The sequence below is a fragment of the Pseudomonas sp. zfem005 genome, from assembly GCF_032621735.1.
Lineage (GTDB): Bacteria > Pseudomonadota > Gammaproteobacteria > Pseudomonadales > Pseudomonadaceae > Metapseudomonas > Metapseudomonas solani.
Map to the genome: position 1 here is coordinate 222,048 of NZ_JAVYJE010000008.1, position 112,145 is coordinate 334,192.

The 112,145-nt window shown below is 67.9% G+C and carries 103 protein-coding genes (1 of these 103 only partly in view); 49 read left to right on the forward strand and 54 right to left on the reverse strand.

Going from position 1 to position 112,145, the window contains the following annotated elements; all coding sequences use genetic code 11:
- The 4 genes from RTW82_RS19095 to sfnG form a co-directional block, all read left to right on the forward strand.
- Positions 1-1,293, forward strand: partial view of an efflux RND transporter periplasmic adaptor subunit gene (locus RTW82_RS19095; protein ID WP_410478818.1) — the 3' portion only. Its footprint begins 222 nt before the window's first position; only the last 1,293 of its 1,515 coding nucleotides appear in the window; its start codon lies beyond the left edge, outside the window; it ends in the stop codon at positions 1,291-1,293.
- Positions 1,294-1,314: 21 nt separating this feature from the next.
- Positions 1,315-4,455: a CusA/CzcA family heavy metal efflux RND transporter gene (locus RTW82_RS19100; protein WP_316926066.1), complete on the forward strand. Its 3,141-nt coding sequence runs from the start codon at positions 1,315-1,317 to the stop codon at positions 4,453-4,455.
- A 757-nt stretch (positions 4,456-5,212) separates the two neighbouring features.
- On the forward strand, positions 5,213-5,767 hold the full coding sequence (gene msuE, locus RTW82_RS19105; protein ID WP_316926067.1) for an FMN reductase: 555 nt from the start codon (positions 5,213-5,215) through the stop codon (positions 5,765-5,767).
- A gap of 26 nt (positions 5,768-5,793) precedes the next feature.
- A complete protein-coding gene (gene sfnG / locus RTW82_RS19110) occupies positions 5,794-6,888 on the forward strand; it encodes a dimethylsulfone monooxygenase SfnG (protein ID WP_043244002.1) in 1,095 nt (364 codons plus the stop codon).
- A gap of 396 nt (positions 6,889-7,284) precedes the next feature.
- Here the strand turns inward: sfnG and RTW82_RS19115 are convergent, their stop codons facing one another.
- The 3 genes from RTW82_RS19115 to RTW82_RS19125 all read right to left on the reverse strand — a co-directional run bounded on the left by RTW82_RS19115 (position 7,285) and on the right by RTW82_RS19125 (position 11,503).
- Positions 7,285-8,799, reverse strand: coding sequence for a diguanylate cyclase (locus tag RTW82_RS19115; protein ID WP_316926068.1), 1,515 nt, complete (start codon positions 8,797-8,799; stop codon positions 7,285-7,287).
- Positions 8,800-8,950: 151 nt separating this feature from the next.
- The gene (locus tag RTW82_RS19120) at positions 8,951-10,312 is read right to left on the reverse strand and encodes an FAD-binding oxidoreductase (RefSeq protein ID WP_316926069.1); all 1,362 of its coding nucleotides are present in this window, start codon (positions 10,310-10,312) and stop codon (positions 8,951-8,953) included.
- A gap of 195 nt (positions 10,313-10,507) precedes the next feature.
- A complete protein-coding gene (locus tag RTW82_RS19125; protein ID WP_316926070.1) occupies positions 10,508-11,503 on the reverse strand; it encodes an AraC family transcriptional regulator in 996 nt (331 codons plus the stop codon).
- A gap of 513 nt (positions 11,504-12,016) precedes the next feature.
- On the opposite strand from RTW82_RS19125, the gene RTW82_RS19130 reads away from it, so the two are divergent.
- The 13 genes from RTW82_RS19130 (at position 12,017) to RTW82_RS19190 (ending at position 24,550) form a co-directional block, all read left to right on the forward strand.
- Complete coding sequence (locus tag RTW82_RS19130) at positions 12,017-13,378, forward strand: DUF1329 domain-containing protein (RefSeq protein WP_316926071.1); 1,362 nt, start codon at positions 12,017-12,019, stop codon at positions 13,376-13,378.
- 19 nt (positions 13,379-13,397) lie between these two features.
- Complete coding sequence (locus tag RTW82_RS19135) at positions 13,398-15,242, forward strand: DUF1302 domain-containing protein (RefSeq protein ID WP_316926072.1); 1,845 nt, start codon at positions 13,398-13,400, stop codon at positions 15,240-15,242.
- Between the two features lie 68 nt (positions 15,243-15,310).
- On the forward strand, positions 15,311-17,671 hold the full coding sequence (locus RTW82_RS19140; RefSeq protein ID WP_316926073.1) for an efflux RND transporter permease subunit: 2,361 nt from the start codon (positions 15,311-15,313) through the stop codon (positions 17,669-17,671).
- A 14-nt stretch (positions 17,672-17,685) separates the two neighbouring features.
- The gene (locus tag RTW82_RS19145) at positions 17,686-18,645 is read left to right on the forward strand and encodes a WD40/YVTN/BNR-like repeat-containing protein (RefSeq protein ID WP_316926074.1); all 960 of its coding nucleotides are present in this window, start codon (positions 17,686-17,688) and stop codon (positions 18,643-18,645) included.
- 122 nt (positions 18,646-18,767) lie between these two features.
- Positions 18,768-19,988: an amine dehydrogenase large subunit gene (locus RTW82_RS19150; protein ID WP_316926075.1), complete on the forward strand. Its 1,221-nt coding sequence runs from the start codon at positions 18,768-18,770 to the stop codon at positions 19,986-19,988.
- On the forward strand, positions 19,982-20,533 hold the full coding sequence (locus tag RTW82_RS19155; protein ID WP_316926076.1) for a MauE/DoxX family redox-associated membrane protein: 552 nt from the start codon (positions 19,982-19,984) through the stop codon (positions 20,531-20,533). The genes RTW82_RS19150 and RTW82_RS19155 overlap by 7 nt, the downstream gene beginning before the upstream one ends.
- Positions 20,533-21,156 (forward strand): methylamine dehydrogenase accessory protein MauD, encoded by a 624-nt coding sequence (gene mauD, locus RTW82_RS19160; protein ID WP_316926077.1) that lies wholly within the window; start codon positions 20,533-20,535, stop codon positions 21,154-21,156. Before RTW82_RS19155 ends, mauD begins: the two co-directional genes overlap by 1 nt.
- An 8-nt stretch (positions 21,157-21,164) precedes the next feature.
- Positions 21,165-21,683 (forward strand): methylamine dehydrogenase light chain, encoded by a 519-nt coding sequence (locus RTW82_RS19165; RefSeq protein ID WP_374981902.1) that lies wholly within the window; start codon positions 21,165-21,167, stop codon positions 21,681-21,683.
- A 2-nt stretch (positions 21,684-21,685) separates the two neighbouring features.
- Positions 21,686-22,129 (forward strand): hypothetical protein, encoded by a 444-nt coding sequence (locus tag RTW82_RS19170; RefSeq protein WP_316926079.1) that lies wholly within the window; start codon positions 21,686-21,688, stop codon positions 22,127-22,129.
- A 4-nt stretch (positions 22,130-22,133) separates the two neighbouring features.
- Complete coding sequence (locus RTW82_RS19175) at positions 22,134-22,754, forward strand: c-type cytochrome (RefSeq protein ID WP_316926080.1); 621 nt, start codon at positions 22,134-22,136, stop codon at positions 22,752-22,754.
- Between the two features lie 61 nt (positions 22,755-22,815).
- Entirely contained in the window at positions 22,816-23,334 is a 519-nt protein-coding gene (locus RTW82_RS19180) for a hypothetical protein (RefSeq protein ID WP_316926081.1), read from the forward strand.
- Positions 23,335-23,403: 69 nt separating this feature from the next.
- The gene (locus tag RTW82_RS19185; protein ID WP_316926082.1) at positions 23,404-23,598 is read left to right on the forward strand and encodes a hypothetical protein; all 195 of its coding nucleotides are present in this window, start codon (positions 23,404-23,406) and stop codon (positions 23,596-23,598) included.
- Positions 23,599-23,920: 322 nt separating this feature from the next.
- Positions 23,921-24,550: a LysE family translocator gene (locus RTW82_RS19190; RefSeq protein ID WP_316926083.1), complete on the forward strand. Its 630-nt coding sequence runs from the start codon at positions 23,921-23,923 to the stop codon at positions 24,548-24,550.
- Positions 24,551-24,752: 202 nt separating this feature from the next.
- Here RTW82_RS19190 and RTW82_RS19195 read toward each other — a convergent pair whose 3' ends face one another.
- Both RTW82_RS19195 and RTW82_RS19200 read right to left on the reverse strand, forming a co-directional pair.
- Positions 24,753-25,934: an alkane 1-monooxygenase gene (locus tag RTW82_RS19195; RefSeq protein ID WP_316926084.1), complete on the reverse strand. Its 1,182-nt coding sequence runs from the start codon at positions 25,932-25,934 to the stop codon at positions 24,753-24,755.
- A 23-nt stretch (positions 25,935-25,957) separates the two neighbouring features.
- Entirely contained in the window at positions 25,958-26,992 is a 1,035-nt protein-coding gene (locus RTW82_RS19200; protein ID WP_316926085.1) for a 2Fe-2S iron-sulfur cluster binding domain-containing protein, read from the reverse strand.
- A 141-nt stretch (positions 26,993-27,133) separates the two neighbouring features.
- Here RTW82_RS19200 and RTW82_RS19205 point away from each other — a divergent pair, with 141 nt between their 5' ends.
- Complete coding sequence (locus RTW82_RS19205) at positions 27,134-28,138, forward strand: AraC family transcriptional regulator (protein WP_316926086.1); 1,005 nt, start codon at positions 27,134-27,136, stop codon at positions 28,136-28,138.
- Between the two features lie 374 nt (positions 28,139-28,512).
- Here RTW82_RS19205 and RTW82_RS19210 read toward each other — a convergent pair whose 3' ends face one another.
- Positions 28,513-31,356, reverse strand: a complete 2,844-nt coding sequence (locus tag RTW82_RS19210; protein WP_316926087.1) for an ATP-binding protein — start codon at positions 31,354-31,356, stop codon at positions 28,513-28,515.
- 237 nt (positions 31,357-31,593) lie between these two features.
- On the opposite strand from RTW82_RS19210, the gene RTW82_RS19215 reads away from it, so the two are divergent.
- From RTW82_RS19215 to RTW82_RS19235, 5 genes are all read left to right on the forward strand, one after another.
- The gene (locus RTW82_RS19215; protein ID WP_316926088.1) at positions 31,594-32,670 is read left to right on the forward strand and encodes a hypothetical protein; all 1,077 of its coding nucleotides are present in this window, start codon (positions 31,594-31,596) and stop codon (positions 32,668-32,670) included.
- A gap of 162 nt (positions 32,671-32,832) precedes the next feature.
- Positions 32,833-33,657: an alpha/beta fold hydrolase gene (locus RTW82_RS19220; protein ID WP_043244011.1), complete on the forward strand. Its 825-nt coding sequence runs from the start codon at positions 32,833-32,835 to the stop codon at positions 33,655-33,657.
- A gap of 50 nt (positions 33,658-33,707) precedes the next feature.
- Positions 33,708-34,277, forward strand: a complete 570-nt coding sequence (locus RTW82_RS19225) for a cysteine hydrolase family protein (RefSeq protein WP_043243994.1) — start codon at positions 33,708-33,710, stop codon at positions 34,275-34,277.
- Positions 34,274-35,011: a hypothetical protein gene (locus RTW82_RS19230; protein WP_043243993.1), complete on the forward strand. Its 738-nt coding sequence runs from the start codon at positions 34,274-34,276 to the stop codon at positions 35,009-35,011. Before RTW82_RS19225 ends, RTW82_RS19230 begins: the two co-directional genes overlap by 4 nt.
- A 71-nt stretch (positions 35,012-35,082) precedes the next feature.
- A complete protein-coding gene (locus tag RTW82_RS19235) occupies positions 35,083-36,519 on the forward strand; it encodes a catalase (protein ID WP_316926089.1) in 1,437 nt (478 codons plus the stop codon).
- Positions 36,520-36,534: 15 nt separating this feature from the next.
- On the opposite strand, the gene phnE is transcribed toward RTW82_RS19235, so the two are convergent.
- The 4 genes from phnE to RTW82_RS19255 are packed head-to-tail and all read right to left on the reverse strand — an operon-like array spanning position 36,535 to position 39,765.
- Positions 36,535-37,302, reverse strand: a complete 768-nt coding sequence (gene phnE, locus RTW82_RS19240) for a phosphonate ABC transporter, permease protein PhnE (protein ID WP_316926090.1) — start codon at positions 37,300-37,302, stop codon at positions 36,535-36,537.
- Positions 37,299-38,126, reverse strand: coding sequence for an ABC transporter permease (locus tag RTW82_RS19245; protein WP_316926091.1), 828 nt, complete (start codon positions 38,124-38,126; stop codon positions 37,299-37,301). Before RTW82_RS19245 ends, phnE begins: the two co-directional genes overlap by 4 nt.
- Positions 38,120-38,917, reverse strand: a complete 798-nt coding sequence (locus RTW82_RS19250) for a phosphonate ABC transporter ATP-binding protein (protein WP_316926092.1) — start codon at positions 38,915-38,917, stop codon at positions 38,120-38,122. Before RTW82_RS19250 ends, RTW82_RS19245 begins: the two co-directional genes overlap by 7 nt.
- Positions 38,914-39,765: a putative selenate ABC transporter substrate-binding protein gene (locus RTW82_RS19255; protein WP_043243985.1), complete on the reverse strand. Its 852-nt coding sequence runs from the start codon at positions 39,763-39,765 to the stop codon at positions 38,914-38,916. Before RTW82_RS19255 ends, RTW82_RS19250 begins: the two co-directional genes overlap by 4 nt.
- Before the next feature lie 154 nt (positions 39,766-39,919).
- Here RTW82_RS19255 and selD point away from each other — a divergent pair, with 154 nt between their 5' ends.
- Positions 39,920-40,954: a selenide, water dikinase SelD gene (gene selD, locus RTW82_RS19260; RefSeq protein ID WP_021220222.1), complete on the forward strand. Its 1,035-nt coding sequence runs from the start codon at positions 39,920-39,922 to the stop codon at positions 40,952-40,954.
- Positions 40,954-42,054 carry a tRNA 2-selenouridine(34) synthase MnmH gene (gene mnmH, locus RTW82_RS19265; RefSeq protein WP_316926093.1) on the forward strand — a complete coding sequence of 367 codons (1,101 nt, stop codon included), beginning with the start codon at positions 40,954-40,956 and terminating at the stop codon, positions 42,052-42,054. The genes selD and mnmH overlap by 1 nt, the downstream gene beginning before the upstream one ends.
- Here the strand turns inward: mnmH and RTW82_RS19270 are convergent, their stop codons facing one another.
- Positions 42,055-43,416, reverse strand: coding sequence for a CSLREA domain-containing protein (locus tag RTW82_RS19270; protein WP_316926094.1), 1,362 nt, complete (start codon positions 43,414-43,416; stop codon positions 42,055-42,057).
- Positions 43,417-43,699: 283 nt separating this feature from the next.
- Entirely contained in the window at positions 43,700-44,362 is a 663-nt protein-coding gene (locus RTW82_RS19275; protein ID WP_316926095.1) for a phytanoyl-CoA dioxygenase family protein, read from the reverse strand.
- Positions 44,363-44,542: 180 nt separating this feature from the next.
- Here RTW82_RS19275 and RTW82_RS19280 point away from each other — a divergent pair, with 180 nt between their 5' ends.
- Positions 44,543-45,292 (forward strand): substrate-binding periplasmic protein, encoded by a 750-nt coding sequence (locus RTW82_RS19280; RefSeq protein WP_316926096.1) that lies wholly within the window; start codon positions 44,543-44,545, stop codon positions 45,290-45,292.
- A 33-nt stretch (positions 45,293-45,325) separates the two neighbouring features.
- Here the strand turns inward: RTW82_RS19280 and RTW82_RS19285 are convergent, their stop codons facing one another.
- From RTW82_RS19285 to antA, 4 genes are all read right to left on the reverse strand, one after another.
- Positions 45,326-46,201, reverse strand: coding sequence for an alpha/beta hydrolase (locus RTW82_RS19285; protein WP_316926097.1), 876 nt, complete (start codon positions 46,199-46,201; stop codon positions 45,326-45,328).
- Positions 46,202-46,268: 67 nt separating this feature from the next.
- Positions 46,269-47,288, reverse strand: a complete 1,020-nt coding sequence (antC, locus tag RTW82_RS19290; RefSeq protein ID WP_316926098.1) for an anthranilate 1,2-dioxygenase electron transfer component AntC — start codon at positions 47,286-47,288, stop codon at positions 46,269-46,271.
- A 19-nt stretch (positions 47,289-47,307) separates the two neighbouring features.
- A complete protein-coding gene (antB, locus tag RTW82_RS19295) occupies positions 47,308-47,799 on the reverse strand; it encodes an anthranilate 1,2-dioxygenase small subunit (protein ID WP_043243972.1) in 492 nt (163 codons plus the stop codon).
- Between the two features lie 3 nt (positions 47,800-47,802).
- On the reverse strand, positions 47,803-49,197 hold the full coding sequence (gene antA, locus RTW82_RS19300; RefSeq protein WP_316926099.1) for an anthranilate 1,2-dioxygenase large subunit: 1,395 nt from the start codon (positions 49,195-49,197) through the stop codon (positions 47,803-47,805).
- Positions 49,198-49,379: 182 nt separating this feature from the next.
- Between antA and RTW82_RS19305 the strand changes: the two genes are divergently transcribed.
- A complete protein-coding gene (locus RTW82_RS19305) occupies positions 49,380-50,384 on the forward strand; it encodes an AraC family transcriptional regulator (RefSeq protein WP_021220231.1) in 1,005 nt (334 codons plus the stop codon).
- Here RTW82_RS19305 and RTW82_RS19310 read toward each other — a convergent pair.
- A complete protein-coding gene (locus RTW82_RS19310; protein ID WP_184489850.1) occupies positions 50,374-50,847 on the reverse strand; it encodes an Lrp/AsnC family transcriptional regulator in 474 nt (157 codons plus the stop codon). The two genes, RTW82_RS19305 and RTW82_RS19310, sit on opposite strands and share 11 nt — an antisense overlap.
- A gap of 137 nt (positions 50,848-50,984) precedes the next feature.
- Between RTW82_RS19310 and kynU the strand changes: the two genes are divergently transcribed.
- From kynU to RTW82_RS19325, 3 genes are all read left to right on the forward strand, one after another.
- A complete protein-coding gene (kynU, locus tag RTW82_RS19315; RefSeq protein WP_184489851.1) occupies positions 50,985-52,235 on the forward strand; it encodes a kynureninase in 1,251 nt (416 codons plus the stop codon).
- Positions 52,236-52,329: 94 nt separating this feature from the next.
- Entirely contained in the window at positions 52,330-53,640 is a 1,311-nt protein-coding gene (locus RTW82_RS19320; protein WP_316926100.1) for an OprD family porin, read from the forward strand.
- Positions 53,641-53,653: 13 nt separating this feature from the next.
- Positions 53,654-55,063 (forward strand): amino acid permease, encoded by a 1,410-nt coding sequence (locus RTW82_RS19325; RefSeq protein WP_316926101.1) that lies wholly within the window; start codon positions 53,654-53,656, stop codon positions 55,061-55,063.
- On the opposite strand, the gene RTW82_RS19330 is transcribed toward RTW82_RS19325, so the two are convergent.
- The 11 genes from RTW82_RS19330 to RTW82_RS19380 form a co-directional block, all read right to left on the reverse strand.
- A complete protein-coding gene (locus RTW82_RS19330; protein WP_316926102.1) occupies positions 55,018-55,659 on the reverse strand; it encodes an HAD family phosphatase in 642 nt (213 codons plus the stop codon). The two genes, RTW82_RS19325 and RTW82_RS19330, sit on opposite strands and share 46 nt — an antisense overlap.
- Complete coding sequence (locus RTW82_RS19335; protein WP_316926206.1) at positions 55,656-56,381, reverse strand: UTRA domain-containing protein; 726 nt, start codon at positions 56,379-56,381, stop codon at positions 55,656-55,658. The genes RTW82_RS19330 and RTW82_RS19335 overlap by 4 nt, the downstream gene beginning before the upstream one ends.
- A gap of 65 nt (positions 56,382-56,446) precedes the next feature.
- Positions 56,447-57,043, reverse strand: coding sequence for a nicotinamide riboside transporter PnuC (gene pnuC / locus RTW82_RS19340; protein ID WP_316926103.1), 597 nt, complete (start codon positions 57,041-57,043; stop codon positions 56,447-56,449).
- Positions 57,044-57,062: 19 nt separating this feature from the next.
- Positions 57,063-57,896 (reverse strand): 5'-nucleotidase, lipoprotein e(P4) family, encoded by an 834-nt coding sequence (locus RTW82_RS19345; RefSeq protein WP_316926104.1) that lies wholly within the window; start codon positions 57,894-57,896, stop codon positions 57,063-57,065.
- Between the two features lie 10 nt (positions 57,897-57,906).
- Positions 57,907-60,075 carry a TonB-dependent siderophore receptor gene (locus RTW82_RS19350; protein ID WP_316926105.1) on the reverse strand — a complete coding sequence of 723 codons (2,169 nt, stop codon included), beginning with the start codon at positions 60,073-60,075 and terminating at the stop codon, positions 57,907-57,909.
- A gap of 110 nt (positions 60,076-60,185) precedes the next feature.
- Positions 60,186-61,076 carry a sulfurtransferase gene (locus RTW82_RS19355; protein WP_316926106.1) on the reverse strand — a complete coding sequence of 297 codons (891 nt, stop codon included), beginning with the start codon at positions 61,074-61,076 and terminating at the stop codon, positions 60,186-60,188.
- Positions 61,077-61,086: 10 nt separating this feature from the next.
- A complete protein-coding gene (locus RTW82_RS19360) occupies positions 61,087-62,241 on the reverse strand; it encodes a phosphotransferase enzyme family protein (RefSeq protein WP_316926107.1) in 1,155 nt (384 codons plus the stop codon).
- A complete protein-coding gene (locus RTW82_RS19365; RefSeq protein WP_316926108.1) occupies positions 62,238-63,158 on the reverse strand; it encodes an ABC transporter substrate-binding protein in 921 nt (306 codons plus the stop codon). Before RTW82_RS19365 ends, RTW82_RS19360 begins: the two co-directional genes overlap by 4 nt.
- Before the next feature lie 135 nt (positions 63,159-63,293).
- A complete protein-coding gene (locus RTW82_RS19370) occupies positions 63,294-64,403 on the reverse strand; it encodes a YheT family hydrolase (protein ID WP_316926109.1) in 1,110 nt (369 codons plus the stop codon).
- Between the two features lie 51 nt (positions 64,404-64,454).
- Positions 64,455-64,616 (reverse strand): AMP-binding enzyme, encoded by a 162-nt coding sequence (locus RTW82_RS19375; protein WP_316926110.1) that lies wholly within the window; start codon positions 64,614-64,616, stop codon positions 64,455-64,457.
- Between the two features lie 102 nt (positions 64,617-64,718).
- Entirely contained in the window at positions 64,719-65,081 is a 363-nt protein-coding gene (locus tag RTW82_RS19380) for a DUF5064 family protein (RefSeq protein WP_021220248.1), read from the reverse strand.
- Between the two features lie 374 nt (positions 65,082-65,455).
- On the opposite strand from RTW82_RS19380, the gene RTW82_RS19385 reads away from it, so the two are divergent.
- The 5 genes from RTW82_RS19385 (at position 65,456) to RTW82_RS19405 (ending at position 68,635) form a co-directional block, all read left to right on the forward strand.
- Positions 65,456-65,815 (forward strand): histone-like nucleoid-structuring protein, MvaT/MvaU family, encoded by a 360-nt coding sequence (locus RTW82_RS19385; protein ID WP_021220249.1) that lies wholly within the window; start codon positions 65,456-65,458, stop codon positions 65,813-65,815.
- A 259-nt stretch (positions 65,816-66,074) separates the two neighbouring features.
- Positions 66,075-66,392: a hypothetical protein gene (locus tag RTW82_RS19390; protein WP_316926111.1), complete on the forward strand. Its 318-nt coding sequence runs from the start codon at positions 66,075-66,077 to the stop codon at positions 66,390-66,392.
- Positions 66,393-66,516: 124 nt separating this feature from the next.
- Positions 66,517-66,729, forward strand: coding sequence for a DUF3079 domain-containing protein (locus RTW82_RS19395; RefSeq protein WP_316926112.1), 213 nt, complete (start codon positions 66,517-66,519; stop codon positions 66,727-66,729).
- A 133-nt stretch (positions 66,730-66,862) separates the two neighbouring features.
- Positions 66,863-67,729: a DMT family transporter gene (locus RTW82_RS19400; RefSeq protein ID WP_316926113.1), complete on the forward strand. Its 867-nt coding sequence runs from the start codon at positions 66,863-66,865 to the stop codon at positions 67,727-67,729.
- A gap of 141 nt (positions 67,730-67,870) precedes the next feature.
- The gene (locus RTW82_RS19405) at positions 67,871-68,635 is read left to right on the forward strand and encodes a CHAD domain-containing protein (protein WP_316926114.1); all 765 of its coding nucleotides are present in this window, start codon (positions 67,871-67,873) and stop codon (positions 68,633-68,635) included.
- A 10-nt stretch (positions 68,636-68,645) separates the two neighbouring features.
- Here RTW82_RS19405 and RTW82_RS19410 read toward each other — a convergent pair whose 3' ends face one another.
- From RTW82_RS19410 to RTW82_RS19425, 4 genes are all read right to left on the reverse strand, one after another.
- Entirely contained in the window at positions 68,646-69,098 is a 453-nt protein-coding gene (locus RTW82_RS19410; RefSeq protein ID WP_316926115.1) for a GNAT family N-acetyltransferase, read from the reverse strand.
- Positions 69,099-69,130: 32 nt separating this feature from the next.
- Positions 69,131-70,159: a helix-turn-helix domain-containing protein gene (locus RTW82_RS19415; protein ID WP_316926116.1), complete on the reverse strand. Its 1,029-nt coding sequence runs from the start codon at positions 70,157-70,159 to the stop codon at positions 69,131-69,133.
- A 17-nt stretch (positions 70,160-70,176) separates the two neighbouring features.
- Positions 70,177-71,388 carry a serine hydrolase gene (locus RTW82_RS19420; RefSeq protein ID WP_316926117.1) on the reverse strand — a complete coding sequence of 404 codons (1,212 nt, stop codon included), beginning with the start codon at positions 71,386-71,388 and terminating at the stop codon, positions 70,177-70,179.
- Positions 71,389-71,581: 193 nt separating this feature from the next.
- A complete protein-coding gene (locus RTW82_RS19425; protein ID WP_410478819.1) occupies positions 71,582-72,361 on the reverse strand; it encodes an MBL fold metallo-hydrolase in 780 nt (259 codons plus the stop codon).
- Between the two features lie 114 nt (positions 72,362-72,475).
- On the opposite strand from RTW82_RS19425, the gene RTW82_RS19430 reads away from it, so the two are divergent.
- Both RTW82_RS19430 and RTW82_RS19435 read left to right on the forward strand, forming a co-directional pair.
- Complete coding sequence (locus tag RTW82_RS19430; RefSeq protein WP_316926118.1) at positions 72,476-73,438, forward strand: GlxA family transcriptional regulator; 963 nt, start codon at positions 72,476-72,478, stop codon at positions 73,436-73,438.
- Positions 73,439-73,464: 26 nt separating this feature from the next.
- The gene (locus RTW82_RS19435) at positions 73,465-73,704 is read left to right on the forward strand and encodes a hypothetical protein (protein WP_316926119.1); all 240 of its coding nucleotides are present in this window, start codon (positions 73,465-73,467) and stop codon (positions 73,702-73,704) included.
- A gap of 125 nt (positions 73,705-73,829) precedes the next feature.
- Here RTW82_RS19435 and RTW82_RS19440 read toward each other — a convergent pair whose 3' ends face one another.
- Positions 73,830-74,081, reverse strand: a complete 252-nt coding sequence (locus tag RTW82_RS19440; RefSeq protein WP_316926120.1) for an MJ0042-type zinc finger domain-containing protein — start codon at positions 74,079-74,081, stop codon at positions 73,830-73,832.
- A 252-nt stretch (positions 74,082-74,333) separates the two neighbouring features.
- Between RTW82_RS19440 and RTW82_RS19445 the strand changes: the two genes are divergently transcribed.
- A complete protein-coding gene (locus RTW82_RS19445; protein ID WP_316926121.1) occupies positions 74,334-76,187 on the forward strand; it encodes a diguanylate cyclase in 1,854 nt (617 codons plus the stop codon).
- A 21-nt stretch (positions 76,188-76,208) separates the two neighbouring features.
- Here RTW82_RS19445 and RTW82_RS19450 read toward each other — a convergent pair whose 3' ends face one another.
- Entirely contained in the window at positions 76,209-77,096 is an 888-nt protein-coding gene (locus tag RTW82_RS19450) for a LysR substrate-binding domain-containing protein (RefSeq protein ID WP_316926122.1), read from the reverse strand.
- Between the two features lie 102 nt (positions 77,097-77,198).
- On the opposite strand from RTW82_RS19450, the gene RTW82_RS19455 reads away from it, so the two are divergent.
- Positions 77,199-78,197 (forward strand): DMT family transporter, encoded by a 999-nt coding sequence (locus RTW82_RS19455; RefSeq protein WP_316926123.1) that lies wholly within the window; start codon positions 77,199-77,201, stop codon positions 78,195-78,197.
- A gap of 96 nt (positions 78,198-78,293) precedes the next feature.
- Positions 78,294-79,943 (forward strand): mechanosensitive ion channel family protein, encoded by a 1,650-nt coding sequence (locus RTW82_RS19460; RefSeq protein WP_316926124.1) that lies wholly within the window; start codon positions 78,294-78,296, stop codon positions 79,941-79,943.
- A 10-nt stretch (positions 79,944-79,953) separates the two neighbouring features.
- Here the strand turns inward: RTW82_RS19460 and RTW82_RS19465 are convergent, their stop codons facing one another.
- Positions 79,954-80,346, reverse strand: coding sequence for a RidA family protein (locus RTW82_RS19465; protein ID WP_316926125.1), 393 nt, complete (start codon positions 80,344-80,346; stop codon positions 79,954-79,956).
- Positions 80,347-80,487: 141 nt separating this feature from the next.
- Here RTW82_RS19465 and RTW82_RS19470 point away from each other — a divergent pair, with 141 nt between their 5' ends.
- Entirely contained in the window at positions 80,488-81,414 is a 927-nt protein-coding gene (locus RTW82_RS19470) for a LysR family transcriptional regulator (RefSeq protein WP_043244586.1), read from the forward strand.
- A 49-nt stretch (positions 81,415-81,463) separates the two neighbouring features.
- Here the strand turns inward: RTW82_RS19470 and RTW82_RS19475 are convergent, their stop codons facing one another.
- Positions 81,464-83,449 (reverse strand): TonB-dependent receptor, encoded by a 1,986-nt coding sequence (locus tag RTW82_RS19475; RefSeq protein ID WP_316926208.1) that lies wholly within the window; start codon positions 83,447-83,449, stop codon positions 81,464-81,466.
- A gap of 179 nt (positions 83,450-83,628) precedes the next feature.
- Between RTW82_RS19475 and RTW82_RS19480 the strand changes: the two genes are divergently transcribed.
- The 3 genes from RTW82_RS19480 (at position 83,629) to RTW82_RS19490 (ending at position 84,855) form a co-directional block, all read left to right on the forward strand.
- Entirely contained in the window at positions 83,629-84,069 is a 441-nt protein-coding gene (locus RTW82_RS19480; RefSeq protein ID WP_316926126.1) for a hypothetical protein, read from the forward strand.
- 211 nt (positions 84,070-84,280) lie between these two features.
- Positions 84,281-84,619, forward strand: a complete 339-nt coding sequence (locus RTW82_RS19485; protein ID WP_316926127.1) for a hypothetical protein — start codon at positions 84,281-84,283, stop codon at positions 84,617-84,619.
- Positions 84,620-84,630: 11 nt separating this feature from the next.
- Positions 84,631-84,855 carry a DUF2188 domain-containing protein gene (locus tag RTW82_RS19490; protein ID WP_316926128.1) on the forward strand — a complete coding sequence of 75 codons (225 nt, stop codon included), beginning with the start codon at positions 84,631-84,633 and terminating at the stop codon, positions 84,853-84,855.
- 124 nt (positions 84,856-84,979) lie between these two features.
- On the opposite strand, the gene RTW82_RS19495 is transcribed toward RTW82_RS19490, so the two are convergent.
- The 14 genes from RTW82_RS19495 to katB form a co-directional block, all read right to left on the reverse strand.
- Positions 84,980-85,903: a hypothetical protein gene (locus tag RTW82_RS19495; protein WP_316926129.1), complete on the reverse strand. Its 924-nt coding sequence runs from the start codon at positions 85,901-85,903 to the stop codon at positions 84,980-84,982.
- Between the two features lie 15 nt (positions 85,904-85,918).
- On the reverse strand, positions 85,919-86,983 hold the full coding sequence (locus tag RTW82_RS19500) for a PAAR-like domain-containing protein (RefSeq protein WP_271657877.1): 1,065 nt from the start codon (positions 86,981-86,983) through the stop codon (positions 85,919-85,921).
- Between the two features lie 150 nt (positions 86,984-87,133).
- A complete protein-coding gene (locus tag RTW82_RS19505; RefSeq protein ID WP_316926130.1) occupies positions 87,134-88,057 on the reverse strand; it encodes an alpha/beta hydrolase in 924 nt (307 codons plus the stop codon).
- Between the two features lie 16 nt (positions 88,058-88,073).
- Complete coding sequence (locus RTW82_RS19510) at positions 88,074-90,326, reverse strand: TonB-dependent siderophore receptor (protein ID WP_021217709.1); 2,253 nt, start codon at positions 90,324-90,326, stop codon at positions 88,074-88,076.
- A gap of 689 nt (positions 90,327-91,015) precedes the next feature.
- Positions 91,016-92,368 carry a histidine kinase sensor domain-containing protein gene (locus RTW82_RS19515; RefSeq protein WP_184489885.1) on the reverse strand — a complete coding sequence of 451 codons (1,353 nt, stop codon included), beginning with the start codon at positions 92,366-92,368 and terminating at the stop codon, positions 91,016-91,018.
- A complete protein-coding gene (locus RTW82_RS19520; RefSeq protein WP_316926131.1) occupies positions 92,368-93,090 on the reverse strand; it encodes a response regulator transcription factor in 723 nt (240 codons plus the stop codon). The genes RTW82_RS19515 and RTW82_RS19520 overlap by 1 nt, the downstream gene beginning before the upstream one ends.
- A gap of 57 nt (positions 93,091-93,147) precedes the next feature.
- Positions 93,148-94,716: a sensor domain-containing diguanylate cyclase gene (locus RTW82_RS19525; RefSeq protein ID WP_111263208.1), complete on the reverse strand. Its 1,569-nt coding sequence runs from the start codon at positions 94,714-94,716 to the stop codon at positions 93,148-93,150.
- 119 nt (positions 94,717-94,835) lie between these two features.
- Positions 94,836-95,510, reverse strand: coding sequence for a nitroreductase family protein (locus RTW82_RS19530; protein ID WP_316926132.1), 675 nt, complete (start codon positions 95,508-95,510; stop codon positions 94,836-94,838).
- Between the two features lie 138 nt (positions 95,511-95,648).
- Positions 95,649-96,479 carry a hypothetical protein gene (locus tag RTW82_RS19535; RefSeq protein ID WP_316926133.1) on the reverse strand — a complete coding sequence of 277 codons (831 nt, stop codon included), beginning with the start codon at positions 96,477-96,479 and terminating at the stop codon, positions 95,649-95,651.
- A gap of 100 nt (positions 96,480-96,579) precedes the next feature.
- Complete coding sequence (locus RTW82_RS19540; protein ID WP_316926134.1) at positions 96,580-98,073, reverse strand: NAD(P)/FAD-dependent oxidoreductase; 1,494 nt, start codon at positions 98,071-98,073, stop codon at positions 96,580-96,582.
- A gap of 184 nt (positions 98,074-98,257) precedes the next feature.
- Positions 98,258-98,557: a hypothetical protein gene (locus RTW82_RS19545; protein WP_265168784.1), complete on the reverse strand. Its 300-nt coding sequence runs from the start codon at positions 98,555-98,557 to the stop codon at positions 98,258-98,260.
- A gap of 64 nt (positions 98,558-98,621) precedes the next feature.
- Entirely contained in the window at positions 98,622-100,718 is a 2,097-nt protein-coding gene (locus RTW82_RS19550; protein ID WP_316926135.1) for a hypothetical protein, read from the reverse strand.
- A 444-nt stretch (positions 100,719-101,162) separates the two neighbouring features.
- Positions 101,163-101,693 carry an ankyrin repeat domain-containing protein gene (locus tag RTW82_RS19555; RefSeq protein WP_316926136.1) on the reverse strand — a complete coding sequence of 177 codons (531 nt, stop codon included), beginning with the start codon at positions 101,691-101,693 and terminating at the stop codon, positions 101,163-101,165.
- 49 nt (positions 101,694-101,742) lie between these two features.
- Entirely contained in the window at positions 101,743-103,206 is a 1,464-nt protein-coding gene (gene katB, locus RTW82_RS19560; RefSeq protein WP_410478825.1) for a catalase KatB, read from the reverse strand.
- Positions 103,207-103,473: 267 nt separating this feature from the next.
- On the opposite strand from katB, the gene RTW82_RS19565 reads away from it, so the two are divergent.
- Positions 103,474-104,412 carry a hydrogen peroxide-inducible genes activator gene (locus tag RTW82_RS19565; protein WP_316926138.1) on the forward strand — a complete coding sequence of 313 codons (939 nt, stop codon included), beginning with the start codon at positions 103,474-103,476 and terminating at the stop codon, positions 104,410-104,412.
- Between the two features lie 212 nt (positions 104,413-104,624).
- Positions 104,625-105,323 carry a pentapeptide repeat-containing protein gene (locus RTW82_RS19570; RefSeq protein ID WP_316926139.1) on the forward strand — a complete coding sequence of 233 codons (699 nt, stop codon included), beginning with the start codon at positions 104,625-104,627 and terminating at the stop codon, positions 105,321-105,323.
- Positions 105,324-105,325: 2 nt separating this feature from the next.
- Here RTW82_RS19570 and RTW82_RS19575 read toward each other — a convergent pair whose 3' ends face one another.
- From RTW82_RS19575 to RTW82_RS19585, 3 genes are all read right to left on the reverse strand, one after another.
- A complete protein-coding gene (locus tag RTW82_RS19575) occupies positions 105,326-105,790 on the reverse strand; it encodes a hypothetical protein (RefSeq protein ID WP_316926140.1) in 465 nt (154 codons plus the stop codon).
- Complete coding sequence (locus RTW82_RS19580) at positions 105,783-106,172, reverse strand: GFA family protein (protein ID WP_316926141.1); 390 nt, start codon at positions 106,170-106,172, stop codon at positions 105,783-105,785. Before RTW82_RS19580 ends, RTW82_RS19575 begins: the two co-directional genes overlap by 8 nt.
- An 82-nt stretch (positions 106,173-106,254) precedes the next feature.
- Complete coding sequence (locus RTW82_RS19585; protein ID WP_316926142.1) at positions 106,255-106,845, reverse strand: hypothetical protein; 591 nt, start codon at positions 106,843-106,845, stop codon at positions 106,255-106,257.
- A 356-nt stretch (positions 106,846-107,201) separates the two neighbouring features.
- Between RTW82_RS19585 and RTW82_RS19590 the strand changes: the two genes are divergently transcribed.
- From RTW82_RS19590 to RTW82_RS19600, 3 genes are all read left to right on the forward strand, one after another.
- A complete protein-coding gene (locus RTW82_RS19590; protein ID WP_316926143.1) occupies positions 107,202-108,206 on the forward strand; it encodes a TerC family protein in 1,005 nt (334 codons plus the stop codon).
- A gap of 90 nt (positions 108,207-108,296) precedes the next feature.
- Entirely contained in the window at positions 108,297-109,211 is a 915-nt protein-coding gene (locus RTW82_RS19595) for a hypothetical protein (protein ID WP_316926144.1), read from the forward strand.
- Positions 109,208-109,903 carry a hypothetical protein gene (locus RTW82_RS19600; RefSeq protein WP_316926145.1) on the forward strand — a complete coding sequence of 232 codons (696 nt, stop codon included), beginning with the start codon at positions 109,208-109,210 and terminating at the stop codon, positions 109,901-109,903. Before RTW82_RS19595 ends, RTW82_RS19600 begins: the two co-directional genes overlap by 4 nt.
- Before the next feature lie 18 nt (positions 109,904-109,921).
- Here RTW82_RS19600 and RTW82_RS19605 read toward each other — a convergent pair whose 3' ends face one another.
- A complete protein-coding gene (locus RTW82_RS19605) occupies positions 109,922-111,985 on the reverse strand; it encodes a TerD family protein (RefSeq protein ID WP_316926146.1) in 2,064 nt (687 codons plus the stop codon).
- Positions 111,986-112,145 lie beyond the last annotated feature (160 nt).

Consider the following 112,145-nt stretch of genomic DNA (forward strand, 5'->3'; position numbering starts at 1 on the left):
GAGCTGGTGGCGCCGGAAAGCGCCGACGGCCGCGTGCCCATGTCCGTCTACCTGTCCCGCGCCGGCAGCCGCATCGCCGCCGACGGGCAAAGCCGGGTGTCGATGAGCGTGCGGCGCGCCTCGGGGGAGACCCAGGTGTTGGCCTTCACCCCCCGTGATGGCGCCTTCGTCAGCCCGACGGGCATCGCCGAGCCGCATTTCTTCAGCGCCACCCTGGAGGTGGAGCGCGAGGGCCGCACCGCGCGTTTCGAGTACGCCAAGGAGGAGGGCCTGCTGGCCCTGAGCGCCGAGCAGATGACCGCTGCCGGCATCCGCCTGGCCACCGCCCAGGCCCGCAGCCTGGATACGCGGGTGAAGCTGCCGGGGGAGATCCGCTTCGACGAGGACCGCACCGCCCACCTGGTACCGCGCACGGCGGGGGTGGTGGAAAGCGTGGCGGTGAACCTCGGGCAGGAGGTGGAGAAGGGCCAACTGCTGGCGGTGATCGCCAGCCCGCAGCTGTCCGAGCAGCGCAGCGAACTGGCCGCCGCCGAGCGCCGCGCCGAGCTGGCCCGCACCACCCACCAGCGCGAGCAGCAGCTATGGAAGGAGGGCATCTCCGCCGAGCAGGACTTCCTCCAGGCGCGGCATGCCCTGCAGGAAGCGGAGATCGCCGTCGCCAACGCCCGGCACAAGCTGGCCGCGGTGGGCGGCGCCGGGCAACAGGCCCAGGGCAACCGCTACGAGCTGCGCGCGCCCTTCGCCGGCACGGTGGTGGAGAAGCACCTGGTGCCCGGCGAGGTGGTGAGCGAGGCGAGCAACGCCTTCACCCTGTCCGACCTCAGCCAGGTGTGGGCCACCTTCAGCCTTTCGCCCAAGGACCTGGGTGAGGCCCGGGTGGGCCGCGCGGTGAAGGTCATCTCGCCGGAGCTGGGCAGCGAGGTGCTCGGGCAGGTGGCCTATATCGGCAACCTGCTGGGCGAGCAGACCCGCACCGCCACCGCGCGGGCGGTGCTGAAGAACCCGGAAGGCGCGTGGCGCCCGGGGCTGTTCGTCAGCATCGAGCTGGCGACCGCTTCCAGCCAGGCCGGCGTCACCGTGCCGGAGCAGGCGGTACAGAGCATCGAGGAGCGCCCCAGCGTGTTCGTGCAGGTGGCGGAAGGCTTCGTCGCGCATCCCGTCAGCCTCGGCACCCGCAGCGACGGCTTCGTCGAGGTGACCGAAGGCCTGGCCGCCGGCACCGCCGTGGCCGCCGAGGGCAGCTTCATCCTCAAGTCGGAGCTGGGCAAGGGCTCGGCCGACCACGCCCACTGACCGCCACCACGAGACCACGACATGTTCGAACGCATCATCCAGTTCGCTATCGAGCAGCGCATCATCGTGTTGCTGCTGGTGTTGGCCATGGCCGGGCTTGGCGTCGCCAGCTACCAGAAGCTGCCCATCGACGCCGTACCCGATATCACCAACGTGCAGGTGCAGATCAACACCGCCGCCGCCGGCTTCTCGCCGCTGGAAACCGAGCAGCGCATCACCTTTCCCATCGAGACGGCCATGGCCGGCCTGCCGCACCTGAAGCAGACCCGCTCGCTGTCGCGCTCGGGCTTCTCCCAGGTCACGGTGATCTTCGAGGACGGCACCGACCTGTACTTCGCCCGGCAGTTGATCAACGAGCGCCTGCAGGTGGCCCGGGAGCAGTTGCCCGAAGGCGCCGAGGCGGTGATGGGGCCGATTTCCACCGGCCTCGGCGAGATATTCCTGTGGACGGTGGAAGCCGAGGACGGCGCCCTGAAGGAGGACGGCACGGCCTACACGCCCACCGACCTGCGGGTGATCCAGGACTGGATCATCAAGCCGCAACTGCGCAACGTGCCCGGCGTGGCGGAGATCAACACCATCGGCGGCTACGCCAAGGAATTCCAGGTCGCCCCCGATCCCAAGCGCCTGGCCGCCTACGGCCTGACCCTGGTGGACCTGCTCACCGCCCTGGAGCGCAACAACGCCAACGTCGGCGCCGGTTTCATCGAGCGCAACGGCGAGCAGTTGCTGGTGCGTGCGCCGGGGCAGGTGAAGGACCTGGCCGACATCGCCAACATCGTCATCGCCAATGTGGCGGGCACGCCGATCCGCATCAGCCAGGTGGCCGAGGTGCAGATCGGCCGCGAGCTGCGCACCGGGGCGGCCACCGAGAACGGCCGCGAGGTGGTGCTGGGCACGGTGTTCATGCTCATCGGCGAGAACAGCCGCGCCGTTTCCCAGGCGGTGGCGGCGCGCCTCGACGCGATCAACCGCTCGCTGCCCGAGGGCGTGGTCGCGGTGCCGGTCTACGACCGCACCCAGCTGGTGGACAAGGCCATCGCCACGGTGAAGAAGAACCTCATCGAGGGCGCCATCCTGGTGGTGGCGGTGCTCTTCCTGTTCCTCGGCAACATCCGTGCGGCGCTGATCACCGCGATGGTGATCCCGCTGTCGATGCTGTTCACCTTCACCGGCATGTTCGGCAACAAGGTCAGCGCCAACCTCATGAGCCTGGGGGCGCTGGACTTCGGCATCATCGTCGACGGCGCGGTGGTGATCGTGGAAAACGCCATCCGCCGCCTGGCCCATGCGCAGCAGCACCACGGCCGCATGCTGACCCGCTCCGAGCGCCTGCACGAGGTGTTCGCCGCCTCGAAGGAGGCGCGCCGCGCGCTGATCTTCGGCCAACTGATCATAATGGTCGTGTACCTGCCGATCTTCGCCCTCACCGGGGTGGAGGGGAAAATGTTCCACCCCATGGCCTTCACCGTGGTCACGGCGCTGCTGGGGGCGATGATCCTCTCGGTGACCTTCGTGCCGGCGGCCATCGCGCTGTTCGTCACCGGCAGGGTCAAGGAGGAGGAGAACGCCGTGATGCGCCTGGCGCGCCGTGGCTATGAGCCGGTGCTGGGCTGGGTGATGGGTCACCGCATGCCGGTGTTCGGCGGTGCCTTGCTGCTGGTGCTGATGTCCGGCGTGCTGGCCAGCCGCATGGGCAGCGAGTTCGTGCCCAGCCTCAGCGAGGGTGACTTCGCCTTGCAGGCGCTGCGGGTACCCGGCACCAGCCTCACCCAGTCGGTGGACATGCAGGCGCGCCTGGAAAAGGCGCTGATCGCCCAGGTGCCGGAGATCGAGCGGGTGTTCGCCCGCACCGGCACCGCGGAGATCGCCTCCGACCCGATGCCGCCGAACATCTCCGACGCCTACGTGATGCTCAAGCCCAAGGACCAATGGCCCGACCCGGGCAAGCCCCGCGAGGCGATCATCGCCGACCTGCAGCGCGTCGCCGCCTCGGTGCCGGGCAGCAACCACGAGCTGTCGCAGCCCATCCAGCTGCGCTTCAACGAGCTGATCTCCGGTGTGCGCAGCGACGTGGCGGTGAAGGTCTTCGGCGACGACATGGCCGTGCTCAACCGCACCGCCGGCGAGATGGCCGAAGCCCTGGAAGGCGTTGCCGGCGCCTCGGAGGTCAAGGTCGAGCAGACCTCGGGCCTGCCGGTGCTGACTATCAACATCGACCGCGACAAGGCCGCGCGCTACGGCCTCAATGCCGGCGACGTGCAGGACACCATCGCCGTGGCGGTGGGTGGGCAGAAGGCGGGCACGCTGTTCGAGGGCGACCGCCGCTTCGACATGGTGGTGCGCCTGGCCGATCTGCTGCGCACCGATATCGACGGGCTCTCGCGCCTGCTCATCCCGGTGCCGCCGTTGCCGGGCAGCGGCTCGGAGCGCATCGCCTTCATCAGCCTGGCGGAGGTGGCCAGCCTCGACCTGGTGCTCGGCCCCAACCAGGTCAGCCGCGAGAACGGCAAGCGCCTGGTGGTGGTCAGCGCCAACGTGCGCGGGCGTGATATCGGCTCCTTCGTGGAGGAGGCGGCCAGCCGTCTGGAACGTGAGGTGAAGGTGCCCGCCGGCTACTGGACCACCTGGGGTGGGCAGTTCGAGCAACTGCAATCGGCTGCCAAGCGCCTGCAGGTGGTGGTGCCGGTGGCGCTGCTGCTGGTCTTCGTGCTGCTTTTCATGATGTTCAACAACATCCGGGACGGGCTGCTGGTGTTCACCGGTATTCCCTTCGCCCTCACCGGTGGCGTGCTGGCGTTGTGGCTGCGGGATATCCCGCTGTCGATCTCGGCGGGGGTGGGCTTCATCGCCCTGTCCGGTGTGGCGGTGCTCAACGGCCTGGTGATGATCGCCTTCATCCGCAACCTGCGCGAGGAGGGCAGCCCCCTGCACGAGGCCGTTATCGAAGGCGCCCTGACGCGCCTGCGCCCGGTGCTGATGACGGCGCTGGTGGCCTCCCTCGGCTTCGTGCCCATGGCCCTGGCCACCGGCACCGGCGCCGAAGTGCAGCGCCCCCTGGCGACGGTGGTGATCGGTGGGATTCTCTCTTCCACTGTGCTCACCCTGCTGGTGCTGCCGGCGCTGTACCGCTGGATATACCGCCGCGACGAAGCCCCCTAACCCACTGCCACACCATGACCGTTGGGTAGGGTGGACGACGCTTCACCCGTCCACCATTCGCGGCCCGGTATGGCACTGCAGTCATGTCCTGGCAGGTGCTATGTAGGGGCGACTTCAGTCGCCAAGCGACGCGCAGCGCCGCCGCTTTTTGGAGGAGCGAATTCATTCGCGATTGAGGGGGCACCGCGCGCCGGGTTTCACCCGACCTACATGTCGCTCAACCATCGTGATCACCTGCGGCACCGCTGGTGGAGGTAAAGAGCGACCTCCACCCTACGCCCGGTGCGCGTCTGTGCCGGGTGGGAATGACGGTTCGGTAGGGTGGACGACGCTYCACCCGTCCACCGTTCGCAGCCCGGCGCGGCACCGCAGTCATGCCCTGGCATGTCTGTGTAGGGGCGACTTCAGTCGCCAAGCGACGCGCAGCGCCGCCGCTTTTTGTAGGAGCGAATTCATTCGCGATTGAGAGGGCACCGCGCGCCGGGTTTCACCCGACCTACATGTCGCTCAACCATCGTGATCACCTGCGGCACCGCTGGTGGAGGTAAAAGGCGACCTCCACCCCACGCCCGGGATGCGCTTGTGTTGGTGGGAACGGCTGTTGCTGGGGCAACAGCTGTTCAGCATTCCTGCCAGGCACCCAACAGCGCAGCTGTTGGCGGTTTTTCCTATCTGCTTGATCCCGCTGTGTTTTCTGCATTGGCACGACTACTGCTCTGACCTCCCTACATGCACGTCACCGTGACGAGAGGTTGGAATGAGTCGAACGATAAGAGTGGTGGTGGTCTCGGGCAGCCTGCGCAACCCGTCGCGTACCCATGGGTTGCTGCAGGCCCTGGTGCAGCGCCTGCAGGCGCGCCTGGCCATCGAGGTGCACTGGATACGTGTCGCCGATATCGCCGGGGGATTGGCCGGCTCGCTGGAGCGCGACACGGCCTCACCGGCGCTGCTGCCGCACCTGCAGGCCATCGAGAACGCCGAGCTGATCATCGCCGGCAGCCCCGTCTATCGCGCTTCCTACACCGGCTTGTTCAAGCACCTGTTCGACCTGGTGGACTACCAGGCCCTCAAGGGCGTGCCGGTGTTGCTGGCCGCCACTGGTGGGGGCGAGCGCCACGCCCTGGTGATCGACCACCAGCTGCGCCCGCTGTTCGCCTTCTTCCAGGCGCACACCTTGCCCTATGGCCTCTACGCCACCACTGAGGCCTTCACCGATCACCAACTCACCGACCCCGCCCAGTTCGAACGCATCGAGCGGGCGCTGGAGCCGGTGCTCGCCTTCTTCCACCACGTGGCCGATCGCGCCGCCTGAAATCCCAAGCCCGAGGAGTCAATGCCATGAGCCAGCAACCGATCCGCTTCGCCTACTGGGTGCCCAACGTCAGTGGTGGCCTGGTGGTCAGCAACATCGAACAGCGCACCAGCTGGGACGCCGACTACAACCGCAAGCTGGCGCAGATCGCCGAGCGCGCGGGCTTCGACTACGCCTTGTCGCAGATCCGCTTCACCGCCGGCTACGGCGCGGAGAACCAGCACGAATCGGTGGCCATCAGCCACGCACTGCTGGCCGTTACCGAGCGGCTCAAGGTGATCGCCGCCATCCTGCCCGGCCCATGGAACCCGGTGCTGGCGGCCAAGCAGCTGGCCACCATCGATCACCTCAGCAACGGCCGCATCGCCATCAACGTGGTGTCCGGCTGGTTCCGTGGCGAATTCCACGCCATCGGCGAACCCTGGCTGGACCATGACGAGCGCTACCGCCGCTCGGAGGAATTCATCCGCGCCCTCAAGGGCATCTGGACCCAGGACGACTTCACCTTCAACGGCGACTTCTACCGCTTGCGCAACTACAGCCTCAAGCCCAAGCCGCTGCAGCAACCGCACCCGGAAATCTTCCAGGGCGGCAGCTCGCGGGCCGCCCGCGACATGGCCTCGCGCGTGTCGGACTGGTACTTCACCAACGGCAACAGCGTGGAAGGCATCAAGGCGCAGGTCGACGACATCCGCGCCAAGGCTGCGGCCAACGGCCATTCGGTGAAGGTCGGGGTCAACGCCTTCATCATCGCCCGCGACACCGAGGCAGAAGCCCGCGCGGTGCTGCAGGAAATCATCGACAAGGCCAACCCGGACGCGGTCAACGCCTTCGGCGCCGAAGTGAAAAACGCCGGCGCCGCCAGCCCCGAGGGCGAAGGCAACTGGGCCAAGTCCAGCTTCGAGGACCTGGTGCAATACAACGACGGCTTCAAGACCAACCTCATCGGCACGCCCCGGCAGATCGCCGAACGCATCGTCGCCCTCAAGGCCGTGGGCGTGGACCTGATCCTCTCCGGCTTCCTGCACTTCCAGGAGGAAGTGGAGTACTTCGGCCAGCATGTGTTGCCGCTGGTGCGCGAGCTGGAGGAAGAGAAGCGCGCGGAGAGGGCGGTGGCCTAGTCGAAGCTCTACCGCATGGGTTTCGCTCCGCTCTACGCCATCCTACCTATGGTGCTGCCGGAGAATTTCTCGCCCAGCTGATTGCTGAGTTCTGGTGATGCTCTTGGTTTCGCCCCCCCGGGCGAGTCCCTTTTAACAATCGCCTTAAAAGGAACCAAAAAGGCTTGCCCCATCATCCGGCCCCGGCTTCGCCGGGGTTCCCTCACTCCATCGTTGCTCTGGGGGCCGGCGCGATGGGCCATCCATGGCCTGGCGCGCCTCTCGCGGCATCCATGCCGCTCGTCCCCCGGCGCAACGACTGCGTTCGGCCTCCTGGAGGGGCGTTGGCGGCTGCTCCAGCTTTCTTCGCCCAGCGCATCGCCATGTGGTGCGCACGGACATAGGCCGCCTTTTTGCTCAACCAACCACCAGTCGATTCCTCCCCTCACTCTTGGCCTTGTAAAGCGCCACATCCGCGCGCTCCAGCCAGGCCTCCAGGGGCGCGGCGTCGTCGATCTGCACCAGGCCGATGCTCACAGTGGATTGCAGCATGCCCAGCGGGGTATCCAGGGGCTCGTCGGCCCAGTGCTCGCGCAAGCGTTCGAGCAGAACGCTGGCCTGGCTCTGGCTGGTGTCGGACAGCAGCAGGACGAACTCCTCGCCGCCGAAGCGGGCGAAATGATCGGTGCGGCGGATGCCGCCCCGGCACAGCCCGGCGAAGCGCTGCAGCACCAGGTCGCCGACGGCATGGCCATAGGTGTCGTTGATCTGCTTGAAGTGGTCCAGGTCGAAGATTGCCAGGCACAGCGGCCGGTGTTGGCGAGTGCTGCGCAGCCGTTCCTGCTCGGCCCGCTCGGCGAAGGCCCGGCGGTTCAGCGCACCGGTCAGCGGGTCGCGGAAGGCCAGTTGGCGCAGCTCTTCCTCCAGTGCCTTGCGCTGGCTGACATCGCGGACCTCCGCCACCAGGCTGCCGTCGTCGAGGGCGGCCACGCTGAGTTCGGCGGCGAAGCGGCTGCCGTCACCCCGGATCGCCTGGTGGTCATGGGGGCGGCTGTCGGCGTCGGCCATCTGCGTGGCGAGGTCGTCGCAGGTTTCGAACAGGTGCGCCAGGGGCTTGCCCAGCAGCTCCGTCAGCGGCTGGGCGAAGAGCGTTTCCAGCATCGGGTTGGCATCCAGCAGGTGGCCGTCCTTGAGCAGCATGACGCCGCCATTGGTCACCCCCATGAGCCGTTCGAAGCGGTTGGCACTGGCCTTGGCGGCCAGCGCGTTGTGCTGGCTGTCGAGAAGGATGCGACGCATGGTCAGCCGCGCCAGGCCGATGAGGCACAGGGCCCACAGCGGGATGCCGAAGTTGATTGGCAGCAGGTAGGACACCGAGCGGGTCTCCAGGGTGAACTCGATGCCCCGCAGGCTGTTGGTCATGGCGATCATCCCACTGGTGACGTTGACCAGGGCATAGCCGGCGAAGGTCAGCGCCACGAAGCGGCGCACACCCCGCAGTTCGGGCTCGCCGGGGCCGGCCCAGAGCACGCGGCTGGCCAGGGCCGTGATCAGGGTGCTGAGGCCGGCGGATAGGGCGACCAGCAATTCGACGTTGTAGGGCGCGACCCAGCTGTGCCAGCCCATCGCCACAGCGATCACGCCGGCGCCGGTCGGCACTAGCCACCAAGGCTCCTTCAGGCCCAGGTAGCGAAACACGCCCACCACCAGCATCGCTTCCCCGGCGGTATGCAGGGCGCCGCCGAGGAGGCGCAGCGAGGAGGTTTCGAGCAGCAGCAGTAACAGCCCCGACACCAGGATCAGCACCCCGCAGGTCCATATGCCAGGGCCCCGGTAGGGCCGCGAGTAGTACCAGAGCGCCGTGCACCCCAGGGCGCTGGCCACCATCAGGTTGATGCTCAATAGCAGGGGCGAGAAGTACAGGGCATTCATGCGGGCGCTCCGGGCGGGCCGGCGCGATGGGGCAGGGGCGCCCCGCTGGCGCGGCTGCTTGAAGCTTAAACCAGGCGGGAGAGGGGGCGAAGCGGGTGTGAGTGGCCGCAGCGGAGCCCGCTGCAGCGTCAGTGCGGTCGGGGGACGGGATTCAGCTGCGCTGGAGCCTGCGTTCCTCCCACCAGTCCAAGGCCTTGAGTGCGCCCCGGGCGGCACGGCCGCTGAGGTACGACAGGGTGTCGCTGGACATGGAGATGGAGCGTCGGTTGACGATCCAGAAGTCCGTCAGCTCGGTCTTCCTGCCATTGAGCAGGTCGGCGATGGTGCGGCCGTTGAGGTGGGTGAGGGCGACGCCGTGGCCGAAGCAGCCGCCCGAGTAGAGGATGCGTTCGTCGTCGATGAAGCTGATCTCCGGCACCATGTCGATGTTCACCGAAACGGGGCCGCCCCAGCGGTAGTCGATGCGCACGTCCCGGAGTTGCGGGTAGATCCATTTCAGGTGGGCCTCGCAGTGCTGCCAGCTCGCGGGTGAGGGCGTCTCGGCCATGGGCGCCGTGCGGTAGGCCAGCGCGTCGCCGCCGCCCATGACGATCCGCCCGTCCACCGTGGGGCGGAAGTAGTGGAGCATCTGGCGGTTGTCGCCGAAGCACTGGCGGTCCTTCCAGCCGATGCTTTCCCACTGTTTTTCGCTGAGCCGCTCGGTCACCACCTGGTAGGTCCAGAGCGGGTACTGGCGGGTCTGCAGGCGGCGGGTGTCGGGCACTTGCCGCGAGTAGGCGTTGGTCGCCACCACCAGCTTGTCCGCGGTGATGCGGCCGCCCGGGGTGTCGATGACGATGGCCGTGGCCTGGCGTTCGATGGCCGTCACCGGGGTGGTTTCGTAGACGGCGACACCCGCCGACTCGGCCAGGCCCTTGAGGCCGCGCACCTGCTTGCAGGGGTTGAGGTTCCCGGTGTTGGTCTCGTAGATGCCGCCATTGAAGCGCTCGGAGTGGAAGTCCTGCTGCACCCTCGATCGGTCCTGCCAGGTCAGGTCGCCGGCGATGCCCAGGTCCTGCAGCAGCGCGTAGGTTTTCTCCAGGCGGCGCTGCTGTGGGGCGGAGTAGCTGATGCTCACCAGGCCGCTATGGCGGTAGTCGGACTGGATGCCGTGCGCCTCGATCAGGTCGCGGGTGTGGGCCACGGCCTTCTCCAGGTAGTGGCGGGCGTCGATCAGCTTCTGCCGGCCCCAGCGCAGCATTACCAGCTCCGGTTCCAGGCCGAACAGCTTGGTGCTGAAGCCGGCGTTGCGGCCGCTGGCGCCGAAGCCGACCACCGCCGCCTCCAGCACCACCACGCGGGCGTTGGGGTTGTCCTGCTTGAATTGCCAGGCGCTGTTGAGGCCGGTGAAGCCGCCGCCGATCACGGCCACGTCCACCTTCAGGTCCTGGTTCAAGGCGGGGTTGGGCTGGTAGGGCCCGAAATCGTGCTGCCAGAAGGACAGGCTGTCCAGGCGCGGGTCTGCGTGGGTCATGCTCTCAATCTCTTGTTGTCGGTCGTGTGATTGGGAAAGCAGCGGTGACGCCAGGCCTCGCTATGGCCGTTGGCGAGTGTGTGGGCGTGGCAGGGGCAGGTTAACGACGGGGCGTGGCACTGGATTGTCCGCAGGTGCCAGCTTTTGAGCCGTGCGCGCCAATGATCGGCAGCGCGCATCTGGCTGGGGACGGACTCAGGGGCGGGGCGGGTTGGCGCTGCGGTACTGCTGGGGCGATTGGCCGGTCCAGCGGCGGAAGGCGCGGGTGAAGGAGCCGGATTCGGCGTAGCCCACCAGCAGGGAGATCTCGGTCATCGAATAGTCCGAGTCCTTGATGTAGGCCAGCGCCAGCTCGCGGCGCACGTCCTCCACCAGTGCCGAGTACTCGATGCCCTGGTCCTTGAGGCGGCGCTGCAGGGTGCGCCGGCTCAGGCCCAGCCGTTCGCAGATATCCATCAGCGAGGGGGCGCCGCTGCTCATGTCGGCGGCGATCATGCGGGTGATCTGCGCCAGCAGCTCGTCGGACGCCGAGCGCTCCTGGCGCTCGCGCTCCAGGTAAGGCTCCAGGGCCCGGTACAGCCGCTCGTTGCTCCGGACCACCGGCAACTGGAGGATGTCGGCCGGCAGGTGGATGCGGTTGCTGGGCTGGTTGAAGTACAGGGGGCACTGGAAGAGGCGCTTGTGCACCGCGGTGTCGGCGGGGCGTGGGTGTTCGAAGTCCATGCGCAGCGGGCGCAGGCTGCAGCCGGTGAGCAGGTTGAGCATGCGCAGCACGGAGGCGATGGCGAACTCCGCGTCCTGGCGGCGCTGCAGGATGGTCGGAGCCACGACCCGGTATTCCACCATCACCGTGTGCGCGTCGATCGCGAAATCGAACAGCGACTCCTGGGCGAAGACCACGATGAAACGGTGCAGGGTGCGCAACGCCGCCTCGATGCTCGCCGCGCAGCCCTGGGCATGGCCGAGAGCGCCGAAGTCGTCGAACTCGGTCTGCATGCCGAGCTCCAGGCCGACGTTGGGGTTGGGTTGCGCCGCCGCCTCCCACAGCGCCACGTAGCGCTCGCCGGGTATCTCGATGTCTGCCCGCTCCAGCACGCGCGGGTCGATGCCGAGCGGCCCGAGGTGAGGGGCGAAGACCTCGCTGAAGCGGCGGAAGAAGTTCTCGGACAACACCGTACGTACGGATTTCATCTGTGCCAAAACCTTGTTGTTCTTGTCATGTGCCTCCGCTTCCGGGGGCTGTGCACGCTGGGTGACGGCCGTGGGGCCATGGCGGGCGTGAGTGCCATATTTACGATAATCGCATCCGGCCATGGCGGGTAAGCCCCGCTGCGCGATGGGCTTTTCCGCTCCGACGACAGGGCTCGTTTCCCGTCGATTGGCACCGGATGTCAATCACCCTGTCACCTCCTGGCAAGCCGCCCGTCGTGGCTTTGCATAGTTTTCCCTGCCAGGTGAGCCTGCTGTTTCAGGGCCGCGTGGTTTCCACCGGCCCGCTCTTTTTCCGAGCGCCCGGCCACCCATCCGTACAACAAGAAAACACCGGAGGGCGGTACATGACCGCGAGCAACACCTACGCCTGCGTCATCGCGTGGCACCCGCAACGATCCCCCCTGCCACGTGCAGATCTCCCTTCGCCCGATTGCACCGGGCGGCTTCGAACTGCTTCCCGATAACCACAAAAAGCTCCACCAGGAGAAGTTCATGAAAAACCTCCCGCTTTCGCTGCTGGGTGGTGCGCTGTTGGCGCTCCTCGGCAATGCCCCCATTTACGCTGCCACCTCAGCCGAGCTCGCCAGGCTGGGCAATGAGTTGACGCCCATCGGTGCCGAGAAGGCCGGCAATGCCGATGGCAGCATTCCGGCCTGGACCGGTGGCCTGACCCAGGCACCGGCCGGCTGGTCGCCGGGCCATGGCGACCCCTTCGCTGCCGACAAGCCGCTGTATTCCGTCGATGCCCGCAACCTGGCCCAATACCAGCAACTACTGCCGGAAGGCCAGGCGGCGCTGATCAAGGCCTACCCGGGCTACCGCCTGGACGTCTACCCGACCCACCGCAGCTGCGCGATCCCCACCGAGGTGGCCGAGCGCTCGAAAGCCTTTGCTGGGCAGGCCCGCATCGGCGCCGATGGCTGGCGCCTGGAGCAGGCGGTGGGGGCGGCGGTGCCGTTCCCGGTGCCGCAGAACGGCATCGAGGTGCTGTGGAACTACAAGCTGCGCTACATGGCCAAGGGACGGCGCGGACAGATTGCACTGCTGGTGCGGGAGAAGGGCGGCGCGCTCACCGAGGTGCGCCAATGGGTGCACGAGTACTACCCCTACAACGACCCGGCGGTGAAGGACCCGGATGACACCGGGGGCATCGAGGCCAAGCTGCTCTACGACGTGCTCTCGCCCTCGTCCCGCGCCGGCGAGATGTACCTGGTGCACGCGTTCCTCAATAAAGCGCAAAGCTCGTGGATCTATTTCCCCGGCCAGCGTCGCGTGCGCCTGGCGCCGTCCTTCGCCTACGACAACCCCATCGCCGGCTCCGACAACCTGTACTTCGTCGACCAGATCAACATGTTCACCGGCGCCCTGGACCGCTACGACTTCAAGCTGCTCGGCAAGAAGGAAATGCTGGTGCCGTACAACTCCTTCCGCCTGGTGGACAAGGCCAACAGGTACGAGCAACTGATCGGCCAGGACTACCTGAACCGCGACGTGCAGCGCTACGAGAAACACCGCGTCTGGGTGGTGGAGGCCACGGTCAAGGCGGACAAGCGCCACTCCTTCGCCAAGCGCATGTTCTATTTCGACGAGGACAGCTGGAGCCTGCTGCACGTGGACATGTACGACGCCAAGGGCAACCTCTGGCGGGTGCAGGAAGGCAGCCTGTGGGCCGCCCCGGAAATCCAGGCCTGCACCAGTTCCGAGTACGTCAGCTATGACCTGATCGCCCGGCGCTATTTCGCTGACGGATTCACCCAGGAGGGGCTGTCGTTCGACCTCACCGCCGGCCTGCAGGGCCGGGTGACCGACAAGATATTCAATTCCAACGAACTGCGCCGTCGCGGCGAACGCTGATCGCCCCGGAGAACCCACCATGCACAAGCACCTTCCGTGCGGCGCCCAGGCGCTGCAGGCCCCGACTCGCCCGCGTCATGCCCTGGCGCTGGCCGTGGCCGTCGCCTCCGGCCTGATCGCGTCGCCCAGCCACGCCGTACTGTTCGGCGATGAGGACGGCCTCTCGGGCAGCTTCGACTCGACCCTGTCCTATGGCTTCGCAAGCCGCCTGCAGTCGTCCGACTGCCACCTGCTGGGCAACGACAGCGGTGGCTGCAACACCGGCACCGACAACGACCTGGGCCGCTACTACAACCCCGCACGGGGCAACGGCTACGCCAATGCCGACATCAACTACAGCAACGCCGACGACGGTAACCTCAACTACCGCAAGCACGACGTCTTCTCCCAGGTGCTCAAGGGCACCCACGAGCTGAGCCTGCGCTTCGGCGATGGCTGGAGCGCCCTGGGCCGGGTGGCCTGGGCCAAGGACTTCAAGATGGACAACGTGCGCACCACCGCGCTGGACGACCAGGCCGAGCGCGACGCCACCGAGCGCTTCGGCCTGCTTGACCTGTGGCTGGCCAAGCGCTTCGACCTCGGCGCGATGCCGGCCAAGGTCAAGCTGGGCAACCAGGTGATCAACTGGGGCGCGGAGATCTTCGTGCCCGGCGGCATCAACCAGATCAACGCCCTCAGCCTGCCCAAGTACCACACGCCGGGCACCCAGCTGAAGGAGGTGTTCATCCCCGCGCCCATGGCCTCCTTCAGCCTCGGCCTGAGCGACACCCTGAGCCTTGAGGCCTACTACCAGTTCCGTTGGAGCGGCTCCTCCCTGGACCCGGTGGGCACCTACTTCTCCAGCGCCGACGTGGCGGGGGAAGGGCGCCGGCCGATCTACTACCCGACCAGCCACATCGAAGGCCTGATGCCGGGCATCTGCGCCGGTACGCCCACCGGGCATTGCGGCGCGCCCAACATCAGCGGGCTGAGCGACGAGGAACTGGTGGCACTGGGCCTGGCCGTGCCCTACGGCGGCGAGCGCAAGGCGAAGAACAGCGGCCAGTACGGCGTGGCGCTGCGCTGGACGGCAGAGAGCATCGAGACCGAGTTCGGCCTGTTCTACCAGCGTTACCACGACAAAGTGCCCTTCGTCGGCTACACCGCGCTGAGCAACCCGGACGCCCTGGTGGTGGACAACTACTTCCTCAACTACGGCGAGGACAAGGACCTGTTCGGCCTCTCCGCCAGCACCATGGTGGGGCCGGTGGCGGTGGCCGGCGAGCTGTCCTACCGCCCGCGTGACAGCGTCGGCATCGACCCCACGGTGCCCTTCGGCCGTGGCCTCACCGGCAGCTACAACCGCTACAGCCTGTTCGATACCGGGGTGAACAAGGGCTTCGTCGAAATGCGCAAGTGGCAGGCTGACGTCAACGCCATCTACAACTTCTCGGCCAGCGATCCCCTGGGCTTCATCCCCAGTGCGCTGGGCGCCTCCGACGCTTTCATCCTCGCCGAGGCGGTGGTCACCCGCTACCCGGGGCTGGATACCTCCGGCAAGGTGCCCTACGCGCTGCCGGACTACTCGCTGCCGGACCGCACCTCCTGGGGCTACGTCACCGAGATCGGCGTCAACTACCCGGACCTGTTCGGCACCGGGGTGGTGCTCACCCCGCAGCTGGACTTCAGCCATGACGTCAAGGGCACCACGCCCAACGCCATGCCCTTCGTCGAGGGACGCAAGTCGCTGACCGCCTCCCTGCTGTTCAACTACCGCGACCGCTGGAAGGGCGGCCTGCAATGGGTGCAGTACTGGGGCGGTGGCGACAACAACCTGATGGCCGATCGCGACTTCCTCAGCGGCAACATTTCCTACTCGTTCTGAAGCCCCGTGCGCGGTTGGCGGACCGCCCCCGGCCCGTCAACCGCGCACCCGTTGTATCGAGGCATTCCATGTTGGCTTTCCTGGTCACGGCGCTCGAGCGCCTGTTATTCCGTCATCGCCTGGCGACCCTCGGCCTGCTGGCCGCCATCACCCTGGTCATGGGCGTTTTCGCCTCGCGCCTGGAGATGTCGGCCGGCTTCGACAAGCAGCTGCCGCAGCAGCACGCCTTCATCAAGACCTTCAACCAGTACCGCGACGTGCTGTTCGGCGCCAACCGCATCATCGTCGTGCTGCACGCCCGCCACGGCGACATCTGGAACGAGCAGGCGCTGACCCGCCTGTACGCGCTGACCCAGACGCTGTTCTTCATGCCGGGGGTGGACCGCCGCAGCGTCACCTCGCTGTGGACGCCCAATACCCGCGCGGTGCAGATCACCGAGGAGGGCATGAAGGCCGAGGACGTGGTCGGCGGTGACGTGACGGTGGGCACCCTGGATGCGCGCGCCATCGCCGGCATCCGCGAGCGCACCCTGGTGGGCGGTTTCGTCGGCAGCCTGGTGGCCAACGATCACTCCGGCGCCATGGTGGTCGCCGAGCTGGCCGACCCCGATCCGCAGACCGGCCGGCCCCTGAACTACCTGGAATTCAGCCAGCGCCTGGAGGACGAGGTGCGGGCGAAGTACGCCGACGCCGACTACGACGTGCAGGTGATCGGCTTCGCCAAGCAGATGGGCGATATCGGCGCCGGCGCCCGCAGCGTGGTGGAGTTCTTCGCCCTGGCCCTGGTGCTCACCGCGCTGGCGGTGTACGGCTACACGCGCTCGCTGGTGCTCACCTTCCTGCCGCTGTTCTGCTCGCTGGTGTCGGTGGTCTGGCAGTTCGGCACCCTCACACTGCTGGGCTTCGGGCTGGACCCGCTGGCGATCCTGGTGCCGTTCCTGGTGTTCGCCATCGGCGTGTCCCACGGCGTGCAGCAGGTCAACTTCATCGCCAAGGAGGTGTGTGCCGGTGCCGATGGCATGACCGCCGCGCGGCGCAGCTTCGTCGGCCTGCTGATCCCCGGCACCCTGGCGCTGATCACCGCCTTCGTCGGTTTCGCCACCCTGGTGCTGGTGCCCATCCCGATGATCCGCGAGCTGGCCATCACCGCCTCGGTGGGCGTGGCCTACAAGATCGTCACCAACCTGATCATGCTGCCGGTGCTGGCCAGTTACTTCAGCTTCACCCCGGCCTATGTCGCCCGCATGGAGCGCCTGCGGGCGCGGCGTGACGCGCTGATGGCCCGCCTTGGGCGCATCGCCGAGCCGCGCAACGCGGCGCTGTGCACGGTGCTCGGCCTGGCGCTGATGGTGCTGGCGGTGGGGCAGAGCCAGGGGCGCCATGTGGGGCATGTGCTGCCGGGGGCGCCCGAACTGCACGCGGATTCGCGCTACAACCTCGACGTGCAGAGCGTGGTCAGCCACTTCGCCCTGGGCCTGGACCTGTTCACCGTCGCCGTGGAGACCCCGGCCGGCGGCTGCTACCGCCACGAGGTGATGGCCTACGTCGACCGCCTCACCTGGCAACTGGGCAACGTGCCCGGCGTGCTCTCGGCGCAGTCGCTGCCGGCGCTGACCAAGCTCGCGGCTTCCGGGGTCAACGAGGGCAACCCGAAATGGGCGGCGCTGCCCCGGGACGAACTCTCCCTCGGCGAGGCGGTGCGCCAGGTGCCCGAGGCCCTGCGCCTGTACAACGCCGACTGCACCCTGTTGCCGGTCAACCTGTACCTGGCCGACCACAAGGCCAGCACCCTGAAAGGCGTGGTGCAGGCGGTGGAGGCGTACCGCGCCGCCCACGCCATGGACGGCGTGACGGTGCGCCTGGCCAGCGGCAACGCCGGTGTGCAGGCCGCCACCAACGAGGTGGTGGAGGCCTCCGAGCTGCCGATGATGCTCTATGTCTACCTGACCATCGTGCTGCTGGTGTTCCTGGTCTACCGCGACTGGCGGGCGATGCTCGCCTGCTGCCTGCCGCTGACCCTGGCGACCTTCCTCGGCTACTGGTTCATGAAGGCCCTGGACATCGGTCTGACCGTGGCGACGCTGCCGGTGATGGTGCTCGCGGTGGGCATAGGCGTGGATTACGCCTTCTACATCTACAACCGCCTGCAGATGCACCTCGCCGAGGGGCGCGACATCGTCAGCGCCTTCCAGCAGGCCCTGCGCGAGGTGGGCGTGGCCACGGTGTTCACCGCGCTGACGCTGTCGGTCGGTGTCGCCACCTGGGCCTTCTCGGCGCTGAAGTTCCAGGCCGACATGGGCTTGCTGCTCACCTTCATGTTCATGGCCAACATGGTCATGGCGATCACCCTGCTGCCGGCCCTGGCCGTGGTGCTGGAAACCCTGATTCCGCGTCGGGGGCCGGTTCGCGCGCCCCTGGTCGCGCATTGATGAGGACGATGCCGATGCCTGCGATGCGTTTTCCGCGCCTGCCCCTGGCGGCGCTGCTGCTGGCCGTTGCCAGCCCTTTTTGCGCCGCCGAGGCGACGCTCCCGGCCATCGGCCTCGACGCCCCGCAACGGGCGCCGCTGGTGGCGGTGGCCCAGGCCGGGCCGCGCCTGGTGGCGGTGGGCGACCACGGCGTGATCCTGCTCTCCGACGACGGCCGCAGCTGGCGCCAGGCCCAGGGCGTGCCGGTGGACGGGCTGCTCACCGCACTGAGCTTCGTCGACGGGCGCCAGGGCTGGGCGGTGGGCCACGGCGGGGTGCTGCTGCACACCGAGGACGGCGGCGAGAACTGGACCCTGCAACAGCGCCTGGACGGGCAGCCGGTGCTGCTCTCGGTGTGGTTCGGCGATGCGCGCCACGGCATCGTCGTCGGTGCCTACGGCTACGCCGCGCAGACCCGTGACGGCGGGCAGACCTGGCAGCGCCTGGCGGTCGTGGAGGGCGGTGATGACTTCCACCTCAACCAGGTGTTCGCCAGCCGCGACGGCAGCCTGTTCATCGCCGCCGAGGCGGGCAACGCCTATCGCTCCGGGGATGGTGGCGCCAGCTGGCAGGCGCTGGACACCGGTGCCAGTGGCTCGCTGTGGAGCGGGGCGGCGCTGCGCGATGGCCGCGTGCTGTTGGCCGGCATGAGCGGGCGGGTGCTGCTGGGTGACCCCCAGGGGCGGCACTGGCGCGTGCTGGACAGTGGCAGCAGCGAGGCCATCACCGCGCTCACCCAACTGCGCGATGGCCGCGTGGCGTTGGTGGGCAACGGCGGCCTGGTGGCGCTCTCCGATGCCGGTGTCGGGCGCTTCACGGCGCTGCAGCGGGAGGACCGCCTCAACCTCGCGGCGCTGGCCCAGGGCGCGGGCGGGCAACTGCTGCTGCTCGGCGCCGCCGGCGTGGTCACCCAAGAGGGCGGTGAAGGGAAATGACGCCGGATGCCAAGCCAGCTGTCACCTCGGGGCAAGTCGCCCGGGCAACCTCGTCGATAGGCTTCCAACCAGGCGGGGCGCCCGCCCCACGGGCCCTCCAGACACCACGGAGTCTCCTCCCCATGCTGATGCGTTCGTTGCGATACCTGCTTTGTGGTCTTTCCCTCGGCGCGGTGGCGCAGCCCACCCTGGCCGCCTTCGTGCCGGAGCAGGCCGGGGTCGAGGTGCTGGGCGATCACCGTGGGCTGAACGGGTTCTGGATCTGGGGCAGCAACGCGCCGAACATGGTCGACGGCCGCGCCTACCTGTTCGATGACAGCGGCCGCAGCCGCGGGATGCTGAGCACCGGCATGTGGAGCAACGGCCTGGTCATGTCGCACCGCCGCGATGAGCTGTATGCCAGCGAGATCTACTTCAGCCGGGGCGTGCGCGGCACCCGCAGCGACGTGGTCACCGTCTACGACGCCCGTACTTTGAGCCCCAAGTACGAGATCGACATCCCGCCCAAGCGCATGACCGCGCTGATCTCCACCGGCCTCAGCGTGCTGTCGGATGACGAGCGCTTCCTGCTGGTGCTCAACTTCACCCCGGCGCAGTCGGTCTCCATCGTCGACCTGGAGCAGCGGCGCTTCGTCGGCGAGGTGGCGATCCCCGGGTGCGCCTCCCTCTACCCGGCGGGCCCGCGTGATTTCTACGCCATCTGCGGCAACGGCGGCTTCTTCCACCTGCGCCTGGACGACCAGGGCCAGGTCGCTGCCCAGGAACGTACCCAGCCGCTGTTCGACCCGCTGCAGGACCTGCTGCTGACCACCGGCTCGCGCCTGGGTGATACCTGGTACTTCATCTCCCAGCAGAACAACGCCTATGGCCTGCGCATGGGCGCCGAGGGCATCGAGGCGGCGGCGCACTGGTCGCTGGTCAGCGACGCCGAGCGCGCCGACGGCTGGGGCATCGCCGGCAACCACGGCACCGCGTTGCATGTGAACAGCGGTCGGCTGTTCGTGCTCATGCACCAGGACAAGCCGGAGAACTACCAGAAGCCGGGCACCGAGGTGTGGGTCTTCGACGTGCGCAGCCAGACGCGCCTGGCACGCATCGAGCTGAACGAGCAAAGCACCGCCATCGGCGTCAGCCAGGGCGAGCAGCCGCGCCTCTACAGCCTGGACTGGGTGGTGCCGATGCCGGGCATTTTCACCCTGTGGATCTACCTGACCCAAGGCGAGGCGGGGCTGATGCCGCTGCTGCGCCAGGGCATCAACCTCTACGACGCGAACAGCGGCGAGCACCTGCGCAGCATCGGCGACATCCCCCTCGGCGCCATGAACGTGGTGGCGCCATGGTGATCGCCGCCTACCTGCACGACCCCGTCGTGCACCTCACCAGCGCCGCCGGGCTGGCACTGCTGCTGGGCGCCTCGGCGCTGCACAAGCTGCGCGATCGGCCGGGCTTCGCCAGGGTGCTGGCGGGCTATGACCACGCCTTTGGCGGCCGCCTGCCCGTGGCCGCTCTGGCCTGGGCGCTGCCGCTGCTGGAACTGCTGGCCGCTGTCGGTGTGCTGGCGAGCTTCTGGTCGCCCTTGGCTGCCTGGCCGGCGGTGTTGCTGCTGGGCCTGTATGCCACTGCGCTGGCTCTCGGTGCGCGCCGTGGCGCGGTGATCGGGGATTGCGGTTGCCATCTCGGTGGCACGCGCCAACCCCCGAGCACCGCGCTGGCCTGGCGCAACCTGCTGCTGGTGGTGCTGGCGCTCAACCTGCTGGCACCGGTGGTGGCGCGGCCGCTGACCGGGCTCGACGCGCCCGTCCTGGGGTTCGCCCTCGGCTGCGGCGTGGCGCTTTACCTGCTGGCGAACCTGTTGATTTCCAACCGTCTATCCCTGAGGGAACCCTGATGACCATGACCCATGCCCTGATCGTTTCCGGGCTGCTTTCCTGGCTGCTGAACCTGGGGTTGATCCTCGCCGTCTGGGCACTGGCCCGGCAGGTCGGCCTGCTGCACGAGCGTCTCCGCCCCGTGGGCGCACTGTCCCTGGGCAGGGCCATCCAGGCCGGTGAGACGGCGCCACGCTTCACCCTGCCGAGCCTGACCGGCGGCTCGGTCAGCCTGGGTGGCGCCAATGCCCAGGGGCAGTCGACCCTGCTGTTCTTCCTCTCCGAAAGCTGCCCGGTGTGCAAGACGCTGCTGCCGGTGCTGGCCTCCCTGCGCCAGCAGGAGCAGGCGCGGTTGCGGGTGGTGCTGGCCAGCGACGGCGAGGCGGACGCGCACCAGGCCTTCATCGCAGCGCAGCGCCTGCAGGCCTTCCCCTATGTGCTATCGCGGGAGGTCGGGCTGGCCTACCAGATCAGCAAGCTGCCCTACGGCGTGCTGATCGATGCCAGCGGCACCGTGGTCACCCACGGGCTGGTCAACAGCCGCGAACACCTGGAGAGCCTGCTGGAAGCCCAGGACCTGGGCTTCGCCTCCATCCAGGCCTACCGCGCCGCACAGCCCGCCCTTTTCGAGCAGGTGCACTGAACATGACGATCAAATGGTTCGACGAAGCCGTGGAGATGCTTTCCCGCCGGGTGGCGCGCGGCACCTCGCGGCGCGGGTTCCTCGGGGGGCTGGGTACGCTGATGATCGGCGCCGGGGCGACCACCCTGCTGCCGGTGTTCCGCAGCGGCGCCTTCGCCCAGACCAGCCCCTCCCTGGTGGAGAGCGGCGACCCCGACAGCTGCGACTACTGGCGCCACTGCGCCATCGACGGCTTTCTCTGTGGCTGCTGCGGCGGCACGGTGAACAGCTGCCCGCCGGGCACCGTGCGCTCGGACATCACCTGGATCGGCACCTGCCGCAACCCGTCCGACGGCAAGGACTACGTGATCTCGTACAACGACTGCTGCGGCAAGAGCAATTGCGGGCGCTGCGTCTGCCAGCGCGACCAGGGTGATACGCCGCTGTACCGCCCGCAGAGCTCCAACGACCTCAACTGGTGCTCCGGCAGCCATGCCGACATGCCCTATCACTGCTCGCTGTCGGTGGTGATCGGGGTGAAGGAATAGCCATGCCGGGGCGGCCGCTGTTCCACCTCGCCCTGGCCGGGCTGCTGCTGGCGGGCTCGCTGGCGGCCCGGGCCACCGAGCCCCGGCAGTTCGACTACATGCTCAATTGCCAGGGCTGCCACCTGCCCGACGGCAGCGGCAACCCGCAGCGGCAGGTGCCGGCGTTCCCCGGGCAGCTGGGCAAGTTCCTCGGCGTGCCGGGCGGGCGCGAGTACCTGGTGCAGGTGCCGGGCTCGGCGCTGTCGGGGCTCTCCGACGAGGCGCTGGCCGGCGTCCTTAACTGGATGCTGGCGACCTTCGATGCGGCCGGGGTTCCGGCGGGGTTCAAGCCCTACACCGGGGCCGAGCTGAGCCGGTGGCGGCGGGCGGTGCCGGCCGATGTCCAACGGGTCCGCAGCGAGTTGCTGCAGCGGATCGCCGAGCAAGAAAAACCACAGGGAACCTGAAGCCATGAAGGTCAGCCTCTTTACCGGCGCGCTGCTGCTCGCCGCGACGCTCCACGCCCAGGCCGAGGCGATACCCATACAGGCCTTCAACTGCACGGCCTGCCACGGCGGGCAGGGCCAGGGCAATGCGCTGCTCGGGGCACCGCGCCTGGCGGGGCAACAGGCCGAGTACCTGCTCGACCAGTTGCGCCACTTCAAGGCCGGGCGCCGTGGCTATGACGCACGCGACCTGCACGGCGCGCAGATGCGCGGGGTGGTCGCCAGCATGGAGGAGCGCGACTTCGAGCCGCTTGCCCGTTACTTCTCAGGCCTGGAAGTGACGGCGGACGAGGTGCCTCCGGCGGCGGATGCCAGCCGAGGCGAGGCGCTCTACCAGGGCACCTGCGCCGCCTGCCATGGGCCTGCCGGCCAGGGCTTCGCCCACCTGCGTACACCGAACCTCAGCTTGCTGGATGCCGCCTACCTGGAGCGCCAGCTCACGCACTATGTCCAGGGTGTGCGGGGTGGCGAGGCGCATGCCGACGAGCTGGGCCTCTGGATGCGCGGCATCTCGCTGCAGATCGGTGAGGGCGCCGAGCGCCAGGCCATCGTCGACTACATCGGCAGCCTCAGGGGCGGTTCATGAGACGCAGGGTGGCGGGTTCCAGCATCGTTTCGAGGTTCATTGAATGAAGGTGAAAAGCAGCATGCCATCCAAGGTATTCATCAAGGGGTTCCGCCATGAACTGGCCAACCGGGCCTTCGCCCTGCTGGCCGTCAGGCGCATGGTCGAGCGGCTGGGCGGGGAGGGGCCGGGAATGTTCTGGAAGACCTACCTGGACCTGGAGCACTTCAACGGCCCGCGTTACCAGGCCGCCGCCATCCGCTGGGGTTTGCACCGGCCACCGGGGCCGCTGACCCGGCTCAAGGCCTGGGTGCTGTCGTCGCTACCACTGGCGATGCAGCAGACCCTGCTGAAGCTGGTGTACCGCGAGACGGTGAAGTACCTGGCCTGGCTCCGCGACCTGCAGCGCCAGGGCCCGGCGGACGCGCGCGCCTTCCTGGAATACATGGTGGCGCAGGAGGAGTTGCAGGTGGAGATGATGCGGCTGGCGCTACGCGGCCAGTACACGCAGATCGTCGCCCGCGCCGACGACTTCTTCCTCCGCTACAACGGCGTGATGCCCATCAGCGCTGGGAGCGCCGAGCTGCGGCAGGCCGGTTGAGTCCTGCCGCCCGGGTTCGCCGAAGGCTCGCTCTCGGACGGCAGCCGCGAGGCCTTCGAGATCTACACCGTGGGCGACGCGACGGTCGACCTCGAGGTCGCGCGCCAGCACCTGAATACGCTCGATGTGGCCGCCACCTACAGGGACGACCACCCCAACGTGTACACACTGTACTGGCTGCACGATGGCATCCGCGTGCGCTTCAAGGTGTGGGCGAAGGGGTTCGAATGCTACCTCGATCGGCAGGTGGAGTCCGCTTTCTAGCGGGGGTTGGCGCGGGGCGTCTTGGGATTCCTGGTACCGCCATCCCATGGGTTTCGCTTCGCTCTACGCCATCCTACGAATCATGCCTGCGTCGTGTGGACACGGAGCTGGAGGCGACTCCGGTTGCGTAGGATGGGTAGAGCCATGCGAAACCCATGCTGTCAGGGTTTCAGGCAATGGGAAGGCGTGGCGCCCTCGGCGTTCGTGGCCGGGCCTTAGGCCGGCCACCTGTATGTCGAAAATCGGGGCCGTCTGTATCTATCGGCTCTTGGGGGGCCATTGGTAGGGTTCGAAAACGCCCCATCCCCCGGAAGCCCTGACCATGACCTACGCCTATTCCCTGCTGCTGATCAGCGGCATCTACCTGGCGGTGCTCGCCAGCCCCGGGCCGAACTTCTTCATCCTCAGCCAGATGGCCCTGAGCCAGCGGCACCGGGATGCGCGCTACGTCGCCTTCGGCATCACCACCGGCTCGGTGTTCTGGGTGGTGGTGTCCATCGCCGGGCTGGCGACCCTGCTGGCGCAGCACCCCTGGCTGGAGTCCGGCGTGCGCCTGGCTGGTGCCGCCTACCTGGTGTGGTACGGCGGGCGGCTGCTGCGGTCGGCCCTCCACCCAACGCCACGTCGGACGCCGGTGGAGCAGCCCGAGCTCGATGGCTCGCGCCTGGCCGCGTACCGCATCGGCCTGCTCACCTGCGTGACCAACCCCAAGGGCGCGGCCTTCTGGACCAGCGCCTTCGCCGCCATCTTCCCCGTGGGGGCGCCACTGTGGTTCTACCCGGTCACCGTGCTGCTCATCGGCGCGCTGTCGTTCGGCTGGCATATCGGGCTGGCCCAGGTCTTCGGTTCCGCCGCGCTGCGTTCGCGCTACCTGCGCATCGAGCGGGGCATCAACGGCTGCGCCGGTGCGGCCCTGGTGGCGCTGGGGCTGCAACGGATATTTGCGCGCTGATGCGCCAGGTCGAGGACGGCTTCGCCCGGGTGTTCTTCCTAAGCCGCTGGGCTGAGCCGTCGTCGGGCGCGAGCCTTCAACCTTCTGAGTCACCGCGTAGGGCGGGTGAAACCCGCGTTGGCTTTTGTGCTCCATCCCGTCGGGTTGCACCCGACCTACAGGAGCCCAGGCGGGCGCTGTGCACGGCCTGAGCTTGCGTGCCTCAGCCCAACCTGCGGGCGTGGGCGTTTTCCGCCATGGCCGCGATGCCGCTGCGGCGGTTGGCCTCGGCCGCCAGCTGGCGTTCTTCCTCGTTGGCGAAGTGCGCGTCCCAGGCCAGGACCTTGGGCGTCATCAGCTTGTGCCAGAGCGGCGGGATCATGGCGACCATGATGGTGGTGAGGTAGCCGCCGATCATCATCGGCGCGTCCGGGAAGGGGCGCAGGTCCTGGTAGGGCACTTCGCCCTGGGCGTGGTGGTGGGAGTGGCGGGTGAGGTTGAACATGCTCCAGGAGCTGATGCGCCGGTTGCTGTTCCACGAGTGACGGGGCTGCACCGGCGTGGCCGGGTTGCGCACCATGCCGTAGTGCTCCATGTAGTTGACGATCTCCAGCAGGGCCTTGCCCCACAGCGCGCAGGCGATGAAGAACAGCGCCACGCGCCAGCCACCGATGCCCCAGGCGGCGGCCACCAGCAGCAGGCTCATGGCGTGCCCGCGCAGCACTGCGTTGTGCCAGCCGAACAGGCTTTGGCCCTTCCTGGCGAGGCGGCGGCGCTCGATGTGCCAGGCGCTGAGGTTGCCCTTGAGGGTGGAGGCGAGCACGTGCCAGTAGACGTTGCGCCCACGCGGCGCGGTGGCCGGGTCTTCGGTGGTGGAGACGTAGCGGTGGTGGCCGTAGACGTGCTCGATGGCGAACACCGTGTCGAAGCTGAAGGCCAGCAGCCAGCGGCCGATGAGCATGGAGACCCGGTCCCAGGTGCGGTGGGTGAGTTCATGGGCGGTGATGGTGCCGATCATGCCGATCATCAGGCCGGTGAGCAGCCAGGCCGAGACGTGGTGGATGCCGGCGGTGGCGTCGCGGGCGGCGATCAGGTCATGGCCGCTGAGGCGGCTTAGGGCCGCGCCGAAGCCCAACGGGTCGCCTGCGCTGACGCTCCACAGCGCCGCGAAGACGATGAAGCCGAGCAGCGGCAGGGCCAGCCACAGCTGGACGGTGAGGATGCCGGGGTGCTTGAAGTGCGGGGTGCTGGTGTCGTCCCCCGCGATGGCATCGCCGACGAGGTAGAAGGCGAGGATCGCCAGCAGCCCGGCGCTGGTCCAGATGCCACCGGCCAGCAGGGACAGTGCGGCGAGCAGCCCGATGCCCTGGAACAGGAAGTACTTCAGGTAGTGCAACGCATTCATGGTGGTTTCTCTTGTTGTGGTGATCAGGCGTCGGCCAGGGCCGCCGGTGCGGTGGTGGTGAAGCGGTCGGCGTGGATGTGCTCGGGCGCCACGCCCAGGCCGCGCAGCAGTGCACTGGCGCTGTCGATCATCGCGGGCGGGCCGCAGAGGTAGGTGTGGGCGCCGGGCTCCAGCAGCGCCGGGATCTGCGTCGTGACCAGCCCGCGCGCGCCGCTCCAGGGCGTCTCGGGGGTGATATCGGAGAGCACCGGAACGAAGCGGAAGGGCGCGGGCCATCGGGCGGCGATGGCGGTGAGGTCCGCCAGGGCGTAGAGGTCGCGCTGCTGGCGAGCGCCGAACAGCAGGGCGGCCGGGCGGGTGACGCCAGCGGCCAGGGCCTCCTGCAGGATCGCCAGCAGGGGCGCCAGGCCGCTGCCGCCGGCGATCAGCAGCAAGGGCGCTGTTGCGGGGCGCAGGTGGAAGTCGCCCTGGGGCCCTTCGAGCACCAGGCCCTGGCCCAGCAGCGGGCGTTCGTCCACCCACCCGGTGAAGGCGCCGCCGGGCACCTTGCGGATGAAGAAACCGACCTGGGCATCGGGCTGCATCGGCGTGCAGAAGGAGAACGGCCGCGGCTGGCCGGGCAAGGCGTCGAGGGTCAGCGTCGCGTACTGGCCGGCCTTGTAGGGCAGGGCCTCGTCGAGTTGCACCAGCAGGTGGGTGATGTCGTGGGTGAGCCTCTGCTGGCCGACCACCTTGCCGCGCACGCGGCGCCTGGCGCTGTGCCGGGCGAGGTCGACCTCGATGCGCAGGTCCCCCTGGGGCACGCTCTGGCAGGCGAGGATGTAGCCCTGGTCCAGCTCCTCGTCCGTGAGCACGTAGCTGGCCTCGGTCAGCTCGCGCACGCGGCCGGACAGCAGCCTGCACTTGCAGGTGGCGCAACCGCCCACGCGGCAGCTGTGGGGGAAGTCGATGCCGTGGCGCAGGGCGGCCTGCAGCAGGGTTTCCTTCGGGTTCACCAGGATCTCGGTGGCGTTGATCCGCACCTGGCTGGGGCGGGATCGGGAGCGGAATGGAAACATGCGTCCTCCTGTTGTGATTGTTGGGTCGGACGGCTGAATCCTAGGGGCGTCGCCGGGGAGGAAGAGAGGGCCTCAATTGACATTCTGGGGGTCATTAAATGACACTTTCGCCCCCGCCAGATACGAGCCACAGAGGCGCCCATGCCTGACTTCCGACTCCCCGTGCAGTACCTGCGACAGGTCGCGGAACAGCTGCGGGTGATGGGCGTTGCCCCGGGCGATTGGTTGGCCGATTGCGGCGTGGCCCCCGCGCTGCTGGACGACCCGGAGTACCAGCCCGGCATCGAGCTGTTCGGGCCGCTGATGCAGCAGGCGCTGCGGCTCAGCGGAGAGCCGGCGCTGGGGCTGCTGATCGGCGAGCGGCTGGGTGTCGGCAGCCACGGCGTTCTCGGTTTCGCCGCGCTGCAGGGCGGCTCCCTGCGCCAGGTCATCCAGCTGCTGGAGCGCTACCTGGCGGTGCGCACCACCCTGGCCCGGGTGCAACTCGGCGGGGAACCGGCCCAGGCCCGTGAGCACCTGCGCTTCATGGCCGAGTACCCGCTTGGCGAGGTGGAGCAGACGGTGATGGAAGCGGTGATGCTGGCGGTGAAGAACATCTTCGACGCCATCACCCCGGCCGGGCGCTCGGCCAGCCGCATCAGCTTCCCGGCCCCGCAGCCCACCTACGCGGCACTGGCCGAGCAGCTCTTCGGCTGCCCGGTGGACTATGCGCAGTCCTGGGCCGGCTTCACCTTCGACACGGCGATGCTGGATACACCGCTGCGCATGGCGGACCCTTCCGCCTTCCGCGAGGCGGAGCTGATCTGCCAACGCGAGCTGAAGAAGCTGGGGGAGAAGAGCTCCCTGGGGGCGCGGGTGCGCCGGCTCATCCTCGAACGGCAGAACGCCTTCCCCAGCCTCGTCACCATCGCGCGCCTGCTCTACATGACGCCTCGCACGCTGCACCGCCGCCTGCTCGCGGAAGGCACCAGCTACAAGCAGATCCTCAAGGAAGTCCGCCACGTGCTGGCCATCGAACACCTCCGCGCCGGCCGGCTGACGGTGGAGGAAATCGCCCAGGTCCTGGGCTACAGCGACGTGGCCAACTTCCGGCGCGCCTTCAAACAATGGGAAGGCGTGGCGCCCTCGGCTTTCGTCGCCCCGTAGGTTGGCGCCGAGCGCAGCGAGGCCCAACGTGGCGTGGTGCGCGGCTGTGGCTCAGCTTGATGGGTTTCGCGGAGCTCTACCCATCCTACGAGGCATCTCCGCGTTGGCTTTTGTGCTTCGCCTTGTCGGGTTGCACCCGACCTACAGGCGTTCGTGCGGGCACGGAATTGGAGACGACCCCGGTTACGTAGGATGGGTAGAGCCGTGCGAAACCCATGCTGTCAGGGTCTCAGGCAATGGGAAGGCGTGCCGCCCTCGGCGTTCGTGGCCGGGCCGTAGGTTGGCGCCGAGCGCAGCGAGGCCCAACGTGGCGGGGGGCGATTTGGGTGATGCCTGTGGCGTCGCTTGATGGGTTTCGCGGAGCTCTACCCATCCTACATGTGCCCAACCCCGTCGCCGAGTGTGCGCATCACCTGCCGTGCGGCTTCGAAATCCGCCGTGGCGAAGCCTTCGCTGAAGCTGTCCATCAGCGCGCCGAGTTCGCGGCTGGCGCGGGTGTGCTTGCCTTGGCGGATCCACAGGCGGGCGAGGCTGGTGGTGGCGCGCAGCTCCCAGGATTTCATCCCGTGCTGGCGGGCCATGGCCTGGGCTTTCTGCAGCAGTTCCTCGCCTGGCCCTGACCAGCCGCCGTCGGTGCCGGCGAGCAGCAGTTCGCCCTGGCAGCGGATGAGTTCCGGCAATGCCGAGAGGTCGTCGGCGCCGGAAGCGTGGGTGATGGCCATGTCGATCAGGCGCATGGCGTCGGCGGCGCGCCCGCGCTGGGCCAGCACCGTGCACAGCGCCGAGGTGTAGGGGGCGAGGTAGGAGGCGAAGCGCACCTGGCCGAGTTGCTCCAGCGCCGGGCTGATGATGCGCTCATAGGCGTCCGCTTCGCCTTGCCAGAGTGCGTAGAGCCCCTTCCAGAATTCGCCGCCCCAGAACTGCCCGGCGCCCACCGTGGCTGAGCCGGGGTGGTGCCAGCTGCGGGCGTCGAGCAGCTGCTGGCTGGGGGTGGCCAGGGCCGCCACGCCGCCGGTGAGCAGGGCGATGGGGCAGGCGCTCATGGTGAGCACGTGCCAGCGGCTGGCGAGGTGGCCGCTGGCGTCGGCCTGGCGCTCGGCCTCCCGCAGGGTGGCGGTGGCCTGGTCGGGGAAGCCCTGCAGCCACAGGGTGTAGGCCAGCGCGCAGAGGGCGACGGCCTTCTGGTCATAGGCGTAGCGCAGCAGATGGCGGTGGCGCAGGGCGTCGGGGTAGCCCCGGAGCATGTCCTCCAGGCCGCTGCGGGTGGCGTCCAGCTGGCCCAGGCAGAGTCGGGACAGGGCGACCATGCGCTGGGCCACGAAGGCGTCGCCGCTGTCGGGGTGGCGCTGGCAGAGCCGCAGGAAGTCCTCGGCGATCTGCAGGTTCTGGGTGTAGGGACCGTTGAGGTAGCCATGGGCCCAGAGCCCCCAGGTGGCCAGGGCCTGGTGGTCGTATTCGTCGAGGCGCTCGGCGATGGCCAGGGCATGGCGGAAGGCCTCGCGGGTCTCCACGGTGGCGCCGATGTAGAGCAGCGCCTTGCCCCGGGCGACCTCCAGCTTCATCACCTTGCGCTCGAACAGCTCCGGCTTGGTGAGGTGGGCGAGGGCGCGGCTGGCGCTGGCCAGGCATTCGGACACCTGCGAGCGGTGCAGCCAGAACGGCAGGGCGGCGATGCTCAGGTCGATGCCGAGCACCGTGCCCTGGGCCTCGTCCAGGGTCCAGCGCAAGGCCTCGCGGAGGTCCTCCTGCAACCCCTCGCAGAGCAGGCAGGGGGCCGAGCCGCCCAGCTCCCAGAAGGGTGCCGCGCGGGAGAACACCTCCAGCAGGTAGAGCGCGTGCAGGCGCCGGGTTATGGTCAGTTCGGCGCGCTCGCGGAGCTTCTCGTGGGCGTAGCTGCGGGTGACTTCCAGCAACCGGTAGCGGGGGCCGCTGTCTTCCTGGCGCAGGGTCAGCAGGGACTTGCTCACCAGGCTGTCGATGCCCGCCAGCACGGCGTCCGCGTCCAGGTCCGCGCCGACGCCCACCGCCAGCGCGCCTTCGAGGCCGAAGGCGCCGACGAACACACCGAGGCGCTGCAGCAGGATGCGCTCCGGCGCGGCCAGCAGGTTGAAGCTCCAGTCCAGGGTGGCGCGCAGCGTCTGCTGCCGGGGCAGGGCCGAACGGTTGCCGCCGCTGAGCAGGTCCAGCTGGCTTTCCAGGCGCTCGGCCACCCGCACCAGGCCCAGGGTCGCCACCCGTGCGGCGGCCAGCTCGATGGCCAGGGGGATGCCGTCCAGGCGCCGGCAGATGCGTGCTTCCAGCTCCGCCGTGACGATGGGCGAAAGGGCGCGCGGCTGGCCATGCTCCAGGCGCGCCTCGAACAGGCGCACGGCGCTGGCGGCCATCACCTCCGGCAGTTCGGCGCCGGCGGCGGGCACTTCCAGCGGGGCGACGCGGAACAGGTATTCGCCTTCGATGCGCAGGGGCTCGCGGCTGGTGGCCAGCACCTGCAGGGTGGCGTTGGCGCGCAGCAGCGTTTCCACGGCCCCTGCGGCAGCGTCGATCAGGTGCTCGCAGTTGTCGATCAGCAACAGGATGCGGCTGCCCACCAGGCCCATGGCCAGCTGTTCCAGGCTGGCCTTGCCGGCGGAGGGGGCCAACCCCAGCGCCGCGGCGAGGGTGGGGACCAGGAACTGGTCGGTGGACAGCGGCGCCAGGTCGGCGATGCACACCCGGTCGGGGAAGTGCGCGGCCACGGCCCGGGCGGCCTCCAGGGCGAGACGGGTCTTGCCGATGCCGCCGGGGCCGACCAGGGTCACCAGGCGCTGCTGGTGGATGCTCGCCTGCAACTCGGCGAGGGCCTGCTCGCGGCCGATCAGGCGCGACAGGCTGGCGGGCAGGTGCAGGCGCTCACGGGGCGGGGCCGGCTCGGGTGGGGCGGCGAACTGGTAGCCGCGCCCGGAGACGGTGCGGATCAGCCTGCGCTCGCCACCCAGGGCCTTGCGCAGCAGCGAGACCTGCACCTCCAGGGTGTTTTCCTCGACGATGCGCCCCGGCCAGATGGCCTGCATCAGCGCATCCTTGCTGACCACCTGGCCGTTGGCCGCGATCAGCGCGAGCAGCAGGTCGAAGGCCCGGCCCTGCAGTTCCACCGGCTGGCCATGGACCTGCAACAGGCGTTGCGCGGGCGTCACCTCGCAATGGCCGAAACGGATCGGGGCGGGGGGCAGGGCGTTCATTGCACGGCCTCACGGGGCAGGGTGAATGGCGCGGTGGTTCGGCGATTTAGGGCGCAGGATGCAGCCAGGTCGATGAAAAGTTGGCTCTGTGCAAGGGCGCGCGGTGCTTAAGCTAATCACAAAAATCAGGAATCTTCAGGTTTTCGCAAGGACGTTTTTCCGCCGCTTCGCTAGGCTGGAATTCTCGATGGATAAACGTTGTTCCGATGCTGCTTGTCCAACCCCGTGGAGGGGCCCATGCACGCCTTGCGAACCCTGGGAATCGTCCTGTCGCTGTACACCGCCGGAGCGGCCCATGGCGACCCGCTGCAACTGGCCGTGGAGCCCTTCGCGCTGCTGCCCGAAGACGTGCGCTACCCCGAGGGGCTGGCCGTCGCCCCCGACAGCGGTGAGGTCTTCGTCGGCACCTTCGATGCGCGCCTGCCGGCCGAGCAGCGCAACAACCAGGTGCTGCGTTTCTCCGCCAAGGGCGAGCTGCTGGCGCGGCGCTCGTTCGGTGCCACGCCGCTCACCGGCCTGGCCTTCGCCGAGGGCCAGCTGTACATCCTCAACTTCGGTGCGGGGCGCCTGCAGCGGCTGGCGGCGAACTTCGACGAAAGCACCCCGGTGCAGGACGTGGTGCAGTTCGCGACCCTGATCCCGGCCGCCCCTGAGGCGCGGCAGGTGACCAACCCCGACGACAGCCGCGACCGCATCACCTTCGGCTCCAGCGGCATGCCCGGCCCCAACGGCATGGTCTTCGACCGGGTTGGCAACCTCTACGTCTCGGACTCCTTCCAGGGCGCGCTGCTGCGCATCGCCAACGCCATCCACTGCGCCCCCTGCGAGGTGGAGACGCTGTCCCGCGACCCGTTGCTGGCCACGGCGGGCTTCCTGCCCTTCGGCGCCAATGGTCTGGCCTTCGACGCCGACGAGCGCGTGCTCTACATCAACAACGCCGGCGATGGCCGGGTGCTGCGCATGACGATGCCCTCGGGCCCGCTGGAGGTGTTCGCCGAAAGCCTGCCCGGCGCCGACGGGCTGTTGTTCCACGCGGGGTTGCTGTGGGTGGTGGCCAACCAGGCGGACCTGGTGGTCGCCCTGGATGCCCAGGGCCTGCCGCGGGCCAGGGCCGGGGGCTTCGACGGCCTGGCCGCCGACGGCTCGCCGCGCGGGCTGCTGTTCCCCGCCAGTTCGGCGGTGCAGGGGGAACGGATGATCGTCACCAACCTGGCGCTGCCGCTGACCCCGGTCGAGGGTGATGAGTGGGAGGAGCGCGTCACGCGCTGGAACCTCATGCAGTTCCGCCTGCCCGGCCGCCCTACGGGAGATTGACCGATGAGCTCTGAACAGGACATGGCAGTGAACCCACAGCGCCGTGCGCTGATGCTCGGCTCCGCGACGCTGGTCGCGGCACTGGTGCTGCCCCTTGGCGGCTGCGTGCGGAATGCCTCCGCCCCAGCCAACCCGCAACCCGGCAATGGAGAGACGAAGCACATGGGCACTATCACTACGCGCGACGGTACGCAGATCTACTACAAGGATTGGGGCAGTGGCCCGGTCGTGGTACTCAGCCACGGTTGGCCGCTCAACAGCGATAGCTGGGAATCGCAGATGTTCTTCCTGGCTTCCAACGGCTACCGGGTGATCGCCCACGACCGCCGTGGCCACGGCCGCTCCAGCCAGCCCTGGAACGGCAACGAGATGAACACCTACGCCGACGACCTGGCGCAGCTGCTGGAGCACCTGGACGTGCGCGACGCCTCGCTGTTCGGCTTCTCCACGGGCGGTGGCGAGGTGGCGCGTTACATCGGGCGCCACGGCACTGCGCGGGTGGCCCGGGCAGGGCTGATCTCCGCCGTGCCGCCCTTGATGGTGAAGACCGAGAGCAACCCCGGCGGCCTGCCGATCTCGGTGTTCGACGGCATCCGCGCGGCCTCGGTGGCCGACCGTTCGCAGCTGTACAAGGACGTCGCCAGCGGCCCCTTCTTCGGCTACAACCGGCCGGGCGCCGAACCCTCACAGGGGGTGATCGACGCGTTCTGGATGCAGGGAATGCAGGCCGGGCACAAGAACGCCTACGACTGCATCAAGGCCTTCTCCGAGACCGACTTCACCGAGGACCTGAAGAAGTTCGACGTGCCCACCCTGGTGCTCCACGGCGACGACGACCAGATCGTCCCGGTGGACGCGGCGGCGCGGGCCTCGGCCCGGCTGGTGCCCCACGCCAAGCTGGTGATCTACCCGGGCGCGCCCCACGGCATCACCGACACCCACAAGGAAAAACTCAACGCGGACCTGCTGGCATTCCTGCGCAGCTGAGCAGCCACTCGCCCGCATTCCATGCGGGCACACCCTCAAGGAGAACGACGATGAGCGGCAACAAGGCATTGATAGTGGTGGACATCCAGAACGACTACTTCCCCGGCGGCCTGTGGACCCTGAGCAAGGTGGAGGCGGCCGCAGCCAAGGCGGCCCAGGTGATCGCCGCGTTCCGCGAGAGCGGCGAGCTGGTGGTGCACATCCGCCACGAGTTCACCAGCGCGGACGCCCCCTTCTTCCGCCCCGGCAGCGAGGGCGCGCACCTGCACGCCAGCGTCATCAACGCCCCCGGCGAGCCGGTGGTGCTCAAGCACTACATCAACTCGTTCCGCGAGACCGAGCTCAAGGCGGTGCTCGACAAGCATGGCGTGGACGAGGTGGTGGTGGTCGGCAACATGAGCCACATGTGCGTGGACGGCATCACCCGCGCCGCCGTCGACTTCGGCTACCGCACCACCGTGCTGCACGACGCCTGCGCCACCCTCGACCTGGAGTTCGACGGGGTCAAGGTGCCCGCCGCCCAGGTGCACGCCGCGTTCATGGCGGCGCTGAGCTTCGGTTACGCGCCGGTCATTTCCACCGCCGAATACCTCGGGCAGCACGCGAGGAACGCGGCATGAAACGGCTCATGGCACTGGCCGTGGCGGGGGCGATCGCCGCACCGGCCTCGGCCCACGAGGCGGGGGGCATCCACAGCGAGAAGGGCGGCAAGGTCGAGGCGGCCTTCGACCTGGTACACACGCGGGTCTCCCGCGATGGCGACATGCTGGTGTTCGAGCAACTGGTGGACGGCGAGGCCGGTAGCCGCGTGCCTTCGGCCAAGGGCAGCTTCGCCGGGGCCGAGGTGTACAGCTACGTCTGGCCCACCAGCCTGGACAGTGGCGCGGTGGGCTTCGAGCAGGGCTCGGGCATCCTCGCCCTGGCGCTGACCTCGCACCCGGACTTCGACGACACCCCGCAACTGGACGAGAACAAGGACGGCAAGAAGGACAACGACGGCGGCCTCTGGCACTCCCACTGGGTGGTGCTGACCAAGGAGGCCAGCTGCGGCCCCAGCGGACTCAAGGTGCGCGACATCCCCGAGGGCGCCAAGCCGAAGCTGCCGGCCACCTGGCCCGGCGCGCCGATCTTTATCGACTCGCCCGGCTACGACCTCAGCGTCAAGCAGGATGCGGCGCGGATCCGCGTGCCGCTGGCCGCCGTGGGCTTTCCGAAGAACTTCAACTACGACGGCGTCACCGCGGCGCTGCAGGTCAATGCCGACCTGCACGACCCGCTGCTGTGCGTGAGCAGCGTGTGGGACGTCGCCTCCGGCAACCTGTCGCTGCCCGCCACCTGGTCCGCCGGCGAGTGAGCCGCGCCCGGCGCCACCGGGAAGTCGTGCCCGCGTGGCGCTCCCCACCGTGATTCGACAAGGAGCAGAGCATGAACAAGCTGACCACCGCCGCCGGCGCGCCCGTCGTCGACAACAACAATGTGCAGACCGCCGGCCCGCGCGGCCCGGCGCTGCTGCAGGACGTCTGGTTTCTGGAGAAGCTGGCGCACTTCGACCGCGAGGTGATCCCCGAGCGGCGCATGCACGCCAAGGGCTCCGGCGCCTACGGCACCTTCACCGTCACCGCCGACATCACCCGCTACACCCGCGCCGCGTTGTTCGCCGAGGTGGGCAAGCGCACCGAGCTGTTCGCGCGTTTCTCCACCGTCGCCGGTGAGCGTGGCGCCGCCGATGCCGAGCGGGACATCCGCGGTTTCGCCCTGAAGTTCTACACCGAGGAGGGCAACTGGGACCTGGTGGGCAACAACACCCCGGTGTTCTTCCTCCGCGACCCGCTGAAGTTCCCCGACCTCAACCACGCGGTGAAGCGCGACCCGCGCACCGGCATGCGCAGCGCACAGAACAACTGGGATTTCTGGAGCAGCCTGCCCGAGGCGCTGCACCAGGTGACCATCGTCATGAGCGACCGTGGCATCCCGCGCAGCTACCGGCACATGCACGGCTTCGGCAGCCACACCTTCAGCCTGATCAATGCCGCCAACGAGCGCTTCTGGGTCAAGTTCACCTGGCGCAGCCAGCAGGGCATCCAGAACCTCGGCGACGCCGAGGCCGCGCAACTGGTGGGCGGTGACCGCGAGAGCCACCAGCGCGACCTGTTCGGCAGCATCGAGAACGGCGACTTCCCGCGCTGGACCTTCTACATACAGGTGATGCCGGAGCGCGAGGCGGGCAGCTACGCCATCAACCCCTTCGACCTGACCAAGGTCTGGCCGCACAAGGATTACCCGCTGATCGAGGTGGGCGTGCTGGAACTCAACCGCAACCCCGAGAACGTCTTCGCCGAGGTGGAACAGGTGGCCTTCAACCCGGCCCACGTGGTGCCGGGCATCGGCTTCTCGCCGGACAAGATGCTCCAGGGCCGGCTGTTCTCCTACGGCGATGCCCAGCGCTACCGCCTCGGCGTCAACCACCTGCACATCCCGGTGAACACGCCGCGCTGCCCGGTGCACAGCTACCACCGCGACGGCCAGATGCGCGTCGACGGCAACCAGGGCGGGCGCCTGGCCTATGAGCCCAACAGCCATGGCGAGTGGGCCGAGCAGCCGGACTTCGCCGAACCGCCGCTCACCCTGGAGGGCGCCGCCGACCATTGGAACCACCGGGTCGACGAGGACTACTACTCCCAGCCCGGCGCGCTGTTCCGGCTGATGTCGGAGGCCCAGCGGCAGACCCTGTTCGACAACACCGCCCGGGCCATCAGCGGCGTTTCGGAGGCGGTGGTGGCCCGGCACATCGGCAACTGCACCCGCGCCGATGCGGCCTACGGTGCCGGCGTGGCGGCGGCCATCGCGCGGCTGGCGGGGTAGCGGGGCGTTGCCGTTCTAGGCGCGCACCCAGCGCTGGCGCGTCCAGCCGCTGAGGGCGTCGACGGCGAACACCAATGCCAGCATGGCGAGGATCACGCTGCTGGCCTGGGCTTCCTGGAACAGGCTGAGGCTGACGTAGAGCATCTGCCCCAGGCCGCCGGCGCCGACGAAGCCGAGCACGCTGGCCATGCGGATGTTGTTTTCCCAGCGGTACAGCGAGTAGGCCAGCAGCTGCGGCCAGAGGTTGGGCAGGGTGCCGTAGCAGAAGGCGGCCACTTGCCCGCCGCCCTGTTGGCGGATGGCCTCGGCCGGGGCCGTGGGGGTGTTCTCCAGGGCTTCGGCGAACAGGCGGCCGAGCACGCCGGCGGTGTGCAGGGCCAGGGCCAGGGTGCCGGCGTTGGGGCCGAGGCCGGCGGCGAGCACCATCAGCGCGGCCCAGACCAGCTCGGGAATGGCGCGCAGGCCGTTGAGCAGCAAGCGGGTGAGGGCCTGCAGGGGCTTGCCGAAGCGCCCGGCGGCGGGCAGCGCCAGGAGCAGCCCGAGGAGAGCCGCCAGCAGGGTGCCGAGGGCCGACATGGCGAGGGTTTCCAGGGCGCCGTGGGCGATGGCCTGCAGGTGGGGGCCGCTCAGGTCCGGCTGCAGGAAGCGCGCGGCGTAGGCGCCCATCTGCTTGAGGTTGCCGACTTCGGTAAGAGCGAGCAGGTCCAGCCCCAGGTAGAGGAAGGAGGCGAAGACGGCAGCGAGGGCCGCCAGCAGCAGGGCGGCATTGGCCAGGCGCTTCATGCCAGCCTCCCGCGCAGCATGCGGCTGAGCTGGTCGGCGAGCAGCACCAGGAGGAAGAAGGTCAGCAGCATGCTGGCCACCTCGCCGCCGGCGAACATGCGCAGCGACAGGTCGATCTGCTGGCCCAGGCCGCCAGCGCCGACGAAGCCCATCACCACCGAAGCGCGGATGGCGCATTCCCAGCGGTACAGGGTGTAGGAGGTCAGCTCGGCGGCGGCGTTGGGCAGCAGGCCGTAGACGAAGGCGCCCAGGCGGCCACTGCCGGCCTGCAGCAGGGCGTGCATGGGGCGCTGGTCCACCGATTCGAGGATTTCCGCATAGACCTTGCCGAGCATGCCGGCGTAGGTGATGGCGATGGCCAGCACGCCCGCAGTGGGGCCGAGGCCGACGGCGCGGACGAAGAGCAGCGCCCAGACGATTTCCGGCACGCTGCGCAGGACGATCAGCAGCCCGCGGATGGGCCAGCGCAGGGCCTGGCCGAGGGCGCTCGGGCGCCCGCCACGGGAGGCGGCGGAGAGCGACAGGGCGCGGCTGGCGGCGAGGCCAGCGGGCACCGCCACCAGCAGCGCCAGGGCCATGCCGGCGGTGGCGATGGCCAGGGTCTGCAGGGTGGCGTCCAGCAGCAGGGCGAGGAAGTCGGGCGTATGCGCCGGTGGCCAGAAGCCGGCGACGAAGCGGCCCATCTCGCTCTGGCTGTCGGCTTGCAGCAGCACGCTCGGGTCGAGCTCGGCCAGGCGGATGCCGGGCCACAGCAGCGCGACGGCTAGCAGCGTCAGCAGCAGGCGGGGCAGGGCGGCGGGGTCGCGGGTGTCGCGGCTCAGCATCGGGGGATCTGCAGGGGCAGCGTCGCCGATGGCGGCTGCGGCGAGGCCAGTTGCTCGTTGGCGTAGAGCGCGTCGAGCAGCGCCTGGTCGACCTCGGCGGCGGGACGGTCGAAGGCGATGCGGCCCTCGCGTACGCCGATGATGCGCGGGAAGTGCGCCAGGGCCAGGTCCACCGCGTGGAGGCTGGCCACCAGTGTCACGCCCTGGGCGCTGGCGTGGCGGCAGAGCACGCTGAGGGTGTGGTCGGCGAGCACCGGGTCCATCGCCGAGACCGGTTCGTCGGCGAGCAGCAGCTGCGGGTCCTGGTACAGCGCGCGGGCGATGCCGACCCGTTGCAGCTGGCCGCCGGAGAGCTGCTGGCACTGGGCGAACAGCTTGTCGGCCAGGTCCAGCCGGGCGAGCACGGCGCGGGCGCCCGGGACATCCAGCGGGTGCAGCAGGTTGAGCAGGGCGCGGCCCAGCCCCCACTGGCCGAGCTTGCCGGCCAGCACGGCGGTGACCACCCGTTGCCGGGGCGGCAGGGGCGGTGCCTGGTGGATCAGGCCGATGCGTGCGCGCAGGCGTTGCCGGGCTGCGGCGGAGCAGGCCCAGGGGCGTTCGCCGAGCAGCTCCACCTCGCCCGAGCTGGGGCGCATGGCGCCGGCCAGCAGGGACAGCAGGCTGGATTTGCCGGCCCCGGACGGGCCGATGATGGCGACCCGCTCGCCGCTGGCGATGGCCAGGTCGACGCCACGCAGGGCCTGGACGCCGGTGCCGTGTCGCAGGCCGGCGTCGGTGAGGCGCAGGCTCATTTCAGCAGGTCGGCGGCCCGGGCGGCTTCCTCGATGCCTTTGTAGTTGTCCGGCTGGGTCTCGATGAAGCGGCTGGCGGCCTGCAGGTCGAGGATGGCCTTGTGCTCGGGGTTGGCCGGGTCGAGGGCGAGGAAGGCCTTCTTGATCTTCTCGGCCAGCGCCGGGTCGAGGGTGCCGCGCACGGTCCAGTTGTAGTCGTAGTAGGCCGGGGTGGTGGCGAACACGCGCACCTTGCTGGTGTCGACCTTGCCGGCGGCGACCAGCTTGTCCCAGACGCTGGCATTCAGTACGCCGCCGTCCACCTTGCCGGCCTGCACCCAGGCAGCGGTGGCGTCATGGGCGCCGGAGTAGCCGATGCGGCTGAAGTAGCCCTCCGGCTTGATGCCGTCCTTGAGCATGAAGTAGCGCGGCATCAGGCTGCCGGACGTGGAGGAGATGGAGCCGAAGGCGAAGGTCTTGCCCTTGAGGTCGGCCAGGGACTTCACCGCAGGGTCGGCGGTGATGAACTTGCTGGTGAACTGGGCATCCTGCTCGCGCTGCACCAGGGGGATGGCGTTGCCGGTCTTCAGGCGCACCTGGACGAAGGTGAAGCCGCCCAGCCAGGCGAGGTCCAGGCGGTCGGTGGCCAGCGCCTCGACCACCGCCGGGTAGTCGGCCACCGGGACGAACTGCACCGGCATGCCCAGCTCCTTCTCCAGGTAGGCGCCCAGCGGCTTGAACTTGCGCAGCAGCTCGGTGGGGGCCTCGTCGGGGATGGCGCTGACCTTCAGCACCTCGGCGGCCTGGGTGGCCAGCATGGACAGGGACAGGGTGAGGCCGGCGGTGGCGGCCAGGATGCGCTTGAGCATGGGGATTCTCCGGTTCAATAGCGGAAAAGGTGCGCAGCGGTCGCGCGTCGGGCGCGCTTGCTGAGGGTAGACGAATCGGCGGCGATTATAGGGATGGGAGGCGCAAACGCCAGCTTTGCTAGAATCCGCCGCCATCAGAGTTGCGAGGTGTGTGATGAGCGAGCCGATCCGTTTGACCCAGTACAGCCATGGCGCCGGTTGCGGCTGCAAGATCTCCCCCAAGGTGCTGGAGGTGATCCTCGCCGGCAGCGGCGCGCAGAACCTCGACCCGCGCCTGTGGGTCGGCAACGCCTCGCGTGACGACGCGGCGGTGTACGCCCTGGACGACGAGCGCGGCGTGGTCTCCACCACCGACTTCTTCATGCCCATCGTCGACGACCCCTTCGACTTCGGCCGCATCGCCGCCACCAACGCCATCAGCGACATCTACGCCATGGGCGGCGACCCGCTGATGGCCATCGCCATCCTTGGCTGGCCGGTGAACCTGCTGCCGCCGGAAGTGGCCCGCGAGGTGATCCGTGGCGGTCGCGCGGTGTGCGACGCCGCCGGCATCCCCCTGGCCGGCGGCCATTCGATCGACGCGCCGGAGCCGATCTTCGGCCTGGCCGTCACCGGCGTCGTGGAGAAGCGCCACATGAAGCGCAACGACACCGCCACCCCCGGCTGCAAGCTCTACCTGACCAAGCCGCTGGGCATCGGCATCCTCACCACCGCCGAGAAGAAGGCCAAGCTGCGCGCCGAGGACGTGGGCCTGGCCCGCGACTGGATGTGCACCCTGAACAAGCCCGGCAGCCGCTTCGGCAAGCTGGCCGGCGTGCAGGCGATGACCGATGTCACCGGTTTCGGCCTGCTCGGCCACCTGGTGGAGATGGCCGACGGCGCCGGCGTCACCGCGCAGCTGGATTACGCCAGCGTGCCGCGCCTGCCGGGTGTCGAGCACTACCTGGCCGAAGGCTGCGTGCCCGGCGGCACCCTGCGCAACTTCGACAGCTACGGCGAGCGCATCGCGCCGATCACCGATGCCCAGCGCGACCTGCTGTGCGACCCGCAGACCAGCGGCGGCCTGCTGGTGGCGGTGAGCCCGGAGGGCGAGGCGGAGTTCCTCGCCGTGGCAGCCGAGCTGCGGTTGACGCTGGCGCCCATCGGCCAGCTGATCGAGCGACAGAGCCACGCGGTAGAGGTGCTGTGATGCGCGACAACGCCACCGACTACCGCGAGCTCTTCCTCAACGACGTTCCCATGATGGATATGCGCGCCCCGGTGGAATACACCAAGGGCGCCTTCCCCAATACCGAAAGCCTGCCGCTGATGACCGACATCGAGCGGCAGAAGGTCGGCACCTGCTACAAGCAGAAGGGCCAGCAGGCCGCCATCGAGCTGGGCCACCAGCTGGTCTCCGGCAAGGTCAAGGCGGAACGGGTGGCGGCCTGGGCCGCCTTCGCCAGGGCCCACCCCGAGGGTTACCTGTACTGCTTCCGTGGCGGCCTGCGCTCGCAGATCGTGCAGCAGTGGCTGAAGGAGGCGGGCATCGATTACCCGCGGGTGATCGGCGGCTACAAGGCGATGCGTACCTTCCTCATCGAGACCCTCGATGCCGCGGTCGCGGAGTGCGATTTCATCATCGTCGGCGGCATGACCGGCACCGGCAAGACCGAAGTGGTGGCGGCGCTGGCCAACAGCATCGACCTCGAGGGGCATGCCAACCACCGGGGCTCCAGCTTCGGCAAGCGCGCCACGGGGCAGCCCTCGCAGATCGACTTCGAGAACCGCATCGCCGTCGACCTGCTCAAGCGCCGCGCCCGTGGGCAGCAGCAGTTCGTGCTGGAGGACGAGAGCCGCATGATCGGCGCCTGCTCGTTGCCGCTGTCGCTGCACCAGGGCCTGCAGCGCTTCCCGCTGGTGTGGCTGGAGGACAGCCTGGAAGGGCGCATCGAGCGGATACTCAAGGACTATGTGACCAACCTGGCCGCCGAGTTCCGCATCGTGCAGGGCGAGGAGCAGGGCTTCGAGCGCTTCGCCGAGCGCCTGCTGCAGAGCATGGACAACATCCAGAAGCGCCTCGGCGGCGAACGCCACCAGCGCCTGCGCGCGGTGATGCAGGAGGCCCTCGACGAGCAGCGCCGCAGCGGCGCGGTGGAGCTGCACCGCGGCTGGATCGAGGGGCTGCTGCGCGAGTACTACGACCCGATGTACGCCTACCAGCGCGAGGCCAAGGGCGCGCGCATCGAGTTCGCCGGCGACGCCCCGGCGATCCTCGCCTACCTGCAGGCGCGCCAGGCGCAGCGCTAGTCAGGGATAGGCGCGCTCGAAGGCGCCGAGGTCGCAGTTGGCCAGGCCGTCGCCGTTGCCGTCGCGCTGGCGGTCGAGCCCGCGCTGGTCGTGACTGGAGCAGTTGCCCACGCCGACGTCGATGGCGGCGCTGGTGCGGCGCAGCGGGTGCACCCAGGCGCCGTTGTTTTCCTGCAGGGGGAACAGCTGGTGGGTGAAGGTCGCCTCGTCGGCGATGTAGTTCTCCGCCAGGCAGTTGCTGCCGTCTGTGCCCAGTAGCAGACCACGGGCGCGGAAGTCGACGGCGCCCGGCAGGCTCTGGCAGTTGCGCACCTCGTCGAACTCAGTGGCGCGGTTGCCGGCGACGATGCTGTTGCGCAGCAGCAGGTCGCCCCGGTTGGTGACGCCCCAGCCGTCGTTGCCGGCGATGGTCACGTGCAGCAGCTCGGCGCGGGACTGGGCGGACAGCTGCGGCAGGAAGGGGTGGCCGTTCTCGAAGGCGCCCCGTTCGATGCTGCGGTTGCCGCTGAGGGTGCTGTTGGCCAGGCGCAGTTGCCCGGCATTGGCGATGGCCGCGCCGTAGCCGCTCCTGAGCACCTCGTTGGCCTGGAAGGTGGTGCGGGCGATGTCCGCCGAGCCCTGGTTGTAGAGCCCGCCACCCATGCCCCATTCGCCGTAGTCGGACGCCCGGTTGGCGTTGAACAGGCTGTCGCGGACGGTGAGCGTGCCCTCGTTGTACAGGGCGCCGCCCTTGCCGGCGCTCTGGGCTTCCTCACCGAAGTTGCGGTTGTCGCGGAAGGTCGAGCGGTGCACCTCCAGCATGCCGAAGTTGGCGATGGCGCCGCCGTTGCCGGCCTGCGCGGCCGGGTAGGGCATGTAGACGAACACGCGGTTGTCCACCAGCTCCACCTGGTTGAGCTGCACCTGGCCGTAATTGAGCAGGGCGCCGCCGTCGTAGATCTGCTGGCCACCGGTGAGGCCGAGGCTGCGCAGCTTCAACTGGGCGCCGGCGTGCACGTGGAACAGGCGGTCCAGGCGGTTGGCATTAAGGCGGGTCACCGTCGCGCCCCGGCCGACCAGGCTGACCTGCCCATGTACGTCGAAGTCGCCGATGGCGTTGGCGTCTTCGTCCACGGGCCAGTTGCCGGCCGGGTCGGGGTTGGCCTTCTGCAGCAGGTAGTCGCCGGCGCCGAGGAGGATGACGGTCTCCCCCGGCGTGGCATTGGCGGTGGAAATGGCCTCGCGCAGGGAGCAATGGGCCTGGGTGCACTGGCCGTCGTCTTCATCGGCGAAGGTGTTGACGCGCAGCTCCAGCGCATCGGCGGCCAGCGGGGCGGCAAGGGCGAAAACGAGCGACAGCGAACGGTGGCAATGGCCTGGCATGGGAAGGTCCTCAGATGGGGGAATCAGCGCTCGATTGCACGACTGAGGCCGCTGAGGTACGACAGTGCGTCGCGAAAATGGTGCCGGGCTCGTTGCGCGCAGCCCCTACGGCGGGGCTGCGGCTGTTCGTAGGATGGCGTAGAGCGCAGCGAAACCCATCAGCAGGCCTGACCCACCGAGTTGCGTATCAGCGCTCGGTGCGCGCAGCACACCCTATGGCGGGGCTGCGGCTGTTCGTAGGATGGTGTAGAGCGCAGCGAAACCCATCACGGCACGCTCGGGACTATTCCACGGGATCGAAACGCTCCTGGGCGTCCATGCGGATACCGCGCAGCTGCCGTGTGTCCAGGTACGAGGCGTAGAGGGGGTCGGCGCAATAGCCGATCAGCAGGGTGCGACGGCGGCCGCCGAGGGTGTTGAGGCTGCCGGCGTGCACCAGGTCGGCATCGAACACCAGGATGTCCCCTGCGTTGCCCGAGAGCTGCAGGGTGCGGGTTTCGTCATTGACGTCGAGCGGCGGTTCTCCCGCTGCGGGGCGGTGGCTGCCGGGGACGATGCGCGTCGCGCCGTTGTCGGGGCCGTAGTCGTCGAGGTAGGCCAGGGCGTTGACGGTATCGCCGGGGCGCTGTGCCGAGAGATCACGGTGCAGTTGCTGGTAGCCGCCGCCGGCCAGGGGTTCGCGGCCTTCCACCTGGGCGAGGAAGAAGCGTTCGCCGATCAGTTCGCCCACCGCCGCCAGCACCGCTGGCAGGCGGCACAGGGCCTGGACCCTGGGCTCCAGGTCCAGTAGCGAATGGCGCCAGTCCCGGCCCCGGGGCACCGGCCATTGCTCCGAAGGCTTGACCCCCGCATCGAACAGGGTGCGCAGCTCGTCCAGCCACCCGGCTGGGATCGCCTGGCGCAGCAGGGCGTAGCCATCTCGATGGAGTCGTTCGCGGTCAGTCATGGTGTGCCCGATGTCCTTATCAGCCCGAAAGGGTGGAAGCATCGGGCAAGAGCCGGACGATGGGCAAGTGCTGTCTTTCGGTTGGGCACGACAGGTGCCAATGGGCCTGTGCGCGGGGCACGAATCTATGCTTGGATTACCCCTTCGGTCATCAACCGCATGGAGCGCCAGGCCGCCCCCGTGACGTATTCGAGACTCGGCGCAACCTTGCTGTGCCTGCTGCTCTGCCTCCCCGCAAAGGCGGCGCAGTACCAGGTCGTCACCGAGGAGTGGGCGCCCTACAACTACCAGCAGGATGGCCGGCTCACCGGCATGGCCACGGATATCGTCCGGGCCATCATGGCCTTGACCGGGGATGACTTCTCCGTGGCGGTGCTGCCGAGCATGCGTGCCGCCCTCGAACTGCGCACCCGCCCCAGGACCATCATGTATTCGATGTTCCGCACGCCGGAGCGCGAGCTTCTGTACAAGTGGGTGGGGCCGATCGTGGAAGAGAGCATCTATCCCTATCAGCTGGCCAATGCCGCCGAGCCGCTGGATTCCCTGGCGCAGTTGCGCCGCGCCCCGCAGATCACCACCCGCCACGCCGGCCTGGTGCCGCAGACGCTGGCCGCCCAGGGCTTCGACAACCTCGACCGCAGCGCCGCCGAAAGCCAGCAGCTCTACCGCATGCTGCTGGGCGGGCGCACGGCGGTGATCGCCGGCGACACCGACGCGGGGGTGGCCTACTACAGCGGCCAACTGGGCATCGCCCCCGGCACCTTGCGGCGCATTCCTGTGGAGCTGTATCGCTCATCGCTGTACATCGCCTTCAGCCTCGACAGTGACGATGAGGTGGTCGCCGCCTGGGGCCGCGCCCTGGAGCAGTTGCGCCGTTCGGGCGAGGTGGAGCGCATCCAGCGTCGTTATGAACAGGCCCCCGGGCGATGAAAAGGCCGTGCTGGCCCGCTGATGGCCGAGCCCCTATTGAGTGTCGAGCTTCATCAGCTGGCAGATGGCCTGGTACAGCGGGCTGCCCGGTTCGCCCAGTTCGAGCACGACATCGAAGTGGTTCTTGCCAGGCACTGCGAGTGTGCGGCCTTCGAACCCGTTCCGCCGCCAGGCGGCCAGGAACTCGGCCGATTGCCAGGCGAACTCCTCGCTTTCCAGTGCGCCGTAGCTGGCTACCAGCTCACCGCTGCCTGCGCTTGGCAGGTGGAACAGCGGGCTGTTGCGACGGGTGTAATCGGCGTCGAACTGCATCCAGTCGTTGACGTAGGTGCTGCGCAACGGGTCCAGGTCGAACAGGCCGCTGATGGGCAGGGCCCCGCGCAGCACGTTGTCGGGCACCCCGTATGAGGCTTGCCAGCCACCGGCCAGAAGCATGCCGGTGAGGTGGCCGCCGGCGGAGCTGCCGCTCGCGTAGAGCCGCTGGGGGTCACCGCCGAATTCACCGATGTTCCGGTACAGCCAGGCCAGCGCACGGCGGGTCTGGTCGACGATATGGTCGAGCGTCACTGCCGGTGCCAGGTCGTATTCAAGCACCGCGACACAGGCGCCGGCAGCCGTCAGGGCCGGCGCCATGAAAGCGGAGTCGGCCTTGGAAAGCGCGCGCCAATAGCCGCCATGGACGAACAGCAGCACCGGCGCGTTTGGCTGGCTGCCGGGGAAGATGTCCAGCTTCTCATTCGCCCCGGGACCGTAGGGCACATCGCGGTGGCAGGGCAGGGAAGCGTGGGCGCTGTCGCTCAGTTCGCGGTACAGGAGCGGGTATCGCTCGTAGTTGTCGACGCTCGCGCGGGCGTTGTACTGGGCTTCGAAATAGGCGGCGAGTGCAGCTGGATCTTGGGGGCGACTCATGGCGTTGGGTTCCCTTCGGGTGGGGCGGAATGGTGGGGAGTGTGCTGGGTCGGCGCTGGCCCTGGGTTCAACTGCCTATGAATTTTTCGGCGAATATCCGAGCTCCGGTGACGCAATGGTCGGTGGCCCATTGCTTGATTGCGTCGACCATTGGAGGCGGCCCGCACACATAGAGGTCGAAGTTCTGCTCAGGCTCGAGGGGAACATCCAGGTGCTCGGGGATATAGCCCCGCTTGCCGCTCCAGGCCTCGCCGGGCTGGTTGACCACCGTATGCAGGGTGAACCCCGGAATGCGTTGGTGATAGCTGGCCAGGCGCTCCAGCTCGCACAGGTCGGCCTCCTGGTTGACCCCGTAGAACAGGGTGACCGGTTGCCCATGGGGGCCGCTCTCCGCCATTTCGTCGAGCATTCCGAGGAAAGCCGAAAGCCCGGTGCCGCCCGCCGCCATTACCACGGGGCGCTCCAGTTGGCGCAGGTAGAAACTGCCCAGGGGCGCTTCGAGCTCGAGGATGTCGCCGGGCTGCCAGCGCTCGCGCAGGTAGCGGCTCATCACCCCATCGGGCAGCAGCCGCACGAGGAACTGCAGCTGGTTGCTAGTGCCAGGTCGGTTGGCGAAGGAGTACGCCCGCCAGGTGTCGGTGCCCGGCACCCGCATGCGTGCGTACTGCCCAGGGAGGAAGTCCAGCTGGCGGGGTAACTGGCTGGCATCGAGCCACAGCAGTGCCGTGCTGTCGGAGACCTGCACGACCTCGCGCACAGTGGCCGTGATGCATTCGGGGCCAGCGGCATGGCAGACGCTGGAGTCGAAGTCGAAATAGAACCTGGCATCGGAGTGCACGCGGGTCTGGCAGGTGAGCATTCGGCCCTGGGCCAGGTCGGCCGGGCTCAGGGCTTCGTCATCTACATAGTCCTGGGTATAGCGGCCGCTTTCGCAGCGGCCCTGGCAGGTGCCACAGACGCCTTCACGGCAATCCAGGGGGATCTTGATGCCGGCGCGCAAAGCGGCGTCGAGGAGGATTTCATCGTTCTGCACGGGGCAGAACAGGGTCTTGCCGTCGGCGAAGCTGAAGGCAACCTTGTGTGTCATGACCTGGAGTCTCGTGCGGTCAGAGGTGGTAGAAATCCAGCACCGAGTTGATGGTGTCGTTGAGCAGCAGCACATGCTTGCGGCTGATCAGCCAGCTGTCGCCATGGGGGCGCAGGTGGTAGGTGGCGTGGCCGTAGAACTGGTCGGTGCTGGCGAGGCGGTGGAACAGGGTGTGCCAGTTCGCCTTGACCTCGAGATCCCCGTTGGCGAGCGCGCTGATGCGGACGTTGCCGACCTGGTGCAGGGTGCGCGGCATGGGCGTGGCCGAGGCGGCCTTACCGGTGCGCAGGCGGAACACCCGGTCTTCCAGGCCGCCGCGGTTGGCGTAGTAGATCAGCGACATGCTGGTTTTTGGATCAGTGGTGTACACGTGCTCCGAGTCCCACTGTGGCAGGTGGAATTCGCTGTCTTCGCTGAACAGTGCCAGGTAGCGGTCCCAGTCCTGGGCGTCGCACAAGGCAGCCTTGTTGAAGAGGAATTGTTCGACCCGGTATTGAAGCTCGGCATTCATGATTCAGAGCTCCTGCACATCTATGAGCGCGGCGGCCTTGCGGGCCAGTCCGTCGAGTAGAAAACGCTGCCAGGCTCCATGTTGATTCACGTAGAGCCCTTCGTGGGTGAATTCGATGCCGGTCAGCACCGGGGCTATCCCCAGCGCCTCGCTGTTGGGCGTCGCTCCTTCGACCCAGTGACCCGCGCCCCGGGAGATGTCGCTCCAGCGTTCCAGGCGCGCCTGGAAGCCACGCTGGGCTTCGCGGAACTCCACGAGGTCATCCGGTGTGCCCATGCCGGAGACGTTGAAGAAGTCCTCGAACTGGCGGATGCGGTTTTCCCGGTCGGCGTCGGATTCGCCTTTCACGCCCAGGCAGAAGCTATGAACCTCGGTCTTGTTCCAGGCCAGGGGGCGGACGATGCGCAGCTGCGAGCTGATCTGGTCGATGAAGAACATGCTCGGGTAGACGTTGAGGTTGCGCAGGCGGTGCATCATCCATTCGGCGCGGCTTTGGCCGTATTCCTCCACCAGGCGCGGCATGATGCTCGCGTAGCCGGGGCGTACCGAGGGGTTGGGCATTTCGCTGAAGAGCACGCTGTGGCCGTTGTCGAAGGCGAACCAGCCGTCGTCGGTGGCGCTGTCTCCGGCGCCGAGCTTGCTGTAGTCGAGGGTGTCGCCAGCGGCGTGTCCTTTTTCGGCGTTGACTTGCTGCCGGTGCTGCACGGTGGCCACGTAGTTGTAGTGCACGGTGCTGACGTGATAGCCGTCGAGGCCGTTTTCGTTCTGCAGCTTCCAGTTGCCCTCGTAGGTGTAGCTGCTGCGGCCAGGCAGCACTTCCAGCTCACCGGTGCGGGATTGGGCGGTCATCATGTCGAAGAACACCTTGGCATCGCCCAGGTAGCTCTCGAGGCTGTCGACACCTTCGGTGTCGAGGCTGACGAACACGAAGCCCTTGTAGCTTTCGATGCGTGCCTTCTTCAGGCCGCGGCTGGCCTTGTCGAAGTCGGCCGGGTATTCCCCCGGCGCCTTGACCTTGACCAGGCGCCCGTCGCTTTTGTAGCACCAGGCATGAAAGGGGCAGGTGAAGGTGCTCTGGTTGCCCTTCATGACCCGGGTGAGGGTGGTGCCGCGATGCTGGCAAGCGTTGATGAGGGCATTGAGCCGGCCTTCGCCGTCGCGGGTGATGATCAGCGGCTGGCGGCCCGCGCGGATCGTGACGAAGTCATGGGGCTTGGCGATTTCGCTTTCGTGGCAGGCGTAGATCCAGTTCTTCTCGAAGATCAGTTCCATCTCGAGGTCGAACAGTTCGGGTTCGGTAAACATGTCGCGGGCGATGCGGTAAATGCCTTCCACGGGGCGGAAGTCCAGGCACCCTTCGACGAAACGTTGCCATTGAGCGGGGGATCGGGAGGTCATCAGGCGTACCTTGTTGTTGTGGTCCGATGCCACCGAATTAGACCCAGCCCCTGTCCCGGCTTCTATCCGCTTTTGCATCCAACCCTGGCCGGTTTTCGTGGCGCCTATGGCGAAAGAGCGCCCGGCCGCCCTATGCTTTGCGGCATAACAACGATAAGCCGCTCTGCCTTGAGGAACTGACTATGCCGTTTTCTCACCCCTGTGCTTCGGGACTCAAAGCCAGCCTGCGCGACATCGGCGGTGCCCGTGATTGGATGACGGCGATCGCCGGCCCCCACAGCCTGTCGGTGAGTGCCGAGCACCCCTTGGCCTTCGAGCATGCCGCCAGTCGGCTGGGGCCGCTGTCCACCGTTATCGGGCGCATCCACTACGGCACCGAGGTGGTGATAGGCGTGGAGGCGCGCGAGGGGTTTGCCAGCTACAGCATCAGCCTGCCGCTGGATGGCGAGCAGGAAATCCGTCAGGGCCGGCAGGTGCATGGTTCCGATACCCAGACCGGGATCATCGTTTGCCCCCGTGAGCAGCAACGCCTGACCATCGCCGCTGACTGCCGCAAGCTGCAGGTGGTGATTCCTTGCCAATCGATGCAGCAGGTGCTCGAGCACTTGCTGCAGCAGCCGGTCGAAGCACCGGTGCATTTCGATGCCCGCGTCGATGCCGAGCAGGGGGCGACCGCCGGCTGGTGGCGAATGGTGCGTTACCTGGCCGATGAGCTGGAGCAGGCCAGCCCGATCACCAGTCAGTTGCTGTTGGCCCGCGACCTGGAGAGCAGCCTGATCAAGGGCCTGCTTCTGTCGCAACCCAATAACTATTCCGCTGCACTGGCCCAGGTCGGTGAGCCCCGTTGCCCGGCATACGTGGGCAGGGCTCGCGAGTTCATCGAGCGCAATGCCCAGAATGAGCTGACCCTGATGGAGATCCAGGCGGTAGCCGGTGTATCGCCACAGCGGCTGCATGAGGGCTTCAAGCGCCGGTTCGGGGTGTCGCCGCTGGGTTATCTGAAGCGCTTGCGCCTGAACGGCGTGCGTCGCGATCTGCTGGAGGAGCGCGGTGTCTACACGGTTGCCGCCACGGCCACCCGTTGGGGTTTTACCCACCTGGGCCGGTTCGCCAGCGATTATCAGCAGGCCTTTGGCGAACAGCCCTCGCAGAGCCTGGCGCGCGGCAAGGCTTCCTTCACTTCCTGAGCATCAGGTCGAGCAGGGTATTACTGTCCTTGATCCGCTGCAGCACGATCTCCGAGCGGATGTCGGTGATGCCTGCGGTGCGGTTCAGCGTGTTCACCACGAAGTCGGAAAAGTGCTTGAGGTTCCGCGCCTGGACCCGCAGCACATAGTTGCTGACGCCCGTGACGACATAGCCGGAAACCACCTCGGGCCACTCCTGCACGCGCTTGATGAAGGTCTCGTGCCAGTCGTCCTGGTCCTGGCGCAACGACACATGGACGATCGCCTCGAACTCGACACCCAATCGTTCGGCGTTCAGTTCCGCGCGGTATCCACTGATGATGCCTTCCTCCTCCAGCAGCCGCAGACGACGCAGGCAAGCCGACGGCGAGAGCGCGACCTTCTCGGCCAGGTCCTGGTTGCTGATGCGCCCGTCGTATTGCAGAACCTGAAGAATGCGCAGGTCGGTGGCATCCAAATTCATCAATGCAATTTCCTTCTGTTATTTCTCTGATTCTTAGAATTTTATGCTGTTTTCTGGTTTAAAGGGCGCGACTTTGCAGGAAAATTATGCCTCGGTTGGTTCATGATTTTTCGGTAGATGAACAACGGCAAGGACCTGTGATGACCCGCGAAATGTGCCTGGCGATGGACCAGAACGACTCTTTGGCTGCACTACGGGAGCACTTCGCTCTGCCGGGTGATGTGATCTATCTCGATGGTAATTCACTGGGTGCAAGGCCTCTCTCCTCGGCTGAGCGCGCCATGCAACTGGTGCAACAGGAGTGGGGGGAGGGCCTGATCCGCAGCTGGAACACCGCTGGTTGGCGCAGCCTGTCCCAGCGCCTGGGTGACCAGTTGGCGGGCCTGATCGGCGCTGGCAGGAACGAGGTGGTGATCACCGATACCACGTCCATCAACCTGTTCAAGGTGCTGGCTGCGGCGCTGACGGTGCAAGCCCGTCGCGATGAGCAGCGCCGGGTGATCGTCAGCGAAGCAAGCAACTTCCCCACTGACCTGTATATCGCCGAAGGCCTGATCGGGCTGCTCCAGCAGGGGTATGAGCTGCGCCTGGTCGATAGCCCGGAGGCGGTGATCGCCGCCATCGGCAGTGATACCGCCGTGGTAATGCTTACCCATGTCAACTACAAGACCGGCCACATGCATGACATGGCCGCAATGACTGCGCAGATCCACGCCTGTGGTGCGCTGGCGATCTGGGACCTGGCCCACTCGGCGGGCGCCGTGCCGGTGGATGTGCACCAGGCCAAGGCCGACTACGCCATCGGCTGTACGTACAAGTACCTCAATGGCGGCCCGGGCTCGCCGGCGTTCGTCTGGGTCAACCCTGCGCTGTGCGACGAGGTCAGCCAGCCGCTGTCAGGCTGGTTCGGTCACGCGCGCCAGTTCGACATGGCCAGCTCCTACATGCCGCAACAAGGCATCGCTCGCTACCTGTGCGGCACCCAACCCATCGTCTCGCTCGCCATGATCGAGTGCGGCCTGGATGTTTTCGCGCGTACCGATATGGCCGCGTTGCGCAAGAAGTCCCTGGCGCTGACCAACCTGTTCATCTCGATCGTGGAGGACCGTTGCGCCGGGCATGGGCTGAAGCTGGTCACCCCGCGTGACCCCGCTCAGCGTGGCAGCCATGTGAGCTTCGAGCATGCCCATGGCTACGAGGTGATCCAGGCCTTGATAGCCCGCGGCGTGATTGGCGACTACCGCGAACCGGGCATCATGCGCTTCGGTTTCACCCCCCTCTACACCCGCTTCGTCGATGCCTGGGACGCGGCTCAGATACTGGGCGAAATCCTCGATAGCAACGCATGGGCCGAACCGCAGTACCAAGTCCGCCACCAGGTGACCTGATTTTTCCAAGACTCATCCCGCCCCTCGTCCGAGGGGTGGGTTGTTGTGCGAGCCATGAACCTCACCAATAACAATTACAGTGGATCACTCGAAGATGAAATCAACGCTCTCCCCAAGGCAGCGGCTGCTGGGTTTGGCGCTGGCCGGCAGTCTGGCGCCCTATGCGCAGGCTGACCTGGTCGAAGACAGTCACCTGACGCTCAATGCGATCAACTTCTTCTTCTATCGAAACAACCTGAATAACCCCGATGGGCAGAACTACCGGAAGGAGTGGGCGCAGGGTCTGTCGTTGAACTTCAGCTCCGGCTATACCGCCGGGCTGATCGGTGTCGGCGTCGATGCCTATGCCCAGTTGGGGATCAGGCTGGACAGCGGCAAGGGCACCAGTGGCACCGGCCTGTTGCCCATCGGCGATGACGGGCGGGCGCAGGCGGAGTACTCCGAGGCGGGTGGCGCGGTAAAGGCGCGCCTGTCGCAGACGGTGCTCAAATTCGGCAACCTCACGCCGATGAACCCGGTGTTCGGCACCGGCTCGGCGCGCTTGTTCACCATGCAGGCGAACGGCTTCCAACTGACCAGTGACGATCTGGCCGGGCTGCACCTGGATGCGGGCCACTTCACCTCCGGCAACGACGGCGCATCGACCAACGACAGTGGCTCGATCAAGGCGCTGTTCGCCGGTGTCGACGCGCGCAGCGTGGATTACGTCGGCGGCCAATACACCTTCAGTGACCGCTTCAGCGTCAGCCTCTATGGCTCTCGCTTTGCCGATATCTGGCAGCAGTACTACGGCAACGCCAACTACCGCTGGCCCCTGGCGGACACGCAAAGCCTGGGGCTGGACCTCAACGTCTATCGCACCACCGACTACGGCAAGCGCCTGGCGGGGGAGATCGACAACACCACCTGGTCACTGGCGACCCGTTACCAGAACGGCCCTCATGGCATAACCCTCGCGTACCAGCAGGTGGATGGCGACGAGCCCTTCGACTACCTGGGCTTCGATCAGCAACCGGGCACGTCGATCTACCTGGCCAACTCGGTGCAGGTCGTCGACTTCAATGCGCCTAACGAGCGCTCCTGGCAACTCCGCTACGACCTGGATCTAGCGACCTTCGGTGTGCCCGGGTTGAGCTTCATGACCCGCTACATATCCAGCGATGGCATCGACGACAGTCATTACCGGGGCGGCGCCCATGCCGCTTATGGCCGTTACGGCGACGACGGCCAACGCTGGGAACGCGATATCGAAGTGCGCTACGTGGTGCCATCCGGCAAGGCACGCGACCTCTCGTTGCGCCTGCGGCAGGCGACCCTGCGCTCAAGCCAGCAGGTGGCGAAGGCCGACACCGTCGATAACGACGAAGTGCGGCTGATCATCGAATACCCCCTGAGCATCTTCTGAAGGGACTGCACACATGACTCAACCATCTGGATTTGCTTCGATCTCCAAACGTGAACAGGGCCTTCACCGTCAGCTGAGTGCTGGGCAGATGAGCATGATCGCCATCGGCGGTGCCATCGGTACCGGGCTGTTCATGGGCAGCGCCTTCGCCATCGGCTACGCCGGCCCCAGCGTGCTGCTCAGCTACGCCATCGGCGCCTTCATTACGCTGCTGCTGATGGGCTGCCTGGCGGAGATGACCGTGGCCCATTCCACGTCCGGCTCGTTCGGCGCGTACGCCGAGTATTACGTCAGCCCGATGGCGGGCTTCCTGGTGCGCTATGCCTACTGGGCGGCCATCGTGCTGGCCGTGGGCACCGAGGTCACCGCGATTGCGCTGTATATGAAGTACTGGTTCCCGGACGTGCCGGCCTGGATCTGGATCCTGTCGTTCTCCAGTGCGCTGGTGGCGCTCAACTCCGTCAGCGTGAAGACCTTTGGCCAGGTCGAGTACCTGTTCTCGGCGATCAAGCTGGCGGCCATCGCGGCCTTCATCCTGCTCGCCGTCTGGCTGGTGTTCGGCTCCAGTAGCGGGGAGTACGGCCTGCACCACTACACCGACCATGGCGGTTTCATGCCCCACGGCTTCAGCGGCATGTGGGTGGCGGTGATCATCTCGATCTTCAGTTACCTGAGCGTGGAGATGATCGCCGTGGCCGCTGGCGAAGCCGAAGACCCGGAGCGTGCCGTGCGCCAGGCGTTCCGCGCGACCATCGGGCGGCTGGTGGTTTTCTACCTGCTGACCCTGGCCCTGATGCTGGCCATCGTGCCCTGGGACGAGGCTGGGAAGACCCAGAGCCCGTTCGTCACGGTGATGCAGTACATCGGCATTCCCGGGGCCACCGGCGTGATGAACTTCGTGATCCTGGTGGCGGCGCTGTCGGCCATGAACAGCCAGCTGTACATCACCACCCGCATGATGTTCAGCCTGTCTCGCGCCGGCCAGGCGCCGGCCGGCCTGGGTCGCCTGACCCGCACCGGCATCCCGCTCAATGCGCTGCTGCTGTCATGCGTGGGGATTGCGGTGGCGACCGTGCTCAGCGTGTTCTACCCGGAGGAATCCTTCAGCCTGATGATGGCCATCTCGATGTTCGGCGCGATCTTCACCTGGCTGATGATCTTCGTGACCCACCTGTTCTTCCGCCGTTACTACGCCCGCAAGCAGCAAGCATTGACGTTCAAGCTGCCGCTCTACCCCTATGGGACCCTGATAGGGCTGGTGCTGATGGCGCTGGTGCTGGTCACGACCGTCTTCACCGAGGCGTTCCGGATGACGCTGCTGTTCGGTACGCCTTTCCTGGTGTTGCTGGCCATTGGGTACGCGGTGTTCGTGCGGCCTCAGAGGTCGAGTGGTGCGTCTGAGAAGTGCGTCGATCCTTTGTAGCCCGAGCCGATCAACGGCAGCACATCCACCACCGGCAGGCCGCCGCGCAGGGCGGCCTCGATGCCCTGGGCGCTGTCTTCGAATACCAGGCAGCGTTGTGGCGGCAGGCCGAGGCGGCGGGCCGCTTCCAGGTGGATGGCCGGGTGGGGCTTGGCCTGGCCGACATCGTCGAGGGTGACGACGGCGTCGAACAACGACGCCAGGCCCAGGGCGGCGAGGGAGCGGGTGACGATGGCCCGCGAGCCGCTGGAGGCCACCGCCATGGGCTTGAGCCCGGCGAAGCGGCGGGCGATGGCGGTGATCGGAGTGATTTCCCGCAGGCGCGTGTCCAGGTGGGCCAGGTAGTGCTGGCGCATGCGTGCCGAGACCTGTTCGCGGTGCAGCGTCACGCCGTGTTCGTGCTCGAAGGCGTCCATCTGCAGTGCTTCGGAGAGCCCGCAGCGTGCGGCGTGCCAGGCCGGGTCCATGACCTTGCCGCACGCGGCGAAGCCGGCATTCCAGGCGCTGGCATACAGCGGCAGGCTGTCCACCAGGGTGCCGTCGCAATCGAAGATCAGCCCTTCGGCGCGTTGCAACAGTGCGTCGAGCGTGCTCATGGCTGCGCCGGCTCCCCCGGGTAGTGGGTTTCCAGCACCACGGCGAGGGCGTCCGGGCGCCAGAACTCCTGGTCGAATTCCACCGGTTGGCCCTGCTCGCCGAAGTTGAGCCGTTCCAGGTAGAAGCTGCTGGAGCCCGGGGAGACCTGCAGCAGGCCGGCCTGGGCCTCGTTCATGGTTTCGGCGTGCATCAGCAGTTCGCTGCGTGATTGCACCCGGCCGAAGCGCTCGCGCAGCAGGGTGGTCAGCGAGGTGTTGAGGTCGGCGGAGAGCAACTCCGGGCACCAGTCCACCAGCACCACGTTGCATTCCAGCAGCACCGGACGCTGGTCGACCCAGCGCCGCCGCTGGAGGACGAACACCGGCTCCTCGGGGTGCTCCAGGCCCATGCGCTTGGCCAGCCAGGCACCGGCCGGGCGGCGCTCGGCGTGCAGGCATTCGGTGCGTGGCGCGCGGCCCTGGCGGGCGACGTATTCCATGAAGCCGATGATGCCGGTGGGGTCGTAGCGGATGCGTGGCGGGCTGACGTACCAGCCACGGCGGTTCTGCCGGTAGATCAGGCCGTCGCGCTCCAGCAGCTGCAGGGCCTGGCGCAGGGTGACGCGGGTGCAGGCGAAGCGCTCGGCCAGCTCGCGCTCCGCCGGCAGCTTGCTGTCGCCGGGGAGAAGGCCGGCGGCGAGGTCGGCCACCAGCTGGTCGCGGATGCGCAGGTAGTGCGGCAGCGAGGCGCGCCAGGCGCCCGGGGGCAGGGATTCGCTGACGAACGAGGGCCGCGCCGGGTTGAGGTTCACGAGGTGGCCCCGGCGCCCTGGGGAAGGGCGCGGTCCTGGTCGTCCAGGTCCTTGCGCCAGGCGTGCAGGCCGTAGGCGGCGAGGATCACGAAGCCGGCATAGAGCGCCGCGGTGAGCTGCAGGTCCTTGTAGAGGAACAGGCCGACGTAGGCGATATCCAGCACGATCCACAGGCCCCAGCTGGCCAGGTACTTGCGCGCGGCCCAGAAGCTGGCCACCAGGCTGAAGGCGGTGAGCAGGGCGTCGACCCAGGGCACGGCCGCGTCGGTGAAGTGGTGCATCAGGCTGCCCAGCAGCACCGCGCCGAGCAGGCCGGCCAGCAGGCTGACCAGGGCCACACGCGGCGGCAGGCGCTCCACGCGGACCTTCCCGGCCACGCTCTGGCCGCTGCTCCAGCGCCACCAGCCGTAGCCCTGCAGCAGGGCGAAGATCAGTTGCAGGAGCATGTCGGAGTAGAGCTTCACGCCGAAGAAGATCCAGGCGTAGAGCAGCACCGCGACGACGCTCACCGGCCAGCACCAGCGGATGCGTTGGGCGGTGAGCCAGACGCCGAGGATGTTGATGAGCACGGCGACGATTTCCAGCGTTGACATGGCGATGGCCTCGGCGGGTTCAGTACTGCGGTTTCAGCGCCTGGTGCTTGAGGGCGCGCTTCTGAGCGTCCGGCAGGTCTTCGCGGCCCTGGTAGGGGGCGCTGTACCAATGGCCGTAGGTGGGGTTGGGCAGCAGGAACCAGCGCTCGCCGAGCCAGCCGAGGTAGGGCGCGGCGGCTTGCTGTTGCTCGGCCTGGCTGCCCTTGGCGTTGATGAAGTCGCCGAAGCTGTCGCCCACCAGCATCAGTACGCGGGCCTGGCTGCCGACCCAGTTGCGCCGGCAGGTCTTGTCCGAACCCGCGTCGGCGCAGCCGCCGATGGCGGTGCCGGCGGTGAGGATCTGCGCGGTGCCGTCGATGGGGAAGCCGGCGCGCCGGAGGTTGGCCAGGGTGGCCTGCTCCTGCCCGGGCTCGCGGTTGGTCAGGTAGTAGGGAGTGATGCCGCGCTGGGCCGCCGCCTGCATGAAGGCCACGGCCCCGGGCAGCGCCGGGGCTTCGGCACGGTCCACCCACTGGTACCACTGGGCGTAGTCGTAGGGGGCGTCGGCGAGGATGGCGCGGGCGTTCAGCGGCACGTTGTCGAGCAGGGTCTCGTCGATGTCGACGATCAGCGCCGGTGGCAGCCCCTGGAGGTTGCGCGGGGTGCCGGCGAGGGCGTCCCAGGCGGGGTCGGCCAGGGCCTTGTCCAACTGGCGGGTGGCGTTGGCGTAGACCTGGCGGAACAGCAGGTCGTGCTCGATGGAGGTCTGGGTCCAGAGCACGGCGTCCAGCTGGTCGTTGGCCGGCGGGTGCTGCTGGCAGCCGCCCAGCAGGGCGGCGAGCAGGGCGATGCAGGGCAGGGCGGGAATGCGCATGGCGGGCTCCTCAGAAGTTGACGGTGGCGGACAGCCGCGCGGTGCGCGGGGCGCCCTGGAACAGGTAGCCGTCGCCCATGTACTCGCCGGCATCGCGCCAGTAACGCGCGTCGAAGAGGTTGTCGACGGTCAGGCGCAGCACGGTTTCGTAGCCCTCGATCGCCAGGCTGTAGCGCCCGCCGATATCGAACACGGCGTAGTCGTCCACCTTCACGTTGCCGGCCTGGCTGGCGTATTTGCTGCCGCTGTATTGCACGCCGCCGAGCAGGGCCAGGCCGGGCACGCCGGGGATGGCGTAGTCGCCATGCAGGCTGGCGCGCAGGGTGGGCACGTTGATCGCCTGGTGGCCTTCGTAGGCGGCGGTGGCGGTGCCTTCGACCCGGGCGCGGATGGCCGCAGCGCTGGCCGATACCTGCAGGCGGTCGGTGACCCAGCCGGTGGCGGACAGCTCCAGGCCGACGTTCTTCTGCTCGCCCTGCTGGATGTAGGTGAAGAAGCCATCGCCATTGGGGCGCGAGTACTGGTAGGCCTTGGTGATCTGGAACAGCGCGGCGGTGAGGCTGAGGCGCTGCCAGTCACGCTTGATGCCTAGCTCCAGCTGGCGCGAGGTGGTGGGCGCGAGGATTTCGTCGGCGTTGGTGGCGAACCAGGGCGCTTCGCCGCCCAGGGCCAGGCCCTTGCTGTAGCTGCCGTAGAGGGAGATGTCCGCGCGCGGTTTGTAGATCAGTGCGGCGTTGGGCAGGAACTCCCAGCGCTCGGTGTGGCGGGTGGTGTCGCCGTTCTTGTCGAAGGCTTCTTCGTCCAGGCGCACCTGGCGCCCGCCGATCACCGCCTGCCAGTGCTCGCCGAAGCTCACGCGGTCGGTGGCGAACAAGCCGTACTGGCGGCTGTCCAGGCGGCGGTAGGTGTGGCCGAGGGGCACGTCGGTGGGGTCGAAGGCGGGCGTGGGCTGATGGATGTTGCCGGTGCCGACCCATTCGTTGGTGGACTTGCGGCGGTCCAGCAGACGGCGGAAGGCGCTGGTGCCGACGGTCAGCTCGTGGCTGAACGGGCCGCTGTCGAAGCGGCCGGCGAGGGCCGCCTGCAGCTCGTCGTTACGGCGGGTGTCGCCGGGGTTGCGGAAGTCGTAGACGTCGTAGTCGCCTTCCGGGCTGAAGTAGTTGGGCACGGCGGAGCTGGCGCAGCTGGCGGAGCCGTAGCAGCCCCAGGCGAAGGAGCTGTAGTCGTCGATCACCACGCGGCTGCGGGCGGCGCTGAGGCTGCCGGTCCAGACGTCGTCGAAGCGGTACTCGAAGCGCCCGGTGAGGTTGAGCGAGTCGATGCCCACGGGCTTGGACCAGCTCTGGTCGGCGAGGCGGTCCTTGGGGTCGATGCCGCTGGGCACCACGTTGCCGCCGAGCAGCTGGTAGCCGGGCACCGAGCGTTGTTCGCGGGTCTGGTATTCGGCGTCCAGCTGTAGCAGGGCGGCGTCGCTGATGTTCCAGTCGGCGGCCAGGGAGACGAAGTCGCGGGTGCCGTCGGAGTTGTCGACGTAGGAGCGGATGTCCTCGTGGGCGAAGTTGGCGCGCAGGCCGAAGCGCTGCTCGGCGTCGAGCCAGGCGCCGACGTCGGTGGCGATGTAGCGCTCGCCTTCCTCGTTGGTGGCCAGGGTCACCGAGCGCACGTCTTCCGGGCGCTTGGTGACGTAGTTGACCAGCCCGCCGGGCTCGGACACGCCGCTCTGCAGGCCGGAGAGGCCCTTGAGCACCTCGACCCGCTGCTTGTTCTCCAGGGCGACGTTCTGCTCGCCGGTGATGGTGCGGCCGTTGATCTTGTAGCTGCTGGCGGCGTTGAGGGAGAAGCCGCGGATGACGAAGTTCTCGTAGTAGCCGATGGGCGCGTAGCTGTCGCCGACCGAGGCGTCGTTGCGCAGCACTTCGCTGAGCAGCTTGGCCTGGCGGTCCTTGATCAGTTGTTCGGTGAACACCGAGACGGAGGCGGGGGTATCCAGCAGCGGGGCGTCGTCGAAGCCGCCCACCGAGGCGCTTTTCGCCTGGTAGCCGTCGCCTTCGTCGCCGTGCACGGTGACGGCATCCAGGGTGACGGTGTCGGCGGCCTGGGCCAGGGACGGGCTCAGTGACAGGGCCAGGAGCGCCAGTGCGAAGCCGTGGCGGTGCTGCAGGAACAGGGAAGGGACCATGAACGAACTCCTTGATGGACGCCGGCTGCTGAGTGAACCGCGCGACGGGAGAGCCCGGCGGGCGGCGCTGGCGTGCCTACTGCTGAAAGACGAAAGAAGAGGGTTGAATCTCAGGCCGGAGCTGCTCCGGTGGACATTGGCAAGGCTGGATCGGCCGCCCATTCCTGCAGCGAGCCGTCGTAGATCGAGACCTGTTGGCGGCCCAGCAGGGTCAGCGCCAGGGCGGTGGCAGCGGCGGAGATGCCGCCGCCGCAATAAAGAATCAGTGGCTGCCCGCCATCGAGCAGCGGGGCGCCCAGCGCCTGGGCCAGTTCCGCGGGCGGCAGGTAGCGGCCCTGCTCGTCGAAGAGGCTGCGGGCCGGGCTGTTGAGGCTGCCCGGAATGCGCCCGCGACGGGCGTAGCGGGTCACCGCGCTGCCGTCGAACAGGCCGGCGGAGAGGGCGCAGACCAGGGTGCCGGGGGCGCGGCCCTCGACCACGGCGAGCACCTCCTGGCGGTTGGCCCAGAAGCCCGCCTGGGCCTGTAGCGGTGCCAGGGGCGCGGTGTCGACGGCGGCGGGTTGGTCGCCCGAGGCGATGGGCAGGCCGGCGTGCCGCCAGGCCCTGAGGCCACCATCCAGCACACGGGCGGTGACGCCGAGGCTGCGCAGCATCCACCACAGGCGCGCGGCCCAGAAGCCGTCGTGGCGGTCGTAGAGCACGATCTCCCGGGCGGCGCCGAGGCCCAGGCGTGCCAGGGGCGCCTGCAGGGCCGAGGGCGTTGGCAGGGCGAAGCTGAAGCCCGCCTCTGGGTCCGCCAGGTCATGCAGCAGGTCGGCGTGGCGGGCGCCGGGGATGTGCTCCGCCTGCCAGGCCGCGTGCCCGCTGGCCACTCGGTAGTCGCCGTCGAACTGCGCGGCGGCCAGTTCCACGCTGGCATCGAGCAGCAGCAGGCCGGGCGCGTGCAGGGCCTGGTGCAGGGCCTGGGGCGAGACGAGGGTGGCAGCGTGAAGCGGGGGCATGGCGGTCTTCCTAGTTGTTATGGGTGCGGGCGAGCCGCTCGAGGTGGTCGAGCAGGCGGGCGCCCTCGCTGTCGCGGAACCAGCGGGCGTGGCCGATCAGGAACGCGTGGTAGGCGATGTCTGCGCTGGCCCGTGAGCCGACGATGCCCTCGAAGTAGTCGACTTCGTTGAGAGCGAAGTCGGCGTGCACCAGGGGCAGCAGGGCCTTGAGCGTGAGCAGGTCGTGGCGGCCGAGGGGGCGTTGGCTGGCATAGCCCGCCAGCAGTGCGTCGACCGCATCGAGATCGGCCGTTGCGCGGCCGCCATCATCCAGTTCCAGCCAGGGAATGCAATTGCGTTCCAATGCCGTTGCCAGGTCGAACAGGGCGAAGGTCCGGTCGCTCAGGCCGAAATCAAGGACGCTCTCAACCTCCGCCGAGCCACCTTGCCCGCGCCACAGCAGGTTGGAGGCGTGCCAGTCGTTGTGGGTCCAGAGCGTCGGTTGTGCGGCCAGCCGCGGCAGCAGTTGGCGGTGGAAGGGCAGGTGCAGTTCTTTCAGCGCGTAGTGCCAGTCGTGCCCGGCCAGGTAGCGGGCCAGGGCCGGTTGCCCGGGCAGGGCCTGCTCGATGGCCCGCAGCGGTTCGGGCTGGCTGAAGAAGCGCAGGTTGGCCACCAGCACCGGCGCCTGCCGGGGGCCGGCGTCGAAGCCTTCTGCTGCGCGATGCAGCCGGGCCAGGGCGGCGCCCGCCGAATGGGCGTGGTGGCGGTCGAGGAAGGGCGTCCAGGACAGGGCCTCGCGGTAGAGGTCGTCACCGGCGGCGCGGGGCAGCACCTCGTAGGTCCACTCGCCCAGGGCCAGCGCGCTGTGCCCGTCGCGGTCTCGCAGGGCCGGGGTGACCGGTGCGCCGCGGTCCTGCAGCCAGCGCACGAAGCGGTGTTCCTCCTCCAGCCAGGCCGGCTCGCGCACGCGGCGGTGGTGGCGCTTGACGAACACCTCGCCGCGATCGGTGTGCACCTGGGCGGCGGCCGAGAAGGGCCGGGGGCTGTGCCAGCCGAGCTGCTGCACGGCGCCCAGCTGCGGGAAGCGCTGCAGCACCTGCTCCACATCCCCTTGCTGCAGGGCGGGCCAGTCAGCTTCCACCGGCTGCGCGCCCATGCCGTGGGCGATGCGTATCGGCTGGGTCACGGCCGTTGCTCCGTCAGGTACCGGTTGCTGGTGGCGCCGCGCCAGGCGTCCGCGTCGGCGAGCACGCCGTGGCTGTGCAGCCATTGGGCGTAGGGGGCGAGCAGTTCTTCCCGCTGCTGGCCCCAGCGGGCGGCGTGCAGCCAGGTGGGGGCGATGCGCTCCAGGGACTGGCTGAGCAGCTCGGTGGGGAAGTAGGGGATGGCCGCCTCGTAGGCGGGCAGGGCGCTTTGCGGGTCGGCCGCCACGGCACGGAAGCCGCGCTCGGTGGTGGCGAGGAAGGCGCGGGCGCTGTCGGGGTGGTGCTCGAACCAGTCCTGGCGGCCGCCGAGCAGGTAGCTGTGGTAGCGCGGCGCGCCGATCGCGTCCACCGGCCAGACCACGCGACGCTCGGCGGGGATGGGGCTGTCCATCAGCGCTTCCCAGGCCCAGTAGCCGCCGAAGCTGGCGTCGGCGACGCCAGCGGCCAGTTGCTCGGGGCGCAGTTCGCGCACCTGGCTGTCGACGATGATCACCGCGTCCGGGTCGCCACCATCGACGGCCACCAGGTGGCGCACCATGGCCAGGCCGCGCGGGGTGGGGTTGAGCGCCAGGCGCTTGCCGGCCAGGTCACGGGGGCGCTGGATGCCGAAGTCGGTCAGGGTCTGGATGGATTCCAGGCCGGCATGGTTGATGGCCGCCACGCCCAGCAGCGGCTGGCCCAGGCTGCGGCGTACCAGCAGGCGGTTGCTGGGGAACACGCCGACATCGGCGGCGCCTTGCAGCAGGTGTTCGAGGGTGTCGCCGCGGTAGGGGTCCGGTACCTGCAACTGCACATCGAGCCCGGCGTCGCGGTACCAGCCACGTTCCCGTGCCACATAGAAACCCGCCGAATTCGGCCAGGGATGAAAATATTCCAGCATCACCCGTACAGCGATCATCCATCGTGCTCCGCATTGCCCACTGGGCCTGTGGGGGCGGATTTAGCGGGTGGCGCCCTGGTATATACCAATATCGTTCAGCGCTATTGATATCTCCTGACGGAATAAAAGATCGGCGATTGATTCGATTCGGAACTAGCGGTCGGCCTGCCCGTGCAGCGCACGGAGGAAGTCGGCCGCCAGGTGGTGGGCCCAGGAGCGCGCGGTGAGGCCGGCCAGGTAGGCGCAGTGGCTGCCGCGCGTGGTGACGGCGAGCAGCGTGCGGGGCATGCGCGCCATGGCCTGCTGGTGGTCGCGCACGTTGCCGAGCACGCAGACGGGATCGTCCTCGGCGTTGAGCACCAGCAGCGGCACGGTGATGCGGTCCATCACCGTGATCGGGTTGCAGTGATCGAGAAAGGCCTGCTGGCTGGGGTAGCCCGCGCATTCGTAGAGGTGCCGGTGGAACTCGTCCAGGCTCTGCGCGCCTTCCAGGGCGGCGAGGCTGGGCAGGTGGGCCAGCGCCTGGCGGTTGGGGGTGACGAACTGGCGCACCAGCTTGCGCGCCATCAACCGGGTGTAGGGCGCGCGGGAGCGGGCGAAGGCCACGCGTATGTCGTAGCCCGGGCAGTAGGCGAAGGCGCCCTGCAGCGGCGTGTCGTCGCCCTGTTCACCGAGGTAGCGCACCAGCAGCCCGGTGCCGGCGGAGATGCCCGCCGCGTAGAGCGCGGACTGCGGGTAGCGCTCGCCGATCTGGCGCAGCTGCTCGCGCAGGTCGGCGGTGTCGCCCATGGTGTTGAAGCGCGGGCTGGTCAGCGACAGGTCGCCGTGGCCACGGCGCTCGCAGAACACCACGCGCCAGCCGGTGAGCCGCTGCAGGTCGCGGACGAAGCCGCGCATGCTGTGGGGCGAGCCGGTGATGGTATGCAGCACCACCAGTGTGGGTACTTCCGGCGGCAGGTCGGCGCCGAGCCAGTGCAGGGCGGTGGTGCCGCCGTCGGCCATGAGCAGGGTGTCGACGCGGTCGTAGCGCAGGGCGGGGGAGAAGACCTTCTTCAGGCCCAGGCCGAGCAGTTGCAGGTGACCGTTGAACAGCCAGGGCGTGGCCCAGAAGCGCCGGGTGAGGCGCGGCACTTGCTGGATGAGGGCGTCGTTGTCGGGGTTGCGCTGGTAGATCAGCTGCGGTTTGCGCGCTGCCGTGCGCAGGTAATGGACGCCCAGGCCGGTGGCGGCGAGCGGGAGCAGGGCGGTTAACCAGGTCGACATCGAACGTCCTTGGGCTGTGGGGCGGGTCGGTTTGACCCGCCATGGGTTGAGTCACGTGCGCAGTTGTGCCCGGAGGATCTTGCCGATGGGCGACTTGGGCAGCTGTTCGCGGAACTCGATGCGCTTGGGCACCTTGTAGGCGGTGAGCCGCTCGCGACAGTGACGGATGAGCGCCTCGCCGTCGAGCCCCGGTTCATGCAGGGCGACGAACACCTGTTCAATGCCAGCGGCGGAGTGGGTTCCGGGAAGTGAGGGGCTGACGGCAGGGGCGCGGGCCCTTGCAGCGAGGCAAGGGCACGGCGAAGGGAGGCGGGGTTATTCCAGGTGTTCGGGGTTGACCGGGTCGCCGGACTTCATGTTCAGCTGCGCGCGCACATCTTCGAACATCGCATCGTAGTGTTTGTGCATCGAGCCAATGCTGCTCATGGCTTTGGGAATGCCGTATTTTTCGGCGATCTTGGTGATGTTGCTGGCGAAGTTATAGGCCAGGTCCTTGGGCAGGAAGAAGGACTCCTTCAGTTCCTTGTTGAAGATGCTGCCATGGACGGTGAAGAGCATGCCTTTGCCTTCCTTGGGGTCCGTGGTGACCTCGTAGTCGATGCACAGGTTGTAACTGAAGTCGTGCTCGTTCAGCGCATGACGCTCGATATGCAGGTGGCCGGGTTCGAATGTCGCCATTGCTCTTTCTCCTTCATGAATAGCGTGAATCAGCTGCGTCCGCGCAAAGAATAAAGCAGAGCTGCGAGGCACTGAAAACTAGTTCCTTTTCAGGGTTTGTAAAGCCTGCGGGAGCGCCGGTACGGGCGTCCTGCGGGTATTGGACGCGCCTGCTCATCGGTCATTCAATGTTCTTCCATCGTTCCATGGCGGTGCCTGCCCGATCACCTAATGATCAGGGCTCGATCAAAGGCCGGGCGGGAGTAACGCCAACTAAGACAATGAGAAAAGAGGCGCGGCGAGTGTAAATAACAGCGATAAAACTCTGGGATCCAGTAAACTCTGCGTGCGCTTGCCTGTCAGAATCACTGAAACAACCCACCCGAAGGTTTTCCATGTCCAAACTTGCAGAATTCAAGGCTCTCGAAGCCAAGCTGGCCGAACAACTGGCTCAACTCGATGCACTGAAGAACGATAAAGAACTCAAGCGTGAAATCGAATTCGAACAGAAGCTGCGTTCGCTGCTGGGCGAGTACAACTTCTCGCTGCGCAATGTGATCGCCATCCTCGACCCGAGCGTTTCGCGCAGCCCCGTTGCCGCTAAAGCCGGCGGTCAGCGCCGCGAGCGTGCGGTGAAGGTCTATATCAACCCGAAGACCAACGAGCGCGTCGAAACCAAGGGCGGCAACCACGGCGTATTGAAAGCCTGGAAAGCCGAACACGGTGCTGAAACCGTGGAAAGCTGGCTGCAGTAACCGCTTCTGCCCAGTTGCAAACAGCCCGCTTCGGCGGGCTTTTTGTTGCAGGTGAAAGAGCGATAACGTCTGCCTGGCTATTCGATTGTGTTTGAACAGGCAATGAGCACAGGAGGCCATTGCGTTGTTCTTATATCGCTCGCGGGATACCCGGATGGATTGATTGGTTACTCCGTTGCGATACCTCGCACTCCATCACTTGCCAGCGATAAGCTCCGCTCCCAGCACCGTTCAATAACACTTCAAACGATAGAACCCCATGAAATCCGATGGCTCCCTCAGTGCACGCGAGGTCTACCAACTGCTCAAGGACATCGCCCTGGGCGTGCGCCTTATGCGCCGTGGCACGGAGCAGGGCTGGAGCCGAGACCATCGCGGTGACGTCGAGCTCGCGGTCGATGGCTGGCAGCTGACGCTGTACAGCGAATTCGGCCACCTCGACCACTGCAGCGCCTGCACCTCGGCGGACGGCCGGCAGGGCGCGCCCGATGCCTGGGCGTGGTTCGGCACCGACCCCACTCAGCTGTTGAGCCAGTGGGAGCGCAGCCAGTTGGAGGGCTTGCTGCATAGGCTTTAGGCGGCCGCTGGATGTTTTTCGCGGTTGAAACCGCTCCCACGGAACAGGCTTGATCGCGGTCAAGGCGCACGTGGATGGGCGCGGTAACGTTGGGGCAACCCGTAGCCGAAGCCCGAGCATCCACATGGCCAAGCCCTTTCCCCTCAACCCCAAGCACCCCGAGCGCATCTGCTGGGGCTGCGACCGCTATTGCGCGGCGAGTGATCTGGCCTGCGGCAATGGCGCGGACCGCACCATGCACCCGGTGGAGACCTTCGGCGAGGATTGGCACGAACAGGGGGATTGGGGCATCGAGCCGGTGCTGGGGCCGGATGCCGTGCAGGAGGCGAAGCCGTGACGCGCTCTCTCGCCCTGGCCCCCAGCGCAAACTGCTATGGACAGAAACAGCCGAACTGATACTGGCTGGCCGTCCGTTCACCGTTGCATAGTCGGAGTCTTTTTCTCGACGCGCACGGTAGCGGAGGCTGGGCATGGATGTGCTCATGGGGTTGCTTGCGGCCCTGCTTTGGGGTGGAACGGATTTCATGGTCGGGTTGAATGCCCGGGCCGTCGGCGTGCAGCGCGCGGTGTTCTTCAGCCAGACCCTGGGGCTGCTGCTGATGAGCCTGCTGCTCGTGGTGTTTCCCGCCTTCCTGCTCAAGCTGACCGACGCCGCGCCGGGGGATTGGGGCATGGGCGTGCTGGCGGCCTGCTTCACCCTGTGCGGCGCGCTGGCGTTGTCGAAGGCCTTCGCCATCGGCAAGGCGTCGATCGTCGCGCCGGTGGTTACCTCCTATGGCGTGGTCACCACCCTGCTTGCCTGGCTGGGTGGCGAGCGGCTCAGCGGGTTGCAGCTGGCGTGCATCGGCCTGTGCGTGGTCGGTGTGATCCTCTCCAGCATCACCCGTGGGTCCGACACGCCGCATCATGTCGAGCCGCGCCGCTCCATCGCCTATGCACTGCTCGGGGCGCTGCTGTACGGCACCAGCCTGTGGTTGCAGGGGCACTTCACCCTGCCGCGCCTGGGCACGGTGGGCATGCTCTGGCTGGGCTACCTGGTGGGCGTCAGCCTGTTGCTGGTGCTGATGCTGAGCCGCGGTGGCAGCCTCAAGCCGCCCGCACCCCGGCATGCCTTCGCGCTGGCGGGCACCAGCCTGATGAACCTGGGCGGTTTCTCGGCCTTCGCGTTCGGCGCCATGGCCGGCTCGGTGTCGGTGGTGACGGTGATCAGCACGCTGTCCGGCGGGATCGCGGCTATCCTCGGCTACCTGTTCTTCAAGGAGCGGCTGGCGCCCGTGCAAGTGGTTGGCGTGACCCTGGTGCTGCTCGGCGCCACGGTGCTGCACGTGAAGGCATGACGGTCATGTGGGCGGCGTAGCCTGCATCCGCCGGATGAAAAATGGATTAACGAATTCCGTGTTCCTGGCACTCCCTCCCGACCTTTATGCTCGGCGCGGAATTGCCCCTGGCCACTGACCTTCCCACCCCTGGAGAGCCCGATGTCCTTCGTCGATTCGATCGTTGAGCAGGTGTTGCGCATAGAGCTGGGGATTCACCACAGCAGCGTGCGCCTGTTGTGCCGGACCGATGGTGAAGCCCTGCATGACCTGCGCATCGGCCTGCGGCGGCTGCGCAGTCTGCTGCGGCCCATTCGCAACCTGGAGTCGGTGCGTGAGTTGGATACCGCAGCAGCGGAGGTGGGGCGGCTGACCACGCCGATCCGCGACCTGGAAGTGATGATCATCGAGCTGGAGCGCCAGGGGCTGCCCGACCTGGCGCAACTGCGCCGCCAGCGCCTGGAGCAGGGCTACCGCGTGGTCGAGGACAGCCCCACCCTCCGCACGCTGATGGCCAGCCTCGATGACTGGCCGGAGCAGTTCCGTGATGCCCAGCGCGCGGGCGAGTTGCGGGCGTTGCGCGACTTCATCCGCAAGCGCCTGAAGAAGCAGCGCGACACGCTGGTGGCGGCGTTGCAGGACCCGATCTACGACCGCCACGCCTTGCGCATCCTGGTCAAGCGCATGCGCTACGCCCACGACGCCTACCCAAGCCTGTCGCCGATTTCGGCCAAGGCCGCCGCCTCCCTCAAGGCGGTGCAGGGCGCGCTGGGGGATTGGCACGACCACTTCCAGTGGTGCCTGAAGGTCGACAGCGAGCGTGACCTGGAGCCCCTGCGCCGCCCGTGGGAGATCGCCATGGAGGCGTCACTGAAGGCAGCGGAAGCAGAGTTGCAGAACCTGCTGGAGCGCCTCGAAGGAAACTGAAAACCCGCGATCAACCGTTGCCGGCGTGAGCGGTGAACTTGACGAACACCAGCTCGGGGTCGCCCTCATCCAGGTTGTCGATGCGGCCGCTGGGGGTGAAGCCGTGCCGGGCCAGCAGGGCGAGCATCGGTGCGTTGGAGGCGTTGGTCGAGGTGAACAGCTTGGGCCCGGTGCACTGCCGCTCCAGTTCGTCCATCAGCGCGGAGGCCATGCCTTGGCGGCGCGCTGTGTCCTTCACCATCACCAGGGCGATGAAGTCGTGTTCGAAGAAGGAGCGGTCGAGCACGCCGTAGCCGAGCAGCGTCGAATCATCGTGGGTTTCCACCGCCACCCAGCAGTGGCCGGCCGCTATCGCCTGGGCGATGAAGGCCTTGCGGCCCGGCTGCTCGCGGGCGATGGGGTCCAGTGCCACGAGGGCTTCGGTATCCGCGCTGCGGGCGCGTCGCACGGTGGGGCGCGTCATGGTCGGCTCGTGCCTGGGAAGGGGCGGCCAGTCTAACCGCCGGCTTTCCCTCCCTCTTCCGGCGCCTCCTGGCGAAGGCCCTGGCGGTACTGGTTGAGCGTGGTGCCGGTCCAGCGGCGGAAGGCTTGGCGCAGGCTGGAGCCGTCGTTGTAGCCGAGCAGCTCGGCGATCTGTTCGGTAGTCAGCTGGGTGCGCCCCAGCAGTTCGCGCACCCGCTGCAGGCGGGCCTGATCGAGTATCTGCCGGTAGCTGCAGCCCTCGTCGGCCAGGCGCCGGCGCAGGGTACGTTCGGTGAGCTTGAGGTGCTGGGCGATCTGGCCGATGTCCGGGTAGCGGTCGGGCAGCGAGGCGAGCAGGGCGGTGACGCGCTGGCGGGTGCCGCCCATCTCGCTCTCCAGCAGCTTGTTGAAGCCCTCGCTGGCCAGCGCCAGGGCCGCCTGGAACACCGCCGGGTTGGCGGTGGGGATCGCCGATTCGAGCAGGCCCGCCGGCAGGAGGAAGACGATGTCGCTGCCACGGGAGCGCACCGGCATGCCGAAGTAGGCGAGGTAGGGCTGGGTGCTCTCCAGCCCGGCGGGCAGGGTGAGGCCGAGCCCCTGCAGCGGGCGGCCCATCAGTTGGTTGAACAGGTGGTAAGCGGCGGAGGCCAGCACGTTGGCGTGGAACTGGCGCTGCCGGGCGTCCCAGCCTGCCCGGGTGCGGAAACGGGTGGTGACGCGGACATCCCCCTGGCCTTGCGCCTCGACCAGGATGTCGGCGATGTCCGGGTTGAACAGCAGCATGTAGGCGCGGACCACCTTCAGGGCGTCGGCGAGGGTTTCCGCGCTCATCAGGGCGAGGCCGGCCATGCCGTAATCGGTGGCGCGGTAGTGCTCGCCCAGGCTCAGGCCGTCGATGGCGTCGCCGTGGTTGCGCACGATCCAGTCGTACAGGGCGTGGCTGGGCGGCTGCTCGTCGGGGCTGTCGGCGAGCAGCAGTTGCGGCGCCTCCAGGCCCCGGCCGTGCAGGTAGTTCTGCAGCGGTCGCCACTCGAAGTCGAAGGTCAGCGCTGACGGCGGCATGCCGGGCTCCTCAGGGATCACAGGTTGCGCGCGATGGCGCGGAAGGCTTCGAGCGATTCGTATTCCATGCGCGTGCCGTCCTCGTTGTAGCGTGCATAGGCGGAGGTCTTGGCGATCACCACGCGGCGCGTCGGGTTGACGTAGATGAACTGGCCATAGACGCCCACGGCCATGTACTCGCCTTCATCGCCCTGCGGCACCCACCACTGATAGCCGTAGCCAAGGTTCGGCTGGCCCTGCTCCTTATAGCGCCCGGGGCGGAGGAAGTCCTTCGCGGGGGTGACCGATTGCTGCACCCACTGCCGCGGCACGATCTGCTCGCCCGCCAGGTTGCGGCCCTCGTGCAGGTACAGCAGGCCGAAGCGGGCGTAGTCGCGCAGGCACAGGTTGAGGCCGCCGAAGGCGATCTCCGCGCCGTTGCTGTCGGTCAGCCACTGTCCGTCGCACTCGGCGCCGAGGGGCGACCACAGCTTCTCGGCCATGTAGTCGGTGAGGTCGCGGCCGGTGGCGCCCTTGAGCACCATGCCCAGCACCTGGGTGTCCACGCTCACGTAGTGGTGCTTTGTGCCGGAGGCGCCGGCGCTTTTGAGCTGCGCCACCCAGGCGTCCACCGAGCCGCCGAGGGCGATGGTCTGGCCCAGCTGGTTGATGCCCGCCTCGGGGTCGGCGTAGTCCTCGTTGAAAGCGATGCCGGAGGCCATTTCCAGCACGTCCTGCAACGGCACGCCGTCGTAGCCGCTGCCCTTTAGCGCGGGCGCGTAGTCGCTGACCGGGTCGCGGATATCGCGGATCGCACCTTCCTCCAGGGCGATGCCCACCAGGGCGGAAACGAAGGACTTGCCCACCGACCAGGAGATGGCCCGGGAATCCTCGCGGTTGCCCCGGAAGTACTGCTCGTAGACGACCCGGTCCGCCGCCATGACCAGCATGCCGGTGGTGCCCGAGGTCACCAGCCAGTCGCCCAGGGCCTGGTCCCGGCCCTGGAAGTGGAAGCGTTCCACCAGCGCCCTGGGTGCCGTCTGCAGGGGGACGCTCACCGGGCCCTTGGGGATCGGGCGCGCCTGGAAGATCGTCGGCATGGAGCGGAAGTTCTGGGTGATCCGCTCGGGGTCGAACAGGGTGTGGAAGTGCCACAGGCGCATGCCCAGCTGCGTGGCGAGTACCAGGACGATGCCGCCCACCAGCAGGGCGGCTGCCAGCAGCAGGCGTTTTACCGAGAGGCGGCTCATCGGGCGGCCTCGGCGTCTAGCGATTGGCAGTCGGGGATGTAGATGAAAGTGGGGCGATACGCAGTGGTTCTTCTCATTGTTTTCTCTGCCGGGTGGAAGGTGTTTCACCGGGGTGCAGTGAACCAGCCGCCAGGCGTGGAGCGCGAGAAGCGCTCCGGACAAAAAACGATGGAAATCGGACAGGCCTGCTGCCTCAGGCCAGCTCCAGCACCTGACCGTCGGCGGGAATCAGCAGGCGCCGGGCCAGGCCGCTGGCGTGTGCTGCCTCCGCGAGCTCTTCGCGGGTGACCGGACAGTGGTTGATGGCCTGCAGGTGGTTGGCGACCACGATGCCCTGGCTGATGCGGGTGAATTCGAGCACCTCGTCCAGGCCCATGATGATGTCGTCGCCGATATCGAAGCGCGCGCCACCGGCCGGTACCACGCACACCTGGGGCTGATGGTGCAGCACGAAGTCGCGCACCCCGGGCGTGAGGATGGTATCGCCGGCCAGGTACAGGCTGGGTTCGCCGGGCAGTTCGATCAGGTAGCCGACGCCGTGCTCCATCAGGCGCCCGACCAGGCCCCTGCCGTGGGTACAGCGCACGGTGCGGAGGGTCCCGCCGAAAAAGGGCACCGGCTCCGCGTGACCCTCCGGCAGCGGCTGCACGTTCAAGCCCAGCCGCGCCAGGTAGGGCGCGTCGTGCGGGGTGCAGATGACCGGGATCTGCCGCTCCCGCAGCCAGCGCGTACCGGCGCGGTCCAGGTGGTCGAAGTGGCCTTTCTGGCAGTGGGTGATCAGGCAATGGGTGACGGACTCCAGCGCCTGCGGGGCCGATTCGGGCAGCTCGACCGTGGGGTTGCGCTGCCGCCCGGCGAAGATGCGCAGCGAGGGCAGGGTGCCTTTGCGCGCCAGCATGGGGTCCACCAGGATGCGCTGCTGGCCCAGGTCGAGAATGATCGTTGCGTTGCGGAGTTGCTGGATCTTCATCATGTGTTCCTCCTAGGGTATGGCGCCATGGTGCCGAGGACCGGGGCTGGCGATAATGGCGGGAATGGACATAATTCATTCATTTCCAGTCACGTCATTCTCCGCCACGGTGCCCCTATGAAGATCGGCCTGCTGTTGTTTCCCGGTTGCATGCCCGCGGGGCTGCTGGCTTTTGGCGACATGCTCCACGCGGCCAACCGCCTGGCCGGGGGCGAGTTGTTCGAAACCTGTTTCGTGGGCATGCACGGCGGCCCGGTGGAGTGCGCCCATGGGCTGGTGCTGGCGGCGAGCCAGGGCATCGCCGAGGGCGAGCTGGATGCCGTGCTGATTCCGGGCTTCTGGGCGGAGTCTCCGCAACAGGTCGAGGCGATGCTGGCCGGCAACGCCGCATTGCTGGGTGCCCTGGCTCGGCTGCACAAGCGCTGCCAGCTGTGGAGCTATTGCACGGGCGTGTGCCTGGTCGCCGCCAGTGGCCGCCTCGATGGGCAGCCCGCCACCGTGACCTGGTGGCTGGCGGATGCATTGCTCAAGCGCTACCCCAAGGTGCGCTGGCAGAGCGAGAGCAATTGCATCTTCAACACACGCAGCGCCACCGCCAGTGGTGTCAACGGTTACCTGCCGCTGGCCCAGGCCCTGATCGAGCGGCAGGTGAGCCAGAGCGTGTTCCACGACCTCGACCGTTTGATGGTGTTGCCACGCCCGGCCCAGGTGCACGATGCCTTCCAATCCCTCAGCCTGATCGAGCAGCCCAGCCCGTTGCTGCGCCGCCTGCACGGCCTGGTGCAGGGGCTGCCGGCCGAGCAGATCACGGTGCAGAAGCTGGCGGCCGAACTGGGCATGTCGGAGCGCACCCTGGCCCGCAAGGTGCGCGATGAAACCGGGGTGGCGGCGGCCACCTATGCGCGGCGCATCAAGCTGAGCCAGGTCAGCGAGCGCCTGACCCTGACCTCCGCCCCGCTGAAGACCATCAGCGACGAGCTGGGCTTCAGCAGCGATTCGAACCTCACGCGCATGTTCAAGGAACTGACCGAACTGACGCCCGTGCAATACCGGCAGCGCTTCGGGCGGGTGCAGGGATGAAGACGGCGATGCGGACGAGGTGCGCTATGCCATGGAAACCCGGCCTGCTACTTGCACTCGTGCTCAGCGCCGGTGCAGCGGTGGCACAACCTGGAGCGGATGAGCCGCCGCCCGCTCGCGTCGACCCCTGCACCCTGAAGCGCGATGGCGCGGCCTGCAGCGAACAGGACCCGATCTTCCAGCAGGTGATGGATGAGCTGAACCGTGAGCGGCGGGCGGCCGGAGCTGCGCAGCGGGAGAAGGACCGGGGTGAGCGCGTGCCGTAGGGTGTGCCGTGTGCGCACCGCCGCACGGTGCTTCCGGCAAGCACCAGGTGCGCGCAGCGCCCCCGGGCTGAAGCCCGGGCTACCGGGTATGGGGTGCCGTAGCCCGGACTTCAGTCCGAGAATTGTCAGCCAGGCAGCACCTTCGCCAACACCACGCAGGCCACCACGAGCCCCAGCACCACCCAGCGCAGGCCATTGGACGGGAGGAAGCCGAACAGGCGCAGGGTGCGGGCGGTGAACACGTGCCGGCACTCGGGGCAGCGCACCTGCATCCTGGCGGCGAAGGCGTTCTGGTTGACGCCCACGCCACTGGCGACGAGCGCCTTGCGCGCGGTGAAGAGCGCCGAGCAGGCGGGGCAGGCTTCCAGTTCCTTCATGGGGTCTTCTCCGTTCCAGGGGCCAGGCAAGGTGGCTCTGCCAGCGAACATACAGGCTCGGGGCCAGGCGGCGCGCCTCCGTGATACCGCGCTGAGACCCTGTGCACATTCGCTGGTGGGAGGCGGTACCGGCCCGGTGCTCGCCGGGTTCGAGGGTTGTCTTGTAGACTTCCGCCCTGTCACGGTGCGACGGCCTGCGTTCGATGCGGCCGCCATCCGTGGCTCCCCTGGGCTCTGCTGGTACCTGGCCGCATGCATGCCATCCGCCTTTCCCGTCAGCTGTCTTCCTGGCTTCTGTTCGTACTGACCCTACTGGCGCTGCCGGCCGGCGCGGGCGAGCGGGTGGTCGATGCCGCGGCGGTGGACAAGGCCGCGCTGTCCCTGACCCCCTACGTGTCGCTGCTGGAAGACCCTGAGCAGTCCTTCACCCTGGCCGATGTACAGGCCCCTGCACTGGCGGCGCGCTTCCAGGGTGACCAGCCGCCCGGCAATGCGTTGGCGCTGGGCTTCACCCGCTCGGCTTTCTGGCTGCGCCTGGTGTTGCACAACCCGGGTGATACGCCGTTGCGGCGCATGCTGGTGGTGGAGAACCCGCGCATCTCCCATGTGGAGGCGCATATCCCGGATGCTCATGGCGTCTACCACGCGACCGCCACCGGCTGCGACGTGGCGCCCTCGAGCAAGGCATACGCCAACCGCAACTTCGTCTTCCCGCTGCTGCTGCCGGCGCATTCCGAGCAGGTGATCTACCTGCGCGTGGCGTCCAGCGTGGGGCTGCTGGTGCCGTTGCAGCTGTGGCCGGTGGAGGCCTTCCACGCCTACGAGCGCGACGACTACGTGAGCAAGGTCTGGTACTTCGGCATCGCCACCGCCATGGTGCTGTTCAACCTGATGCTCTTCGTGGCCCTGCGCGACCGGGTGTACCTGCTCTACGTGGCCTTCGTTTCCTGCACCGCCTTCACCCTGGCGATCAAGAACGGCCTGGCGCCGGACTGGGCCATCGCCGGGCTGCCGCTGAACTCCAACGTCGCCTATTACTCGGGCGTGTCCCTGGCCCTCAGCGCGATGCTGCTGTTCACCCGGCGCATGCTGCGCACCGACCAGCTGATGCCGAGGGTGGACCGGCTGCTGCTGGCGATGGTCGCGCTCTACCTGGTGACGCCATTGCTCTACGCCATCGCCTTGCCGCTGTTCTCGCGCCTGGCGGTGTACTTCAACCTGGCCACGGCCGTGGTGGTGCTGGGCGTGGCCCTGGCTGGGGTGATCAAGCGCCAGCGCAGCGCCTGGTTCTTCCTCGCCGCTTTCGCCCTGCTGATGTTCGGCGGTGCCATGACCACGCTGCGGGCCATGGGCCTGATGCCCACCAACATGTTCACGGTGGACGGCATCCAGCTGGGCTCGGCCATGGAAATGATCGTGCTGGCCTTCGCCCTGGCGGACCGTTTCAACGTGATGCGCCGCGACAAGGCGCGGGTGCAGGAGGCACTGCTGCAGGCCCAGGAAAAGCTGGTGGAGACACTGCAGGGCTCGGAGCGCGAGCTGGAGCTGCGCGTGGCCCAGCGTACCGATGAGCTGCAGGCGCTCAACAGCAAGCTGGAGACCCTGAGCCTGACCGACGCCCTGACCGGCATCGCCAACCGCCGCCACTTCGACGAGGTGCTGCAGCAGGAATGGCACCGCGCCCAGCGCACGGCCGAGCCCCTGGCGCTGGCGATTCTCGATGTCGACTGGTTCAAGCGCTACAACGACCACTATGGCCACCCGGCGGGCGACGCCTGCCTGCAACGCATCGCCCAGGTGCTGGCCAGCACCCTCAGCCGTTCCAGCGACCTGGTGGCGCGTTATGGCGGCGAGGAGTTCGTGTTTCTCGTGCCCATGACCGACCTGGCCGGCGCCCAGGGCATCGCCCAGCGCCTGGTGCAGGCCATCGAGGAACTGGCCTTGCCCCATGAGCTTTCCACCTTCGGCCGGGTCACCGTCAGCATCGGTGTAGCCGCCATGGTGCCGGGGCAGGGCGAGGCCGCCGAAACCCTGCTGCAACGCGCCGACACCGCGCTCTACGAGGCGAAGAAGGCCGGGCGCAATCGCGTCGGGCGCTTCATCTAGGGCGCGCCTTCTGCGGGCCTGCTAGGCGGGCGTGGCCAGGTGGGCGAGCAGCTGCCGTGCATGGGATGACAGCGCCTCCTGGCCCCTGATGCACAAGCGCAATTCCCGTGTCGCCCAGGTGTTCTCCAGGCTGACGATGGCCACCGGCAGCTCCTGCGCCAGGCGTGTGGCGCCCGCTTCGGGGAGCATGGCGATGCCGGCGCGCTGGGCCACCAGTTGGGCGATGGCGTCGAAGCTCGGTGCACGCACCCGCACCTTCAGCGGCACGGCGTAGTTCAGCGCCATTTCCTCGATGAAGCGCTGCATGGCGCGTTCCGGCGGCAGGCAGACGAAGGCGAAGCCCAGGGCCTCGCGCATGTGCGCCTGGCGGCGGCCGGCCAGCGGGTGGTCCTGGGGCACCAGCAGCACCAGGCGGTCGTCGCGGAACGGCATGGAGACCAGCCCACCGGTGGGCAGGTTGCCGTCGTAGACGCCGATGTCGAATTCGCCGGCCTGCACGCCACGCAGCACGTCGCGGCTGTTCAGTTCGGTGAGCTGCAGGTCCACTTCCGGGTAGTCGGCGAGGAAGGGCCCCAGGGTGGCGGGCAGGAAGGTGCTGTTGGCCACGGTGCTGGCCGCCAGGCGCAGGGTGATGCGGCGCTGGCCGGCGAGCTCCTGCAGGGTGTCTTTGAGCTTCTGCGCCTCGTGCAGCACGCCGTGGCAGCCTTCCAGCACCAGCCGCCCAGTGGGTGTCAGGCTCATGCCATCGGCCTTGCGCACGAACAGGGCCAGCCCGCAGCGTTCCTCGAACTGGCGCAGCCGGGTGCTGGCCGCCGAGACGGCCACGGGAAAGGTGGCGGCGGCCTTGCTCAGGCTGCCGGTGGCGGCGATGGCGGTGAGCAGGCGCAGGTCGGCGAGGTCGAAGTGCAAGGGCGTTCTCCTTTGAAGAAGGGGCCGTTCGGTAAAAAGCGATTCTAGCGCTGGCGCCTTCGCTTCAGAATAACGGTAGCCACCTTGCAAACCGGATACCTGATGAACGCCTTGCTCTCCCTCTATAAACGCAGCGCCGTCAACGGCAGCCTCTTCGCCGTGCTTTCGGCCGCCGGCTTCAGCCTCAAGGCGATCTTCGTCAAGCTGTCCTATGCGGCTGCGCCCGTGGAGGCGGTGACCCTCCTGGCGATGCGCATGGGCCTGGCGTTGCCCCTGTTCGCCTGGTTGCTGTGGCTGAGCCGTGGCGCCGGTGAGGTGGCCTTGTCCGGCCGCGACTGGTTTCGCGTGCTGCTGCTGGGGATGTTCGGCTACTACCTGTCCAGCCTGTTCGACTTCTACGGGCTGGAATACATCAGCGCCGGCCTGGAGCGGCTGATCCTGTTCACCTACCCGACGCTGGTGCTGGTGTTCCAGGCGCTGATCTTCCGCGAGCGGCCGAGCCGGCGCACCTTGCTCGCCATGGGCCTGTGCTACCTGGGGCTCGGGGTCGCGCTGATGCACGACATCGGCAGCACCGACATGGGCACGCAGGTGATGATCGGCGCCGTCTGGGTGTTCGCCAGCGCGGTGACCTATGCGCTCTATTACCTGGGCACCGGCGTGATGGTGAAACGCATCGGCTCCATGCGCCTGGCCGGCCTGGCCGGGGGCGCCTCGGCGCTGATGGTGCTGGCGCACTACGGCGTGGCGGCCGACTTCACCCAACTGGCGACGCTGCCGGCTTCGGTGTGGCTGTACACCGCGCTGATGGCGCTGCTCTCCACCGTGCTGCCGATCTACTGGATGGCATTGGCGATCCAGCGCCTGGGCACCACCCACACCGCCGCCGTGGGCAACCTGGGGCCGGTGCTGACCATCCTGGCGTCCTGGGCGTTGCTGAACGAGGCCATCTCGGCCTACCAGCTGGTCGGGCTGGTGCTGGTGCTGTTCGGCGTGTCGCGGCTCAAGGCGGCGCCGCCCAAGGCCGTCGTGGCCGAGGACGCGGCGCTCGCAGTGCCTGCCGTCGTGCCGGTGGGGGCGGGGCGCCAGAACGCCGACTGAGGCTGCGTTACGGCAGCCTAGAGCGGGAGCCGCCGACAGGCGCACGAAGCTGTTCTACTCTCCCAGCGTCGAGCCATCGTCCGGGGTGTAGAGCACATGGGAAGTAGCCACAAGGCAGTGGGGCCGAGCGCATGGCGCGGCGGGTTTGGGGGCTGGCTGGCGCTGTGCCTGTGCGCGCTGGCGCCAACCCTGGCGCAGGGGGTGGAGCCGGCGGCCGAAGGCGGCGCCCAGACCGCTGAACTCAAGGTGGTGAATCGCAGCATCCTGGTATTCCGCGCCGTGGTGCTGGGCGAGGGCCCGGAGCTGCGGGCCAGGCGAGCCAAGGCGGTGATCGGCGAGGCGCTGGAAGGCACCGAGCGGCTCGACGTCCGGGTCGACGCCGTGGGTGACGATTACCTGGTGCTGCTCGGCGACCGCCGTGCCTTTATCGTCGCGCCGGAGGATGTCGACCCGCTGGTGGCGCATTCCGTTCGTGAGGCCGCCCAGGACGCCGCCGAGAAGCTGCGCCTGGTGGTGACCGAGACGCAGCAGGCGCGCAGCCTGCGTTTCATCGCCGAGGCGGCGGGGTATTCCGCGCTGGCGACCCTGTTGTTCGTCGCCGCACTCAAGGCCATTCAGTTCGTCCGCAGCAGGCTGCTGGAGCGCTTGCCTGGCGTGATGACGCGCCATGCCCAGGCCTTTCGCGTCGGGCAGACGCCGGTGCTCGACCTGCGCTACCTGTACCCCCTGGTGGGCCGGGTGTTCTGGGCGATCCGCTGGGCCTTGATCCTGCTGTTGACCTATGAGTGGCTGAGCTTCGTGCTGTCGCGTTTCCCTTATACGCGGCCCTGGGGCGAGAGCCTCAACAGCTACCTGCTGGAGGTGGCCGGTTACCTGTTGCAGGGCATCATCGGTGCGGTGCCGGGGTTGATCCTGGCCATTTCGATCTTCTTCATCGCCCGGGGCGTGACGGCGTTCAGCCGACGCGTGCTGCGGCGGATGGCGACGCCGGGAACCCTCAGCTGGCTGAACCAGGAGACGCTGCCCACCACCACCCGGCTGACCTCGCTGGCGATCTGGCTGTTCGCCCTGGCCATGGCCTATCCCTACCTGCCGGGGGCGGGTACCGAGGCGTTCAAGGGGCTTTCGGTACTGGTAGGGCTGATGATTTCCCTCGGCGCCTCCAGCGTGGTGGGACAGGCGGCGGCGGGGCTGATCCTCACCTACACGCGCACGTTGCGGGTGGGCGAGTTCGTGCGCATCGGCGAGCACGAGGGCACGGTCACCGAGCTGGGCATGTTCACCACGCGGGTGCGTACCGGGCTGGGCGAGGTGCTGACCATCCCCAACTCGATGATCACCAGCAGCGTGACCAAGAACTACTCGCGCGCCGTGCAGGGCCCCGGCTACGTGGTCGATACCACCGTAACCATCGGCTACGACACGCCCTGGCGCCAGGTGGAGGCGATGCTGCTGGAGGCGGCGCGGCGCACGGCGGGCATTCTCGAGCAGCCGGCCCCGCAGGTGTTCCAGACGGCGCTGTCGGACTTCTACCCCGAATACCGCCTGGTGGCGCAGGCCATCCCCAGCGAGCCGCGGCCCCGCGCCGAGCTGCTGAGCGAGCTGCACGCCAATGTCCAGGATGTATTCAACGAGTACGGCGTGCAGATCATGTCGCCGCACTACCTGGGCGACCCGCAGCAGGAGAAGTGGGTGCCGCGGGAGCAGTGGTTCGCCGCCCCCGCGCGGGAGCGGGACGAACCCTGAGACGTGGCGGTCAGCCTGGCAACCGGGCGATCACCTTGATCTCGAAGTCGAAGCCATAGAGCCAGGTCACGCCCACGGCGGTCAGCGTCGGGTGCGGCGCGGCGCCCCAGAACTCCGGCACCACCTCCCAGATGGCTTCGAACTTCGCCTGCGGGTCGACCATGAACACGGTGACGTCGACCACGTCGTCGAAGCTGCAGCCGGCCTCGCCGAGGATCGCGTTGAGGTTGGTGAAGGCCTGGCGCACCTGGGCCTTGAGGCCCGGCTCGGGGGAGCCGTCGGGGTTGCTGCCCACCTGCCCGGAGACGAACAGGAAGCCATTGGAACGGATGGCCGGCGAGTAGCGGTTGCGCTCATAGAGCGCCTGGCGGCCGGGCGGGAAAACGACGTCGCGCTGGGTCATGCGGTACCTCCAAGGTGGGTCGATGGGACCCGGGATCAACGATGGAGGCGACTGTAGGAGCTTGCGCGGGGGCGATAAACGCGCAAGCTTGTCCTTCACTGTTTGTGAATCCCAAACAATCCGCTGGAATCTGGAGCGCCGATGGACCGTTTCGATGCGATGCAGGCCTTCGCCCGGGTGGTAGAGGCGGGCAGCTTCACCCGCGCCGCCGACACCCTGCACATGAGCAAGACCAGCGTCACCCAACTGGTGCAGCAACTGGAGGCGCGCCTGCGGGTGAAGCTGCTCAACCGCACCACGCGGCGGGTGGCGCTGACCGCCGATGGCGCCGCCTATTACGAGCGGGTGGTGCGCCTCCTGGCCGATATGGACGACGCCGAGACCAGCCTTTCCAGTGCCTCCGCTTCGCCCCGGGGCCGCTTGCGGGTGGATGTGCCCAGCCCGCTGGCGAGCATGATCCTGGTGCCGGCGCTGCCCGAGTTCCATGCGCGGCACCCGGACATCCAGATCGACATGGGCGTGAGCGACCGCATCGTCGATGTGATCGGCGAGAACGTCGATTGCGTGGTGCGCGGCGGCGAGCTGCGCGACCAGTCGCTCATGGCGCGGCGGGTCGGCGACCTGCGCCTGGGCGTGTACGCGGCGCCGGATTACCTCGCGCGCCTCGGCGTGCCGGCGCACCCGCGCGAGCTGGAGGATTCGCCCCACCGCATCGTCGGTTTCCTCTGGGCGCGCACCGGCAAGCCGGTGCCCTACGCCATGCGCAAGGGCAATGAGGAACTCCGCGTGAACGGCCGCTACGTGCTGGCGGTGGACGATGGCAACGCCTACCTCGCCGCCGGGCTGGCGGGCCTGGGCGTGCTCTGGCTGCCGGAATACATGGCCCTTGCCAGCCGGGCCAGCGGCGCGCTGGTGCCCTTGTTCGAGGACTGGCGCCTGGACCCGATGCCGATGTACGTGGCCTTCCCGCCGAACCGGCACATCAGCGCCAAGCTGCGGGTGTTCATCGACTGGGTCGCCGAGTTGATGGAGCGCCACGCGCCGGTGATGACCCACCCGGGCGCGTGACGCGATGAGGGCATGACGACGGAGCCGCAACGGCCCCGTCGCCCGTGGGTCAGAACGCGACCCGTACCCCGGCCTCGACGCTGCGGCCGGCCGCCGGCACCTGATCCCGCAGGATCGAGCTGGCGTAGCGCACGGTCTGGTCGTTGAGGTTGTCGCCCTTGAGGAACACCAGCCACTCGCTTTCCGCCAGGTCGAAGCGGTAGCCGAGGCTGGCGTTGAGGGTTGTGTAGCCGTCGGTTCCGCGCTCTTCGGTCGGGACCCGGCGCTGGGCACTGGCGTGCTCGACGCCGACGCTGGCCTGCCAGCTCTGGTAATTCCACAGCAGGGCGCTGTTCAGGCGCAGGGGTGAGATGCGCGGCAGCGGTTCGCCGGTCTCCTTGTTCTTGGCACGGGTGTAGTCGGCGGAACTCTGCAGGGCGAACTCGCCGTACGGGGTCTGCGCCAGGCGCCAGTGGTCCTGCGCCTCGACGCCCCAGAAGTCGGCCTGCACGCCGCTGTAGAGGTATTCCGGCAGGGCATCGTCGTCGCTCGGGGCGACTTCCTGGCCGTCTTCGTCCAGGTAGCGGCCGCTGCCCAGCAGGCCGATGTAGTTGGAGAAGCGGCTGTAGAACACGCCGACGCTGCCCTTGTGGGTGCCGTCGTCGAAGCGCAGGGCCAGGTCGGTGGACCAGGATTTCTCTTTTTCGGCATCGGCGTCGCCCACCTCGTAGGTGCCGGTGGCGGCGTGGGGGCCGTTGGCGTAGAGCTCGTAGAAGGTCGGCGCGCGCTCGGTGTAGCTGAGGGTGCCGGCCAGGGACCAGATGTCGGTGAGGCGGTAGATGGAGCCGAGCGACAGGCTGCCGGCGGTGAAGCTGTGGCTGTCGTCGGCGCCTTCGAAGCGCTCGTTGCCGGCGGCGTCCGGGCGCAGGCGGGTGTGTTCCAGGCGCCCGCCGAGGGTGAGCTCCAGGCGCTCGGTGGCCTGCCAGCTTTCCAGGGCGAAGAGGGCGCCGCTGTCGGTGTCGGTCTGCGGCACGAAGGCTTCCTCGCCCAGGGCCTCGAAGCGGCTGCTGGCCACCTGCACGCCGACCACGCCTTCCAGCGGGCCGATGGGCGCGTGACGGGCTTCGAGGCGGGCCTCGTAGCCGTCGTTCTTGAAGGTGGTACCGACTTCGCCGTCCTCGATCTCGCGGTGCTCGTAGGTGGTGTGGCCGAAGTCCAGCTTCAGGGAGCTGAAGGGGCCTTCCAGGTCACGGATCTCCGAGGCCATGGCGTAGTGGCGCTGCTCCATGTCGATGCGCACGGCGTCTTCGGCGGGCGAGCCGTAGTTGCTGTCGTACTCGTCGTAGGAGAGGCCGACGTAGCCGTGGTCCCAGTGGTAGGCACCGCCCACCGCGCCGCCGTCCTGGCGGCCGTCGCTGTTGTTGACGCGGTGCTTGCTGTCGTCGCCGTCCTGGGCGCGCTGGTCGCGGGAGCGGGCGTAGCCGGGGATGCGCGTGTCGTTGAACTGCCGCGAGTTGGCGTCCAGGTGCAGGGCGAAGTTGCCGTCGCCGGCCTCCAGCTTGCCGGCTGCGCTGCGGGTGGTGTCGGCGCCGCCGTAGCGCAGCTCGCCGCCACCGTGCAGGCCGTCCACCGCCTCGCTGGGGATGCGGTTGTCAAAGGTGTTGACCACGCCGCCCACGGCGCTGCCGCCGTACAGCAGCGCCGCCGGGCCGCGCACCACTTCGATGCGCTCGGCGTTGGCCGCGTCATAGGGCACGGCGTGGTCGTAGGAGAGCGAGGAGGCGTCCAGCGCGCCGACGCCATTGCGCAGGATGCGGATGCGGTCGCCGTCGAAGCCACGGATCACCGGGCGGCTGGCGGCCGGGCCGAAATAGGTGGAGGAGACGCCGGGCAGGCCGTTGAGGGTTTCGCCCAGCTGCGCGGCGCTGCGCAGGCTCAGCTCGTCGCCTTCCACCACGCTGGTGGGCGAGGCGAGGGCTTCGCTTTTCAGCGGGTTGGCGGTGATCACCTGCTGCTCGAGGACCATGGGCTGGGCGGCGAACGCATGCTGCGCCATCAGCAAGGCCGCGGTGATGGGGGTGTGGAGGCGGAGGAAGCGAGCGGACATCGGAGGCGGTTCCTATGGAGTTGAATTGTAATGTTACAACATAACAATTTTTGCGCCACAGTTTTATAAGCCCGGTGTAGAGCGCTCCGTGCGGATTGGAGGTTTTGCGTGGTCGGACATAACGCCCGTTGCGCTTATGCGGAACGCGACCTCGCCCGGGTGCCCGGCTGATCTACGCTGCTCAGGCTGGCCAATGCTTTCGACGTTCTTTCGGCATCCTCCACGAATACGAGATCAGCGGCGCGCTCGAAGGCTTCATTGCCGACTACGCCACCGGGAAGGGCGTCTTCATGCGCTGCATGCAGGGCCTCTACGGTGCGTCGGGAGGCAGCGCGGTCTACAAGGATTTCGTCAGGAACAACGCCGCTTCCGTCTGCGCCACGGCCACCCGGGGCAGTGGTGGCGCTTGCCAGTTCAAGTTCAACTGGAGCCGCCGCCCCGGTGTCTGGGAGCCCGAGACCCTCTCTGGCAAGGACCCACAACTGTGCGACCTGATCCTGCAGACCGCTGGGCAGGACGCCCTGAACGCCGCGTTGGCCTTGGGTCTGGGGAACGAAACCATCAAATGATGGCTGTGCCCCGGGCCAGTGGGCCCGGGGTTTTCCTGGCGGCCCCGGTGGCCAATGCAAAATGCCGAGGGCTGCGCGGGGCGATCTTGCAGATTGCAATTCGCTCCGTCACAGGATTGTTTGGCAACTCATTGTTTTAAAGGGTTTTTTACGAAAAGCCCAAGCTGGCATGTTGCGTGCTCCTTCTCTTGCTACAAGAAGGAGAACGCCCATGAATGTCTGTGTCAGAGAAATCATCGAAGCCTTTCCCGGTCGGGAAGTGTCCCTCACCACCCGCCCGGACGGTCGCCTGTCATTGACCATCGGCGGCGAGGCCCAGCCGGCCTTCCACCGAGTCATCGATTGCGAGAGCGTGCTGTCGCGGGCTCAGGTCGGCGGTCTGATCCGCGAGCTGGTGCACGATGTGCAGGCCAGCGGTGATCGTCAGCCGGGGCAGGGCGCCAGCTGGCTCGCCCGTGAACGGCTGGTTCACGACCTCGCTTCTCCTTTCGCCGCACGGGCCCTCACCGCCCATGGTGACGACCCGCGCTCCACGCGCGCCTCCTGCTGAGGGCCCATGCCATGGAACACTTCCTTATCGTCAAGGACCACCAGGAATGGGCGTGCCGCCGCTTCGGCAGCCTGGACAACCTGTTCAGCTCGGACAGCAAGGCGGACGTCATCTGCATGGCCGCCGCCCAGGTCGGGCACCGGCAATCGTCGGTGAAGATCCACGGCGAGGACGGTTCGCTGGAAGAGGAGCGGATCTACCCGCTGCTCAGTGGCGATCCGCTGCGGTATCTCTGACGCGCGATAAGCGAGGCCCAACGCCTGATCACCCAGTAGCACCAGGCGGCGTTGGGCCTCGCTGCGCTCGGCGCCAACCTACGGTCTGTGCCCGGGCTGAAGCCCGGGCTACAAAGGCGTGCTGCTACAGCTCGTTACCCAGGACCGGGAACTGCTCCCAGGTGCCGTCCGCTCGTTTCACGAAGACATGGTCGGCGCCGAATGACCACAGCTCCGAGCCGGTGGAAATGAGGCGATGGAACGAGGGGGAGGCGATGGTCTGGCTGACGATTTCCGGCTGCCACTTGTCCCGGTCACGCACCAGCAGGCGACCGGGTTCGCAGGCGTAGATCAGGTCCGCATGGCGGGTGACCGACCAGAGATTGCCCAGGGGTGCGTCCACGGACAGGTCCCAGATACTGCTGTCGTCCATCTCCAGCACGATCCCGTTGTTCCCGCACAGCAGGTGCCGTCCGGGGCCGTCGGCGACGATGGTGGAGAGGATCGCGTTGGTGGGGCAGTCGATGCGTTGCCAGTCTCGAGGCGTTCTGCGATAGGCCGCGCCCGCCCAGCCCACGGCGATGGGCAGGCCTTGGGCATCCAGGCCGACATCTTCGAAGTCCGGTGATTCGGTGATCGGGGCCGCAAAGCTCAGGTCCAGCCAGTTGCCGTTCCTCAGTTCGAGCAGCTGGCCTCCCAGGCCACACACCAGCACGCGGCCATCCAGCGCGCGAACCCTGAAGAGCTCGCCGCGCTCCTCCGGGTCGACGACCTCCTGCTGGCTGAAGGTTCCTCCTATCGCGGCCGGGGAAAAGTCGGGCCCCTTGCCGCCCAGGCTGTACATCACGCCGCTTTTGCCAAGCATGTACAGGGTGCCGCTGGCCGGGTCGAACGCCAGGGAGCGGATCAGGTCTTCGTCGAAATCAATGTAGGTCCACTGGCCCTGCAGCTTCAGCAGGACACGTGAGGCGTCCACATCCGGGTAGGCGTTGTATTGCGCGGCAAGCGCCACATCGCCCGAGCCCAGCGGCACGCCATCGAGGAAGAAGTAGTCGGGTTGGCGGGTCATCGATCGATCCATGTCCTATTTGGGGGGCGCCGGCGTCGCCAGGGGCGCGGCGGCGATCTTCGGCTTCTTGAACAGCGGAACATTGGCCTTCTGCTTGCTTTTGAAGGCCTTGTCGGTGGGGTTCACCTCCAGCTTCGTGTGGCCTGCCTCCAGCTGTTTGCGTACGCAGGCCTCGTCGCAGCCCATGGCGGACGAGACGGCTTGCGCTCCGCAGTCCAGGGCGATGCTGAAGTCGTATGGGTCGCCCAGTTTGGACTTTTTGGGAATCCGATCGTTGCGCAACTGGGCAAATTTGGCGCCCACCCGGCCATGCTCGTCCAGCTCGGTGGAGACCGGGTTGCGCGAGTCATGGTCCTTGCCTTCCACGCAGACGCAGGGGGCGGCGCCTTCGGAGTACTTGGGGTAGCGCGGTTGCCCGCGGGCCTCGCCGGCCTTGCGCTGTTCGGAAAGCTCGGCGACGGGAATGGGGTGGTGCGGTGTCTTGTCTCCACAGCCCACGCAGCTGTTCGGGCTGAACGGCACGAGCACACAGCGGCGGGCCTTGCAGCAGTCATCGGAACAGTCGCTGGCGATGGGTTTCTTGCAATTGTCGTTGACCTTCTTGGCATCGCCGGACTTCGCGCAGGGGTGGTCATCCAGGGCCAGCGCCACTTCGTCCAGGTAGGGCCAGGGGACGGTGTTGCCTTGCGAGCCGTGGTTGTGGGTCGTCAGGTCGGACATGCGATCCACGTTCTGGCCTTCGAACTTCACATCCATGGACCAGGCGGTGAAATACACCTTGCCCTTGATCTTCGATGTGATGACGCCTTTCTTCGGGGCGCAGCCGGCTTCGTCGCCATAGCTGGTCTTGAAGTAGCTCTTGTCCTTGAGCATCACTTCCTTGCCGGAGATCTTCACGGTGCGCGACCCGTTCGAGGTGTCGCTGGCCATTCCGGTGTTGGGGTAGGGGATGGGGACGCCGGGTGGTGTCGCGGGCGTTTGTGGCGGGGTGAAGCACACATCGGGGAAGCAGGCGACGGACTTCCCCTCGGCCGCCTTGCAGGAAATCTCCAGCCCGTTCGCGAACACCTGATTAGCCATCTCTCCTCCTGAGCGTTCATCCATTCCCGGACTGGCTTCAATCTAGCAGCGGGTCGGTGACGCGCCAGGGCCGCTCGGCGGTTGGGGAAGTAGCGGCCTAGAGCCTCGGCGAGCAGCCTGGGGGGCACCAGGCCGCTTCGTAGTGGGGCATTACTCCGCAGGTGAAGTGCTGGCGCCGAACCGCTCGCGCAGCAGATAGCGCAGGGATTCGCCCAGGGCTTCGCCGTGACCCAGGCCTTCGAAGGACTGGAAGCGGGCGTCGAGGCCGGGGACCTGGGCGAGGTCGTCCACCAGCTCCGTGGCGGCGCGCTCCGGGTAGGGCTCGGCGGTGCCGCGCGGGTTGGCCGGTTCCGCGCTGCCGCGCATCAGCAGCAGGCGCGCCGGATGGCCGGCGATGCGCTGCTCCAGCCCCGGGCGTTCGCCGAGGATGACGCCATCCCCCCACCAGAGCGACGGGCTGGCGGCGGCGAACTGGCTGAACTGCTGGGGCCGGGTGAACAGCGCATGCAACACCAGCAGGCCGCCGTAGGAGTGACCCCAGAGCGTTTGCCGGGTGGTGTCGAAAGGCGCTTGGGCGGCCACGGCCGGGCGCATCTTCACCAGCAGCAGGTCGAGGAAGGCGTCGGCGCCGCCGCTGGGCTGGCCGGTGAGCGGGTCGCGTTGGCCGGGCTTGTCGGGCTGCCGGGGCGTGTAGTCCAGGGTGCGGGCGTTGCGCTCGATGCGTTGCGGGGTCTGGTAGCCGATGGCGACCAGCAGCGGCGCATCGCCCTTGGCCAGGCCCTGCAGCAGGGGCGCGTCGAGCACGCCGAAGGCGGCATTGCCGTCGAGCATCCACACCACCGGGTAGCCGCCGGCCGGGGCCGGGCTTTTGGGCTTGGCGATCCACAGCTGGTAGTGGCGCTGGCCGTCCTCGGAGTCGAGTTTCAGGCTGCTGAAGGCGTAGGGCAGGTCCTGGCGCTGCAGCAGGCGCGTGTCCATCAGGGCGTTGGGGTCGGGTCGCGCCAGGGGCGCGACTCCGGGAAGTGCCACTGCCAGGGTGAAGGCCAGGGCAGAAGTGAAGCGGGGCAGTCTCATCAGGCGGTCTCGACGGTCAGAACGAGGCGGTCATGCTGGTGTAGAGGGTGCGGCCGGGCTCGTTGTAGGTGGCGGCGCCGGCACCGTCGATGTTGTTCACGCCCTGGGCGTTGCCTTCGCGGTACAGGCGCTTGTCCAGCAGGTTGTCGACGCCCGCGGTGAAGCTGAGGTTCTCGCTCAGGTCGTAGGTGCCGCTCAGACCCAGCAGTGCATAGGGCGAGAGCTGGTTGTTGGCGTTGCCGGTGACGCGGTTGCCCTGGTAGCCGTATTTCTTCGGCTTCTGCTTGCCGTACCAGGCGACGCTGGCCTGGAAGGACAGGTCTTCGCGGGCCTGCCAGTCGAGCATGGAGTTGAGGGTGTAGGCCGGGGTGACGGAAAGGGTGTCGCCGGTTTCCTTGTTCTTCGACTGCAGCATCCAGGTGAGGTTGTTGGTCCAGCTCAGCTGCTCGGTCAGCGGCAGGGTGAGGTTGCCTTCGATACCTTCCACCAGCGCCTTGGGCACGTTCTCCCACTGGAATATGCGGGCGTTGGCGTAGTTCACGCCGCCAACCACCTGGCCGCCGGTGGCGCTGCCGATGGAGGCCATGCCGGACTCGATCTTGTTCTTGTAGTCGTTGCGGAAGTAGGTCAGGCCGGCGACCAGGCCGTCCTTCTTGTACTCGATGCCCAGTTCCTTGTTGACGCTGGTTTCGGCGTCGAGGTCTTCGTTGCCGCGCAGGTAGCAGCTGGTGGTCTGGCCGTAGCAGCCCTGGCCACGGCTGTAGAGCAGGTAGTCGGAGTTCAACTGGTACAGGTTCGGCGCCTTGTAGGCGCGGGCGATACCGGCCTTCAGGGTGAGGGTGTCGGTGAGCGCGTGGGACAGGTTGAGCGACGGGCTCCAGTTGTTGCCGACGATGTCGTGGTGGTCGAAGCGCAGGCCCGGGGTGAGCATGGTGCCGGGGGCCAGTTCGATGTTGTCTTCGGCGAACAGCGAGAAGATCTGCGCCTCGGAGGTGGTGTCGCGGCCGCTGTTGGTGAGGCCGCCGATGGCGCCGCCTTCGGTGGTGGTCTGGGTGTTGGAGCTCGGGTCGTCCAGTTGCTGGCGGGTCCATTCGCTGCCCAGGGTCAGGGTCTGCGGGCGGCCGGCATCCAGGGGCAGGTTGAGCTCGCCGTGGGCGGTGAGGTTGCGCAGGGTGGCGGTGTAGTAGCCGCTGTTGGCGAAGATGCCTTCGGTGCCGCCGGCCAGGCCTTCGTTGATGCGGTTGTTGCGGGTCTTCTCGTACTGCAGGTAGGCCAGGGAGCTGCCGAAGTCCCAGTCGCCACGGTGGGTGAGGGCGTAGGTCTCGCGGAAGGTGCGGTTGGTCTCGTGGCCGAGCATCTTCTTCACGGTGGCGTTGCTGTTGGTGTTCTGGGTGTCGCCGGTGTAGAGGTTGCCCTGGCGGCTGAAGCCGGTTTCCAGCTCCAGGGTCTGCTCGGGGGTGAAGTTCCAGCTGAGCAGGCCGTTGACGTCCTTGTTGCGCACGCCTTCGCGGCCGGCGGGCAGGGTGCCGGCCTGGTTGCCGGTACGGGCGGATTCGTGGCCTGAGTTGATGTCCCAGTCGTCCGACTCGGTCTTGGCGACGTTGCCGTAGACGCGGTAGCTGAGGGTGTCGGTGAGCGGGCCGTTGAGGCCGAAGCTCAGGCGCTGGCTGGCGCCTTCGTCCTTGTGGGTGGGGAAGGAGGTGTAGACGGTGGCGTTGCCGTGGGTCTTGGCGCCGGCCTTCTTGGTGATGATGTTGACCACGCCGCCTGCCGCGCCGTTGCCGTAGCGCGCGGCCGCCGGGCCACGGATGACCTCGATGCGCTCGACCTGGTCGGCTGGCACCCAGTTGGTGTCGCCACGGCTGTCACGCTCGCCACGCCAGCCGTAGCGCACGGCGTTGCGGCTGCTCACCGGCTTGCCGTCCACCAGGATCAGGGTGTTCTCCGGGCCCATGCCGCGGATGTCGATCTGGCGGTTGTTGCCACGCTGGCCGCTGGTGGAGTTACCGGTGAGGTTCACGCCCGGCATGGTGCGGATGATCTGCGACAGGTCGTTGGCCGGCGGGCGCTTCTTGATGTCTTCGGCGGTGATCACCGAAACCCCTGGCGCCTGCTTGGTCTCTTCCTCGGCGGTGGCGATGACGTTCTGGGCTTCCAGCTCGATGCCGGGGGCACTGGCGTCGATGTTGGCCGCGTGCACGGCGAACGACAGCAGGCAGCTGGACAGCAGCAGGAAGGGGATGGCGGTGGAAGACGGGCGAGGCGACATGGACGATCTCCGGTAATGCCTTGGGATGCGCGAAGATCACGAATGATATTAATTGTTATTTGAGAGTAAAGCGCATTAACTTTCTAAACACTTCGTGATGATCCCTGTTAGGGGGATTCGCGAGCAGAGCTCGCTCCTGCGACAGGGTGCAAAACCTGCGATTGAGCCCCGTAGCCTGGGCTTCAGCCCAGGGTTTCCTGCACGGTGCCGCTCCCGGGCTGAAGCCCGGGCTACAGGAGGGAGCACCCTGCCGTGTAGGGCGGGTGAAACCCGCGATTGGATCGTGCGGGGCGCCGGGTGTGGGAGCGGTTTCAACCGCGAAAAAGCATCGCGAATGAATTCGCTCCTACAGGTCGAGCGTAGGGCCATTGCGTCATGTGGCCGACAGCTCCGTAGCCTGGGCTTCAGCCCAGGGTTTCCTGCACGGTGCCGCTCCCGGGCTGAAGCCCGGGCTACATGAGGGAGCACCGGGCTGCCGGCAGACTCAAGGTGTAGGGCGGGTGAAACCCGCGTTTGAGTCGTGCGGGGCGCCGGGTGTGGGAGCGGTTTCAACCGCGAAAAAGCATCGCGAATGAATTCGCTCCTACAGGTCGAGCGTAGGGCCATTGCGTCATGTGGCCGGCAGTTCCGTAGCCTGGGCTTCAGCCCAGGGGTTCCTGCACGGCGCCGCTCCCGGGCTGAAGCCCGGGCTACATGAGTGGGCATCGCGCCACCGGCAGCCGCAGGTGCAGGCACAGGCCCGGGTGGGCGTTGCTGGCCCAGAGCTGGCCGCCCTGCAGTTCGATGGCGCGGCGGGCGATGGCCAGGCCCAGGCCGAAGCCTTCGCCGGTGCCGCCTTCCAGGCGTTGGTAGGGGAGGAAGATGCGTTCCAGGTCTTCCTCGGCGACGCCGGGGCCCTGGTCGCGCAGGCGCAGGTGCCAGCAGTCGCCCTCACGCTCGCCGTCGAGGCTTACCCTGCCGCCTTCAGGGGAGTGGCGGATGGCGTTGCGCAGCAGGTTCTCCAGGGCCTGGGCGAGGCTGTCGAGGTGCACCTGCACGCGGCAGTCGGCATCCAGGGTGCAGGGCAGGCGTGCGGCGTCCCAGCCGCTTTCGAAGCAGGCGTCCTCGCGCAGGGCTTCCCAGACCGAAAGCACCTGCACCGCTTCGGTGGGCAGCTGCGGGCGCTCGGTGTCCATCCAGGCCAGGTCGAGGGTGTCTTCCAGCAGGCGTTGCATATCGGTGATTTCGCGGTCCAGGCGCTGGCGCAGCTGCTCGGGCGGCAGCTCGCTGTCGTGGGCGATGCGCAGCCGGGCCAGCGGGGTGCGCATCTCGTGGGACAGGGTGCGCAGCAGCAGGCGCTGCTGGCCCAGGCTCAGGCGCAGGCGCTCGGCCATGTGCTCCAGGGCCTCGGCCAGCTCGCCCAGCTCGTCGCGGCGGTCGGCCAGGGGCGTGCCCAGGGGCGCGGTGTCTAGTTCGTCGGCGCGCAGGGCATCGGCGCGGTCGCGCAGGCGATTCAGCGGCACCACGAGGTGGCGATAAATCAGCAGGCCGAGCAGGGCCGCCAGCAGCGTTGGTACCACGCCGTGGGTGAAGAGGTGGGTCCAGGGCGTGAGGCCGCTGGGCAGCAGGCGCTCGGGCAGCTGGAGCACCAGGCGGCCGTTCTCCGGGTGCTCGGGGAACTCGATGCTGACGTAGGGCAGCTCGTCCTGCAGGCGCCGGCTCATGGGCCAGTCGAGCTTGCGCATGAAGGTCAGGTGGCTGGATTCCTCGGCGTTCAGCAGCGTGCCGTCGAGGCTTTCCAGGCGCGGGCCGAGCACCGCCACCCAGGTGTCTTCGCGGCTGGCCAGGTCCTGGCGGAAGCGCGCGACGCCGGCCGCGCCTTCGTTCTCCCAGGCCTGCTCGGCCTGCAGCGCGTACTGGGCCAGGTAGTCGCGGTCGGCCGGGGCCAGGAAGTAGGTGCTGCGCTCCACCGACAGGCCCCAGGTGTAGATGAGCCAGGTGAGCAGCAGGCAGAAGCCGACCTGCAGAAGCGCCAGCTTCCACAGCAGGGGATGGCGGCGCATCAGGAGCGGTCCGTCTCGACCAGCAGGTAACCCTGGCCGCGCACGGCCTGGATCTGCAGGCTATGCAGGCCGATATCGGCGAGCTTGCGGCGCAGGTTGCAGACGTGCACGTCGAGCCCGCGATCCAGCCGCGTGTAGGCGCGGTGCAGCACGCATCGGTAGAGGAAGGGCTTGCTCAGGGCCTCGCCCGGATGCGCCTGCAGGGTGGCCAGCAGGCGGTACTCGGAGGGCGTCAGCCCGGCGTTGCGGCCCTGGTGCCGGACGTCCTGGGCCTGCTCGTCGAACTGCAGCGGCGTGTCCGCACGCTGCACCGGCTGGCGGCGGTCGAGGCGCACGCGGCGCAGCAGGGCGTCGGTGCGCGCGTCCAGCTCGGCGAGGCTGAAGGGCTTGGGCAGGTAGTCGTCGGCGCCGCGGGTGAAGCCGGTGATGCGGTCCTGCTCGGCGCCCAGCGCCGACATCAGCATCACCGGGGTGTCCTGGCGGCTGCGCAGGGCTTCCAGCAGCTGCAGGCCGTCGAGGCCGGGCAGCATGATGTCCAGCAGTACCAGGTCGAAGTGGCCGTTCTCGGCTGCATCCAGGCCCAGGGTGCCGGTGCTGCAGGTGGTGACGGCGAAGCCGCGCTGGCGGAAGTGGGCGTCCAGGTCCTCGCGCAGCCGGGGGTCGTCTTCGACCAGCAGCAGGCGGGGTGAGGAGGCGGGGAATTCGATTTGAGAATATTTCACATTTGGAAATATCTCATTCCCCGGGGGTGCCTGGCAATCGCGCGATGGTCGCAGGGGTCAGCGCGTGGCGGGCTCCACCACCACCTGGTTGCGGCCCTGGCGCTTGGCCCGATACATCATTTCGTCGGCCTGCTTGAGGGTGGCTTCCAGGCTCCGTCCGCCGGGCGTCCATTCGGCCACGCCGAGGGAGATGGTCACCTGGCCGACGCCTTCGGTACGCGCCTCCTCCACCGAGTGGCGCAGGCGTTCGGCGACTTCCGAGGCTTCCGCCAGCGTGGTGCCGGGCAGCAGCAGGAGGAACTCCTCGCCGCCCACGCGGCAGGCCAGGTCGCGGTCCCGCGAGCAGGCCTGCATCACCGTGGCGATCACCTTGAGCGTGCGGTCGCCGGCGTCGTGGCCGAAGCGGTCGTTGACCTTCTTGAAGTGATCGATGTCCAGGGCCACCACCGCCAGGTCGCGCTCGCCGCCCCGGATGGCCACCAGGGCTTCCTCCATCGCGCGGCGGTTCAGCAGGCCCGTCAGCGGGTCGGTCTGCGCCTCATGGTTGAGGCGGCCGAGCTTCTCCTGCATCAGGGCGATGCCGGTGATCAGGGCCTGCTTGATGTGCGCGGCCTCGAAGTACCAGGCGCGCACCGTGGCCAGGCGTTCCGAGCTGCCCGGCTCGCCCATCTGGCGGGCGCCGGCGGCCAGCTGGCGCAGCGGGTCGGCGATCAGCCGTGTCGTCCACCAGAGCACCGCGAAGCCCAACAGCGCCAGGGGCATGGCAGCGACGAGCACGTGCCGGACCAACCCCTCCAGCGCCACCAGGGTGGCCTGGCGTGGCTGCTGCGAAACCACGCCCCAGCCGGTTCCCGGGATGCCGGCATAGCCGGAGAGCATCTCCACGCCCTTGGAGTTCACATACACCAGGGTGCCGCTGCGCCCGCCCAGCACGGCATCGTCGACGGCGCTGGCACCGACCTGCTGGCCGATGCGCGCGGGGTCCGGGTGATAGAGCAGCCGGCGGTTGGCGTCGATCAGGTAGACGTATGCATCCTGGTGGAAGTGCAGGCCGATCAGGCCGTGCAGCAGGTTGTCCTTGCGCATGTAGATCGAGCCGCCGACCAGGCCCAGGTACCGGCCGTCGGCATCGAGTACCGGCTGCGAGACGAAGACCACCAGCCGCCCGCTGGCGGCGTTGAAGGGTTCGCTGATCAGCGGGCGGCGGGCACGCAGCGCCTCCTCGAGGCCGGGGGAGCGGCCGCTTCCATCGAGCTGAGGCGCCTCCGGCACGGCGGCCAGCACGCGGCCATCGGCGGCGACCACGGCGATGGCGTTGAAGCCGGCATCCTGCAGGTCGAGCCGGCGTGCCTCCTCGGCGAGCAGCTGCGGGTCATCGAAGTGCTTACCCAGCAGCGCCGCGCTGTACGCCAGCTGTTGCTGGGCCGCCTGCAACTGGGCGCCGATGCTGCTGGCCAGCTTCTGGGCGTAGGCGTGGTTGTTCTTCAGCGCGCCGTCCAGCAGCGAGGCCTTCTGCACCCGGTAGGCCGCATACAGGCCGTTGGCCAGCGTGGCGATGCTGGCCAGCAGGACGAGCAGCAGGATCAGGTGGCGGAGCCGTGTCGCGGGGAAGGGGGTGGGGTTCATCGACGACGACTCTCCTGCGACGCGTGGGGGGACCGGCCGCGCGCCCAACGACGGCATGCAGCGGGGGCGGCGTCAGCAGTGTAGCCAAGGCGCAGGCGCGCGCCCCGGGACCCTGGCCCTCAGTCGAAGCCCTTGAGCACCGCGAACTCGTCCACCGGGGCGCGCTCGGAGCGCAACTGGTTGATCGGCGCGGAGCGGTCGGCGTGGCCCAGCGCCATGCCGCAATAGAGCAGCTCGTGCTCGGGCAGCTCGAAGTGGGCGTGCAGGCTCTGGCGCACCATGCCCCAGGCTTCCTGCATGCAGGTGGCGAGGCCGCGTTCCTCGGCCACCAGCGCCAGGGACTGCATGAACATGCCCAGGTGCGCCCACTGGCCGTGGCCCATGGAGCGGTCGATGACGAAGAACAGCCCCACCGGCGCGCCGAAGAACTGGAAGTTGCGCGACATGGCGCGCAGGCGCGCGGCCTTGTCTTCACGGGGGATGCCGAGCTTGGCGTAGAGCGCCTCGCCGATGGCGTAGCGGCGGGTGCGGTAGGGCTCGGTCAGCCCTTCCGGGTAGATGGGGTGCTCGCCGGCCTCGCCCACGGGGTTCTTCATCAGGGTTTCCAGGGCGACGCGCTCCACCGCGGCCTTGGCGGTGCCGCTCACGGCGATGACCTTCCAGGGTTGCAGGTTGCCGCCGGAGGGCGACCAGCGCGCGGTGTCCAGCAGTTCGCGCAGGGTGGCGGCGTCGACGGGCTCGGCGGTGAAGGCGCGGACGGAGATGCGTTGCTTGAGGGTTTCGGCTACGGACATGACGGCGCTCCTTGGCGGGTGATGGCGCGGCCGGGGCCGTGCGGACCCGGGCGAACTTAGCGAAAAGCCCGTCCTTGACGCCACAGGCAGAACTGCCAAGAACCATCACCCGGACGCCAGCCCGGGTGATGGCGCCGGTTACTGCGCGGTGCTGGCCGGCTGCTCCCAGAAGCGCGGGAAGGTTTCGTGGGGGTACTGCTTGCCGTCGTACTTGAGGGTCTTGCGCTCGGTGCGCAGGTACTTCTCCCCGGCGGCCGAGTCGCCGGTCACCTTGGCGGCCAGCACCAGGTCGGCGAAGCCGTTGCTGCGGGTCTTGGCGATGTCGAGGGTGACCTTGGCGCTTTCGGTCATGAAGTCCGGGTCGTTGACGCAGAGGGTGCCCTTGATGGTGGTCCATTCGCTGAGGTAGGCCCTGAGCACCGGGCGCAGGGCCTTGCCGTCCGGGGCGAACAGGGTCAGCTCTTGGTCCGAACCACCGTCGGGGCAGCTGGCGCCGCGGGCGGTGCTGTCGAACACCAGGCCAAAGGCGCGCACGCCCGGCGCCAGGTGGTAGCGGGCGGTGTCCAGCCACAGGCTGCCGGCGCTCACCTCGGTGACGGCGTCTTCGTCCAGGGTCGAGTCGTAGCGCTCCAGGAATGCGCCGCTCTTGCCGTCCACCTTGGCCACCAGCAGAGCGAGGCTGCGTTCGCCGGCGGAGATGCCTTCATCGCCCGGGCGGATATAGGCGAGGGCGACCACCGCCTTGGCCTTGTCGTCCGGCCAGGGTTTGCAGGCGGCGGCCACCAATGGGCCTTCGTTGTAGGTGTCGGGCATCGCCCAATCGTGCTGGCCCAGTTGCTTGGCCAACGCGTCGATCAGCGGTGCGGGGCAGGGTTGCGGGTCGCGGGCCTGGGCCTGGCCAGCGAGGCAGGCGCAGGCGAGCAGGGCGAGGCGGGGAGCCCAGGAGGCGAGGCGGCGGTAACGCTCCATGTCGACGGTTCCGTGTGGGGGAAAGGCCGACATTCTAGCCGCCGCTACGGGGGGCGGAGTGGCTGACCGGTTCGCATTTCTGCCGATTGGCCTAGCCGGCCTAGCCAGCGTTGGCGGCCAGGGGCGCGCCGACCGGTTCGCGGGCGGCCTCGAACTCCAGGGCCGGGTCGGCGATGGGCTGGCGCAGCAGCATCTCGCGGTCGCGCTCGTAGTGGTTGAGCACCCGCCAGGGCAGGTGGCGGCCCTGGCGCGGCAGCAGGTCCCCGCCGCGCTGCACGTAGCCCGACTGCAGGGCGCCCATGACGCTGCCCGGTTCCATCTCGCCCTCCGGCGCGCGGGGTGTGCACACCTCCAGTTCGTGCTTGCCCATGTGGTTGAACAGGCGGCAGAGGTAGCTGGAGGCGATGTCGGCCTTGAGCGTCCAGGGCGCGTTGGTGTAGCCGAAGATCGAGCCCATGTTGGGGATGCCGTGGGCCAGCACGCCCTTATAGGTGAGGCGGTCGGACAGGCTCTTGCGCTGGCCGTCCACCAGCAGGTCGATGCCGCCCAGGGCCCGCAGCTGCAGGCCGGTTGCGCTGATGATGATGTCCGCCGGCAGCTCGGCGCCGGATTCCAGGGCGATGCCCTGCTCGGTGAACGTGGCGATGCGGTCGGTGACCACCGAGGCGCGGCCCTGGCGCAGGGCGGCGAACAGGTCGCCGTCGGGCACCGCGCAGAGGCGCTCGTCCCAGGGCATGTAGCTGGGGGTGAAGTGGCGCATGTCGACCTTGCCGCCGAGCTGCCTTTTCACGCTGCCCAGCAGCCAGGCGCGGACCTTTTCCGGCCAGCGCCGCGCGGCCTTGTAGATGACCCGCTGCAGCCAGATGTTGCGCGTGCGCGCCATGGCGTAGACCCAGCGCTCGGGCAGCACGCGGCGCAGGGCGGCGGAGACCACGTCCTTGCCGGGCACGCTGATGATGTAGCTGGGCGAGCGTTGCAGCATGGTGACGTGGCCGGCGCGTTCGGCCATGGCCGGCACCAGGGTCACGGCGGTGGCGCCGCTGCCGATGACCACCACGCGCTTGCCGCTGTAGTCGAGGTCGTCCGGCCAGTGCTGTGGGTGGATCAGGCGGCCCTGGAAGCGCTGCATGCCGGGGAAGTCGGGCTGGTAGCCCTGGTCGTAGTCGTAGTAGCCGACGCAGGAGACCAGGAAGCGCCCGGTGAACACCCGTTGCGCGCCGCTGGCCTCGTCACGGGTCTTGACCGTCCACAGCCGCTCATGGCTGGACCAGGAGGCTTCGGTGCAGGCCAGGCCGAAGCGGATCCTGCGGTCGACGCCGTGCTCGCGGGCGGTGTCTTCGATGTACTGGCGGATGGTGTCGCCGTCGGCCAGGGTCTTGAGCTGGTCCCAGGGGCGGAAGGCGAAGCCGAAGCTGAACATGTCGGCGTCCGAACGGATGCCGGGGTAGCGGAACAGGTCCCAGGTGCCGCCCACCGCCTGGCGCCGCTCGATGATGGCGAAGTCCATCTGCGGTGCCTCGCGCACCAGGTGGCAGCCCATGCCGATGCCCGAGAGCCCGGCGCCGATGATCAGCACGTCGTGATGGTCGTTCAAGGTCGGCCTTCCTTCTTGTTGTTCTTGTGTGGAGCAAGTCATAGCAGGCTTTTCCCGGCCTGCCCGCCGGCCCTTTGGCGGGTTGTCGGGCACGCAGGGGTTTTGTCCGGGTGTAGGGCGGGTGAAACCCGCGGGCAAAGTGATGCCGGGATGTCGGGTTTCACCCGACCTACGGGGGCGCCGCTCAATGCTCGCGTCGGTAGCTGAAGCGACAGCCGCTGGGGTCGGTGAAGGTGAGGCCGTCGGCGTCGAGGCTGTAGCCGTAGCTCACCAGCGCATCGTTGGCGGTGGAGAGGGTGACGCGGCCGGGGCTCTCGATGTGCCAGGTGCCGCTGTCCCACCAGGTGAAGCCGCCGGGGGCGTCGGGGGTGCCGCTGTACAGGCCGTTGGCGTCGAAGCGCAGGCTGCTGGCGTACTTGGTCGCGCAGGGTGGGGACTGGCTCTTGCGCCATTGCCCCAGCAGTTGGTTTTCCAGGTCGGTCATGTCGTGCTCCGGTGGTTGCCGGTGCGGGGTGCCTGGGGGGCACCTCGCACCGGTCCTGTCGCCCCTACTTGGCGCCGGCCGCCAGGTTGGTAGGCCTGGCTCGGGCCTTCGGCGCCTTGCCGAGGTCCTTGAGCACACCACCGGCATCGCTGATGAGGGTGGTCAGCTTGCTGCGTTCGGCGTCGCTCATCACCGTATCGTAGTCAAGCAATGCGCTGGCGTTCTTCGGATCGGCCTTGCGTTTGTGGAAACGCTTGGCCAGCCGCTTGGCCGCGATGGCGGCGAAGTGCGGCTTGAGCACCGACGAATCCAGCGCCGCCTGGATGGCGTCCAGGCCCTCGGTGAGGTGGTCGCCACCGATGGCCAGCACCAGGTGCGCGTCGGGGGTGGAGAGCACCCGATGGGCGGCTTCGGCGTGGCGTGCCTCGACCGCCGCGGTGACCATCACCGTGGCGCTGCCGGCGGCGTGGGCGACCATGCCGTCGATCTCCCAGTGCACTTCCACCTTCACCTCGTGCACGCCGGGGACGCCGAACAGCGCGCCTTCGGCGCCGCGCATCAGGGTCATGGATTCGCTGATGCGCTCACCCGGCTGCAGCAGGGCGTAGGGCTGGTCCTCGACGCAGTGCACCAGGGTGCGGTAGCTGCGCGGGGTGCCGGCGGGGTCGATGACGCTGCCACTGACGAAGTCGCTCTTCAGGCTCAGGTTGGCCGGTACCCGCACCGGCTGGTCGCCCCGGTTGACCAGGGCGATGCCGACCCGCACCGGCGCGCCCAGGGGCACTTCGCCGAGCAGCGGGGTGACGTCCAGGTCCAGGCCCAGCACCTCGGCTTCGAGGTCCGTCGGGGTGATGCTCGGCATCGCCGTGGAGGCGCTGCCAAAGGCCACCGAGCCGGGGCGCACGAAGGGGTCGGGGTAATGGCGCAGCTGCTTGAGGTTGTCCGGGTGGAAGGACCACTGGATGTTGCTGGGGAAGGGCGTGGCCGGGGTGCCGGCGGCGGCGATCACGTCGCTGGTGCACATGAAGCCGAAGTCCGCCGAGTTGTGGTACAGGCCCATGGCGTGGCCGATCTCGTGCACGGCGGTGCGGAAGTAGGGCGCCGCGGCGGTGCCGAAGCGCTTGCCGCTGACCGTTCCCCAGCCGGCTGCGATGGTCCAGTGGGAGGCGATGCCGATGCCCTCGCGGGGCACGTTGTTGGAGTCGGTGCCGCCGTTGTCGTACATGATCCCGCGCGGGGTGGAGTCGATGTTCTTCACCGCCAGCACGTGGTAGCGCCATTCGGTGTCGAGGTTGACCACCGCACGCCGCGCCAGCATCGCCGCGTGCATCTCGGCGTCGGACCAGGAATTGCCGCTGGCCTCGGCGACGTTGGTGTCGCTGAGGTTTACCGCCACCTGCCAGCCCACGGCGTCCATCACCGTCTGCCAGGTGTGCCCGAGGCCGCTGTTGGTCGGCTGCTCGGAGCCGGAGACAGTGTCGATCTCCACGGTGCAACGGCGGTAGTAGCTCGACAGCCAGCCCATGGTCATGCGCCCGATCACCGCGTTGGCGGCGTTCTTCACATCACCCTCGGCGTAGTCGGAGGGCGAGGGATAGCCCGCCGGCCCTGCCATGCGCACCATCTGCGTGGTCAGCTTGGAGTCCAGCGCCCAGCTGTTGGGGGCGGTGAAGCGCCACAGCTCGAAGCCGAGGTTGAAGCTGTTGCCCAGGTAGAAGTTCTCCGGCAGCGAGGTGACGCGAATGTAGTAGCGGTAGCGCGAGCGCGACAGGATCGGGATGCCCGAGGCGGGGTTGGGCCCGGCCAGGAGGATGGGCTTCAGGCTGGTTTCCGGGCGGCTGCCGAGCAGCGGGATCGGCGAGGCGATGGGCAGCGGCAGGAAGATGGTCGGCCGCTGGTAGAGGTCGCCGCTGGCGGTGCGGCCGGCGCTGTGGGATTCCACGCGCAGGGTGCCGTCATAGGACACCAGTGGCGCACCGGTGGGCTTGTAGTTGAGCAGCCAGCAGCCGGGGCGGATGCTGCGCAGCGGCGGCACGATGATCGGGCCGGGCACTTGCCTGGGCAGTTCGGCGATGGGGGGGAGGGCGCTGGCCGTTCGGGCGTCTTCCTGCTCGGGCGGCAATACATCAGGCATGGGTGGGGTTTTGTCGAGGCTGGACATCGTTGAACACTCCTATTCAACAAGGGGCGCACCCTGCCCGTACTCCGAACCACGCGAGCCATTGCATGACGCCGGTACGACACCCCTGGAAGGTTCCTTTTTAGGGTCGTGTCATGCGTACCACGTGCGCATGGCCCGGTGAGTATGCGACTGCGCCAGGCCCTGCATAGCGCCGCCCATCGCCCGCAGGCCGTGCGGAGCGACCGGTTGTCGGAGCGCCCGGAAGCCCTGTAAGGGCGCCGCTACAGAGCCCCGCGCAACCGAACTTTTCGTGCTTGTCGATATGCCGGAAAGGCGTTTGCGTGGGGAGGGGACGAGGGGTTTGGGTCGGCCACGTGCATGGGGAATCGGTGGGCTGAAGCCCACCCTTGTATCTACGCCCACCCTGAGTCCACCCTTGTAGGAGCGAATTCATTCGCGATCGGGCTTCCAGGGAACCCCGCCTCAACGGGTACGGATCTCCCCCCGCGCGAGGCTTTCGGCATCGTTGCCGAGGGCGTCCTTCAATTGCATGTCGGCGCCTTGCTCGCGCAACTGATCCAGCAGTTGGGTGCGCTGGAACAGCGCGGCGTACATGGCGGCGGTCTGCCCGGCGGCGTTGCGCTGATCGGTGGGGCAGGCGGCGTTCATCAGGCGGCGGGCGATGCCCAGTTCGGCCTTGAAGATGGCGCCCATCAGCGCGGTGTTGCCCCGGCCGTCCTGCAGGCAGGGATCGGCGCCGGCGGCGAGCAGGGCGTCCACCGCTTCGGCGTGGCCGTGGTAGGCGGTGAGGATCAGGGCGCTGTAGCCCTTGGTGTCTTGCGTGTTCAGGTCGTAGCCGGCGTCGATGAAGGCCTGGAGCACATTCAGGCGGCCTTCGCGCGCGGCGTCGAAATAGCGTTGGGCCAGTTCGGCTTTGATGGTGGCCGGGTCGGGTGATGGCTCGGCCTGGGCCAGGCCGACCCAGAGCAGCAGGGTGAGAAGTGTGTATTTCATCTCGGGCCTCCGTAAGCCGGCCCGCGTGTGCGGGCCGGCGTTGGGTGGGTCAGTCGGTGAGCTTGGCGGCCAGGGCTTTCACCTTGGCCAGGTCGCCACCGGCCACCTTGGTGACACGGGTGCCGTAGTCGGCATCGGCCTTGTAGAGGAAGGACAGCATGATGTGCTTGCTCTCGCTGTCGGTGCCGGCGAGGGACTGGCCGAAGCTGTTGACCAGGTCCTGTTGGTCCTTCTTGCCGTAGGAGCGGTACAGGTCACCGGCCTGCTTGAAGTTCTGCTCGCGCTGGATGCCGCGCTGCTGGGTGCTGCCCTGCAGGGGCGTCTCGACGTAGCGGGCGCTGGCGGTGGCTTCGCGGGGCTGCAGGCGGCTCGGCTCGTAGTTCACGCCGCTGCTGGTGTGGCCGACGTTCATGCTGCCGTCCTGGTTGCCGTTGTTCACCGCACCACGGGGCTTGTTTACCGGCAGTGACAGGCCGTTGGTGCCCACGCGGTAGAGCTGGGTGTCGGCGTAGGCGAACACGCGGCCCTGCAGCAGGCGGTCTTCGGAGGGCTCGATGCCCGGCACCAGGTTGGAGGGCGCGAGGGCGACCTGCTCGGTTTCCTGGAAGAAGTTGTCGACGTTACGGTTGAGCACCATCTGGCCGATCTTGCGCTCGGGCACGTCGGGCCAGACCTTGGTGGCGTCCAGCGGGTCGAAGTCGAAGCGCGCCAGGTCCTTGGGCTCGAGCACCTGGATGTACAGGTCCCACTTCGGGTAGTCACCCTTGGCGATGGCGTTCACCAGGTCGGTGGTCATGTGGCTGTAGTCCTTGCCCTGGACGGCCTCGACTTCCTTCGGGTCGAGGTTGCGGATGCCCTGCAGGGTCTTCCAGTGGAACTTCACGTAGTGCGTCTCGCCCTTGGCGTTGACCAGCTTGTAGGCGTGCACGCCGTTGCCGTCCATGAAGCGGTAGCCGGCCGGGGTGCCTTCGTTGGAGTAGAGCAGGGTGAGGGTGCGGATGGACTCCGGCACGTGGGAGAAAAAGTCGAAGCGGCGCGAATCGTCGTCCAGGTTGGTGCGCGGGTCCGGCTTGAAGGCGTGGACCATGTCCGGGAACTTGATGGCGTCGCGGATGAAGAAGGTGGGGAAGTTGTTGCCCACCAGGTCCCAGTTGCCGTCGGCGGTGTAGAACTTGGTGGCGAAGCCGCGCGGGTCACGCAGGGTTTCCGGGGAGTGGTTGCCGTGCACCACCGAGGAGAAGCGCACGAACACCGGGGTGCGCTCGCCGTTGCGGAAGACCTTGGCGACGGTCAGGTCGGCGATGTCCGCCGAGGCGACGAACTCGCCGTGGGCGCCGGTACCCCGGGCGTGCACCACCCGTTCGGGGATGCGTTCGCGGTCGAAGCGCTGCAGCTTCTGGATCAACTGCACGTCCTGCAGCAGCACGGAACCATTCGGCCCGGCTGTCTGAGAGTGCTGGTTGTCGCCTACGGGGGCGCCGTTGTCACGGGTCAGTGGTGCACCCACAGCCATGGAAAGATTGAACAGGCATGCCGCCGCCAGCAGGCCGGGGGCGGTGCGTTGGAATCTGGACATTTGCGTCTCCTGATGTCTCTGGTTCGGGTGTTGCGGCCTGAACCATAGGGAGCGCGGGAGGGGACGGATAATAGGATTTGGTCAGCCTGGCGATTAGGAAATATTAAAGGTCCTACGCGCGCCGCCTGCTTAGAGTTCTCGGGTACAAGCCCCACCCCGATTTCACCAGGAGGCCGCGCAAGCGGCTCGCACGCAGGACGACCCATGACCCTTACCGAATTGCGCTACGCCGTTGCCCTGGCGCAGGAACAGCATTTCGGCCGCGCCGCCGAGCGTTGCCACGTCAGCCAACCGACCCTTTCCGTGGGCATGAAGCGCCTGGAGGACTACCTCGGCGTGCTGCTCTTCGAACGCAGCAAGGGCGCCGTCTACCTCACCCCCATCGGCGAAAGCATCATCGAGCAGGCGCAGAAGGTGCTGGCCGAGGCCAACGCTGTGCTGGAAATGGCCCACGCCGGGCGCAACCAGCTGTCCTCGCCGCTGCGGGTCGGCGCCATCTACACCATCGGGCCCTACCTGCTCCCGCACCTGATCCCCCAGCTGCACACCGTGGCCCCGCAGATGCCGCTGTACATCGAGGAGAACTTCACCCATGTGCTGCGCGAGCGGCTGCGGGAAGGCGAGCTGGACGCCATCATCATCGCCTTGCCGTTCTCCGAGCCCGATGTGCTGACCAAGGTGCTCTACGACGAAGCCCTCTGTGTGCTGCTGCCCGCCGACCACCCGCTGGCGGCCGAGCAGCGTCTCTCGGCCGAGGCGCTGGAGGATGCCGAACTGCTGATCCTGGGGGAGGGCCACTGCTTCCGCGAGCGGGTGCTGGAGGTGTGCCCGGCCACCCAGCGTGCCAGCGTGGAATCCAGCTCCCTGGAAACCATCCGCCACATGGTCGCCTCCGGGCTCGGCGTCTCGGTGCTGCCCCATTCGGCGGTGAGCGGCCACCACTACTCGCCGGGCTCCGTGGCCATCCGCCCCTTCAGCGCGCCGGTGCCGTTCCGCCAGGTGGCCATCGCCTGGCGCGCCAGCTTCCCCAGGCCGCGCGCCATCGACGTGCTGGCCGACTCGGTGCGGCTGTGTTCGGTATCCCGTGGGCCGGGCGGAGAGGGTAGAGAAGGGGACGCGGGCCACTCAAAGGATGGGGGCTGACGAGGCGCGATTGCCTGACTATCAGTGGAACTCCGCATTCGTGAGCCCCTGTGGGCCGTCACCTATGTGAAGACGGAGGACGCTCGCCCCCGTCTATGAAACTGAGGTCATGACGGGTGCTTTGTTCACAGCAGGGGCGTTCCCGTCAATATTGACGGGGGCGTCGCGGAGCCCCGACCATGGCGCCTTTTCGACGACTCCGGGGCGGTGCGATGCAGGTTGTGGACGGCTATCTACAGGTGGGCCCGGATGAGCTGGAGCATCAATCGCTGGCCGAATTGCTGCGTGGACAGAGCCTGCCAATTCACTTCACCGGGGTGGATTTCAGCGGGCAGGACCTGTCGCGCATGGAGCTCTCCGGCGCGCGCTTCGAGCGTTGCCTGTTCGCCGCTGCCGACCTCACCGCCGCCATGCTCGAAGCCACCGAGTGGATCAGCTGCCGCGCGCCGGAGGCGGTCTTCCGCTCGGCGCAGCTCACCGATGCGCGCTTCCTGCGTTCGGACCTGAACAACAGCCGCTGGCAGCGCAGCAAGCTGGCCCAGGCGCGCTTCGAAGGCTGCAAGCTGACCGGCGCCAATTTCAGCGATACCTCCACCCTGGGCATGGTGTTCCACGACTGCGTGCTGCGCAGCGCCTGCCTCTCGGGGCTGTCGTTCTACAAGGGCGAGCTGTACAACCTCGACTTCGCCGAAGCCGATCTCAGCTACTGCGACTTCCGCAAAGCGGTGTTCGTCGAGGGTGGCAGCCTGTCCCTGGCGCGGGTCAACAACGCCCGTTTCGACCAGGCCGACCTGCGCGAGGCCAGCCTCGACGGCCTGCGCCTGGTGGATGCCAAGCTGTTCCACGGCGCCATCATTTCCCGCGCCCAGGCGTCGATGCTGCTGTCGGGGTTGGGCCTGACCGTCCTCTAGAACTAGCCCGGCCACTTCTCCAGGGCCGCGCGGCAATCCTCCACCAGCGCCGGCATGTCGGCCTCGATTTCCTGCCAGCCCAGCAGCGCCAGGGCCTCCTGCGCCGCGGTGCGCAGCGGCGCCCATTCCGGGTGTTCGAAGTTGTTGCCTTCCAGGTTGACGTAGGCGCCGTGGCCTAGGGTCATGCAGGCGGCCAGCAGCGCCTGCAGCTGCCCATGTGCCCGTGGCTGGAGCCGTGGCGGGAAGCCTTCGACGAAGGCCTCGAGGTGATCGAGGTAGGAGGACCAGAGATCGCAGTCGGCGCAGCAGCCGATGTTCGCCAGCTGCCAATCGGCGCTCCCGGCGAGGAACTGCAGCGCCGGGCCCAGTTCACCGAGGAGGATCAGCCGGCGGTATTCCTCTTCGCCGTACCAGAACCAGATCAGCGAGGCGAGGCTCTCCGGGTTCGCGGCACCGGCTTCAGCCATGCCGCGCACCCGCGTGCCACCAGGCGGGGCGCCCATCCTCGAAGGATTCATAGGTGGGCATCAGCGTGGGGGAATCCTTGTGGTCGAGGCTGCCCACCAGGAGGGCGATGGTCGGCTCGTCGTCGATGGCGCCCAGGGAGCTGCCGCAGTGGGCGCAGAAGGCACGGCTGGAATAGTCGGAGGAGCGGTAGGTCGCCGGGGCGCCGGCGGGGCCGGTCCAGCGCAGCCGTTCGCGCGGCACTTCCACCCAGGCCACCGTCAGCGCGCCGCTGTGCCGCTGGCAGAACTCACACGAGCAGGTGTGCGGGTTTTCGAGTGGGCCCTGCACCTCGAAGCGCACCTGGCCGCACAGGCAACCGCCCTGATGGATATCCGTGGTCATCGCCGCCTCCCTGGGCATCACTGCAATGGTGGCGAAATCTAGCACGGGGAGGGCGGCGGGTGATGGGATGCGCTTCAGGGGGTCAATGGGTCACGACTTTGTACTGCCAGAGCTCGCGTCCGCCCTTGTGGTACTCCCTCTTGTAGCTGACCAGGCCTTCGAATTCGGACCCCTTGCCTGCCCAGAAGTCCTTCCACCAGCTGCGGATCGACGCCTGGTCTTCATTGATGAGCTCCCACTCGCCCACATTGGGATCGAGGAACAGCACGTGCTCCCTGTCGAGGCTGCTGAACGCCAGGGCATGCCCGCCATCGGCGCCATCCACCACGTAGATGTAGGCGCCCGGGACCGCCAGTACATGGTCGATCACATCCTGGCGCGTGCGCAGCCCGGTGAATTTCTTGAAGGGGCCGCCGCCTTCCCGCTTGGTCACCGTCAGGCCGAATCCCTCCATGCTGTTGTCGCTTTTCTTGTTGCGTTGCCTGTGGCTCTCCAGCAGTTCCTGGATGGTCTCTGGGCCGATGATGTCGTAGATGCTTTCACCGGGCGTCAGATGGCCCGCCAGAACGGCCCTGACCCAGCGGCGGCAGGCTTCGAGGCATACGCCACGGGCATCGTTCCCGGTGTAGGCGAGGGCGGTGGACTGGCTGACCTTGTGGCGTTCGATAGTCATGACACTTCCTTGTTCATGGGGTGGGCGTTCGTTGCGCTTTCTGGCCTGCTGGCTGAGGGAGTGCAACAGCGGAGGCGATTGAGACTAGCCAGCGTCAGAGTGCTGTCAATGGACGACAACGAGGTGGCCTCATGCTCAATTCCAGCCTTCATGCAGGGCTGTGCGCAGTCAAGATCACCCGGTTACGGACGGGGCTTTCGCATGACGCGCAGGAAACACTTTGCAAAAGCCCGCTCGTTGAGCGCCTGCCCCGGGATTCTGTAATTTATTTGCCGTGAAGCCGGGCCCCTCTGGCGGTTAATACCGCGATGTCGGAATCACAGTCTGTACAACTTCGACTGCAAGGAGGGGCTCCAATGACCGCCCTAGATACGTTCCTGTTTTCCGACTTCCTCGGCACCGCCACCTGGCTGTGGCTGGTCTTCTTCGCCGTGGTGTTCGCCCTGCTGGCCTTCGACCTGGGCGTGCTGCATCGCGATAACCGCGAGATCGGCGTCAAGGAAAGCCTGCTGCTTTCCGCCGGCTACATCACTGCCGGCCTGCTGTTCGGCCTCTGGGTGTTCTTCCAGAAGGGCGGCGACGCCAGCATGGATTACCTCACCGGCTTCCTCATCGAAAAATCGTTGTCGATGGACAACGTGTTCCTCATGGCGATGATCTTCAGCTTCCTTGCTATCCCCCGGGAGTACCAGCACAAGGTGCTGTTCTGGGGAATCATGGGGGTGATCGTGCTGCGTGCCGTGATGATCGGCCTGGGTGCGGCGCTGATCCACGAGTTCAGCTGGATCCTCTACGTGTTCGGCGTGTTCCTGGCCATCACCGGCGTGAAGATGCTGTTCTCCAAGGTGGATGACCACCCGGACCTGGAGAACAACGCGCTGGTGAAGTTCCTGCGCCGGCGCATGCGCGTGACCGATAGCCTGCACGGGCAGCGCTTCTTCGTGCGCCAGGCGGATGCCACCGGCAAGACCGTGTTCTGGGCCACGCCGCTGTTCCTGGCCCTGGTGATGATCGAGTGCGCCGACCTGGTGTTCGCCATCGACAGCGTGCCGGCGATCTTCGCCATCACCCAGGACCCCTTCATCGTCTACACCTCGAACATCTTCGCCATCCTCGGCCTGCGTGCCCTGTACTTCGCCCTGGCGGCGCTGATCCACCGCTTCGCCTACCTGAAGTACGCCCTGGCCCTGGTGCTGGTGTTCATCGGCACGAAGATCTTCCTGGTGGGCATCATCGGCAAGATCCCGGCGGTGATCTCCCTCAGCGTGACCCTGGGCCTGCTGGTCGGCGGCGTGCTGCTGTCGCTGTACAAGACCCGTGGCCAGGCGCCGCAGCCCATCGAGGAAAACCGCGCGAGCTGATGGCGCGGCGTCACACCCGCCCCCTCGCGCACTGACGCGCCGAGGGGGCTTTTTGTTAGGCTGCGCTCCTTTTTTCGCAAGGAGCACTGCGTGGCCCTTTCAGCATGGAAGCACCTGCCCTCGTGGGCGGCCCTGTTCGTCGCCACCACGGCGAGCGCCCATACCCTGCCCAGCACGGTGTACCGCGGCACGGCGGGGGATATGCAGCTGGAGGTCATCCTCCAGTTCGACAGCGCCTGGGACGGCATGGCCGGGTTCGTCGAAACCTCGGCGGCGGCCGATCACCTGACCCTGGAAACGACGCCCTATGACCCCAGTGAGCCGCTGCTGATCAACCTGCGCGACGGCACGCCACTGCCGCCGGCGGCGATCGAGTTCCAACCCTTCGCCCTCGACCAGCAGGTGCTGCACGGGCGCTGGATCGACCTGCGCACCCGCGAGGAGCGTGTGCTGCAATTGGAGCGCAAGCAGGTGTTCCGCGACGGCTCCAGGGCGGTCTACGAGGCCGACCTGCTGCAGCAGGGCACCAGCCAGGGCATGAGCTTCCGCGTGCATGCACGCAAGGCGGCCAACGAAGCGGTGCCGGTCTTCGACCGCATCACCGTCACCGACAAGGCCAGCGGCGCGACGCGGCAGGTGATCGAGGGCCTGGATGCCTACTTCTATGGCACCGACACGCTGCGGTTGGCCTACCTGGACGATGACGATTTCATCGACTTCTCCTTCGTGCCCAAGCGCATCCGCGAGAGCGACAAGGCCCTGACCAGCGGCACGGTGCAGTACTACCTCTACGACCCGGCGTCCGGCCGCTACGCCCTGCACGCGGGCCTGACCGAGATGGCCGGCAGCGGCTCGCTGTACCCCGATGCCCACCAGCGCGGGCGCTTCGAATACCGCCCCGAAGGTGGCGAACGCTTCCGGCCCGGCACCTTCCAAGCAGGCTTCTACCGCCTGGACGCAGGGCAACGGGTGGTGGCTGAAGCGGCCGGGGAGGCAGCGCAATGAGCCGACTGTTCCGTTCCTGGTTGCGCCTGGCGCTGCTCGTGGCCCTGTGTGGGCCCGGCCTGGCCGGCGCCGTGGACGTCTACCAGGGCACCCTCGGCAAGCAGGCGATCACTCTGGTGACCTTCCAGCAGAACCGCGTCATCCGCGGCGTGTATTTCTATGACCGCTACCGCACGCCGATCCGCCTCAAGCCGGTGTTCAGCAACAACGAGCCCAACAACGGCATCGGCATGGACGAACTGGACGCCGGCGGGCTGCCGGCTGCGCGCATCCTTGTGTTCTTCTCGGGCTACTACAAGCGCGATGCCACCCTCAATGGCACCTGGACCGACTACCGCACCGGCAAGCGCCTGCCCATCCACATGAAGCACGTGGCCATGCTGCGCTCCGACGAAGCCTGGCCGGGGGCGACCACGGCGGTGTTGCAGGCGGCCTCCACCGAACGCTTCTACTTCCAGGTGCCGCAGGCCAAGGACGGCGGCCCGGCGTCGGCCATCGAGGTGTATGCGAAGAAGACCGGCAAGCGCGTGCAGACGCTGAGCCTGCCGGGTTGCCGCAGCGAGGATGTGGAAACCGTGCAACTGGCGGTGGAGCAGGGCGCCACCCAGTTGCGGGTGGGCAAGCGCTACCGCTGCGCGGGCGTGGCCTTCGCCTGGGACGAGGGCACGGGGCAGTTCGAGTCGTTGCGTTGACGCGGCACCGCGCCGGGCTCAGAGGAACTCGGCGCGGATGCGGTCGGTGTCGAACGGGGTGATGCCCTCGCGCAGGCCGAACAGCGTATCGGCCTGCTCGGGCCTGTCCACCCGGCTGCCGCGCGCCTCGGCATGCAGCGCGAACAGGGTGTGCAGGTCCGGGGCGGCGAGGCTGGTCATGGCGCGCAGCATCAGCGAAATGCCGCTGAGGTTGTTGGCGACGTTGTTCCAGCGCGGGTAGCCGCCCAGGCCGATATCCGTCCAGAGGATGCAGCGCTGCTCCAGGTCGATGATGAAGGGCAGGCAGGTCTGCTGGTTGGCGGAGAGGTCGAGGCGGTCTTCCACGGTGCGGGCCTCGAAGGCTTCGCCGGAATCCACGTCGCTGCGGGCCATCCAGCCGGCGAAACATTCCGGCAGGTCGCAATAGGGCTGGTTGGTGTAGCTGTTGACGCAGGGCACCACGAAGCGCAGGCCCTTGTCGCGCAGCAGCTGCAGGTCGAGGTCGATGAACTCGGCAGCGCCTTGCGGGGCGTCGACGATGTCGCCGCTGTGGTGGCCGCCGTAGCCGTGCAGGTTGTAGTAGGCCACCAGGTCGCGGTAGACGAAGTCGCCATCGAAGAAGGCGGTCGACAGGTCGATGTCGGTGCGGCTGTGGCCGTTGGTCCACCAGAGGAACAGGCGGATGTAGCGCGACTCGGGCAGCGGCATGCGGCTGCCGCGCACCAGGGTACGCAGCGAGCGCGAGGCCGAGCGCTGGGCCAGGGGCACCACCCGGTCGGCCAGCTCCGGTGCCAAGTAGCAGCGGCCCAGCGGCGGGCGGCTGGCGAAGCGGGCCACCAGGGTGGCGCGGATCAGCGCGATGGCATCGGCCAGGTGCTCGGGGGCGATGGGCGCGCGCCGATCCGGGAGCGTCCAGGCACGGGCGGCATCGCCCTTGGGGAAGAAGGTGCGCAGGGGCGCGTGCCCGCGATGCTCGAACTGCGCCAGGGCCTGCAACAGCACCGGCGTGGCGACCTGCTGGGCGACCTCGGCGAACTGCTTGAGCACTGCATCCGGCTGCGGGCAGGTGCGCAGCAGGTGGTCCAGGCGCCGGGCCATCTCTCCGGGGCGGGTGGCCAGGCGCTGGCTGGCGGCCTCGACCCGGCCGGTTTCCAGGTCCCGCTCCACCTGGCCATTGAAGCCGCTGAACGGCAGGCCCTCGCGCAGCACCTGGAAGGCCTGCCAGGTGCGCGGGCATTGGCTGCGGTAGTCGCCGGGGTGCAGGCCTTCGCCGAGGCGCTTCCAGCGTTCGGGCCAGCGGCGCATGTCTTCGGTGGGGTCGCCGCAGGCTTCCAGCAGCGCCAGCAGCCGGCGCCGTTCGCGACGCTTGAAGCCCTTGAAGCGGCAGGGCTCGGCCAGGGAGACATCGCCATCGCAGAGCGCCACGGCCAGGCGCAACACATCGGTGGCGGTGCCGATGCGTTGGTCGACGAAGCGCTCGGCGCGCTCGCCGGGGACGAAGCGCAGCAGCCAGGCGGCGATCAGTGCGAGGTTTTCCTTGAAGGGGATTTCTTCCGGCAGCAGGTCCAGCACCTTGTCGCGGTACTGGCGCACGAACCACTGCAGGTCGGCCTTGTCGTCCGCCGACAGCGAGGTGCGCGAGGCGGCCAGGCGGGTGCAGAGGCGCTCGAATTCTTCCTGGGTGCCCAGGTCGATCTCCAGCGGCTGGCGGTGGTGCAGCAGGGGCGCCGGCAGGCTCGGGTCCTGCAGGCGCAGGCGTTGCAAGGTCAGGTAGTGGAGGACGGCGCGCTGGTACAGCTGCGCCTCGTCCAGGGCCAGGCTGCCGGCCGGGAAATCGGGGAACAGCGGGCGGTGTTCACGGTGTGCGCCGGTCATCGGGGCCAGGTGGCGGCGCAGGTCGCGCAGCACCCGGGCGAGCTGCTCCGGCGAGAGGGTCAGCAGGCGCTCGGCGAGGGCCTCGGAGAGCACGAAACCGAGCTGCTCGGTTTCCTTTTGCACCATGGCCACCTGGGCCAGGCTGGCGCCGCCTTCACCGGGGCTGACCGCGAACTTGCGGCAGCGGCGCAGGAAGATTCCGTTCACATCTGCTCCTGAAATGAAAAGCCCACCGTGAGGTGGGCGGGTGGGAAGCGGGCACCCTAGTTTCAGAGGTAGAAGGAAGGACGCCCATAGCCACGGCGTGGAGGATATTGCAGGTGGCGGGAAAAATGAATCGCCGTCTGCAGGCGAACGCTCGACGCTT

Excerpts from the sequence above, each read along its gene's own strand:
- RTW82_RS19100 (WP_316926066.1), top strand. The coding sequence starts at position 1,315 with ATGTTCGAACGCATCATCCAGTTCGCTATCGAGCAGCGCATCATCGTG.
- msuE (WP_316926067.1), top strand. The coding sequence starts at position 5,213 with ATGAGTCGAACGATAAGAGTGGTGGTGGTCTCGGGCAGCCTGCGCAAC.
- sfnG (WP_043244002.1), top strand. The coding sequence starts at position 5,794 with ATGAGCCAGCAACCGATCCGCTTCGCCTACTGGGTGCCCAACGTCAGT.
- RTW82_RS19115 (WP_316926068.1), bottom strand. The coding sequence starts at position 8,799 with ATGAATGCCCTGTACTTCTCGCCCCTGCTATTGAGCATCAACCTGATG.
- RTW82_RS19120 (WP_316926069.1), bottom strand. The coding sequence starts at position 10,312 with ATGACCCACGCAGACCCGCGCCTGGACAGCCTGTCCTTCTGGCAGCAC.
- RTW82_RS19125 (WP_316926070.1), bottom strand. The coding sequence starts at position 11,503 with ATGAAATCCGTACGTACGGTGTTGTCCGAGAACTTCTTCCGCCGCTTC.
- RTW82_RS19130 (WP_316926071.1), top strand. The coding sequence starts at position 12,017 with ATGAAAAACCTCCCGCTTTCGCTGCTGGGTGGTGCGCTGTTGGCGCTC.
- RTW82_RS19135 (WP_316926072.1), top strand. The coding sequence starts at position 13,398 with ATGCACAAGCACCTTCCGTGCGGCGCCCAGGCGCTGCAGGCCCCGACT.
- RTW82_RS19140 (WP_316926073.1), top strand. The coding sequence starts at position 15,311 with ATGTTGGCTTTCCTGGTCACGGCGCTCGAGCGCCTGTTATTCCGTCAT.
- RTW82_RS19145 (WP_316926074.1), top strand. The coding sequence starts at position 17,686 with ATGCCTGCGATGCGTTTTCCGCGCCTGCCCCTGGCGGCGCTGCTGCTG.
- RTW82_RS19150 (WP_316926075.1), top strand. The coding sequence starts at position 18,768 with ATGCTGATGCGTTCGTTGCGATACCTGCTTTGTGGTCTTTCCCTCGGC.
- RTW82_RS19155 (WP_316926076.1), top strand. The coding sequence starts at position 19,982 with ATGGTGATCGCCGCCTACCTGCACGACCCCGTCGTGCACCTCACCAGC.
- mauD (WP_316926077.1), top strand. The coding sequence starts at position 20,533 with ATGACCATGACCCATGCCCTGATCGTTTCCGGGCTGCTTTCCTGGCTG.
- RTW82_RS19170 (WP_316926079.1), top strand. The coding sequence starts at position 21,686 with ATGCCGGGGCGGCCGCTGTTCCACCTCGCCCTGGCCGGGCTGCTGCTG.
- RTW82_RS19175 (WP_316926080.1), top strand. The coding sequence starts at position 22,134 with ATGAAGGTCAGCCTCTTTACCGGCGCGCTGCTGCTCGCCGCGACGCTC.
- RTW82_RS19180 (WP_316926081.1), top strand. The coding sequence starts at position 22,816 with ATGCCATCCAAGGTATTCATCAAGGGGTTCCGCCATGAACTGGCCAAC.
- RTW82_RS19190 (WP_316926083.1), top strand. The coding sequence starts at position 23,921 with ATGACCTACGCCTATTCCCTGCTGCTGATCAGCGGCATCTACCTGGCG.
- RTW82_RS19195 (WP_316926084.1), bottom strand. The coding sequence starts at position 25,934 with ATGAATGCGTTGCACTACCTGAAGTACTTCCTGTTCCAGGGCATCGGG.
- RTW82_RS19200 (WP_316926085.1), bottom strand. The coding sequence starts at position 26,992 with ATGTTTCCATTCCGCTCCCGATCCCGCCCCAGCCAGGTGCGGATCAAC.
- RTW82_RS19205 (WP_316926086.1), top strand. The coding sequence starts at position 27,134 with ATGCCTGACTTCCGACTCCCCGTGCAGTACCTGCGACAGGTCGCGGAA.
- RTW82_RS19210 (WP_316926087.1), bottom strand. The coding sequence starts at position 31,356 with ATGAACGCCCTGCCCCCCGCCCCGATCCGTTTCGGCCATTGCGAGGTG.
- RTW82_RS19215 (WP_316926088.1), top strand. The coding sequence starts at position 31,594 with ATGCACGCCTTGCGAACCCTGGGAATCGTCCTGTCGCTGTACACCGCC.
- RTW82_RS19220 (WP_043244011.1), top strand. The coding sequence starts at position 32,833 with ATGGGCACTATCACTACGCGCGACGGTACGCAGATCTACTACAAGGAT.
- RTW82_RS19225 (WP_043243994.1), top strand. The coding sequence starts at position 33,708 with ATGAGCGGCAACAAGGCATTGATAGTGGTGGACATCCAGAACGACTAC.
- RTW82_RS19230 (WP_043243993.1), top strand. The coding sequence starts at position 34,274 with ATGAAACGGCTCATGGCACTGGCCGTGGCGGGGGCGATCGCCGCACCG.
- RTW82_RS19235 (WP_316926089.1), top strand. The coding sequence starts at position 35,083 with ATGAACAAGCTGACCACCGCCGCCGGCGCGCCCGTCGTCGACAACAAC.
- phnE (WP_316926090.1), bottom strand. The coding sequence starts at position 37,302 with ATGAAGCGCCTGGCCAATGCCGCCCTGCTGCTGGCGGCCCTCGCTGCC.
- RTW82_RS19245 (WP_316926091.1), bottom strand. The coding sequence starts at position 38,126 with ATGCTGAGCCGCGACACCCGCGACCCCGCCGCCCTGCCCCGCCTGCTG.
- RTW82_RS19250 (WP_316926092.1), bottom strand. The coding sequence starts at position 38,917 with ATGAGCCTGCGCCTCACCGACGCCGGCCTGCGACACGGCACCGGCGTC.
- RTW82_RS19255 (WP_043243985.1), bottom strand. The coding sequence starts at position 39,765 with ATGCTCAAGCGCATCCTGGCCGCCACCGCCGGCCTCACCCTGTCCCTG.
- selD (WP_021220222.1), top strand. The coding sequence starts at position 39,920 with ATGAGCGAGCCGATCCGTTTGACCCAGTACAGCCATGGCGCCGGTTGC.
- mnmH (WP_316926093.1), top strand. The coding sequence starts at position 40,954 with ATGCGCGACAACGCCACCGACTACCGCGAGCTCTTCCTCAACGACGTT.
- RTW82_RS19270 (WP_316926094.1), bottom strand. The coding sequence starts at position 43,416 with ATGCCAGGCCATTGCCACCGTTCGCTGTCGCTCGTTTTCGCCCTTGCC.
- RTW82_RS19275 (WP_316926095.1), bottom strand. The coding sequence starts at position 44,362 with ATGACTGACCGCGAACGACTCCATCGAGATGGCTACGCCCTGCTGCGC.
- RTW82_RS19285 (WP_316926097.1), bottom strand. The coding sequence starts at position 46,201 with ATGAGTCGCCCCCAAGATCCAGCTGCACTCGCCGCCTATTTCGAAGCC.
- antC (WP_316926098.1), bottom strand. The coding sequence starts at position 47,288 with ATGACACACAAGGTTGCCTTCAGCTTCGCCGACGGCAAGACCCTGTTC.
- antB (WP_043243972.1), bottom strand. The coding sequence starts at position 47,799 with ATGAATGCCGAGCTTCAATACCGGGTCGAACAATTCCTCTTCAACAAG.
- antA (WP_316926099.1), bottom strand. The coding sequence starts at position 49,197 with ATGACCTCCCGATCCCCCGCTCAATGGCAACGTTTCGTCGAAGGGTGC.
- RTW82_RS19305 (WP_021220231.1), top strand. The coding sequence starts at position 49,380 with ATGCCGTTTTCTCACCCCTGTGCTTCGGGACTCAAAGCCAGCCTGCGC.
- RTW82_RS19310 (WP_184489850.1), bottom strand. The coding sequence starts at position 50,847 with ATGAATTTGGATGCCACCGACCTGCGCATTCTTCAGGTTCTGCAATAC.
- RTW82_RS19320 (WP_316926100.1), top strand. The coding sequence starts at position 52,330 with ATGAAATCAACGCTCTCCCCAAGGCAGCGGCTGCTGGGTTTGGCGCTG.
- RTW82_RS19325 (WP_316926101.1), top strand. The coding sequence starts at position 53,654 with ATGACTCAACCATCTGGATTTGCTTCGATCTCCAAACGTGAACAGGGC.
- RTW82_RS19330 (WP_316926102.1), bottom strand. The coding sequence starts at position 55,659 with ATGAGCACGCTCGACGCACTGTTGCAACGCGCCGAAGGGCTGATCTTC.
- pnuC (WP_316926103.1), bottom strand. The coding sequence starts at position 57,043 with ATGTCAACGCTGGAAATCGTCGCCGTGCTCATCAACATCCTCGGCGTC.
- RTW82_RS19345 (WP_316926104.1), bottom strand. The coding sequence starts at position 57,896 with ATGCGCATTCCCGCCCTGCCCTGCATCGCCCTGCTCGCCGCCCTGCTG.
- RTW82_RS19350 (WP_316926105.1), bottom strand. The coding sequence starts at position 60,075 with ATGGTCCCTTCCCTGTTCCTGCAGCACCGCCACGGCTTCGCACTGGCG.
- RTW82_RS19355 (WP_316926106.1), bottom strand. The coding sequence starts at position 61,076 with ATGCCCCCGCTTCACGCTGCCACCCTCGTCTCGCCCCAGGCCCTGCAC.
- RTW82_RS19365 (WP_316926108.1), bottom strand. The coding sequence starts at position 63,158 with ATGATCGCTGTACGGGTGATGCTGGAATATTTTCATCCCTGGCCGAAT.
- RTW82_RS19370 (WP_316926109.1), bottom strand. The coding sequence starts at position 64,403 with ATGTCGACCTGGTTAACCGCCCTGCTCCCGCTCGCCGCCACCGGCCTG.
- RTW82_RS19380 (WP_021220248.1), bottom strand. The coding sequence starts at position 65,081 with ATGGCGACATTCGAACCCGGCCACCTGCATATCGAGCGTCATGCGCTG.
- RTW82_RS19385 (WP_021220249.1), top strand. The coding sequence starts at position 65,456 with ATGTCCAAACTTGCAGAATTCAAGGCTCTCGAAGCCAAGCTGGCCGAA.
- RTW82_RS19390 (WP_316926111.1), top strand. The coding sequence starts at position 66,075 with ATGAAATCCGATGGCTCCCTCAGTGCACGCGAGGTCTACCAACTGCTC.
- RTW82_RS19395 (WP_316926112.1), top strand. The coding sequence starts at position 66,517 with ATGGCCAAGCCCTTTCCCCTCAACCCCAAGCACCCCGAGCGCATCTGC.
- RTW82_RS19400 (WP_316926113.1), top strand. The coding sequence starts at position 66,863 with ATGGATGTGCTCATGGGGTTGCTTGCGGCCCTGCTTTGGGGTGGAACG.
- RTW82_RS19405 (WP_316926114.1), top strand. The coding sequence starts at position 67,871 with ATGTCCTTCGTCGATTCGATCGTTGAGCAGGTGTTGCGCATAGAGCTG.
- RTW82_RS19410 (WP_316926115.1), bottom strand. The coding sequence starts at position 69,098 with ATGACGCGCCCCACCGTGCGACGCGCCCGCAGCGCGGATACCGAAGCC.
- RTW82_RS19415 (WP_316926116.1), bottom strand. The coding sequence starts at position 70,159 with ATGCCGCCGTCAGCGCTGACCTTCGACTTCGAGTGGCGACCGCTGCAG.
- RTW82_RS19420 (WP_316926117.1), bottom strand. The coding sequence starts at position 71,388 with ATGAGCCGCCTCTCGGTAAAACGCCTGCTGCTGGCAGCCGCCCTGCTG.
- RTW82_RS19425 (WP_410478819.1), bottom strand. The coding sequence starts at position 72,361 with ATGATGAAGATCCAGCAACTCCGCAACGCAACGATCATTCTCGACCTG.
- RTW82_RS19430 (WP_316926118.1), top strand. The coding sequence starts at position 72,476 with ATGAAGATCGGCCTGCTGTTGTTTCCCGGTTGCATGCCCGCGGGGCTG.
- RTW82_RS19435 (WP_316926119.1), top strand. The coding sequence starts at position 73,465 with ATGCCATGGAAACCCGGCCTGCTACTTGCACTCGTGCTCAGCGCCGGT.
- RTW82_RS19440 (WP_316926120.1), bottom strand. The coding sequence starts at position 74,081 with ATGAAGGAACTGGAAGCCTGCCCCGCCTGCTCGGCGCTCTTCACCGCG.
- RTW82_RS19445 (WP_316926121.1), top strand. The coding sequence starts at position 74,334 with ATGCATGCCATCCGCCTTTCCCGTCAGCTGTCTTCCTGGCTTCTGTTC.
- RTW82_RS19455 (WP_316926123.1), top strand. The coding sequence starts at position 77,199 with ATGAACGCCTTGCTCTCCCTCTATAAACGCAGCGCCGTCAACGGCAGC.
- RTW82_RS19460 (WP_316926124.1), top strand. The coding sequence starts at position 78,294 with ATGGGAAGTAGCCACAAGGCAGTGGGGCCGAGCGCATGGCGCGGCGGG.
- RTW82_RS19465 (WP_316926125.1), bottom strand. The coding sequence starts at position 80,346 with ATGACCCAGCGCGACGTCGTTTTCCCGCCCGGCCGCCAGGCGCTCTAT.
- RTW82_RS19470 (WP_043244586.1), top strand. The coding sequence starts at position 80,488 with ATGGACCGTTTCGATGCGATGCAGGCCTTCGCCCGGGTGGTAGAGGCG.
- RTW82_RS19475 (WP_316926208.1), bottom strand. The coding sequence starts at position 83,449 with ATGGCGCAGCATGCGTTCGCCGCCCAGCCCATGGTCCTCGAGCAGCAG.
- RTW82_RS19485 (WP_316926127.1), top strand. The coding sequence starts at position 84,281 with ATGAATGTCTGTGTCAGAGAAATCATCGAAGCCTTTCCCGGTCGGGAA.
- RTW82_RS19490 (WP_316926128.1), top strand. The coding sequence starts at position 84,631 with ATGGAACACTTCCTTATCGTCAAGGACCACCAGGAATGGGCGTGCCGC.
- RTW82_RS19495 (WP_316926129.1), bottom strand. The coding sequence starts at position 85,903 with ATGACCCGCCAACCCGACTACTTCTTCCTCGATGGCGTGCCGCTGGGC.
- RTW82_RS19500 (WP_271657877.1), bottom strand. The coding sequence starts at position 86,983 with ATGGCTAATCAGGTGTTCGCGAACGGGCTGGAGATTTCCTGCAAGGCG.
- RTW82_RS19505 (WP_316926130.1), bottom strand. The coding sequence starts at position 88,057 with ATGAGACTGCCCCGCTTCACTTCTGCCCTGGCCTTCACCCTGGCAGTG.
- RTW82_RS19510 (WP_021217709.1), bottom strand. The coding sequence starts at position 90,326 with ATGTCGCCTCGCCCGTCTTCCACCGCCATCCCCTTCCTGCTGCTGTCC.
- RTW82_RS19515 (WP_184489885.1), bottom strand. The coding sequence starts at position 92,368 with ATGCGCCGCCATCCCCTGCTGTGGAAGCTGGCGCTTCTGCAGGTCGGC.
- RTW82_RS19525 (WP_111263208.1), bottom strand. The coding sequence starts at position 94,716 with ATGAACCCCACCCCCTTCCCCGCGACACGGCTCCGCCACCTGATCCTG.
- RTW82_RS19530 (WP_316926132.1), bottom strand. The coding sequence starts at position 95,510 with ATGTCCGTAGCCGAAACCCTCAAGCAACGCATCTCCGTCCGCGCCTTC.
- RTW82_RS19535 (WP_316926133.1), bottom strand. The coding sequence starts at position 96,479 with ATGGAGCGTTACCGCCGCCTCGCCTCCTGGGCTCCCCGCCTCGCCCTG.
- RTW82_RS19545 (WP_265168784.1), bottom strand. The coding sequence starts at position 98,557 with ATGACCGACCTGGAAAACCAACTGCTGGGGCAATGGCGCAAGAGCCAG.
- RTW82_RS19550 (WP_316926135.1), bottom strand. The coding sequence starts at position 100,718 with ATGTCCAGCCTCGACAAAACCCCACCCATGCCTGATGTATTGCCGCCC.
- RTW82_RS19555 (WP_316926136.1), bottom strand. The coding sequence starts at position 101,693 with ATGAAATACACACTTCTCACCCTGCTGCTCTGGGTCGGCCTGGCCCAG.
- katB (WP_410478825.1), bottom strand. The coding sequence starts at position 103,206 with ATGGCTGTGGGTGCACCACTGACCCGTGACAACGGCGCCCCCGTAGGC.
- RTW82_RS19565 (WP_316926138.1), top strand. The coding sequence starts at position 103,474 with ATGACCCTTACCGAATTGCGCTACGCCGTTGCCCTGGCGCAGGAACAG.
- RTW82_RS19570 (WP_316926139.1), top strand. The coding sequence starts at position 104,625 with ATGCAGGTTGTGGACGGCTATCTACAGGTGGGCCCGGATGAGCTGGAG.
- RTW82_RS19575 (WP_316926140.1), bottom strand. The coding sequence starts at position 105,790 with ATGGCTGAAGCCGGTGCCGCGAACCCGGAGAGCCTCGCCTCGCTGATC.
- RTW82_RS19580 (WP_316926141.1), bottom strand. The coding sequence starts at position 106,172 with ATGACCACGGATATCCATCAGGGCGGTTGCCTGTGCGGCCAGGTGCGC.
- RTW82_RS19585 (WP_316926142.1), bottom strand. The coding sequence starts at position 106,845 with ATGACTATCGAACGCCACAAGGTCAGCCAGTCCACCGCCCTCGCCTAC.
- RTW82_RS19590 (WP_316926143.1), top strand. The coding sequence starts at position 107,202 with ATGACCGCCCTAGATACGTTCCTGTTTTCCGACTTCCTCGGCACCGCC.
- RTW82_RS19600 (WP_316926145.1), top strand. The coding sequence starts at position 109,208 with ATGAGCCGACTGTTCCGTTCCTGGTTGCGCCTGGCGCTGCTCGTGGCC.